This window comes from Vibrio mediterranei (genome assembly GCF_900088415.1).
GTDB lineage: Bacteria > Pseudomonadota > Gammaproteobacteria > Enterobacterales > Vibrionaceae > Vibrio > Vibrio mediterranei.
In genome coordinates this window covers 1,268,775-1,374,341 of record NZ_FLLQ01000001.1, presented here as the reverse complement: position 1 = coordinate 1,374,341, position 105,567 = coordinate 1,268,775, and the positions used below count along the sequence as shown (strand labels likewise).

Genomic DNA, 105,567 nt, shown 5'->3' with positions numbered 1-105,567 from the left:
AACGCCAGAACGGAGTCGGCATCCACGTCAGTGGCTTCAATAGTACCCGTTGCGCTTGGCGTGCCAGATACCACGGTGCCGTCATCTTCATGACCCGCTTCTTTCACCGCTCCCGCCGTTACGCTATTACCATCAATAGTCGCAGCATCGTTGGTACCGGTAATAGTGATGGTCACCGTTTCAGTGTTTACCGCACCAAACTCATCGGTCACTTTGACCGTAAAGCTAACGTCTTTAGTTTCGCCTTCTTTGAGTGCTTGTGTCTCGGTTGTAGTGTTGTCTAGCGTAAAGGTCCATTGACCGTTCTCTTGCACGACCAATTCACCGTAGTCACTGTTGCCATTGTCCACTGAGAATTTGTGGGTTGCACCGGCATCAACATCATCCGCAGTCAAGGTACCGGTAGCCGTTGGTGTACCTGATATAACATTACCATCGTCATCATGGCCCGCTTCAGTCACAGCACCAACAAGCTTACTGCTGGCATTAAATGTTGGCTGGTCGTTAGTACCCGTAATGGTGATGGTCACCGCTTGCTCTGTCACCGCCCCTTTATCGTCGGTCACTTTCACCGTGAAAATGACGTCTTCCGATTTGCCTTCTTTCAGCCCTTGGGTAGCGTCTGAGTTGTTATCTAAAGTGAACGTCCATTGACCCGTCACTGGATCGATAGCGAAGCTACCGTAGTTGCTGCTGCCTTCGGCGCTAAACGCCAGAACGGAGTCGGCATCCACGTCAGTGGCTTCAATAGTACCCGTTGCGCTTGGCGTGCCAGATACCACGGTGCCGTCATCTTCATGACCCGCTTCTTTCACCGCTCCCGCCGTTACGCTATTACCATCAATAGTCGCAGCATCGTTGGTACCGGTAATAGTGATGGTCACCGTTTCAGTGTTTACCGCACCAAACTCATCGGTCACTTTGACCGTAAAGCTAACGTCTTTAGTTTCGCCTTCTTTGAGTGCTTGTGTCTCGGTTGTAGTGTTGTCTAGCGTAAAGGTCCATTGACCGTTCTCTTGCACGACCAATTCACCGTAGTCACTGTTGCCATTGTCCACTGAGAATTTGTGGGTTGCACCGGCATCAACATCATCCGCAGTCAAGGTACCGGTAGCCGTTGGTGTACCTGATATAACATTACCATCGTCATCATGGCCCGCTTCAGTCACAGCACCAACAAGCTTACTGCTGGCATTAAATGTTGGCTGGTCGTTAGTACCCGTAATGGTGATGGTCACCGCTTGCTCTGTCACCGCCCCTTTATCGTCGGTCACTTTCACCGTGAAAATGACGTCTTCCGATTTGCCTTCTTTCAGCCCTTGGGTAGCGTCTGAGTTGTTATCTAAAGTGAACGTCCATTGACCCGTCACTGGATCGATAGCGAAGCTACCGTAGTTGCTGCTGCCTTCGGCGCTAAACGCCAGAACGGAGTCGGCATCCACGTCAGTGGCTTCAATAGTACCCGTTGCGCTTGGCGTGCCAGATACCACGGTGCCGTCATCTTCATGGCCCGCTTCTTTCACTGCTCCCGCCGTTACGCTATTACCATCAATAGTCGCAGCATCATTAGTACCGGTAATAGTGATGGTCACCGTTTCAGTATTCACCGCACCAAACTCATCGGTCACTTTGACCGTAAAGCTAACGTCTTTAGTTTCGCCTTCTTTGAGTGCTTGTGTCTCGGTTGTAGTGTTGTCTAGCGTAAAGGTCCATTGACCGTTCTCTTGCACGACCAATTCACCGTAGTCACTGTTGCCATTGTCCACTGAGAATTTGTGGGTTGCACCGGCATCAACATCATCCGCAGTCAAGGTACCGGTAGCCGTTGGTGTACCTGATATAACATTACCATCGTCATCATGGCCTGCTTCAGTCACAGCACCAACAAGCTTACTGCTGGCATTAAATGTTGGCTGGTCGTTAGTACCCGTAATGGTGATGGTCACCGCTTGCTCAGTCACCGCCCCTTTGTCGTCGGTCACTTTCACCGTGAAAATGACGTCTTCCGATTGGCCTTCTTTCAGCCCTTGGGTAGCGTCTGAGTTGTTATCTAAAGTGAACGTCCATTGACCCGTCACCGGATCGATAGCGAAGCTACCGTAGTTGCTGCTGCCTTCGGCGCTAAACGCCAGAACGGAGTCGGCATCCACGTCAGTGGCTTCAATAGTACCCGTTGCGCTTGGCGTGCCAGATACCACGGTGCCGTCATCTTCATGGCCCGCTTCTTTCACCGCTCCCGCCGTCACGCTATTACCATCAATAGTCGCAGCATCGTTGGTACCGGTAATAGTGATGGTCACCGTTTCAGTGTTTACCGCACCAAACTCATCGGTCACTTTGACCGTAAAGCTAACGTCTTTAGTTTCGCCTTCTTTGAGTGCTTGCGTCTCAGTCGTGGTGTTGTCTAGCGTAAAGGTCCATTGACCACCTTCTTGCACCACAAGTTTGCCGTAAGGGCTGTCGCCATTGTCCACTGAGAATTTGTGGGTTGCACCGGCATCTACATCATCCGCAGCTAACGTACCCGTGGCGGTAGGTGTGCCTGCTTGAGGGTTACCCGCATCATCGTGACCCGCTTCAGTCACAGCACCAACAAGCTTACTGCTGGCATTAAACGTTGGCTGGTCGTTGGTACCCGTAATGGTGATGGTCACCGCTTGCTCTGTCACCGCCCCTTTGTCGTCGGTCACTTTCACCGTGAAAATGACGTCTTCCGATTGGCCTTCTTTCAGCCCTTGGGTAGCGTCTGAGTTGTTATCTAAAGTGAACGTCCATTGACCCGTCACCGGATCGATAGCGAAGCTACCGTAGTTGCTGCTGCCTTCGGCGCTAAACGCCAGAACGGAGTCGGCATCCACGTCAGTGGCTTCAATAGTACCCGTTGCGCTTGGCGTGCCAGATACCACGGTGCCGTCATCTTCATGGCCCGCTTCTTTCACTGCTCCCGCCGTTACGCTATTACCATCAATAGTCGCAGCATCATTAGTGCCGGTAATAGTGATGGTCACCGTTTCAGTATTCACCGCACCAAACTCATCGGTCACTTTCACCGTAAAGCTGACGTCTTTGGTTTCGCCTTCTTTGAGTGCTTGCGTCTCAGTCGTGGTGTTATCTAGCGTAAAGGTCCATTGACCGCCTTCTTGCACCACAAGTTTGCCGTAAGGGCTGTCGCCATTGTCCACTGAGAATTTGTGGGTTGCACCGGCATCGACATCATCCGCAGTCAACGTACCGGTAGCCTTTGGTGTACCTGAAATCACATTACCATCGTCATCATGACCCGCTTCAGTCACAGCGCCAACAAGCTGACTGTTGGCATTAAACGTTGGCTGATCATTCGTACCAGTAATTGTGATCGTAACAACTTCCGAGGTCACTGCGCCTTTGTCGTCAGTAACGTTGACGGTAAATTGAATCTCTTGCGTTTGACCTTCTTTAAGTGCCTGTGTTTGTGGGGAATTATTATCGAGATTAAAGACCCACAAACCACTAGGTTGTACTTGTAAGCTGCCGAAGTCGCTACTTCCATCTTCCACAGCAAAAGTTAAGTTTGAGCCTTGGTCCACATCACTCGCAACAAGCGTACCTGACACTATTGATTGACCAGCCACCTCTGTTCCATCGTCAAGATTACCAGCCTCAATAACTTGCCCAGAGAAGTTACTTGAAGTCGAAAACTCTGGCTTATCATTCGTCCCAGTAATTGTGATTACAATCGTATCGGTTACTACTGCACCTTTGTCATCGGTAACCAAAACCGTGAATTCAGATGTAGCTGTTTGACCTTCTGCTAGAGCTTGTGTAGCGGTAGAAGTGTTGTTTAGGGTATAGGTCCATTCACCAGTCTTGCTATCAATAGAGATAGAGCCGTATTGGTCAGATTGGTTAGCGACTGAATAAGCAAGAACCGAGTCGGTATCGTTATCTGTCGCAACAACTTGGCCAGTTGCAGTGTTATTTCCTGCGTCAATATCGCCGTTATCGAAGTGACCAGATTCGGTTACGCTCCCTTCCCCTGGTTCGACTATTACAGGAATATCATTGATGGGATTGATGTTGATGGCTACACCACCCGACTGGACAGAGTTTATCTCCCCACGACCATCGTCAACTGTGTAGGTAAATTGGCCAGCATCTTCACCTACGGTGTATTCCATTGGCGCATCAAATTGTAAACTTTCAAACTCAGCTTGCGTTAACTGCTGACCTAACGTAACCGGAGTGCCATCAGCGAGTGTTAGGGTACCTAATTTAGGAAGCTCTGTAACAGTGAGCGTCAGCACATCACCATTCGGATCGATGGGAAAGTCGAGGTTTAACTCACCATCTTGCGACTCTTCATCATAATTGCGTAAATCAAATACAGTAACAGGGGCAGCATTAGAGAAAATATCTAGGAGTGCATTAGTCTGGGTATCGTTAAGACTGCGAGGGTCAAGTCCTGTAGTTTCGAAAAAAGTCGCTGCTTGAACTTGCGGGTTTATCGCTTCAACGGTTGCCGCATCGGATATACTGGAGCTTAGTCCATCACCGGCCGCCGTCGCTTGATCTTCATTTTGGGTCGGGTCTTCACCGGATTCAATTTGAGCAATGATGTCTAGTGCATCTTGATCACCTTGCAGTAGACTTGAGCCAAAATCATCACTTGGAACGTCGACTTGAGCTAGCTTAATGCCCTCTAATTCATTGCTAGGCTGCTCGGCAACCTGTTCAAGCACCACGTCTCCAGGTCGGGGGGCAACCCCTTCTGGCAATACGACCAATTTTCCTTGTGAATCAAGAACTAGGGTTCCTGTGACATTCACAAGCCCCATTAATGCAGCGATACTCATGGCGAGCTCCTTTTAAAACCGACTTCACTCTGGTTAAAAGTTCAAAAAACAGTTACTTCGATACCCAAACACTACTTACTTGATATGCACTCCCGCACATTTAAGCATTATAGGTTTGTTAATCTTCATTTCTAATTTATATGCGTAATGTAAATATCAGATATTTATCGTTATATAAAATGAAATTAGAATTAAATCAGGGGTAGTCTCAAAAACGAAATACCAAAAGGTGCCTGTATAGAAAACAAGCAGTCATTTCGTTTAAAACAAGAGGATAAAGGTAATGATTTGTATGGTTTAGGTAGTGAGCGTGTCCAAAAGTTCAGGGTTAACCCCGAAGCCAGTTTTATGCTCCTCAATGACCACTTCACTGCGAGTTTGAATCACCCCCGGCAAAGTACCCAACTTGGTGGACATAAATGCCTGATAGGACTTCATATCTTTGGTGCGAACTTTGATCATTGTGTCGAAGTCACCCGACAGAGAATAACACTCTTCGATTTCAGGTATCAGTTCTACCGCTTTGGCAAACTTCTCGAAGATGGAAAAACTGGTTTGATCGAGTCGAATATGAATGAAGACTTGGACATCCAAATTCAGTTTTTCTGGATTGAGCTCCGCATGATACCCAAGAATGAAGCCTTCTTTTTCTAGTCGCTTAACCCGATCAGAACAGGGGGACGTTGTTAGATTGACCTGTTTAGCCAACTCAACAATCGGCATTCGACCTTTAAGACTGAGTATTCTTAGGATTTCTAAATCGATTTTATCTAATGCGAGCGAAGCCATTGATTTATCTCGAGCGAATGGACATTCTCTCGATTGTAAATCAATCGTTATGCATGTAAATAGACGTCAGATCACAAACTCACAACAAAACCAAAAGGTTAAGCGTAGGGAGCCTGAAAAAGTTACGCTAAGTTTGCTTGCTGACTCATGACTGGTTTTGCCGCTTCTTGGTTTTGCTTATTACAAACTCGGCAATACAGCTGACGCTCTAGTTTGTAATAACCACTACCTGTGACAAGTTGAGACATTAATTGCTGGAAGCTCTGGAGCATGGAAGTACTATCATTTGGACTGCGTCGCATCACGGCTTTGTGGGCTGTATCTTTCTTGCATGCTGCGCAGTAGTTAGTTGGCATTGTCATTGTCTCCAGCTGGTCTGATCATTTCGTGACCATATTGTGTAAAAGGTCGATAGAATTACAAAACGATCATTGCAAAAAATGTGGCGGCTATTCCAAATTCTTGGTCATTATTTTGCGAATTTTTGATCAAGATTTCGAAATTAACTTACAACCCCCTCTAAAAAACCGAAAGTGTAACAAGATGCGAGCAAATTATGTCATCTTGCTGCGAAAATCACGTATCACTACTGATAATCAACAAAGTGCGCATTTGACTGACACAAAAAAGCCTACTCTTAAGAGTAGGCTCGACGCTTTAATTTCGTTAGATAGTTACTTAGCTGGTTTGATATTGAAGAAAATAGCAAACAATACTGGCACCACGATCAAAGTCAGTACCGTCGCAAATCCAAGTCCAGCCATGATCGTCACCGCCATAGAGCCAAAGAACGCATCAAACACTAGCGGGATCATCCCCAAAATAGTTGTCAAAGCAGCCATACTCACTGGACGCACACGACTCACAGCACTATCAACAATCGCTAAATACGGATCTTTGCCACTTTCCAACTCAAGATTGATCTGATCCATCAGCACAATGCCGTTTTTCAGAATCATACCGCTCAGGCTTAACAGACCAAGTAACGCCGTAAAGCTGAATGGCATATTGGATAGTAAGAGACCAAATGCGACACCAATGATCGACAGTGGAACAGTAAGCCATATCACCAAAGGCTTTTTCAATGAGTTGAATAGCAACATGGTAATAATGAACATCAACAAATAACCCATAGGCAAGGATTTGAACATCGCTTCTTGCGCATCCTTCGATGACTCATATTCGCCACCCCATTCGATCGTGTAGCCATCAGGCAGAGGCAGTGATTCTACCTGTGGCTTAACACGAGCGAATAAACTTGCTGCGGTCTCATCTCCAAGCACATCGTGGTCTGCAAGTACGGTTAATGTGCGTTTTCTATCACGACGTTGAATAATAGGTTCTTGCCAATCCAATGTAACATTGTCAATGACTTGCTCGACCGGAACATAGGTCTGAAGCATTGGGCTCCATATGGAAATATTCTGCAAAGATGCATAGTCCACACGCTCATCTTCAATTAAGCGAGTCACGATGGGTAGCATCTGAGTTCCGTCACGGAATACGCCAATGGTATTGCCACCAAATGCCAGCTGAAGTGTGTTCGATAAGTCCTCTTTAGAGATACCCAAACGACGCGCTTTCGACTCGTTGAATTGAGGGACGAGCTCTTTGGTTCTTTCACGCCAATCATGTCGAATGTTTCGCGCCCCAGGATCAGCAATCAGTACATCTTCAACTTGTACCGCAATATCACGTAGTACCTGAGGATCTGGACCTATAATACGAGCCTCGATCTTTGAAGCAGGAGACGGACCGAACTCCATTAAACGTAGCTGGAACGTTGGTGCGGCAAATTCGCTCGCTAAGTTATCATCTAACTTATGTAATAGCTCAAACATATTGTCGCGACTAGTTGCTCGAACTTGTAGCTGAGCATAGCCTTCGTAGCTCTTCTCTGGTTGATAGGTCAACATGAAGCGTTGCAGTCCTTGGCCAACCGACGTAGAGACGAACTCAACGTTATCCTGCGCTTGAATGTATTGCTCCACTTTTTCTGTTTGCTTAAGTGTCTGACGAATATCCGTTCCTTCAGGCATCCACATATCGACAAAGAACATTGGCGTATTAGATGGTGGGAAAAATGACTGTTTCACCAAACCAAACGCCATCACCGCGGCAATGAGCATTGCTACCATGCCCGCGACGGTTAACCAACGCAGCTTTAGAGCAAGTTTTAATGACCAACGGAAGACCGTGAACAAAACACCTTTATATGGGTCAGAGTCATCTGCGCTCTCGTTTTTGTCTGATTCCTTCAGCAGTAAGTCAGCCAAGAACGGAGTCAACGTTAATGCGGTAATCCAACTTAGGAACAGTGAATAACACAGAACCCAAAATAGAGACCCCATGAATTCACCAGTTGCATCCTGAGACAAACCAATAGGCGCAAATGCTGTGATCGCAATTACGGTTGCACCGAGCAGTGGCCATTGGGTTTGCTTAGCGATACCCATTGCGGCTTGCTTCTTGGTTTGGCCTTGTTTTAGCCCCACTAAAATGCCTTCTACAATCACGATGGCATTATCCACCAGCATACCCAGAGCAATAATCAACGCGCCCAGAGAAATACGATGTAGCTCGATATTATTGATACTCATCATAATGAAAGTACCAAACACCGTTAGCAGCAAAACCGCACCAATGATGATGCCGCTACGCATTCCCATGGTAAACAGCAGCACTAAAATGACGATTCCAACCGCTTGAGCAAGGCTGACTACAAAGTCTTGAACTGACTTATCTACTTCCGCCGATTGATTGTAGAAGTAATCAAGATGAATACCCGCAGGTTTGATGCTTTCTAGTGATTTCAGCTGTACATCTAACGCCTTACCAACTTCCACTACGTTAACCCCAGACGAAAATGAAATCGCCAGGTTAATAGCCGGTTTACCGTTAAACGTAATCACATTCGACGGTTTCTCTTGAATACCTTTTGAAATATCCGCGACATCTTTAAGACGAATCAAGTTTCCGGTATCACGACCATGGATAATCAGATTTTCCAATGACTCAACGGAATCTAAGCTACCGTTTGGACGAATCGCTAAGCTTTCGCCATTAATCATAATCTCGCCAGAGGAAAGCACGCTGTTTTGCTGATTAAGCAATCCCATCACCGCATTCATATCCAGGTTCAGTGCTGACAACCTTTCTAGAGACAACTCAACAAACAACATCTCTTGCTGGTCGCCTGCAATGGCCACTTTGCCTACGCCATCGACTAACTCAAGCTCTCTGCTTAAATAATCCGCATAGCGCTTAAGCTCAACATAATCATAGCCATCACCCGTGAGCATGATCATTACGCCAAACACATCACCAAAATCGTCAATGATTTGTACCGAGCTCACACCATTTGGGAGCTGCGGTTGTAGATCATTGATTTTTCGGCGCATCTCATCCCAAATCTGTGGCAACTCATCAGGACCATAGTCCATTTTCATACTAACCATGATTTGAGAAAGACCCGAAGATGATGTCGATTTGATGTTATCGATATAAGGGAGTTTGCGGATTTCTTTCTCTAATGGATACGTCAGTTCTTCTTCGACTTCCGTGGATGTTGCCCCCGGATAGGTAGAAATAATCATTGCATCTTTAATGGTAAATGCAGGGTCTTCCAAACGACCTAGATCCATAAAAGATTGCACGCCGCCGATAGCCAAAATGACTAGAAACAACCAGCTGATGACGCGGTTCTTAATTGAATATTCCGTTAAACTCATTGTTATTTATTCCCCTTGAGAGCCACTTCTTCACCATCTCTCAGTTTTCTCAAGTTAGAGCTCACCAACACGTCGCCTTGGGTAACACCAGTATCAACAATCACGCCGAAACTGTTTACTTGGTCCACATGAACAGGTGTCTTAATAACGACTCCTTCAGCATGTTTCCATACAAAGAACTCGCCTGGCTTAGTACCAGCCTCAAGCACGGTCATCGGTAGTTGATAGCCTTGGATTGAACTTAGCCCTGCTGCCACCATGTCCACGTTCACGGCAGCACTCGTACCAGGAAGGATTTTCTCAGCTGGTTGAGGCATCTGTAGCCACAACTCATAAGCACGGCTTTGTGAATCTGGTTCGCTAGAGTGCTCCAAATACGTCATACTGTAGCTTTGATCTACACCAGAAAAATAGGCTCTTGGCTGATAGGCATTTTTCTGAGCCTGTGGAGTAATCGATGCAAGAATGTAGTCCGACAAACTGATTTTCACGTACACTTTGTCGTCTTGATAGATAGACACTACGGTCTCACCCGCTCCAACATTCTCAAAACGCTCTTTATCCACACTCGCAACCACACCTGCAAAAGGAGCCTTCAAGTTGGTATATTGAATCCGATGTTGAATGTTCTGATACTGCGCTTTCGCAAGCTGCTTGTTGGACGTTAATTCATCCAGCTCAGAGCTAGAGATCATGTCTCTTGAAAATAATTCCGCACCACGACGCAATTGCTTGGTCGCTAGCTCGTATTGTGCTTGTGCATCACGGTACTGCTGCTGAAGTTTTTGGTCATCAAGCTTTGCGACAACTTGACCTTTCTTCACCGATTGACCGGACTTCACGAGTAAGTGTGAGATTTCGCCTTGAATACGGAACGCCAGATTGGTCTGTTCTGCTGTGACCACTTGGCCACGAAATTCGCGATATTGCTGTTCAACAGGCTTTTTGACTTCAATCGTCTCCACCTGCAAAGGTGCTCGCTCACGTACTGTGATATCTGAATAGCAGCCTTGCAATGCAAGCGCAGCTAAGCCTAATGCTAATATTGACTTTTTCACTAGATACCACCCTCACGAGTCCATAATTTGACTTGCTGTCCTTCGGCTAAGTTTGCCGCACCAGCCACAACAATTTGGTCGCCTTGTTGTAAACCAGCCGTCACATCACCTTTTTCATTAAGCGAAAGCTGAATTTGATGAACTTGACGGGTCGCAGGGTCAAAGCGCCAAACCTTACCGCTGGTTTCGTTCTGGTTAATCCAAGCGGCAACAGGCAAAGAAAACGCACGTTCTGTGGTTTCACTTTGGATATGTACTTGGCCCGACATGCCTGCGAGTACATTGATATTTTCTGGCTTAGTGATTTTTACTGACGCCGCATAGCTATTGGTATCAAGATCAGGCTGCATCGCAATCTCTCTAAAGGATGCTTCAATACGTTGATTACGGTGGCTATCTAACGTGACGAAAAAGTGCTGATGTTTAAGCTCATCAAGCGTCATATTCTTCACTTCAGTGACAGGAATGGCGAACGTCACGTCTAAATCTTGGCTACTAATGAGATTCAGAATGGGTTGCTTGGCACCGACCACTTCGTATGGTTTTTGGTGAGTAACGGACACCACACCATCAAACGGAGCGATAATTTGTGTGTAGCCTAAATCCGCCTTAGCTTGCTCAAGTGACGCCTGTGCAGCCTTAAACTGTGTTTCATTGCGATCAAAGGCATCGGCACTGATAAGCTTCTTAGCAAATAACTGCTGGGCACGTTTTAGTTGCGACTGTGCGAGATCAAACTCAGCTTGACGAGCATCCAGGGCCACTTGATAGTCCGTTGGGTCAAGTGTCGCTAGAATTTCACCCGCTCTCACCGCTTCACCCATCTTCACATCTATCGAAGATATTTGTCCTGCAACCTGAAACGACAGCTGTGCTCGGTCTGTGGCATCCACTTGCGCTAAGTAACTGCTCACCGGCGAGAAATTCAACTCAGGAACTTCGACCACTTTAACCGGCTTGATCACGGGTTCATTGATTTCCGACTGTGCTTGATTACAACCGGTCAGGCCGATGGCCGCCAGTAAAGGCAAGACCATCAAACCACTAGTTTTGAATAGACGATGGGTTTTCATAATAATTATCCCAAATTATATTTTACACTTGTGCAGTTAATTACTTTACAAGTGTGCAGTATAAGTATAATTTGAAAGAGATCAATAGATATTGCACATGTGTGCAGTATAATATTTAAGACTAAATTTATCGCTTTTGGTTATATGAAGAAGTCGTGATATTAACTCAGTAAATTTACTGCTCTTGATGACAGGATTGATGCGAATCTTGTCGTCGAGCACACTATTGCAGTACTCTGTATAGGATTGATTGAATTTAGAAGGTATCGAGTGGAAAAGAAAAAAGGTCGTCGCAGCGCTACGGCAGCGGAAGAGACGAAAAACCTGATTATGACGGTCGCAGCAGAAATGTTTTGTGAGCTAGGCTATGAGCGTGTATCCATACGCAATATTAGTGAGCGCGCAGGCGTCTCTCATAGTTTGATTCGTCACCACTTCGGTAGCAAAGAACAAATTTGGTATGGCATCAGCGACCACCTTCACGCTTATATGCAAAAGTACATTCGTTATCTTCTCGATCAGCTTCCAGAAGACACTCCCGCGAATGTAAAAGTCTACCGTTTTGCTGTAGGTATGTTGGCGCACTGCATTGTCATTCCTCAACCGATCCAACTTATCGCAGACGCAATGCGTCAAGAAAATGAATTCTTCGACTACTTTATTGATAGCACCGGAGAAATTGAGAGCATCGTGTTCAAGTTGGTTGATGACTACAATGCAAATTCCCCACAAACTCCACTCATTATGCATGAGCTGAAGTGGAAACTGATGATGTTCGCCCACGGTTCTGCTTGTATGCTTCCAATGCTCAAAGAAACATGGTCACAGGAAACCACAGATCTGGATGAATGTTTGGTCAAACACTGGTCGCTGTTCGAAGCACAAGTTGCAAATGAATTGTCTATAGGTGAACAAGACCGTTTGAAGCCGACAAAGGTCGATGAGCTTGTTTATCAAGTTGAATGTGATTGGGGTGAGTGTCCAAGGTAAGAGCTTTATCTTGTCATCAAAAAGTAGCTGGAGAAGCTACTTTTTGATGACAAATAGCCGCAAGTCATGCATCTCAAATATGTTGCTAAGTCTCTCCCAATAATCAAAGTACAACATTCGACAAGCCCAATTTGATTAGGTTAGACTTTATTCATACCTACAATAGATTATCTATCCAATGACTACCACAGCCCAGCGACGCGAAGCCATTCTAGCTCATATACAAACGCACCAAAAAGGTGAAGTAAACCTCTTTGCGCAACAATATAATGTTTCAGAAGTTACTATCAGGAATGATCTCAATTATTTAGAGAAAAAGGGCTGTGTTACCCGGTGTTACGGCGGTGCACTTTTAAATAGTAGTTTCACTTTTGACCAACCATTATTCGATAAAAAGCAGCTAAATAACGAAGTAAAAGCAAAAATTGGCAATTACGCTGCTTCGTTAATACCGAATGGAAGCAAAGTGATTATCGACTCAGGCTCTACCACAGAGCAAATTGCCTATCACCTTCAAAACAAGAGCAACATAACTGTAATGACCAATGCCATCAACGTGGCCTACCATCTTGCAAGCCAAGACAATGTTGAAGTGATGGTCACTGGTGGTGTGATGAGGAAAAACTCTTATTCTCTTTATGGTTCAAGAGGTGAAGATTTGTTGACGAGCTTTCACTTTGACTTGTTGTTTATTGGCGTCGATGGCTTCGATGCTCAATCAGGTATCACCACTCCACATAAGGGCGAAGCGAGCATTAATCGAGCCATGGTAAAGGCTGCCCAAAAAGTGGTAGCGGTAACGGATTCTTCTAAGTTCGATCGTCAAAGCTTCTGCCTTATCGCTCGACCCAATCAAATCGATATGTTGATTACTGACAGTGGAATCCCACCACAATATGCATCAGAACTCATCTCTCTAGGTATAGATGTACGCATTGTTGATTAGCGTTAATTTCTGCAATAACTCGTAACCTCAGAATCACTGAATATCAATAGTGTGACATTGATCATCTATGATTTCGAAACCTATTATTTAACTCCTCAATAGTATCTCCTTTCACTTGGCATTCTATAAAACCAAGTCGCTATATAGACAAGATTGTTCATTCCACCTCTAAAACTGAAAGACAAACCTTTCACTCCACTTAAAACGAAAGATAGAAGCACCCTAAACCGAAAGAAAACCAACTGTGATCTGGCTTTCACTTTTATTAATCCCCGCCTGATTTAATAGAAACCATAAGAAATCGAAACTCTTTGAATACCATTTGAAAGTTAACGAAAGCGAGGTTTTATTCATGAATAGCGAGGAGCGCCGACTTAAAATCATGACGCACATTCGTGCTCATGGCAGCGGAAAAGTTGACGAGTTTGCTGAGCAATTTCGCGTATCAGCAGTAACGATTCGACATGACCTAAACCTCCTAGAAAAAGAGGGATGTGTTTTTAGATGCTATGGAGGCGCTAATTTAAATCCTAACTTTGCATTTGATCAACCTTTGTACCGTAAAGATCAGATCAACAGAGGGGCAAAACAGAGCATTGCGTACTCAGCTGCAAAACTTATCAATGATGGTGAAGCCATCATTCTCGATTCAGGTTCTACTATTGGACTCATGCCCCAATACCTCACTGATTTTAAACGCTTAGTCGTTTTAACTAATGCTCTAAACACCGCTTACCAACTCAGTAATAACGAAAACGTCGAGTTGCATGTGGTTGGAGGCAACCTCCGCCGCGCTTCGTGTTCACTCATCGGGAATCACGGTGAACAACTCATTCGTTCTTACTTGTTCGACAAACTGTTTTTAGGTGTTGATGGATTTGACTTGCACGCTGGTATCACTACACCTGATAGCCACGAAGCACAAATCAATAAAGCAATGTGTGACGTTGCTCGTCAAGTCATAGCAGTCACAGACTCCAGTAAATTCGGTAGAAAGAGCTTTTGCATGATTCGTGCGGCAAATCAAATCGATGTATTGGTTACAGATAGTGGTATCCCCCACGCCACACATCAAGCTCTTTTGAATATGGGCGTAAAAGTCATTCTCGCAGACCAAATCGTAAATTAGGAACAACGATGAAAACTCTATTATCACTAGTTGAACAGCACAAACAAGGGCAAAGGAACGGGATTTACTCAGTATGCTCAGCACACCCTTTGGTCATAGAAGCCGCGATAAAACAAGCTCAACTAGACGGTACACATGTACTGATTGAAGCGACATCTAATCAAGTTAATCAATTTGGTGGGTATACCGGAATGACGCCAAAGGACTTTTCTGATTTTGTCTTTACTTTGGCTGCACGACTTGGATTTCCGACAGAGCGCATAATACTCGGCGGTGATCATTTAGGTCCAAACTGCTGGCAACATTTACCAGCAATAGAGGCGATGAAAAACTCATCAACTCTTATTCATGACTACATCAAAGCGGGTTTTAGAAAAATTCATCTAGACTGTTCCATGTCTTGCTTAGACGACACAACACCTCTTGAAGAAACCATCATGGCAGAGCGAGCAGCGCAACTCTGTTTGATCGCGGAACAAACATGGCAAAAAGTTAGAGGCGAAGCACCTGTTTATGTCATTGGCACAGAAGTACCGACACCAGGAGGCGCATTAGAGTCCTTAGAAGAAGTGCAGTTGCAAGTCACATCTTCAGAACAAGCACTCGTCACATTAGACAAACACAACCTTGCTTTTGATGATATTGGATTAAGCAATGTTTGGCCCCGAGTGGTCGGTCTCGTAGTACAACCAGGTGTCGAGTTTGATCATCATAACGTCCATCATTATGACAGCTCGAAAGCACAAACCCTTAGCAAAATGGTCGAAAGCCAACCTTACTTGGTTTTTGAGGCTCACTCTACCGATTATCAAAACCCGAAAGCATACCAGGACCTAGTAAAAGACCATTTCGCTATTTTAAAGGTTGGCCCAGCTCTAACGTTTGCTATGCGCGAAGCACTCTATGGTCTCGACCGAGCGGAAACCGAGTGGCTAGGTACTCACCATGCAGCTCACCTTCGAAGCACCGTTGAACAAATTATGCATGAACAGCCTGATTACTGGCGCTCTCACTACCTCACAAAGGGACATCAGCAATTTCTTGATTGTAGCTACAGCTTGAGTGACCGCATTCGCTACTACTGGTCACATCCAGAAGTGCAAACTGCCCAGCAAGCCTTGTTTACTCATCTTGAAGCTAACCCGTTGCCTGTCACTCTACTGAGCCAGTACTTGCCCAATCAGGCAAAAGCAATTTCGCAAAACCAAATTCAGAATAATCCCGCTGACATTGTTATCCACAAGATCATGGAAGTAACTCAGGTTTATTCCAAGGCTTGTTATTCAAATGCAGCGGCTTGTAAGGAGACTATTTAATGAGCGTTTTATTAGGCTATGACGAACAATGGCTAGAGCAACACAATGGCATTCATACTGCCACTGAAATTAGTCATCAACCCAGACTATGGCGCAATCTAGCTGATAGCTTAGAAAAGCAATACAACTCTGTCAGTGCGTTTCTTTCTCCACTACTAGAGTTACCAGAACTGCGTATTATTTTAGCTGGCGCTGGCACATCGGCATTTGTTGGAGATGCTGCCATGCCTTTCCTTCTCTCCGGTTTGCGTTGCCGGGTTGAATCCATCCCAACAACGGATCTTGTATCAAACCCAGAACAATACCTTGATAAAACTCGGCCTACTTTATTGGTGTCATATGCCCGTTCAGGCAATAGCCCAGAGAGCGTCGCCGCCGTCGCTTTGGTCGATCAGATCGTCCCCAATTGTCATCACTTGTTTTTAACCTGCAACGCAAATGGCGCACTGGCACAGTATGCAAGCAACGCGAATAACGCGTACTGCATGCTAATGCCTGAAGGGTCAAATGATAACAGTTTTGCGATGACATCCAGTTTCACCTGTATGTTGATGTCGACTCTAACGTTATTCGGGCATCAAAAACAGCAAGAATGGAAGGCACAAATTGAGGCTACCGCGTCGTTATGTGAAAACAAATTGCAACAGTGGCAATCTGCTGTCAAAACCCTTGCAGAACAACCATATGAAAGATTAATTGTTCTTGGAAGTGGCGGTTTTTCAGGGCTCGCAAGAGAGGCGTCTTTAAAATCTCTCGAGTTAAGTGCAGGTAACATAATGACTTGCTTTGACTCCTCACTTGGCTTCCGTCACGGGCCGAAATTTACCATTAATGACAAAGCGGTTGTCATTCAACTCATCTCCAGCGATCCCTATACCCGTCGCTATGACTTAGATCTCTTCGACGAAATTCGCCGGGACCAGCAAGCAATGGCACATATCGCTATTAGCGAACAAGCATTAAGCGCAGACCATGTTTTCGAACTAGGACACCTCGGCTTTGGCGATGAATGGCTTTGCTTCCCTTACATCTTATTCTGCCAAATGTTGGCCTTTGAAAAATCCCTAAAACTTGGTCTTGGACCAGATAACCCGTGTCCAACTGGTGAAGTTAACCGTGTTGTGCAAGGCGTCACCATCCATGAACTAACTAATTAACTTAAAGGAATTAATTATGCCAAATATCGTACTTAGTCGAATTGACGAACGTCTTGTACATGGCCAAGTAGGCGTTCAATGGGTAGGTTTTGCAGACGCAAATATCGTCGTTGTTGTTAACGACGAAGTTGCTGAGGACAACATACAGCAGAGTCTTATGGAAATGGTTCTCGCTGACGGTATTGCGATTCGCTTTTGGACTGTGCAAAAAACGATAGACACCATCCATAAAGCCTCTGACAGACAAAAAATTCTATTGGTGTGCCGCACTCCCGCAGACTTTCGTATGTTGGTCGAAGGTGGTGTGCCTATAAGTAACATCAACGTCGGCAACATGCACTATGTCGAAGGCAAGAAACAGATTGCCAAAACTGTGTCTGTTGGAGAGGACGATGTTGCGGAATTTACAAAACTAAAAGCGTTAGGAGTCACGTGCACCATACAAGGTGTGCCGACTGAAAGCGCAACTGACCTCTTTACTCTTATCTAATTAATAAGGAAATCAATTATGGAAATAGGACTCTTACAGGCCTTGATGCTCGGCATCCTTGCCTTTTTTGCAGGCCTAGATTTGTTTAACGGTCTGACCCACTTTCACCGACCAGTAGTGTTAGGCCCACTCGTTGGCTTAATACTAGGCGACTTACAAACCGGTATTTTAGTCGGCGGTACGTTAGAGCTTATTTGGATGGGCTTGGCACCGCTTGCAGGGGCTCAGCCACCCAATGTCATTATCGGGACAATTGTAGGCACAGCCTTCGCTATTACAACAAAAGTAGAGCCTAACGTTGCGGTGGGTGTTGCCGTGCCGTTTGCGGTCGCCGTCCAGATGGGGATCACTTTATTGTTCTCCGCAATGTCTGCTGTTATGTCGAAATGTGATGAATACGCACAATCGGCAGATACCGATGGTATCGAACGCGTTAACTACATGGCGTTGGGCGTACTAGGTACATTCTATTTTCTCTGCGCTTTTTTACCAGTTTTCTTAGGTGCAGAGCACGCTGGAAAGATAGTAGAGGTTCTTCCAAAAGACTTGATCGATGGCCTTGGTGTAGCAGGTGGCATCATGCCAGCTATCGGCTTCGCAGTACTGATGAAAATCATGATGAAGAATGCCTACATCCCTTATTTCATTCTTGGTTTTGTCGCCGCAGCTTGGCTGCAACTACCTATCTTAGCTATTGCAGCGGCTGCGACAGCAATGGCAATTATCGACTTCATGCGTAAATCGGAACCCACTCCTGTAGCAACAGCAGGCTCAACTAAGGACTTTGAAGATGGAATCTAACGTAAGCAACGAACTAAACCTTAAGGTAACGGATCCAGCAGTTCAGCCCGCTCCTGGTATCTCCGATGACGAGTATGAAAATAAAGAAATTGGTATTGAGTTAACCAAAGCCGACATCAATAAGATGGCCTGGCGTTCATTATTGCTACAAGCGTCATTCAACTATGAACGTATGCAGGCATCGGGTTGGTTGTACGGCCTATTGCCAGCTCTTAAAAAAATCCACACTAATAAAGCTGACCTTTCAAAAGCGATGCAGGGCCATATGGGTTTCTTTAATACACACCCATTCTTGGTGACTTTTGTTATGGGTATTGTTTTGGCAATGGAGCGTTCAAAACAGAACATTAATAGTATTCAAAGTACCAAAATAGCCGTTGGTGCGCCGATGGGGGGAATCGGTGACGCTATGTTCTGGCTAACGTTACTACCCATATGTGGTGGTATAGGTGCAGACCTTGCTCTCCAAGGTTCAATCATGGGCGCAGTGTTCTTTATTGTTTTGTTCAATGCCGTGCATTTTGGCTTGAGATTTGGACTTGCACATTATGCCTACCGTATGGGTGTTGCTGCGATACCAGTAATCAAAGCGAATACCAAAAAAGTAGGACACGCTGCTTCCATGGTTGGTATGACGGTAATTGGAGCACTAGTTGCTACCTACGTCCGACTATCCACGACTGCAGAAATCAATGCAGGTGATGCAGTGGTCAAACTTCAGGCCGATGTGATTGACAAATTGATGCCAGCATTCCTTCCGCTTGTCTACACCTTAGCGATGTACGCCTTGGTAAAACGTGGATGGAGCCCACTAAAACTTATTGGTATCACGGTAACACTGGGTGTTGTTGGTCGCTTTATGGGATTCCTGTAAGCCGCTTATCAATCGATAAATAACATATGGGGCTAATTTTTTAGCCCCAAAAAGGAAGACATATGATTGCTGTAATTTTATCGGGTCATGGTGGGTTCGCTTCTGGTATTGCCGAAGCGATCACACAAGTTATCGGAGAACAACCTCAATTCGGTTTTATTGATTTTCCAGAAGAGTCCACGACCCCTTTGCTGGAACAGGAAATGCGCCAGAAAATTAAAGAATTGGACTCCAATGAAGGAATAGTGTTCCTTACCGATTTATTGGGTGGCACACCGTTTAGAACCGCTTCTCTAATCAGTCAGGAACGCTCAGACATTCAAGTTATTACTGGTACAAATATGCAAATGGCTGCAGAAATGCTTCTTGAGCGCGACGGATTGGCATTAGCAGAATTTCCCGACCAAGCCATTGAGTGTGGTCGTCGAGGAGTAACCTCTCTTGCGGCAGAAATGACCACGAAAAATGATAACTCGGTGATGGTTGAAGAAAATGGTATCTGAAGTTTTATATTATCGAGTACCAAAGCTCTTGCATGACCAAACGTGGCTAGATGATGCTGTCATCGGCATCAACAGTAGCGGTTTTATCGAAGAAATTCAGTCTTATGACTCTGTGAAGCACACAAAATTCACAAATTTAGGTGACAGCATTCTCTTACCGGGTCTAATCGATAGCCATGTTCATGGCGCTAAAGGCTGTGATGTCATGGATGCAAGTCATCAGAGTTTAGACAGCATGTCTCGCTACTTCGCTAGTTTAGGTGTTACTGCATTTGTTGCCACTACCGTCACCGCACCAATAGCTAAAATACGCGCGGCTTTACAACAAGTTGCTAAAAGCAAACTACTAGGACTTTCTGGCGCGGAGCTACTCGGATCGTATTTAGAAGGACCCTATTTTACTGAAAAGAACAAAGGCGCTCATCCAACAGAATGGTTTCGTGAACTATCAATTGAAGAGCTCGATAATTGGATTTCTTATAGCGATAACCAACTCGTGACTGTTGCTCTCGCTCCAGAGAAGAAAGGTGCGATTGAAGCGATTCAATACCTGCGCAAACAAGGGATAAAAGTCATGCTCGGGCATACCGATGCCAGTTACGAGCAGACTAATGCCGCTCTTGATGCGGGAGCAAATGGCATTGTCCACTGTTACAACGGCATGAGAGGTATACATCATCGAGATCCAGGTACAGTAGGCGCAGGTTTGATTCACCCTGAAAGCTATGTAGAGATGATTGCTGATGGACATCACGTTCATCCAAGTGCCATCGATATCGCCCACCGCTGTTGTGGCTCCCGAATGACTCTTATTACCGATGCCATGTGCGCAGCGGGTATGCCTGATGGTCAATATTCTCTTGGAGAATACCAAGTAAAAATGAACAAAGGCGTTGTCACTACGACATCCGGAAGCTTAGCTGGGAGCACTCTTAACTTGCTAGATGCAGTGCTTAGTGTTCAGCGATGGCTTGATATTCCTCTAGAGCAAGCCTGGCTTATGGCATCACTAACTCCCGCTAAATCGCTAGGCTTACAACAAAAATTGGGCTCATTAGAAGTAGGAAAAGCTGCTTCGATGGTCGCTATTAATTCAGATTTTTCTATTACCAAAACTTGGGTTAACGGTCGAATCGTATTTGATTCTGAAGTGTCGCCAAGTCAGGAGGTTCCATGTATTTAATTTCTTCTCGTGAAATGCTAAAACGTGCTCAACTTGGTGGCTACGCAGTGCCTGCATTCAATATCCACAACTTAGAAACTGTCCAAGTCGTTGTGGAAACTGCATCTGAAATGGGGTCTCCGGTAATCCTTGCAGGCACTCCCGGAACCTATGACTATGCTGGTACCGACTACTTAATAAGCATATGTAAAGAAGCCGCTCATAAGCACTCTATACCTTTAGTGCTTCATTTAGATCACCATGAAGACCTACAAGATATCCGACATAAAGTTGAACACGGCATCCGTTCAGTCATGATCGATGGCTCTCATTATGCCTTTGATCAAAATATCGAAATAGTCCGCTCTGTCGTCCAATACTGCAATCGATTTGATGCCAGTGTTGAGGCGGAACTAGGTCGCCTCGGAGGTCAAGAAGATGACTTAATTGTTGATAGCGCCGATGCATTGATGACAGACCCAGCCTCAGCTGCAGAATTTGTCCGCCGAACGGGGATAGACTCGCTGGCTGTAGCCATCGGAACGGCTCACGGATTATACAAAGCTGAGCCACAACTAGACTTTGACCGACTGGAGAAAATCCGTTCAATGGTTGATATCCCATTAGTTCTCCATGGTGCTTCTGGCGTTCCTGATGAGATGGTAAATCGATGTATTGATTTAGGTATTTGTAAGGTTAATGTCGCAACAGAGCTAAAGATTGCATTCTCTAACGCGGTTAAAGATCATTTCAGTGAACATCCTGACGCGAATGACCCTCGTAAGTACATCACCCCAGGTAAAGCCGCTATGAAACAAGTGGTTATCGATAAAATAAGAATGTGTCGCAGTGAAGGCCGACTGTAACCCTATCTATTCACAAACCAAAATTTAACAACACCTGCCCCCTATATTAGGTGTTCGGGCATTCCTACCGGAGTGCCCTTTTTTGTATTTGAAAGTATGCGTTAACCGCATTTTCAGATTATTTATGCTTCCATAGGTATGTTTATGAATAATGAAACCTTGCATTAGTCTTGGCGAATTAATTAACTAGCTCATTTGTCCGTTAGTATGACTTCATTATCAAATGTTCATATTAACTAAACGCAACATTAAATATATTCATACATACTTAACCTTATTTTTTCCTTATCGTATCGGCGTGTTTTGACAGAGATCAACAAACTTGATGATTCCCTGTCTGCACTTTCACGCTTTGACCAAAAGTAGTCGATGACAAAAACGATAGGAAATGGTTATGAAATGGCCGATAAAAGCGCTGGCAGTCGCGCTAAGTTGCTCACTTGGGGCGACACAATCTTTTGCAATCAATCTCGAACCCCTAGATAAAGACTTTACCCTACAAATCCTTGGTTCTGGAGGTCCCATCTCTGATGATATGCGCGCCTCATCGGGAGAATTGATTTGGTGGAAAGGCAAATCAAGAATCATGATTGACGCGGGTGGTGGTAACTACCTACGATTTGGCCAAGCAGGAGGCAAACTCGAAGACCTCGATCTTTTAGCCATCACTCACTTCCACACCGATCACGTTGCCGATCTTCCAGCCCTGCTTAAAGGCGCTTACTTTTTCGAACGTGAAGACGCACTAGATATCACCGGTCCAGAAGCTGGTTCTGCATTCCCGAGTTTAACAGGCTATATGGATGCGATGTTCAATCAGGAACACGGAGCTTACGCTTACCTTAATGGACTTTATGATGGCTCAGATGGCTTGTTCCCTATCACCCTCACCGATGTTTCTTATCAAAAAACCACACCACAAAAAATCTACGAATTAGATGGGCTTACTGTTTATGCACTCGGCATCCCTCATGGCGATGTACCCACTTTGGCATACCGAATTGAGAGTGAGGACGGCGTCATTGTTATTTCTGCAGACCAAAATGGCAGTAATCCCGCCTTCATTCCTTTTGCCAAAGGCGCTGACATTCTAGTAATGCCTATGGCCATTCACGAAGAAGCCGATGCTATCTCATCGTTTATGCATGCGAAACCTTCGACCGTGGGGGAAATTGCCGCTGAAATTAATCCTAAGCTACTGATTTTAAATCACTGGATGGGGCTAGGCCTAAAGCGTAAAGCACAGTCAGTGGAGATCGTGAAAAAGTACTACAAAGGAAAAATATTCTCTGCTCGTGATCTGTCGAGCTTCCCAATGGCGTCTTTCAAGGAGACTTCAAATGAACAATAAAATGGCTATATCAATCGCACTCAGCTCACTGGTATCAATGAACGCGGCACTCGCTGCCATCAGTGAATCTGCTGAAGCTCCTGTTACCGCTCAGCCAACAGAACAGCATGGCGGTAAATGTGCCGCAGGTAAATGTGGAACCGAAAAACGCTTTGAAAAACAAGAGCTCGATAGCGATCCACAAGATAAGTTAGTGCGCGCGCGTGACGGGAAGTGCGGCCTCTCTGGTCAAGGTATCAATGCGCCTGCTGACGCAGTGACATCAGCAAACAGTAAGGTGACAGGTGGAGTATGCGGACAATAACCAACACCAGCAAGGGATTGGGTCTGCGTATGGAGCATGTGGATATGCTGAGTGACATGCCTAAGCATCCCGATATCGACTTTCTCGAGCTCGCACCTGAAAACTGGATGAATCTTGGTGGCGCAAAACGGGAGCGTTTGGAGCAAATCGCTGACAAATACCCCTTGGTTGCTCACGGTCTTAGTCTATCCATTGGTGATTGCGTGCCGTTAAACGAAAGCTACCTGAAAGATGTCGCCCGTTTTCTTAATGAGTTTGATATCGAGATTTACAGTGACCATTTGAGTTTTTCTCGGGACAGTCAGGGCTATCTTTATGACCTGCTACCGATCCCAAGAAGCAGAGAGAATATCGACTATCTAGCCTCTCGAATCCAACGCGTGCAAGACGTGGTCGCTAGGCCTTTGGTGCTCGAAAACATCTCGTTTTATCACAATTATGACAACGACATTCCTGAAGGCGAGTTCTTTTCAGAGCTTATCGAGAAATCTGGCTGTCAGATGCTGCTGGATATCAATAATGTCTACGTCAACAGCATCAACTACGGTTTTGATGCTTATGAGATGCTGCAAAGCCTGCCGAGCGACGCGATTGGCTATTACCACATTGCAGGACATCTGCAGCAGAGCGATCAGTCATTACTCGATACTCATGGCAAACCCGTCTCTGACTCAGTAATTGAATTGGCTCATTATGTGTTTAACCTCCACGGCAACAAACCACTACTGTTAGAGAGAGACCACAACGTACCACCACTGGTCGTCCTTACTGAAGAGCTACGAGACATCCATGCAGTTGTCAAAGCTGCTGAACGACAAGTCCAGCTGTCTGAAAGTGGGGTCCTCTATGCTTAGCCCTCCAGGATTGATGCTCCAGCAAACTGAAGCACTTGCGCAGAAGATACGATTAGGTCGTATTGAAGGATGCCAATACGGTGAGTTTATTCGCGACAACGTTTTTGGTGTCGTAAACAACACCTTTCCTTTTTTCGTTGAGCGAGTCGGTCATCAAGCTTTGGTTCAGTTAGTGGAAGACTTTCTGTTGCAGCATTGTGCAATGGAACCTGAGTTTCATCACATCGCGACAGAGTTCGTGCAGTTCATTCAGCATGGTACTTGGGTCAACCAACTTGACCTTATGGTACTTGAATACGAGTGGATCGCCTTCAGCGCAGAAATTGACCAAACTCGAATCAATATCGAGTCTTGCAGTGACATTGTGTATCAGAACCCTGAGCAATACACCTTGAGCTGCAATCCCACTCTGCACTTAGTGGAATTGCCTTTTGAGGTGTCTAGTCACTCAATACAAATAACCGATAGCACTCCACCAAACTACTACGCGGTATTTCGAAACGCTCAACACCATGTTGTCTCACAAAAACTTCGGCCCATCGATGTGGCACTGATTCAGACCCTTCAACCCTCATATTGTTCGAGCTTACAGACATTCCAACAACAAACTGAAGCTCAACTCGCCGATTTCGATGTACGTCTTTGGCTACAACATTTCACCCATCTCGGGCTGTTAAACATCAACACCCTAGGAGAATAAAATGATTAAGTCAGTCTTAACTTGGTATGACAACCTTATCGACAAGTGCCGAAAAATCGACTTTTTGGTTCTACTGTCTATTCGTCTTTTCTTGGTTCCGGTTATCTATGTCGGAGCGCGCTCTAAAGTACTGGGATTCGCGGGCACGGTTGCCTGGTTTGGCGCCCCCGTAGCAGACGGTGGACTTAACCTCCCGTTTCCAGAACTTCTTGCGTTCCTCGCTGCTGCAACTGAAGTCGTCGGGTGTATCTGTATTGCCCTAGGCTTGTTTACTCGCATTATCGCGATTCCAATGATTTTTATGATGAGTGTGGCCAGTGCCATGGTGCATTGGAAACATGGCTGGGATGCGATTGCGACAGGGAGTATGGAATCAACCATTCGTCTAAACGGCTTTATCACTTGGTTGGCGGAGAACTTTCCGGGCCGCTACAACTACATTACCGAACTTGGTGACCCGGTTATGCTCAATAACGGTATGGAATTCGCTGCCACCTACTTCGTGATGTTAATGGTGCTTTTTGTCTACGGCGGTGGCCGTTATCTAAGCCTCGATTACTGGCTAAAAAAGCCCTTTCTAAACAAGCCTGCAAACGCTTAATCACCCAATAAAAACCTATCTTTCTACTATTTCTGCCCGCTACGCTCGTAGCGGGAAGGGGATGCTATGTTAACAGATGTCGTTGATCTGTCGCGTCTGCAATTTGCTAGTACCGCGCTGTATCATTTTATATTCGTGCCTCTCACTATAGGGCTATCATTCTTGCTGGCCATCATGGAATCGGTCTATGTGATGACGGGCAAAACCATTTACAAGGATATGACCAAGTTCTGGGGCAAGCTCTTTGGAATCAACTTTGCCGTAGGGGTTGCAACAGGCTTAACCATGGAGTTTCAATTTGGTACCAACTGGTCATATTACTCTCACTACGTTGGTGACATCTTTGGGGCCCCGCTTGCGATTGAAGCACTAGTCGCCTTTTTTCTTGAATCGACATTGGTCGGGATGTTCTTCTTTGGTTGGGATCGGTTAAGTAAGCGTCAACACCTCACAGTTACTTGGCTTACTGCACTGGGTTCAAATTTCTCTGGTCTTTGGATTTTGATGGCTAATGGCTGGATGCAAAACCCTGTCGGTGCCGAGTTCAATTTTGAAACAATGCGTATGGAAATGACCAGTTTCACCGACGTGATTTTCAACCCAGTAACACAAGTGAAATTCGTTCATACCGTCGCCGCAGGTTACACCACTGGTGCACTATTTATCATGGGTATCAGCGCTTACTACTTGCTGAAAAATCGGGACGTGGCATTTGCAAAACGTTCATTTGCTATCGCCTGTTCGTTCGGCATGGCTGCCATCTTTTCCACACTTATACTCGGCGATGAATCTGGCTATGAACTTGGCGATGTTCAAAAGGTTAAGCTCGCAGCGATTGAAGCGGAGTGGCACACCGAAGCAGCACCAGCTTCATTTACCGTCTTCGGACTTCCCAATCAAGAAACCATGGAAACCGATTATGCGCTTAAGATCCCTTATCTAATGGGCATTATCGCAACACGCTCATTGGATAAACCTGTGTTGGGTATTAGGGACCTCATGGCAATCAACGAACAACGAATCCGCAACGGAATGATCGCCTATGGTTTACTCGAGCGTTTAAGAATTGGTGATAAAACCGCTGAGAACATCGCTAAGTTCAATGACGTTAAGTCTGACCTTGGTTACGGTCTTCTGCTGAAGAAATACGCGCCCAATGTCTCTGATGCCAGCGAACAACAAATCAAAATGGCTACACAAGACACCATTCCGCAAGTCGCACCACTGTTCTGGAGCTTCAGAATTATGGTGGTGTGTGGCGTCTTGATGTTCGCACTGATTGGCTTTTCGTTTATTCAAGTTTGCCGTCAGAAAATCGGCAGCCAACGATGGCTACTTAAATCAGTACTTTGGGCGATTCCACTACCATGGATAGCTTGTGAAGCTGGATGGTTTGTTGCTGAGTATGGCCGACAACCGTGGGCCATTGGTGAAGTTCTGCCTGTCAGTATGGCCACATCAAACTTGGCTGCCAGTGATATTTGGATTTCGCTAGGAGCCGTTTACGTGCTCTATACCCTGTTTCTTATCGCTGAAATGTATTTGATGGTGAAATTCTCCCGCCGCGGACCAAGTGTACTGAAAACCGGGCGTTACTATCACGAACAACACCGCTCACTCGACAATGTTATCGACAACTACAAATAAGGAGGTCATATGTTTGACTATGAAGCACTCCGCCTTTTCACATGGGCGATTGTCGGCATCCTGATCATTGGTTTTGCTATCGCCGACGGCTTCGATATGGGCGTCGCCGCACTACTGCCTGTTGCCGGAAAAAGTAATGTTGAACGTAGGGTTATGATCAATAGCATTGCCCCGCATTGGGACGGGAACCAAGTTTGGCTGATCACTGCGGGGGGAGCGATATTCGCCATCTGGCCTGCCGTCTATGCCACAGCTTTCTCTAGTTTTTACTTGGCATTGGTTCTTGTTCTTGCCGCGCTATGGTTGCGCCCTATTGGCATGGATTATCGCAACAAAATTGACGACCCTAGATGGCGACGCGCTTGTGATGTTGCTCTAACTGTCAGTGGTCTCGTACCACCTTTAGTATTTGGTATTGGCTTTGGCAATTTGTTTGTAGGTCTGCCATTCGAGCTCAATGAATTGCTGATGATCAGTTATAAGGGCGGATTTTGGAGCTTGTTTACTCCTCTCCCCATAGCGTGCAGTGTCGTGGCGGTGGCCATGACTCTGCTTCAAGGAGCTACCTTCCTGCAACTAAAAACGGTAGGAGAGCTTAATGAAAGAGCACGATCCATCGCAGTGTGGACCGCGTGTACCGCGCTGATTATGTTCGTTGTCGGTGGCGTCATCGCCAATGGCCAAGATGGCTATATCATCCAAAGCCTTATCGATACCAATGGCGTTTCAAACCCAGTAAGCAAAGAGGTCTCGGTTGTCAGCCATAATATGCTGCATAACTTTGTTAGCTACCCTACGTTATTTATCGTACCTCTCACGGCATGCGCTATGTTACTTTGTTCAGCACTGCTGTCCACGGCTAAGCACGCTGGCTGGGCATTTTTGTGCTCGAGTTTGGCAATTCTAACCATCATATTGACCGCAGGCATTGCACTATTTCCAATGATTATTCCATCAAGTTTAGTACCTTCTCACAGCTTGACGTTGTGGGATGCCACGTCAAGCTACAAAACGCTCAGCATCATCTCAGTGGTCGCCGTTGTGGTTGTCCCTGTAATCCTTGGATACACGACTTGGTGTTATTACAAGATGTTCGGCCGAATCGACAAGCAATTCATTGAAGACAACAGCACATCGCTGTACTAGGGAGATAAAACGTATGTGGTATATCTGTTGGGTTCTAGGTGTGTTGCTCGCATGCTCCTTCGGGGTCATCAATGCGATGTGGTTAGAGCAACGCAATAAAGAAGATATGGATGGTTAATCCATTGTCTGAAAAGACAAAAGCCCACGTTGTCGTGGGCTTTCTCGTTTGTCTACTTATTTTGTACGATTAGTTCATACGCGGTTGAATCAAGTTGAAGTTTGCTGGGATATTGCTATCTAGAACGCCCATAAACTTGTTCAGTACCGATTGGTCTCCGGTTACTTTTAACGCACCAGTAGCAAGGGCATCTTTTACTGTCAGTTTGTGGCTGATGATACCAAACAGCGTCATGTTATCGGCTTTGATCGTACCCATTGAATCTTGAGGGTGATAATCCAGCGCTGAGTTCATTACACCATTCTCGACTTCTACACCAAATGATTCTCCGTTTAATTCAAAATCAAAGGCAATTCGGCCTGCATCTAATGACTTCTGAGGAACGATACGTGTTGCGAACACATCCATCATCAAATCAGAAGGAATGGCTTTAATCACATCTGGACCTGCTGAGTTCACAACTTGTGGCAACAAGTTATCGTTACGAAGCTCTTTTGCAGCCGTCAAATACCAGTTGCGATTAAGCGCGGTTTCCTCTTGGAAGCCTAGTTGTTCAAACGCATCAGCCATCAAGTAATTGGCTTTCTTGTTGTCTTTGTTATACGACTCAATGTTGTTTAGCAGCTGAACAGTAAATGCATAATCACCTTGTTGGTAGTAATCCAGCGCTTTCTCAATCACGACATCCTCGCCACCAAAGCTCTCAACATAACGCTTACCGGTATCTGCATCAGTGTGACGAGCTATTTCCACTGGGTTACCGTCGAACCAACCTAGGTTGTTAACGTAGGTAGCAATGACATTGTTTTCGAAGTTGCCGTAGTAATCTCGGTTGTTCCACTGTTTCATGATCGGGTCAGCGATTTCGATCTTCTTAGCAATATCTCTTGGACGATAACCGTAGTTAGCTAATCGAGTGGTTTGGTCGTTAATCGCTTTGTACAAATCACGCTGACCTTTCATGTAGTTAATGACTTCTTCGTTACCCCAAGTTGGCCATGTATGAGGGCCAAATAGTACTTTCGCACTGTCGTGCCATTCAACAATCGCATTATTGATGTATTTCGCCCATTTACCAGCGTCACGCGTTTTAGCGCCGCGCATCGTGTAAATGTTGTGTTGAAGATGATTAACGTCTTCAGCCATAGAAACCGCACCCCAAGCTGGGATTTCGAAGACCATTTCCGATGGCGCTTCTGATTCAGGAACCAAACGGAAGTCGAATTGCAAACCATCAATGGTAACCGATTCTTTTTGCTTAGTGATTTCGTGAACCGTAGTTGGCAAGCCATTAGCACCCGCAGCCACCAGCGGACCTAGTGCTGCTGTGGTAATACCTTTTTCATTTTTCGGTAGCAGGAAGCCATATTGGTACACAGCACGACGACTCATAATGTTACCAAACAGTACGTTTTCACCTACGGCATGCTCAACAAAACCTTGTGGTACATATACTGGAATCTTGCCACTCGCAATATCTTGCTCAGATGCAAGACCTGACTTAATAACACCTTCAATGCCACCATAATGGTCGGTGTGAGAGTGTGAAATGATGATAGCTTTTAACGGACGGTTGCCTCGATGCTTCGCGTAAAGCTCATAAGCCGCTTTCATGGTTTCTGGTGAATATTCGATATCATAAAGAATGATGCCGTTGTCCGTTTCGATGATGGTTAAGTTAGACACATCATTACCGCGTACCTGATAGATTTTGTTTGGTAGCACTTCGTACAAACCGCCACGGTTTACCAACTGAGAATGACGCCATAAGCTTGGGTTCACCGTATCTGGTGCTTGTTTACCTTGCACAAACTGCATTGCTGGCACATCAGCAATACCTTTGATGAGTCCACCATTATCTAGGGGAGCAATAAAGCCGCGATCTACTTCTTCAAACGCTTTTTTATTGTTGAAGTCTAACTGTTTGTAAACCTCTTGGTTGGCCTTTGCCGTGTATGACGTTGCACCCTTTGAGTTCGCAGTGAAGTCATAACTATCTAATGGCGCGGCATTGAGTGCCTGGGCCATAACCATAGTAAGCGGAAGGAGTGTGAAGAGCGTTTTAGTTGACTGTTTCATGGATACCTCGTTCAAAATTATTTTGCTTTGTTAAGCTGACGAGATGCATGTTAATCAAACCGATTCGCTTGAACGATAGTGCAGAATTTAGAAGTCGATTAAATATGATTCAGTTATTGAGATTTATCTTCAATTGTCTGAGTGGCATACACTTTTTTGTATTAATAGAACTAAAAAAATGGCCCTCAGTAACTGAGGGCCATTTGATGTATTAACTATGCTAAATCACAAAGATGGTGATTAGTCTAACTCGACTAGGTTCTTCTCAAATGCTTCATGCTGAGCTTGAACCGCTTTGTCTGGGCCACCAGTCATTGAGCTAACTACCATAATCGCAATCCAAGATAGGATAAACCCAGGAACGATTTCGTAGATATCGAAGATGCCGCCAGTTAGCTGTTTCCAAACTACGATAGTCACACCACCAACTAAAATACCCGCGATAGCGCCATTACGGTTCATACCAGACCAGTATAGGCTTAGTAGGATTGCAGGACCAAAGGCAGCACCGAACCCAGCCCACGCATAAGACACTAGTCCAAGTACCGAGCTGTCTGGAGTCATCGCAAGAACCAGTGCGATAATTGACAATAAGATAACACCGACACGACCTACCATCACTACTTGCTCAGATGTCGCATCTTTGTTGATGATTTGCTTGTAGAAATCTTCTGCCAACGCCGACGAAGACACCAATAGCTGAGAATCCGCTGTACTCATAATAGCCGCGAGAATTGCAGCCAAAAGGATACCAGCGACTACTGGGTGGAATAGCGCATTAACTAGTAACATGAAGATTTTCTCACCATCTGCCAGTACATCGCCACCAGTGCCTGTAGTGTAAACCAGACCTACAACACCCACTAGCATTGCACCAAGCATAGACAACGCAGACCAAACTACAGCAATACGACGAGCAGTCGTTAAGTCTTTGTTTGAACGAGATGCTTTAAAACGCGCGAGGATGTGTGGCTGACCAAAGTAACCTAGACCCCATGCCACTAGAGAGATGATAGCGATTGCAGATAGCGGCTGGCCTTTCGTGTCATTCCATAGAGTAAGAAGCTCTGGGTTAATGGCTTCAAGATCAGACGTTAGCTGACCGAACCCACCTTGCATACCAATCACAGGAACAATCATCAGTGCCGCTGCCATCAATAGGCCCTGAACTAAGTCAGTCCAAGATACTGCTAGGAAGCCACCGAATAACGTGTACGAGACAACACATACCGTACCGATGATGACGGCAATGGTGTAATCCAAGCCAAATACTGTTTCAAACAGTTTACCACCTGCCACTAGACCAGAACTGGTATAGAAAAGGAAGAAAAGCAAAATGAAGAACGCAGATACAACCTGAATCACTTTTGAATTGTCGTTAAAACGACGAGACAAATATTCAGGCAGGGTCAGTGCGTCAGTAGTAATACTGTAAGTACGTAGTCGTTTTGCACAGATTAGCCAGTTTAGCCATGTACCTACCAGCAAGCCGCCAGCAAGCCAGAAAGCTTCAATACCTGCTGCATACGCATAGCCAGGAAGACCTAGCAGTAACCAGCCACTCATATCCGATGCACCTGCAGACAAAGCCGCTGGCCATGGTCCTAATGAACGACCACCTAGAAAGTAGTCGCTAGAATTGGCCGTGCGCTTGTAAGCAATCACACCGATAGCGAGCATCAACGCCAAATAAGCGATGAAAGTAGTTGTAATAGCGAAGCTATTTTGAATCATTATTATTTCCTCATCCTAGAATACAGCCTCCAACATAACGGTGATATTGGAGGCTGGTAGGGGTCCGTAACCTTATGTCACTAGCTACCAAGCTCAAGCAAAGTAGCGTTGCCCCCCACTGCTGTAATATTGATGGTTCTTGTTCTTTCTGTTATGAACCTCAACACGAGATTCGGATCGTGCGCCACAGGCAGCAGCGCCAAATCCGTCTCAGACACCAAAAGACCTATCGCTCCATCGCGATTAGCCAGTTGATGGTTAACCTGCCATTCAGTGTCTTTAGAGCCAACAAGACCAACCACTCGTACATCGAACTCGATAAAGGTGGAAGCTTCTTCTAAAGCCACAAATTGAACTAGGTTAGTAGGCAGTTGAGAACGCTCGACTGCCGATTTTAAAATTTGATTAAACTTGTCGTTACCAGAACAAACAATGACACCATTACCAGCGATAAGTGCTGCGGTAATTTGCGCCATTGCCGCGATCTTAGCTTGTGCTTCTTCGCTCTCTAGAACCACTAAAACCACACCACGCCCCGCCGCATAAAGCTCATTGGTTTCACCCGTTGGCCCTGGCATCACATGCGGGTTAGCTAATAACACGTTAGCTTGTTGAATATGGAATGCCATCACGCTAGCGAGCGTAGCGTTCAGTTCATTCATATTACGCTGAGCAGAAAGTAAGCACTCACGTTGCTCAGCAAAATCACTAAGATTCCAACCTTCCCATGCTGTCAAAACATCGGAGAAAATAGTTGCGTTATTGACCATGATTTTTCTCCTTATTTCGCCGCTTGATTAGCGTTGGCGTTAATGACATCAGTAAAGCGATATAGGTAGTGTGGGCCACCAGCTTTTGGTCCAGTTCCGGAGAGACCCTGTCCTCCAAATGGTTGAACCCCTACCACCGCACCGACTTGATCACGGTTGATGTAGCAGTTCCCCACTCGAGCGTGTTTTTCCACCCACTCGTACGTCGATTCATTACGGCTGTGGACACCTAGCGTCAAGCCAAAACCTGTGGCGTTGATGCTATCAACCACTTTTGGTAGTTCAGATGCTTTGAAGCGGACGATATGGAGAATAGGACCGAAATGTTCTTCCGTTAGCACAGAGATATCAGAAATTTCAAACGCACAAGGCGGTACAAAATCCCCTTCTTGGCACTCGGCATCAAGCGACAGTTGCGCCACTTTGTTGCCTTGTTTTGTCATCGCTTCAATATGTGCCAGTAGTTTTTGCTTCGCATTGGCATCAATTACTGGGCCCACATCGGTAGCATGCAGATATGGCAAGCCCACTTTAAGCTCATCCATTGCGCCTTGAATCAGGTTAATAACACGCTCCGCAATGTCCTCTTGAATAAACAGAACACGCAATGCAGAACAGCGCTGTCCGGCAGAAGCGAAGGCAGAGCGAACAACATCGCGAACGACTTGCTCAGGCAGTGCGGTCGAGTCAACAATCATCGCATTTTGACCGCCGGTCTCTGCAATAAATGGTACTGGCGCAACTTGACGTGCTGCAAGCGTGCTATTGATGCGCTGGGCCGTTGGCGTAGAGCCAGTAAAGGCAACACCAGCAATCGCTGGGTGCGAGGTTAACGCCTGACCTACATCAGCACCGCGTCCTGTAATCAGTTGAATCGCATCAGCAGGGAAGCCTGCTTCAAGCATTAACTCAACAGCACGTACAGCGATAAGAGAAGTTTGCTCCGCAGGTTTAGCCACAACGGTATTACCCGCAACCAATGCTGCCGTGACCTGACCTAGGAAAATCGCCAGTGGGAAGTTCCACGGACTAATACAAACAAACACACCTCGTCCGCCGCGTGTCAATGTTTTTGACTGACCGTCAAAGCCAAGTACCGATTGCGTTTCAAAAATATGTGGTTGTTTCGCATAGTAACGACAGAAATCGACCGCTTCGCGCACTTCATCAATACTGTCGTGAATGGTCTTACCCGCTTCCTGATGGCAAATCGCCACCAACTCATGAAGATTTTCTTCTAGCTTGTCTGCCAATGTTAGTAAGCACTGACCACGCTCAACATATGGTGTCTGCGACCAACTAGTGAAACCTTGCTCTGCTACTCGGATAGCTTCGGAAACATGATCAAGGTTAGCCATAGCCACTTGCCCCACGACAAGACGGCGATCATAAGGCGCAGTGATCGTATCAACGTTAGTACCTTCCTTGATCATGCTTTCGTATTGCGATTGACCATTAATGATCGGAGCACCTTGCCACTGCTTAGCTCGGAACACTTCAACTTTGTGCTCGTAGTCTTTCACTTCGCTCTCAATATCAACGTTCACACCCACGGAGTTTTTACGATCGGCAAAAATAGCGGGAGGTAGATCGATATTAGCGTTGTGTAGGGTGTCATTGGCGAGCAATGCGTCTACCGGATGAACAGTTAAGCTGTCAACAGGACAACGCGCATCAACAAGGCGGTGAACAAAGCTGCTGTTTGCACCGTTTTCCAACAGACGACGCACTAGGTATGGCAGCAAGTCTTTGTGACTACCCACTGGTGCGTAGATTCGTACTGGCTGTTTATGCGTATCCATCACATGGTCATAAAGTGAATCACCCATACCATGTAAACGCTGGAATTCGTAATCGGTGTGCTGAGCCATTGTCGCAATAGCCGTCACTGTGTGTGCATTGTGACTCGCAAACTGCGGGAAAATATTGCCACGCACGTTTTCACTCAATAGGAATCGAGCGCACGCTAGGTATGCAACATCGGTCGCTTCTTTACGGGTATAGACAGGGTACGCATCATAGCCCGCTTGCTGAGACCATTTGATTTCGCTGTCCCAATACGCACCTTTCACTAAGCGGAGTGGAATCAGGTCGCCTTGCTGCTTCGCTAAAGCGTTAACCCAAACCAAAACAGGAAGTGCACGCTTAGAATAAGCCTGGATCACCAGACCAAACTTGCCCCACCCTTTTGCCACGTCGCTACGATACACTTTCTCAAATAATTTAAGTGATAGCTCAAGACGGTCAGCTTCTTCCGCATCAATCGTAATCGCCACATCCAGCTCTCGTGCTCGAGTGAGAAGCTGAGTTAACGTATCGCAAAGCTCAGTCAGCACGCGCTCTTCGTTAGCGACTTCGTAGCGAGGGTGAAGTGCCGACAGCTTGATTGAAACTGATGGTGCTGGAATAGTATCTAAGCCGTATTTATCACTGCCTACTGCTTCGATCGCCATCAGGTAGTCTTTGAAATACTTGTCAGCATCAGATTTAGTGAGCGCCGCTTCACCTAGCATGTCATAAGAGTAGGTAAAACCGCGATCACGCATCTTTTTGCCATTCTTCTGAGCTTCACCAATGCTGCGGCCCAAAACAAACTGATGACCCATGATCTTCATGGCCTGATACATGGCTTTACGAATCACAGGCTCTGAGAACTTGTTGACTAAACGGTTCACTGCTTTTGCTGGGCTTTGTGATTCAGACTCAGCAAGCCCGACAACTTTGCCCGTCAGCATAAGACCCCATGTTGACGCATTGACAAACACAGAGTCAGAATTTTTCAGGTGAGATTTCCAATCAGCGACACTCAGTTTGTCGCGAATAAGCGCATCAGCCGTTGCAGAATCAGGAATGCGCATTAACGCTTCTGCTAAACACATCAGCAAAATGCCTTCTTGAGTATCTAAACTGTACTCAAGCAGCAAAGCATCAATCATTTGAATGGCATTTTTATCGGCACGGATGGCTTCGATAAGCTCGGTGGTTTTCTGTGGGATTTGCTGGGCTTCATCGCCTTGCGGCGTCGCCAGAGGTAAAAGCTGTTTCAACCATTGAGACTCATCCACCATGTAAAGTGGAGAGATCAGTGACCAGAGCTGTTCAAGCGGCTGCTCAACAAACTCCGTTTTTAGCACATCTGTTGCTGTAAACATGTGTGTTCCTCAATCTCTACTCAGCCGCAAAAGACGACTGGACTACTACAATGGCAGGCAGTGTATTTTGAGTGTTAAGGAATTACTTGTCAAAAACTCCGAGCTTTTTGCTGTTTTCTACGCTTATTAACAAAATTAATACAAGGTCACATCGAGTTAGACAAAATGAGCCGTTACAATCTGCAACCAAATTAACATATTGTTTCGTTCTCGCTAAACATTCCCCTCAGTTTTAAAACACAAAAAAGGGATGCACATAGGCACCCCTTCATAATCACCAATGAGAATCGGAGGTTATGACAAATCTTCACCGTTGGATTCAATCACTTTTTTGTACCAGAAGAACGACTTCTTACGAGAACGGTTCAACGTACCATTACCTTTGTTGTCACGGTCAACGTAGATAAAGCCATAGCGTTTACTCATTTCTCCAGTGGATGCGGCGACCAAATCAATGCACCCCCAAGGCGTATAGCCCATCAAAGGCACACCATCTTCAATGGCTTCTCCCATCGCTTTGATATGAGCGCGCAGATAGTCGATGCGATAGTCATCGTTAATCTCACCGTTCGCTTCCACCACATCTTTGGCTCCAAGGCCATTTTCTACTAAAAACAACGGCTTCTGGTAACGATCATAAAGGGTATTCATGGCGATACGCAAACCGAGAGGGTCAATAACCCAGCCCCAATCGCTGGCTTCAAGGTGTGGATTGCGAACCGACTTCACGACATTGGCTTCACTGGTGTTGCCTTTATTCATATCAGCGGAAGCGCAACGAGAGGCGTAGTAACTAAAAGAAATAAAGTCCACAGTGTGCTTTAGAATCTCCAAGTCGCCGTCATGAATCTCAAGTTCTACACCTTTATCGCGGAACGTTCTTTGAGCATAAGATGGGTAATAGCCTCTGGCTTGGACATCAATAAAGAATAGATTCTCTCGATCTTTATCAAGCGCCATTTTGACATCTTCAGGTTTGCAGGAGTACGGATAGAAGTTGCCACCCGCTAACATGCAACCCACTTGGTTATCAGGGTTAATCTCATGGGCGATTTTGGTCACTAGAGCACTTGCCACAAGCTCATGGTGCGCCGCTTGATATTTCACCTGCTCTTTATTCTCACCTTCTTTAAATAGCAGGCCAGCACCAGAGAATGGACTTGCTAGCAAGATGTTGATTTCATTAAATGTGAGCCAATACTTAACCAAACCATCAAATGCTTCAAAACAAGTGCGAGCATAACGCTCAAAAAAACCAATCATTTCACGACTGCGCCACGAACCATATGTGTTCACCAAGTGCATTGGCACGTCGAAATGGCATAAGGTAACAAGAGGTTCAATACCATGCTTCTGACATTCACGGAACAGATCTTGGTAGTAAGCAATCCCTTCTTGATTAGGTTCTAGCTCATCGCCTTTAGGGAAAATTCTTGCCCAAGCAATAGAAGTCCGGAACACTTTGAAACCCATTTCCGCTAATAGCGCGACGTCTTCTTTATAGCGATGATAGAAATCGATAGCTCCATGACTTGGATAAAACTCCGATTCATCGAGCGCTACTTGCTCACGTAGACCCAGCTTAATTGGCATACGATTGTCACCGTACGGAATCATATCGACCGTAGTTAGGCCTTTACCGCCCTCTAGGTGCCCACCCTCAGCTTGGTTAGCAGCGATAGCTCCGCCCCATAAAAAGTTCTCTGGAAATACCGACATTGTTACCCCTCAAATAGTACATCGTGAACCGATGAGCTAGCATTTTATCAACACTATGCCAGCCTCATTTCGGCTGTAATTAAGTTTTTTAACTGGATGTGCTCTTGTTCACAACATTAAAAGTTACCGGTATCATGTTACCAGTAACATCGATAATATGAAGTCCAGTTTGTGAATTAATTGAATTGTGCGGATTGGATCAAATTTTGATTCGTGAGGAGGGAACTTGGGGAAGTGCATTATTGTTATGGGAGTTTCTGGCTCAGGTAAGAGCACAGTAGGCAAAGGGATTGCCGATGTATTAGGCGCAAAGTTTATCGATGGCGATGATCTTCACCCGAGAAGCAATATCGACAAAATGGCCGCAGGCATACCGCTGAGTGATGATGACAGAGCGCCATGGTTGACGCGTATTAACGATGCCGCGTACAGCCTAGGATGCAAGAATGAGCATGGTGTTATTGTTTGCTCTGCACTTAAAAAAGGGTACCGCGACACATTAAGACTTGGCAACAATAACCTTATCTTTGTGTTCCTAGATGGAGAGTTTGAACTCATTCGACAACGTGTCGAACAACGAGGAGGGCATTTTATGAAAGGCTCCCTCCTGCGAAGTCAGTTTGAAGCTCTAGAACGCCCTGATTGTGAACTGGATGTCTTGACTGTACCTATCGACATGCCACTAGAACGTGTGATTCAGACCGCCGTTCGTGATATCCGCAGCCAATTATCTAATGCCACGCTTGAGGTTGTATCATGACTCATACAACCTTACTGGCCGTTACGCAGCGTATCGAGCAGCGCAGTGAAAAATTAAGACAACAATATTTAGCGAATATTGCGAAGCAAAAACTAGCAGGCAAAGGGCGCTCGCAACTCTCGTGCGGCAACCTTGCACACGCCGTGGCTGCAGCGTGCGATGCGGACAAACAGTCCTTACTCAACAACACCAGCGCCAACTTGGCTATCATCTCGTCATACAACGACATGTTGAGCGCTCATAAGCCCTATGAGGGTTATCCGGAACTCATCCAACAAGCGTTAAGTCCGTTAGGCCATACCTCGCAAGTCGCGGGCTGTGTTCCCGCAATGTGCGACGGAGTCACACAAGGACAGCCGGGTATGGATATGTCGCTGTTTTCACGCGATCTTATCGCCCAAAGCACCGCCTTCTCACTCAGCCACAATATGTTTGATGGTAACTTACTGCTTGGTATTTGCGACAAGATAGCGCCCGGTCAATTAATGGGCGCGCTGGCGTATGGTCATCTTCCCACTGCGTTTATTCCCGCAGGTCCAATGGCAACGGGAATCTCTAATGAAGAGAAGGTCATGATTCGCCAACAGCACGCCGCTGGAGAGCTTGGTAAAGATTCGCTGCTAGAGATGGAATGTCGTGCTTACCACAGCAGTGGTACCTGTACCTTCTTTGGCACCGCCAATACCAATCAGTTAGTGTTTGAAGCCATGGGGTTAATGCTACCCGGTAGCGCGTTTGTACCACCAGATTCCCCGCTGCGAACAGCATTAACACAAGATGCCGCGAAGCGAATCGCCAGTAGCATTGCAGGCTCAGCAAATTATCGCCCACTGTGTGACGTGGTCTCAGCAAAAAACTTGATTAACGGTGTGGTAGCGCTACTCGCTTCTGGCGGTAGCACGAATCATAGCATTCATATGATTGCTGTCGCCCGAGCTGCGGGCTTACTACTAACTTGGCAAGACATCAACGATCTTTCGGATATCGTACCTTTGGTCGTCAATATTTACCCAAATGGCACCAGTGATATCAATGCCTTTCACGCGGCGGGCGGTGTCCCTGCCCTCTTAACCAGACTAAACCAGCAAGGGTTACTGCATCGCGATACCGTGACGGCATTTGGCCGTTTTGAAGATCAGCTTTGCTACCCAGAATTAGACTCTCAATCTGATGATTATGCCCTGACTTGGTTACGCTCTAATGGGACGAAAAACCCAGAGGTCATCGCTAATGACAAGCAGTATTACCAAAAAACGGGCGGGCTAAAGCGAGTATCCGGTAACTTAGGGCAAGCTATCGTTAAAGTGTCGGCGGTTAAGCCAGAGCACAAGACTATCGAAGCACCAGCCAAAGTATTTAACGACCAAAACCAAGTGGAAGCAGCCTATCAGCAAGGCGAACTCGAGTGCGACTGCGTGGTCGTCGTGCGTTTTAATGGCCCAGCAGCTAACGGCATGCCTGAGCTGCATAAATTGATGCCATTGCTTGGCAATATCCAAAATAAAGGTTTTAACGTCGCCTTGGTGACCGATGGTCGGCTGTCTGGCGCGTCAGGGAAAATCCCCGCAGCGATTCATGTATCGCCAGAAGCCCTACGAGGTGGGAACATTGCACGTATTCAAGATGGCGATAGAATTCGATTAGATTGCCACCGTGGAGAACTCAGAGTGTTCGCAGGTATCGAGAGTCGCCCACCAGAAGCTCATGATACCGAAATCCATCAAAAGACTTGGGGCAGAGACCTGTTTGCAACTTGTCGCCAGAACGTCTCAGCAGCAGACCGAGGAGCGAGTTTCCTCTTTGCCGACTAAACCATGTTGACCCCGCGAGCCTACCCCCGAGTTTTCATTAAGGCGAGATTTTGAGTTAGAGACTCTCTCCCTCAGTAATCGTAAAGCCCATATCAAAAACTTTTTGCTCGCTTGGGGCTCCTGATAGCGCCGATAGTAATAACTCGGCGCTCTTTTTTCCAATCTCAAATCGTGGTGTATCAATACTTGCCAAGGTTGGGCTAATCACTTTACCCATATCCAGAGCGTTAAAACCAACGACGCTGATGTCCTCAGGAACTCGTTGTTGCTTAGCACGACATGCCATAATAGTACCAATCGCAATATCATCGTTGGTGCAGAATACGCCATCAAGCTCTGGTTGAATCAGCAGAGCTTTGTCGAGCAAAGTACTACCCAAAGCAAAACTAGAGTGCTCTTTGGTTAATACGTGTAGAGGTTCCAGCCCTGCCTCAGTGACCGCTTTATCATAGCCGTGCATACGTAGCTGAGTTCGGGTATCTAGGCGAGCACCAAAATAAGCGATATTGCGCTTACCTTTGGCTATCATTTGCGTCACCACTTCATAAGCCGCCTGCATATGGTCCAAACCGACCGCCATATCAATAGGATTAACCGGTAAATCCATGGCTTCTACCACAGGAATACCTGCGGTTTTTATCATTTGCAGCGTGCGCTCGGTATGATTGGTGTCCGTCAAAATTAGGCCATCTACTTGATAAGAAAGAAAAGATTCGATTTTCTTTTCTTCCACATCACGATCGTAGCTGTAGTGAGCGATCAAGGTATCGTAACCATTGAGGTTAGTCACATGCTCAACACCTTGCGCGAAGCTAGAAAATACTTGGTTAGACAATGAAGGTAACAGTATACCAATCGCTTTACTCGACGATTTCGACAGCATCGCAGGCGTTCTATTATGGATATATCCAAGCTCTTCAACCACTTGAGCGATTTTATCGCGAGTCGCTTGGGCGACCGAATCTGGATTGCGCATGTAGCGACTTACCGTCATTTTAGTGATACCCACTCTATCAGCAATATCTTGCAAAGTTGGGCGTGAACGTTTTGCTTCCATAGTCATTCAACGAGTTCTCAAGTAGTAGTGAATGTTACTGTAACATTTTTGCTGTTAATGAACTAACGGTTATCCAAGTCTCTAGGTAGGGACGGTTGAAGAATAACGATTTTTATATCAGATTCAAATAGATAGCTAGTAATATTAGGCAGGGCAAACAAAATTGGGAGAAAAGAACGGCGAGTATGTAAACTCGCCGATATTAGGGTTTAGCGGTACTCATCATCCAGATCGATATCTAGACATCGAGTCTCAGACAAGGTTTTATACCATTGGCCGGATTTTTTCACCCGACGGTTGCGATTGTCTTCCAGATCAATCTCTACCAAGCCATAGCGGTTCTTGAAAGCATTCATAGGTGAGACATTGTCCGTGAACGCCCAAAGCATGTAGCCTCTACAGTTTGCGCCGTCTTCGATCGCTCTTAGCAAATGGAACAAGTGCCTTGAGATAAAATTAATACGGTAGTCATCTTGAACCTGGCCTTGTTCATCTTTGAACTCAGCTTCATTTTCAATGCCCATACCGTTTTCACTCAAGATCCACTCGATATTGCCGTACTCATTTTTAATGCGCATCGCCATATCATAAACAATAGCCGGATCGATCTCCCAACCTCGAGAGAAGTTCATTTCTCTACCCGGTAAGTCAAAGCCGCTAAAGTACTTTTTCGGATGAAACGGCACGTGCTTTGGCCATTCCGCTTCCGGCGCTTTCACTCTGTGTGGGTAATAGAGGTTGGCTCCAATAAAGTCCACAGTATTATGTTTGATGATCGCAAGGTCTTCTTCCGTTGGTGCGAAATCAATGCCATTGCCTCTCAATAACGTCAACAACTCCGCCGGATATTCTCCTTTGATAGCCGGGTCCAAAAACACACGATTGTAGAACAAATCGTAGATTTCAGCCGCTCGCTTGTCATGCACCGCACTAGAACGTGGATAGGTCACTTCAGGGTTTAGCACCACGCCGATTTTTCCGTCGTAGCCTTTGTCACGATAAGCTTTAACGATTTTTGCCGTCGCCAAGTTTTTGGCATGATTCCACACCATCCACTTATTGGTATCTTGCTCGTACGGGTATCGAATCGCATCAAGATACACTCGGGTTTGCACCACGATAGGCTCATTAAAACTAAACCAGTATTTCACCTTATGAGCGTAACGCTTGAACACTTCCTCCGCGTAGTGCACAAACATATCAACCACTTTAGGCGAGCTCCAGCCACCGTAGTGTTCGAGCAAATAAGCGGGCAGCTCATAATGCTCCAAGCAGAACATTGGTTCTATACCCTTCGCAAGCATAGTATCAATGACCTTATCAACGTAACCTGCATACTCTTCATCTACAATCCCTTGCTCATAATCAAGCATAAAACGAGACCAGTTGATGGAGCTGCGGTAGTGGGTTAAACCCACCACCTGCATTAGGTCAATATCTTCAACATAACGGTTGTAGAAATCGGTCGCAACTGCTGGCCCATAACCCTTGTGCCAGACTTTTCGGTCATTCTTGTACCAAGCATCAATATAAGAATCTTGGCTGTCTTTCTTGCCACTCCAACCTTCGGTTTGCCATGCAGAGGCTGCGGCACCAAGAATAAAACCTTCAGGAAACTTCATAGAGTATTGAGTCATTATGCTTCCTTAAGCCACCGCTTCTTTCGCTTCCGTTTTTTGCTCGCTTTCTAGATTATCGAGCTGCTCTTTGAACTGGTTCTCACACACTTTCACAAATGGTAGGTAGATGAGAATCGAGGTAACAATACAAGCAATCTGAGTCACTACTGCACCAAGCGATCCCCCCGTTGCCAGCCATGAGCTCAGAATCGGTGGACATGTCCAAGGAATCATAACCACGGCTTTACCTGCAAAACCAATCGCCGTTGCGTAGTAGCCAATCATGCCAGTAATCAAAGGTGTGATGATAAATGGAATCGCTAGAATCGGGTTCAGCATGATAGGCATACCAAACACCACTGGCTCGTTGATGTTGAATGCACCTGGACCTACAGAAAGCTTAGCAATCTCTCGCATATCTTTACGTTTCTTACATACTAAAAAGACTGCGACAAGTAAACCAATCGTGACACCTGAACCGCCGATACTCATGTAGATGTCCCAGAAAGGCATCGTGATGATGTTCGGAATTTCTTCCCCGTTTTCATACGCTGTCATGTTCGCAGCAATCGCACCAAGCAACAGCGGCTCACGTAGTGGCTTGATCATTTGGTTACCGTGAATACCCACTACCCAGAAGACCTGAGCTAGGAACATCAGTAGAAGCACGCCTGGTAGACTTTGGATAGCACCTTCAAGCGGACGTTGAATCGCAGCGTACGTTGCATCGTAAAGCGTCATTCCCGAAATCTCGTAGAACGCAAAGCCAAATGTAGCAATCGCAGTAACTGTGATGATAGACGGCAGCAATGCAGAGAACGAGTTCGCCACATTTGGCGGCACCGAATCAGGCATCTTGATTTGTAAAGCGTTGACTTTCAGGAGCTTGCTGTATACCTCAACCGATAGGATCGCGATAAACATGCCCAAGAATAAGCCTTTCGTGTCCGTATATTGGCGAGCAATAACGTTGCTCACTTCAAACGCTTCACCCGCCACAACCACTTCATAGGTTGTCGGAATGACTGCTACGAAACAGATAACAGCAAGCAAACCTGAGTAAGCGTTAACTTGACCATTAAGCTTGCCAAGCTCAAGACCAATCATAAAGATGGCCCCGATGGTCAAGAAGTTCAGTGTCGCATAGTTTATTTGTCCCATGATTGGACGGTATTCAGCCAAAAAGGCAAAGGTTTCAAAGGCAGCAAGACCTGACTGAGTACCCATAACCATGTTAGAAATCAGTACGCCAAACGCACCAACGATAATGACTGGCATCAGCATGACAAATGCTTGTTTGATAGCCATCACGTATTTCAAGCTGGTAAACCAGCCCGCCCAGTAATTGAGCTTTTCTGTAAACGCATTATTAAGCACGAGGTATCCCCTTCCATTCGTGTCGTTCATATTTGTTACGGGTAACATTACGGGTAACAAAACTAGAAAACAAAGAAAAATCCGGATAATTGTTAGCTTGAGCACGAAAAAAAGCCTAATTACTCATCAAGTTTGAGCTAGATAACACTTTTGATAGATCACGTATTGCCGAATTAATAGTTACCCGTAACACTATAGGCAACAAAAAGCACAAATAAGTGTCAATAACAGGAGAAACAACGATGAAAATTCTATTGCTATGTTCAGCGGGTATGTCGACCTCTATCCTAGTAAAAAAAATGGAAGAAGCTGCTAAAAATCAATCTATTGACGCTGAAATATTGGCTGTGCCAATTGCTGAATTCGAAACAAAGCTAGCCGACTGGGATGTGTTCTTACTCGGTCCACAAGTGAAATTCCGCCAACAAGAATTTGCAGCCTTGGCAGCAGAGCAAGGCAAGAAAGTCCTAGCGATCAATCCTATGGATTACGGTGCAATGCGCGGTGAGAAAGTTCTGGCAACAGCCATTGAAGCACTCAGTGAAACAGCTTAAATAGGGGTATCAAATATGGATCTTGAGATCACCATCATGGGCTTAATCTGCAATGCAGGTGAAGCTAGAAGTCTATCCATGGAGTCTATTAAAAGTGCCCGTAACGGACAGTTTGAACAAGCACAAAGCTACCTAGATCAAGCAGATGAAGCAATTCGTCAAGCTCATTTAGTTCAAACGGAATTAATAGGCGCCGATGAAGGTGAAGGTAAAATCCCGGTCACACTAGTGATGGTTCATGCTCAAGACCATTTGATGACCACCATACAAGCAATAGAAAGTGCTCGCGAAACAGTGCATCTGTATCAACGTCTCAACAAACTCGAACAGAGCGTTTTTAACAACGTCAGTATGGCTTAAAATAAGAAAAACGATGCAAATCCGTCAGGTTTGCATCGTTTCATCGCACATTATGTCTTCGATATTTCATCAAAGTAGTGCCAAATCATCTTAGCCACAGGCCCCAACGCTTTATTTTTAGCACACGCCATATAAATTGGCACTTCAAGCTTATCAATGCAGTTGAGTTCTATTAAATTATCGAGCCCTTCAGCTTGCACTTCATCACTTGATAATCGCCCCCAGCCAAGTCCGCTTCGAATAATAGATTTTTTAGTCTGGTGGTCAGAGACGTACCAGTGAACAGCATCCGCTAAAATGCCTGAATCAGGGCTAGTCTTATACGACGACTTAACTACAACTTGAGGCATGCCCAGCAAGTCTTGGACGGTCATATCAGCCTGAAGAGCGAGTGAAGATTGATTGGAAATATAAGCGGGCAAACGGATCTGATCGATATGTCGATACCTAACTCGTTGAGTGTCTTGTGTGAGACCCGCATAAATACCAATGTCCACTAGCCCATCCAGTAACATACGTTCACCAGACGCCGTTTCGATATTAAGGTGCAATATTGTCTCTGGAAAATGCAGCTTAAGCTGCGTCAAGAGTCCCGTCACCTTTTCAATTGGGAAAATCGCGCCGACGCTAAGTCGTAATTCTGGCTCAATTTCCCCCGTCATTTGCTTGGCAAACACATCGAACTCGTCCGCTGCATTTAATAACTGTTGAATTTTTGGCATGAGCAGTTGCCCATCACGAGTCAGTTCTGGTCTATAGGTATCGCGGTTAAAAATGGAGACTTGATAATACTCTTCCACTTGTTTCACCGAATAGGAAACCGCAGAACGAGCTTTAAAGAGTTTCTCACTTGCTTTGCGAAAACTCCCTTCTTGATGAATCACGTAGATAACGTGTAAATGTTCGAGGGCAATCATGGTCTAATTTTATGACCAAGTTGATATAAAAGCTATGCTTTTTTAGTCCATAAAACTCCTCTAAAGTCTGTATATCGAACAGGGACACAGGAGATTCATCATGCCATCAACATTTCTAAGAACACCAGATTCAGCGTTCGACAACCTAGCAGACTATCCATTCTCGGCTAATTACATAGAGATAGATGGTTATCGCATGCATTACGTTGATGAAGGGACACAGAACTCAAATACTGTTTTCCTTCTTCATGGACAACCTTCGTGGAGCTACCTATATCGTCATATGATTCCGATTTTGGTCGATGCGGGCTACCGAGTAATAGCACCCGACCTTATCGGGTTTGGGAAATCGGATAAACCCGTCAGTACCGATACTCATACCTATGCCAACCATGTCAAATGGATGACGATGTTCGTTAATAAACTCAACCTCCACCACTCAGCCGCATTTATGCAAGATTGGGGAGGTATGATTGGGCTTAGAGCTTTGGCAAATCAACCCAAATGGTTAGATCGCTTAATTGTTTCTAACACCGCACTCGCCGAGATGAAAGGTTTAGAGAAGTTGCTGGTTCCTAGTGTACTAAAGCTAATGGCTGCCTCAGCTGGTCAAACCGACTTGAGCCAACTCACAAACAAAATCAACTACGGAAATTGGGCCGGCTACTTTCGAACCGCTAGTCATTTGGATATAGGAGAAGTCATCCAGGCGCTAACCACAAAACCATTAACTAAGAGCGAAATTCACGCCTATAACGCGCCATTTCCCGACGAGCGATACTACGCTGGCCCTAGAAAAATGCCGGAAATCGTGGCTTCAGACCTCAATCAAGTCAATGAAGACTGGCAGAAGCTCAAACAGTGGCAAAAGCCTGTTTTGACTCTATTTAGCGACAAAGACCCTTTCTTGGCAGGACGCGGCTACGACAAAAAGTTCCAAGCAAATTTTGCAGGTGCCGCACATCAGCCTCACCGCACAATTACTGATGCTTCGCACTTTCTCCAAGAAGACCAACATCTTGAAATTACGAGCCAAGTTATTGATTGGCTTGACCACACTCATTTCAATCTAGCAGGACAATCAGCATGAAAAAAATACTCGCCATAGGGGCAAATGGGATCATTGGACAAGCAGTAATAGAACTTTTAGACGATACGTATACCGTCATCCCTGTAGGGTACTCGAAAGGTGAACGTCGAGTAGACATTGAAGATAACGACTCCATCAAAGCCATGTACGAAAGCGTCGGTGCTGTTGACGCCATCATCAGCATGGCTGGAAATGGAATGATGGCTAACTTCGATGACGCATCTGACCAAGCGTATCAGGTAGCGCTCAATAATAAAGTGATGGGACAAGTGAACGTCGCGCGACTAGGAATAAACTACCTAACTCCGGGAGGCTCGATAACGCTAACTTCTGGGCAGGCAAGCAACGCTCCAACCCAAAGAACAGCAGCCATTGCGATGGGTGTGGCCGCCATTAATGCGTTTGTCACAACCGCATCTCTTGAGCTCAAAAGCAATCACCGCATCAATGCGGTAAGCCCTTCATTCGTCAAAGAAACGATGGAACGAATGGGAATGGACAGTACTAATGGAATTTCAGCAGCGGATGTTGCTTTGTGCTATCAAAGCGCTTTAGAGGGAGTCGCAAACGGAAAGATTTTTGATGCCGTTACTACTTAATTAACCTGTTGTATATTTGGGTGACCAATCAGCTGATGTGCTTATAAGTATTGCTGGTATGTCAATTCCCTCTCTAATATCTGCTCACTGTTATTCATTATGGTGAGCAGGCCTATGCAGACACAAATACTAACACTTATCTCGCTAACCTTTGCCCATTTTGTGACCAGCATCCGGTATACTGCCCGCGAACCAGAAAGTCATCGCTTACACGTAAAGGTTATTCATTGGTTAAACATTGGTATCGTCTATTTCTAGCGCTTATGATTGCAGTTTGCACACATACTGTAAGCGCAGACGAGTATCTCACGCCCAATACTTCCAATCTCGCTAATACTTTTATCACCGTCGATCTTTCGACGACGCCATCTGATGATTTTAATGCCCCAACAGATGATAGTGGGTCGATTCTTAATGATTACATGGGTCCACTGTTTCTTTCTTCATCCAGACGTGTCATCAGTGATAGTTGGGATGCCGACCAAAAAGCAGCGCCTGATTACCACTTATTAATTGCCTTCTTAGTACCTCCATTGCTGGCGCTCGCCACAAGAAGCACCTCACTTATTCCACCGCAACGTCATTGGACGAGCCGCACACAAAGTGCCCCCTCAAGAGTGGCAGGCTGGAAAGAAGCCAACACCTTGTACGCTCACAGACAACCTCACTCAAACTAACTCTCAAGACCAAGTTCAGGACTACCTGAACGCTTCAACACGCGCAGCACATTAAGAGCAGCGACTCGCTGATGACTGAAATAAATGTCTTCACAGACTGATTTGGTTACGGCTTTCGTCTCTTTCATGATGACCATGCGCTCATTTTGATCCGTTTTAGAGAGTTTCATTGTGAAAAAACCATCACGTCAACCAATCAACCGCTACGCCAAGTGGAAGTACGTGGTACTTATATTCAGCTTGCTCGTCATGCTGTTAAGTGCTCTACCTTCTTTGTATGGTGAAAATGCCGCCCTTCATATTAACCATCGAGGGCAAATTTCTGATGCGAGTCAAATCGCTCAATACCTTGAACATGCCAACATCACCCCCACTAGCATTGAACAAGATGGTGATAAAACCATCGTGATTCTAAATAGCCCCAAACAACAAGCGGCAGCGCAAACACTGCTAAAACAGCACTTAGATGAATCCACAACCGTCGCACTAGCGATGGAGCCAGCAGCGCCTCAATGGTTACTAAAATCAGGTTTTTCGCCTATCGCTCTGGGCCTTGATTTGAGAGGCGGCGTCCAATTTTTATTGGAAGTCGATATGGAGCCCGTCTATCAAGCACACCGACAAATGGTTATCGATGAGTTCTCTTCGGAGTTTCGAACTAGCCGAGGTCGAATCACGGGCGATAGCGTTCAGCTCAATTTGTTTGGTGGAACTTCTACCGCAGAAGCACGAGCCTTTTTACGTCAGCAGTTTCCTAACTGGCACACGTCAATCCAAGACAACACGATTCGACTCTCATTGACAGATGAAGAGAAAAGCACTCTGCGCAACCTGACGGTTCAGCAAAACTTGCAGATCATGCGAGAGCGTATTGCCGAGCTTGGCATTACCGAAGCCTCGGTACAACGACAAGGTGAGAATCGCATTCGCATAGAATTACCCGGAGTTCAGGATCCTGCAGCGGCTAAAGACGTTATCGGTGCAACAGCTTCGTTAGCCTTTCATGCCGTCACAGATGGTCGAGGAAATCGCACCCAAGTACTACCAGACAATGACGGAATCCCCGTTAATTTGGAGCGCCGCGCCATTCTTGGCGGAGAGCATATTATCGATGCGCGCGCGGGTGTCGGTGATATGGGAACCGCTGAAGTTAACATTTCGCTCGATACATCAGGTGGAAGAAAAATGTCTCAGTTTACCCGAAGCAATATTGGTAACCCGATGGCGACGGTCTACAGCGAGTACAGCCGCAATGCTGCGGGCGATAGCGAACAGCTCAGTAAGGTGATCAGTATTGCCACCATTCAGTCACAGTTGGGTAGCCGTTTTCGTATTACCGGTGTTGGCAGCATGCAAGACGCACAAGAGCTAGCACTTTTACTAAGGGCAGGTTCACTCACAGCGCCAGTTACCATTATTGAGGAACGAACCATCGGTCCTTCACTGGGTGCTGAAAACGTCAAAAATGGCTTTGCTGCATTAGCGCTAGGATTAGGCCTAACACTAACTTTCATTGCACTTTGGTATCGACGCTTAGGCTGGGTCGCAAATGTTGCCTTGCTCGCCAACATGATGAGCTTATTTGGGTTAATTGCGCTGCTTCCCGGAGCTGTACTTACCTTACCTGGTATTGCAGGCATGGTGCTGACCGTCGGTATGGCAGTGGATGCCAATGTACTCATTTTTGAACGCATCAAAGATAAAATGCGCGAAGGGCGAACGCTAGCTCAGAGCATTGAAAAAGGGTTTAGCAGTGCCTTTCGTTCTATTTTCGACGCCAACCTCACCACCATGATTGTCGCCATTGCACTGTATGCCATTGGTAATGGTCCCGTTCAGGGCTTTGCCATCACACTAGGGCTTGGTCTATTAACCAGTATGTTTACCGGCGTGTTCTTATCGCGCGCCATCATCAATCTTGTTTGGGGGCGTGATCAGCGCCGAGAAGTGAGGATTTAGATATGACTCTTTCACAACATTCTCTTAGCCGAGTTCGCTTTAGCATGTCGGCAATTTCTGCGCTGCTTTTTGCTTTAGCCGTCGCTTTTATCAGTTTTAAAGGTTTTAACTGGGGGTTGGATTTTACTGGCGGTCTCGTGGCTGAAGTACGCTTAGACGCATCCATTGTCGCAACCGAGCTCAAAGCGTCACTTGATAACGCCTTGATGCAAGATGTCCAAGTGGTGAGCTCGACAGAGCCCGGCCGTTGGATCTTACGCTATAACCAACTCGATGATGTGGTGTTGTCCTTAACTCCAGCATTAGAGTCCATCAGCACATCCGTAGAGATCCTAAATAGCAGCATGGTAGGCCCTCAAGTCGGCCAAGATATGGTTGAGCAAGGTGGCGTGGCAATACTAGCTTGTTTTGTGTTGACCATGCTTTATCTAAGCTACCGCTTTGAATGGCGACTCGCTCTAGGCGCATTAGTGGCGCTGGTTCACGACATTGTTATTGTGCTCGGTCTGTTTGCCGTCACCCAGATGGAGTTCAATCTCACCATACTCGCCGCTGTACTTGCAGTGCTTGGTTACTCTTTGAATGACTCCATCATTATTGCTGATAGAGCCCGCGAGCTATTCAAAGCAAAGCCAAACGAGTCAGCGGATACACTTATCAATAACTCGGTACGTGCCACTTTCTCGAGAACTCTTATTACCTCAGGCACCACATTGGTAACTGTTTCTAGTTTGTGGTTGCTAGGAGGGCCTGCGTTAGAAGGCTTCGCGATTGCATTGTGTGTGGGTATTGCCTGTGGGACATGGTCGTCAATTTCACTTGGTGTCACCTTACCTCAAATGATGGGTGTCCGACCTGAACACTACAGAGTGGCAACACCGAAACCAGAGGAGGCAATGCCATGACGCAGTTCTTGAAGCAGGAATTCGTACTGCTACTTGGCATCATTACCGTTGTATTGTTTAAATTTGCTGGTGACACTATCTTGCAGGCTCAAATGAGCTCAACTATCGGGATGGTACTTACCACGGCTCTGTTCGCAGTGGTCATGGCTTCAATATTTGCCGTGGTTCGCCATTCTGATGCTTTAGCCATCAAGTTAGGTGACCCTTATGGAACATTAATTCTGACCCTCTCAGTCATCCTCTTGGAAGTAGTGATGATTTCTTCTGTCATGTTGACGGGAGAAGCCAACTCCGTTTTGGCAAGAGATACTATGTTTGCAGTTGTGATGGCCGTCCTCAATGGTTTAGTCGGTATCACATTACTCATCGGCGGGCTGAAATACCACACACAGAAGTACAACCTTGATGGTCTGAAATCTTACCTCGTCGCCATCATTCCTCTGTCGTTGTTGTGTTTGGTGTTACCAAATTTCACCAGCGTTACAGAATTAGGGTCGATGTCTAAGGCGCTCACTATAACGCTAGTTTTAGCTTCAGTGGTGTTGTATAGCGTGTTTCTGTTTATTCAGACGCGCAGCCATACCCATTTTTTTATGGATGAGGACCACCAGGATAACCACGATTTTCATGGTCCTCTAGAGAGTAACTTTTACCATTCACTGTTACTTGTAGGTTATTTAATCGTGGTGATTCTGCTAGCCAAAAGCTTGGCTATCCCTATCGAAGGCACCGTCAGCTTACTTGGTGCACCACCAGCACTGGGAGGCTTGATAGTAGCCATCTTGATTCTTGCGCCTGAAGCAGTCGGGGCTGTTAAAGCCGCTTTAAACAATCAGCTGCAGCGCGCGATGAACTTGTTCTTTGGCTCCGTACTGGCAACTATCGCACTCACCGTACCGGCTGTCCTTCTAATATCTGAGGTCATACAGCAACCTGTTCAACTGGGCTTGGCACCCGCTGAAATGGTCTTGCTCGCGACCACACTTATGATGACCGCCGTCAGCTTTAGTAGTGGCAGAACCAACTCCTTAAACGGCATGGCCCACCTCATTTTGTTCTTTGCTTACATCATCTTGATGTTTGAGTGATGTACTTAACTGACCAATAAGGATTTTTATCATGCAAGAAATATTCGTTGCCATTTGGCACCATGATTTCGACACTCTGGCTCAAGTAAGCTCACTCAATAGCTTTCTCTTGTTGCTTGCGTTTATTTTATTACTGGAATCCAGCTTCGTTTTCTTACCACTGCCGGGAGATAGTCTAGTACTGTTTGTTGGCGGATTAGTTGGAGTAGGAATTTTGGAGTTTTATCCCGCAGCTGGAGCACTCTGTTTAGCCGCGTCATTGGGAAGTATTAATGCCTATATTCAAGGACGAGTTTTAAACCAAACTCGGCTTGTGCCTTTTTTGCACCGCGTTTTACCGAATGATTCACTCCCTAAGGCCAAACACTTACTGAGTCGCTACGGATTCTTATCTTTATTCATCTCCAGATTTGTCCCATTTGTGAGAGTCTTGACACCGATGCTTATGGGATTATCGAAGCTGAATTTCATACGAACTCTATTTATCAGCATGAGCAGTTCTGTTATTTGGTGCTTGATCCTTATGCTCTCTGGTAAATGGTTGATGATTCATCCAAGACTTAATGACTACCAAGAACTACTTTCTAAATCGTTGGTGATAGTCAGTTTATGCCTAATGGCGGGAGCGATTGTTGGTTTGCTGTACCGCTACTTACGCTCGAGCAAAAACAATATCGTTACTTAAGAATACGCCATGACGCCGCCGCTATTGGCTTAGATAGCAGCGGCGGATTTCTAGTATCAAGGCAGGGACACTATAGTGACCACTTGAGTTGCTTCCATCCTTGCTTTTCACCTAATGCTTTTAGTGCTGGACATGGATTGACCAAATAAGCGTAATCAGCAAACTCGCACAAAGGTCGATCGTTAATGGAGTCGGTATAAAAATGAATCTCGGTATAGCTGTTATCTTGCGCAGATAACCATTGCGCGAGTTTTGCCACTTTGCCCTCTCGATAGGTCGCAATGCCTTTTATCTTGGAGGTGAAACTGTTCTGTTTGAGTTCTAAATCAATACCCATCGCTACATCAATCCCAAGACGCTTAGCTATCGCTTCAACTAAAAAGCTAACGGAGGCCGAAATAATAATAGTTTGGATATCGTCACGCTTTAGATCTGCAAGCAAAGTCTGCGCTTGTGGAAAGAGGCGGGACAGGATTTTTTCATCGATGCACTGTTCTACCCATTGCTTTACTCTCTCAGTAGGAACGTGAGTCAAAGGTGCAATAGAAAACTCTAGGTAATCTTCCATATCCATCTTCCCTTCCGCATACAACGCCATTAGCCGTTTATCTTGGTCAAGGAAATCAGGTTGCACGGCAATGCCTTGCTCTACCAAAAACTCATTCCATAGCACGGCGCAGTCAGCATCAAACAAGGTTTCATCCATGTCGAATACGTATAGAGGTTTAGACATTTTCGGCTCTCACAGGTTGAATTTCGTTAAGGTTAAATAGCAGTTCTAATTGGCTGCCTGTTGCGAGTAATCGCTCCGAAGAACGGTTAAGGAGATCCACCGTCAACTCACAGTCATCAATGTCGACTTGATAGCGAATAACATTACCGAGCAACTGATGGTTTTTAATCACGCCCGTTCGCGGCGCAGAGATATGGTTAGCGTACTCGCGTCCTTGTTCTTTGACATAAATCGACTCCGGACGAATTGCGACTTTCGAGTTCACGTCCATATCAAATAACGATTTTGCTTTATCTGCTGCCACCAAATTGTAATGCCCCATAAAGCCTGCCACGAACTCATTTACCGGATGGGTATAGATGGCTTCGGGTGCACCTTGCTGAACAATCTCGCCCTTATTCATCAAGAAAATCCGGTCTGACATAATCATCGCTTCCTCTTGATCATGAGTGACAAAGATAGTGGTCAGATTAAGCTCTTTTTGAATAGAACGAATTTGTTGCCTAAGGCTCTTACGGATTTTGGCATCCAACGCAGACAGAGGTTCATCCAACAAGAGAATTCTTGGTTTGACCACCAGAGCACGAGCCAATGCCACGCGCTGTCTTTGACCGCCTGAAAGCTGATGTGGATAGTGGTTTTCTTTACCCTGCAGTTCCACCAGCTCGACGACGTTTGCAACTTCACGCTGTATTTCGGCTTTACCCAAACTTTGCATCTTAAGTCCAAAAGCGATATTGCCCGCCACCGTCATATTCGGAAACAGGGCATAGGACTGAAACACCATGCCGATACCACGTTGCTGAGGCGCGGCATGGGTAATATCTACTCCATCGACAACGATCTGCCCACCTTCGACTGGATTCAGACCTGCTAGACTGCGTAGCAATGTCGACTTACCACAACCGCTGGGGCCAAGTAGGGTAATGAACTCACCTTTCTGGATGGTAAATTCGATGTCTTCAAACACCGTGTTGCTGCCAAATCGTTTGGTAAGATGATTGACGGATACGTAACTCATGATTTGCCCTTCTGTTGATTACTGCTAAAACGGCTGGCAAGCCATGTCAGTAGGAAGATAAAGAAAAAGTAAGTCATCACTAAGGCCGAAGTGAAGTGACCACTGGTTTGACGCATGTTGTAAAGATAGATTTGTAGCGTTTCGTAGCGAGTTCCCACCAGAATATTGGCGAACACGAATTCACCGAGTAAAAACGAGAACGATAGAAATAACGACGCCAGCAATCCTTTCTTCAAATTCGGAACGATGATCAAGAGAAATGCTTTTGTGGTGCTCGCTCCTAGCAGGTGCGCCGCGTCCATCAAATCGTTGAGGTTAATGGCCTCAAAGCTGTTCGAGATTGCTCGATACATAAAAGGCAGCGCGATGGTGAAATAGGTTCCGATAAGGATCCATGGAGTCCCAACTAAAGGAATGGCGCTATCGGCGTAGATTTGAAGCAAACCTACCGATGACACCACAGGAGGTACCGCAAATGGCAGCAAAATCAGTACATTCATTAGCTTGTCGAGCTTTGGAAAGTAGTAAAACACCACAAAGATCGCTGGAAGGATTAATACCACGCTAAGTGCAAGTGCCGCAAAGCACACCAGTAATGAACGCCCAAAGGCGGCGAGAAAGCGAGAATCCGTCAGTAGTTGAACATACCAATTTAAGGTAAATCCATCTGGTAATATGGTCGCCCCCCAACTTGACGACAACGAGTAAACCAAAGTAGCGACGATTGGAATCAGCATGATACCAACAATTCCGTAGACAACGGTTTTGTGATAGTAAACGCTCACATTGCTATTTCGATGCATGATAACTCCTCGACAATAGCCACTGATTGATGATGGTGATAAAGGCAAGAATGGCCATGAGAATCACTGAGATTGCTGCAGCAAGGTTCGGTTCTAAGAACAAATCTCCAGACACCAAACTCGCAATTCGTACCGTAATCACGTTGTAGTTACCGGTTGTTAGTGCGTAGACGCTCGCATACGCGCCCATGGCATTGGCGATGAGAATAATGAAGGTGCCAAGTAGAGCTGGTGATAACACCGGAAGGGCTATTTGAGTCCAATATTGATGCGTTTTGGCACCGAGCAACGCAGATGCCGACTGCCAATCATCTTGCAGCGCATCAAAAGCAGGATAGAGCAACAACACGCCAAGCGGGATCTGGAAATAGATATAGATAACCAGTAACCCCCACTTGCCATACAAGTTGAAACCTTCAATCAACCCATACTGCTTCAGCAGCAGCGTGACTGCACCGTTAACCCCTAAAATAATAATGAACGCAAATGCCAACGGCACACCGGCGAAGTTGCTGCTCATATTGGTAAAAGCAATCACACCATCACGAAGCTTGCTGTCCACTCGGCGCAGTGATGACACCAACAGTGCTGCGATAGCCAACCCTATGACACTCGACCAAATCGATAGCCAAATACTGTTGCTAAAAGCCTGCATCATAAAACTCGAGTCTAAGACCTCTGAATAGTTCTCAAACGAAAACACGCCATCATATTGAAAACTATTGAAGAAGACCCAAGCCATAGGAGCAAGCTGAAACAGGTAGAAAAACAGCACAAATGGCGCAAGCCAAAGTACAGGCTTGAACTTGTTCCACAGTGACTGTTTTCTACTTATTAGCTGCTCATCTGAACAAGCAGGTGTTAATGCTGCGTCACTCATAATGCAATCAATTCCGGTGAGTAAGGCTTGCGATGTTCCAGCCCAAGCAACTGACAACAGACGCCACAAAGCTCCGTTTGCTTCACATCTGTTGCGGCATGGGTAAACTGCTCACCAATAACAAACAACGGCACTTCGCGCTCTTCAGGCAAAATACCACCATGCGACAAGTCATTATTCATACCGTGGTCACTGGTGATCATCACTTGATAGCCCGCTTCCACCCACGTCGTAAGGTAGTTAGATAGGAAAATATCGGCGGCTCTCGCACTGTTTCGATACTGCCTAGAGTCGAGACCATGCTTATGCCCAGTATTGTCGATATTCATAGGATGTATCAGCAAAAAGTCGGGGTGATATTTCTGCCTCAAGGATTCGGCATCAAGGAACAGGGCTTCATCAGGATAATGATCCCAATGATAGAAACGACCATATTGAATGTTCAACGATTCATCGTCAGTGAATCTATCGCGCACTGCATCATAAGGCGCACGGTTGTATAGTTCACTAACCCAATGATAAGCCGCGGCCGCGGTCACTTTACCCTGAGATTTCGCCAAGCTGAATACCGATTCTTGATTCGACAAGCGAACTATTTCATTGTTTACGATGCCACTTATGACAGGAGGAACTCCGGTCAAAATGCACTCATAAAGTGGTCTGGACATAGAAGGGAGTTCGCATTGAATGGGATACAACGTCGCTTTTTGTTGCTCGATTAAGCCACTCAAGTAGCCCATGCAATCACGGGCTACTTGATAATTGAGACCATCGAGGACAACAAGGATAACCTTATTGCTCATACTTACCTCTGTATAAAAGTCTCAAATTACTGTTGGTGAATCAGTACGTTTTCTTGCCACTGGCGAGGCAGGCGACGCGCTGACTTTTCCCAAGCTTTAAAGTCTGTGACAGGATGAACGTTACCGTATTGGTCGTTAGCAATCAGTTTAGCTTGTACCGATTCAGGCAACTTAACGTTGGAACGAATTGGACGCGCATAACCTTCAGCTAGGTTGATCTGCCCTCGGTCACTAAAGATGTGTTCACGAGCTAATTTTGCAGCGTTAGGGTTTTTCGCATACTTGTTGATAATCGTGGTGTAACCGGAGATCACCGAGCCATCTTGCGGGATATTGACGCTAAAGCGTGAGCGGTCAATTTGGTCACGATAATTAAGCGCATTGAAATCCCAAAGGATTGCCACTTCTACTTCACCTTTCTCAAGGTTGGCAATGCTAGGGTCAGTGAATGATAGACGCCCTTGCTTGGCAAGCTTAGAGAAAAACTCAATCGCCGGGCCAAGGTTAGACTCATCGCCACCGTTAGCGAAAGCCGCCGCCAGTACGGCATTATTAGCCTGCGCTGCCACACCCACATCGCCGACCGTCACTTTGTAGTCGCCCTCAAGAAGGTCTTGCCACGTTTTTGGGGCATCTTTGACCAAGTTGTTGTTTGAGATAAACGCGATAGTCCCTGTATACGCCAGTGCCCAGTGGCCGTCTTTATCTTTGGCCCAATCAGGAATCTCGTCCCATGTGGTAGGCTTATACGGTTGCGTTACGCCCTTTTGAACCGCCACTCGAGCGAATGCAAAGCCGACATCGCCAATATCTGCTGTCGCATTTTTCTTTTCAGCTTCAAACTTAGCGATTTCCTGTGCCGAGCTCATATCGGTATCTTGGTGCTTAAGTCCATAATCAGACTTAAGGTCATTCCAAGTATCTTTCCAGTTTGCCCAACTATCAGGCATACCCACACTGTAAACCGCACCTTCCTGCTTCGCCGCTTCTGTAAGAGCAGTGACGCTATCGTTAGCAAAAGCAGTGGAAGAAATCGCAGTGGCAATAAGTGTCACAGCACTGAGTTTTGCGGTGATACTTGCACGGTTAAGCAAAGTTTTCATTGTCTCTATCCCTCTGGACTAGGTCAGTAAGTTCACTTTTTATGCTATTTGGGGAATGTGACAATTTATGTGCCTGTATTTGACGTTTTTATTGAGGTTAGATGGCAGTTATGCGTCAACTTTATGAAAGCCAGTGACTGATAAGCCAGTTTCTGCTGTCATGAAACTGTTACTCGCCTGTCGTATCTTGTTCATGCCGATGAATCATGGACTAGATCACTCAATGCCAATCCAAACAACACAGCTCAGTAAAATAAAGACGACTATTCGAGAACAAATCCAAAGTAATATCATGATTGCAGGCCAGAAACTGCCATCCGAGCGAGACCTTAGCGAGCTGTTTTCTACGACGCGTATTACCATTAAAGATGCGCTGACTTCACTAGAAACTGAAGGATTGATTTATCGAGAGGAACGTCGAGGTTGGTTTGTCTCTCCAGAACGTATTCGCTATAACCCATTGTCGCGCAGTCACTTTCATCAGATGATCCGCGAACAGCACCGTATCGCCGAAACTAAGCTAGTCAGTGTAAGAAGTGAAATGGCGAGCGGAATGTACGCCAAGGCATTGGCCGTAGATACCATTACACCCATCCATATTATTGAACGCTTAAGGTATATCGATGGTCGGGTCGTGCTGTTTGTAGAGAACTGTCTGATCGCCGCCCTATTCCCAAAAATACTGGAAGAGAACCTGACACTATCGCTCACTAAGTGCTACCAAGAGAAATACCAATTCCATACCCAACGTTCACACTTTGACGTCATCCCTACGTCTGCTCCAAGTCATGTGGCACGAGCCCTTAACTTGGTGGAGGGACAACCCGTTGTCAAAATCTGCCGAGTGAACTTTAACCAATATGGGGTATTAATGGATTGTGAATTTGAGTATTGGCGGCCCGACGCCATGATGATTTGTATTGATAGCGAGTCGCAATGATCAAGAAAAGCGCTTTCTATATTGTGAAGGGGAAACACCTTGTAGGCGTGAAAAGGCATGCGTAAAAGTGCTTTGTCCTGAAAAGCCCGTTAACTCAGCGACTTGACCAAGGTTTAAGTTGCCTTGCTCAATTAAGCGTTTTGCGGCATCGACACGTTTGTTCAATACATATTGATGAGGAGTAATACCGATTTGCTCTTTAAACAGCATATGAAATTGGCTTTCGCCTAAAAATACGCTTCCAGCTAATTGAGCGACAGAGATCTTATGGCACAGGTGCTGTTCAATGTAACGATCGATCTGTTCAAGATCGAATCGTGAGTCACGAAGTGATGTTTTAAGATCCGAGATATGGCGTTGTAATAATGCTACGACCGTGTCATTGCATGCTCGACTTAGAAGCAAATCATCAGGGCTGCTTTTCATTTCCGCCACTAACATTTGTATCAGCTTTTGAATTTGGATATCCAACTGAAAGTAAGTCTTGGACTGAGATAACTCGTTGATTCGTTGAAGAAGTATCGGATCGTCATTGTTAGGGAGAGGCATATTCAACACGAGAATATCAGGCTGATCAATCACACCTCCGAAAGCATGATCAAGGCCTGACGTCACCACGCACCCTTGCCCCGGGCCGACGAGGTTACCCACACCACCTACATCAAACTCAGATTTCCCCTTCAACCCAATCACAACTTGGGTATATTGGTGCTCGTGTGAGTCCATATGAGAGGGTAACCGAACGATTTCTGCTGGTTTTGGGGAAGCATGATCAAGGATGTCATTGTTTCGTGTCACCATGTTTCCGGCCATCTTGTAAAGTGAGATTCGATCCGCCGAGTATACCCATTTCAATAGCAATTGGAAAAAGTAATCGCCACCAAGCTTGTGATAACGGGCACGGAGTGATGATTTTGTATCCCGCTTAGAACTGCGAAAAAGGATCCTTACTTGATCAAGCTTCCGGAACCATGATCATGAAGCGATAAGTTACGGTGGTTGTAATTTGTGCGATATCGATGATTGAGACATAAAAAAAGCTGCGAAAACCGCAGCTTAGAAACAATATTTGCGCCAATGGTTACGGAGCAAGTCGTTCTGCATCCCAATGACCTTGACCGTCTTTACTAAACAAGAAGCGATCATGAAGTCGGTGTTCACCACCTTGCCAGAATTCAATCGATTCAGGGCGAATGCGATAGCCACCCCAGAATGAAGGTACAGGAATTTCACCTTTAGCAAATTTCTGCTTTAGCTCTAGGAACTTACCTTCAAGTACGCCACGAGTTGAAATACGACTACTTTGCTTACTTGCGATAGCAGCAAGTTGGCTTTCTTTGGGGCGAGAGGTGAAATACTTCATGTTTTCCATTGCCGTCAATTTCTCAGCGACACCCGTAATATGCACTTGTCGTTCTAATGGATGCCAAGGAAAGTGTAAGCTTACTTTACTGTTGTGCTCTATATGTTGAGCTTTACGACTACCCAAGTTGGTGTAAAAAACGAAGCCTTCACTGTCCACATTTTTCAATAACACGATGCGTTGAAACGGCATTCCGCGTTCATCAACCGTCGCCACTGTCATTGCCGTAGGATCGGTCAATTTAGCGTCGACCGCTTGTTGCAACCAAAGATTAAATTGAACAATAGGATCGCTATTCAAGTCCTTTCGACGTAACCCCCCTTGAGAATACTCTCGGCGGATATCTTCAATTCCCATAACCACTCCTCACGTTTTTCTTGAATTCTGCGCTCTAAACTACTAGAAAACAACCCGCTAACGGTATCTTATTATCGATTTTTGAATCCAATCTCCTAGTTTGTATTCGAGCTTATGACACACGCAGCCATAACAGACAAATTTTCGATAATTCATTACTTTATAAACAAGAATCCACTGCTAAACTTCTAAATACGTTGAAAACATACCGATAGATGCAATTCTTGAAATATTAGATTGTTGATAAATATGCAGGACAGATCGACTCTTTGTTGTTGAAAAGGTTACATTTCATTAACGATGGTAATAAAATCATATTATTAGATAAATCCTAGCCATCTGGATTCCGAGTTGAACATGGATAAAAAAGAATACAAAAAGGTCTCTGACGCTGAACTCGACTACATCGATGACAAAACCGCGGCCTTACTCCTTAATACCCCCACCAGTGCTCGGATTATGCTGTGGGTGATGGTGCTCTTTTTTATTAGTGCGGCAGTGTGGGCATCTTGGGCTGAGATAGACAAAGTGACCGTCGGACAAGGCAAAGTTATTCCTTCATCACAAGTGCAAGTAATCCAAAACCTCGAAGGTGGCCTTGTTAAAGAGATTTTGGTGAGAGAAGGTGACACGGTCAAAAAAGGTCAGCAGCTCCTGCTTATTGACGATACGCGTTTCCGCTCAGATTACCGCGAACGAGAGCAACAAGTTCTCAATTTGACCGCCAACGTGTTACAACTCTCAGCCTCCTTAACCAGTGTGGTCATCAATGAAGATGTCAAAGATAAAGAATGGAAAAAATCGGTGACCCTGGATTTCAACAAACTCGCTTTCCCACCTACTTTTGAAGAAGAAAACAAAGCTCTCGTTTCCAGACAACGCGCTGAATACCGTCAGGACCTCAACAAGCTACGCAATGAGCTCTCCGTTATTGATCAACAAGTTCATCAAAAACAACAAGATCTGATAGAAATCCAAGCGCGAGTCCATAACCTCAGAGAAGGCTATAACCTTGCACGTGATGAACTGAATATCACCAAGCCTCTTGCCGATGAAGGTGTTGTTCCTAAAGTCGAATTATTAAAGCTTCAGCGTCAGGTCAATGACACTCGACGTGAGTTAACTTCCACAGAACTGAAAGTCCCAGCTTTAAAATCTGCCATTCAAGAGTCCATGCTAAGCCGCATTGATATTGCACAGAAATTCCGCTCAGAACAGCAAGAAAAGCTCAATCAAGCCCAAGATAAGCTCTCTTCTATGACTGAGTCAGCCGTAGGGTTGGAAGATCGTGTGAACCGTACTGTTGTGGTCTCTCCTGTTAACGGCACCGTTAAGACACTGAACGTCAATACTGTAGGCGGCGTTATTCAACCTGGAATGGATATCGTAGAGATAGTTCCAACGGAAGACACTTTGTTAGTGGAAGCCAAAATAGCACCACAGGATATTGCTTTCCTAAGACCCGATCTTCATGCCATCGTCAAGTTCAGTGCGTATGACTTCACCAAATACGGTGGATTGGATGGCACCTTGGAACATATCAGTGCTGATACGACCCAAGACGAAGAAGGAAATAGCTTCTATATCGTAAGAGTAAGAACCGACAAAACCAATTTTGGACACGATGAGCAGTTACCGATCATCCCTGGTATGACAGCGTCCGTGGACATTATTACAGGCAAGAGAACGGTTCTGGATTATCTACTCAAGCCAATACTAAGTGCGCAAAATAACGCACTGAAAGAATAAAGGAATGTAGTGTTACGGATTGAGCGGACAGGAAGTCTGCAAACTAAGTTCAAAACCGCACTGTTGGTATGCGGGGTAATCACAGCTATTTCTTTGGCTGGATATAGTGACGCCTATACCAAGCAAGAGCAACGTTGGATAAGCACCGTAGCAAAAACATATGGACCTCGAGCCGGTAAACGAGTCGAAACTTGGCGCACTGTTATCGAAGATTTACAGGGTAAATCAGAGAAAGAGCAACTTGCTGGAGTGAATCAGTTTTTCAATCAGCTCAACTTTGTCGACGACATACATTTATGGGGTAAGAAAGACTACTGGGCTACACCACTAGAGTTTTTGGGCAGTAATGCAGGGGATTGTGAAGACTTTACTATTGCTAAGTACTTCTCACTGCTTGAGCTCGGTATTCCCGACAAAAAACTGAGGCTTGTGTACGTCAAAGCCATCGAGTTGAACCAATTTCACATGGTACTCGCCTACTACGAGACACCGCGTTCACAGCCGCTGATTTTGGATAACCTGATTGGTGAGATCAAACCCGCTTCTAAGCGAGGCGATTTGCTACCGATCTACAGCTTTAATGGTCGCAACTTGTGGACCATGAAAACAACCCAGGGCAAATTAGCCGGAAAGTCGTCGAGACTGAAATTATGGAATGATTTGCGAAGCCGAGAGCGTTCATTGACGTTAAGGAAACCTAAGGTAAATTACGACGAGTAAACAATTATGACACTATACAGACAGCTAGTGGTCGGCATGATAGCAGTATTCATTATGCTATTGACGTCGGTGTTTATCATCGAGTTCAACACGACTAAAAACTTCCTAGAGCAGCAACAACGCTCAGAGGTAAACAACACGATTAACACCGTGGGGTTAGCCTTAGCACCTTACTTGAAGACACAAGACAAGGTTGCGGTTGAATCTGTGATTAATGCGCTATTTGATGGCAGTACTTATTCGACAGTAAAACTCGTTTTCCTAGAGACCGATGAAGAGATTGTCCGCAGCTATCCTATCAAACCCAACGGAGTACCAGATTGGTTTACCAACCTAAACCTATTTACGCCCATTCATGATTCCCGCGTGGTTACTAGCGGTTGGCTGCAATTAGCTGAAGTAGAAATCATCAGTCATCCCGGTGAAGCTTACGCTCAGCTTTGGCAAGCGTTTGAGCGCCTTGCTGGAGCATTCGTTGTTATCTTTACCTTAGGTTTGTTATCTATAGCCTTTATCCTGAGACGAGCTCTCACGCCACTTAGAGCTATCGTAAACAAAATGGAACAGGTAGCAAATAAGCAGTTTGGTGAACCTTTGCTTCGTCCCAATACGAAAGACTTGATCGCCGTCGTTGATGGTATAAATAGCATGTCCGCGCATGTTGAAGAGTCGTTCAAACAACAAGCGAAAGAAGCACAGAAGCTCCGTGAACGCGCTTATATGGATCCAGTCTCTCAACTAGGTAACCGCGCCTTCTTTATGGGCCAGTTAAATCAATGGCTTTCAGAGTCTTCGTTAGGCGGTGTGGCTATCTTACACGCTGAGTTCATTAAACAAACCTACAAAGCTGATGGCTACGAGGCTGGCGATGGATTAGTAAGAGAGCTGTCTGATCTCTTATCGATGACCATCAATATTCCAAACACCGTCATTGCCCGTATATCAACCGATGAGTTCGGTTTTGTATTCCCGAACATTGACGAAAGCGAATTGAAGTTCGCGGCAAATAGCATCATTACTTGTATTCAAGATCTAAACGCCGATCCTACAGGTCTGAGCAAAGCTAACGCATCGCTAGGTGTTGTCTTTAACGAAGAGCGCAAAAACTCAACACAAATGCTCTCCGTGCTCGATAACGCACTGACTAAAGCGAAATCTAATCCGGAAATCGATTATGGTTATATCTCTAGTGAGCATACTGGCGCCATCATGGGTAAACAGCAATGGCGTTCACTGGTAGAAGAAGCGATCAGCGACGATGCAGTCACCTTTAGATTCCAAGCAGCAAACAGCAGTGGTGGTGAGACGTATCACCGAGAGGTGTTCTCTGCCATCGAAATGAATGGCGAACGCTATACAGCCAATCAATACCTACTTGCTCTAGAGCAGCTTGATGCCAGCCATATCTTTGATGAGCACGTTATCATATCGGTGATTAACAAGCTTGAGCGAGAAGAAATGTCCGATTCAATGGCAATTAACATCACCCCAACTAGTATCGCTCAACCAAGCTTCATTCGCTGGATTAGCCAAGTGCTCGCCAAGCATCGTGACATTAACGACAAACTACACTTTGAGATCCCAGAAAGCTGCTTTATCAATAATCCGCACCATACTGCGCTCTTCTGTAACGCTATTCGCAATGAAGGTGCCAAGTTCGGTGTGGATAACTATGGTCGGAACTTCCAATCACTGGAGTATCTCAACGAGTTCAGACCAGATTATGTGAAACTGGATTATCTCTATACCCACCAGCTTGACGATGAAAAACAGAAATTTACGCTAACATCGATTTCGAGAACGGCGCACAATTTGGGTATTAAAACTATTGCCTCACGAGTGGAAACACAAACTCAGCTCGACTTCTTGTCTGAGCACTTTGTGGATGTATTCCAAGGCTTTATCGTGGACAAATAATAGGTGCAGAATCCATGAAGGATCCGTTACTAAACTCGCTTATCTATATCAGCCGATACTACGGCTTAGCCAATTCCCCAGAAGCATTGGTGAACGGCTTACCCCTATCGGAAGGTAAGCTCACACCATTCTTACTTCCTCGTTCAGCCGAGCGCGCTGGATTGGTAGCGAAGGAGAATCGCTCTGATATAGATAAAATCCCAAGCATCGTATTTCCTGTGATACTGCTGTTGAAAGGTGGCGATGCTTGCGTACTAAACAGTATTGATTCCGATGCCAATGAAGCAGAAGTGATTACGCTTGAGTCCGGCATGGTCCCCATTTCCGTCCCGCTCGAGGATTTGAAAGAACAATTCACTGGCCGCTACTTCTTGGTCAAGAAGCAGTTTCGCTATGACGAGCGCTCACCGGAAGTCCTAAAAACTCGTGATGGCCACTGGTTCTGGGGCACTCTGTGGGAATCGAAACGCATCTACCGTGATGTGCTCATTGCCTCGCTATTGATCAATATATTTGCTGTAGCCGCACCACTGTTCACTCGTCTTGTTTATGACAAAGTGGTGCCTAACCTAGCATTTGAAACACTATGGGTACTGGCGGCAGGGATATTTATTGTCTTCGGATTCGATTTAGTACTTAAGCTTATGCGTAGCTACTTTATTGATGTTGCTGGGAAAAAATCAGACATCCTGATTTCCTCTAAGCTATTTAGCAAGGTTATGGGCATCAGAATGGAATCCCGTCCTCCTTCTGTCGGTGCCTTTGCGCGTCACTTACAAGAATTTGAATCAATTCGTGAATTCTTTACCTCTGCAACGATTGCTTCGTTAATCGACTTGCCTTTTGCATTGCTATTTTTGGTGCTTATTTGGCTCATGGCGGGCAACCTGGTCATTATCCCAATCATCGGTGTGTTGATATTAATCATCTACTCGATGTTGATACAAGGACCGCTGCGTAAAACGATTGAAGAAGGTTCACGCCTAGCTTCTCAAAAGTACGCCAACCTTATTGAAAGTTTGGCTGGCCTAGAAACCGTAAAAATCTTCGGTGCACAGAGCCAATATCAGTATCGTTGGGAAGAAGCTGTGGCCCACATGGCGAACTGGAACATCAAAAGTAAGCGCATTACGGATGGGATTCAAAACACCGCAGGATTTGTTCAGCAATCTTCCAATATCGGAATGATCATTCTTGGTGTGTATCTTATTGCAGAGGGTGAACTCACAATGGGTGGCCTGATTGCTGCGACCATGCTAAGTAGCCGTGCTATTGGCCCTTTGGTGCAGCTTTCATTGCTTTCTACACGATACAATCAAGCAAAGTCGTCGATGACCATCATTGAGCAAGTAATGGCAATGCCTGACGAGCAAGAAGAAGGAAAGCGCTATATTCATCGCCCAATCATCCACGGCAAAATCGAATTGGATCGCGTAACCTTTCACTACCCTGATTCTCCAATGGCGTCCATTCGAGATCTGAGTCTAACTATTGAACCTGGTGAAAAGGTCGCGATTATTGGACGTATTGGCTCAGGTAAAACTACGCTAGAACGCCTCATAATGGGCCTGTATCAGCCTACAGAGGGTCACGTGCGAATTGATGAGACAGACATCGCTCAATTGCATCACGTGGATGTACGACGCAATATAGGCTGTGTGCCCCAAGACTGTGCCCTGTTCTATGGCTCTATTCGCGACAACATTACGCTAGGGCGACCATTGGTCGACGACCGTGATGTTATGGATGCAGCAAACCGTGCAGGGGTGACCGTATTCACTCAGCAAGATCCTGCTGGTCTTGAGCGTCAGGTTGGTGAAGGTGGTCTGCTGTTATCCGGTGGTCAACGTCAAGCCGTTGCTATTGCACGAGCATTTTTAGCGCGTCCACCTATTTTGATTATGGATGAACCGACAAGCTCAATGGATAACCGTTCCGAACTGCATATCAAGACGCAGTTAAAACAGCTTAAGGAATCCGAGACCCTGATTTTAATTACTCATAAAACATCGATGCTAGATGTGGTAGACAGAGTCATCGTCATGGAGAAAGGGGCAATTATTGCTGATGGTCCTAAGGTGCAGGTGTTGAGTGATTTGAGGCAAGGTAAAGTTCGCGCTGCAAGTTAAAACCAAACTATGTCTCCTCGTCCTCAATGTGTAAACTCATTTCAGACGACACAACAGAAACACAAAGGCCGCAGCGATTAAGCTGCGGCCTTTTTGTCGCTATGCACTTAGATTAAGTGTCATGAATAATGATGATATTGCTCAACTGTTGAACATCCAATTCAGACAATCCAGTTACACCCTCAAGTTCAATGGTGACACTCTTATCGCCCTTGGTGACATTAACCAAGGTGCTCGTATTATCACCGTTTTCAGTGAGTGTAATCTTGTCTCCGCCGACAGCGACATTATCTAACAGAGCTTCTAATGATGTATTACTATCTTCAAATACCTCTGACAAGTCGATAACGTCTCGGTTTCCTTCCATTTGAGAGAAGTCAGTAATCACATCATGACTGCCGTCTAAGTCACCTTCACTCCATTTGAAGGTGTCATCTCCAAGACCACCAGTTAATACATCATTACCAAGTCCACCGGATAGAACATCGTCACCATCCGAACCATGGATAACTGTGACGCCACTGCCTCCCTGGACTGCATAATCGACTTCTTCAGACTCGGCCACATTGCCATTTGGCATGATATTGACGTTAACCGTCGCAGTCTCATCACTTGAAAGGCCATCAGAATCTACAGCTCGATAATCGAATTGGTCTGCCACTTCACCATCAGTAACTTTCACACTTTGTAAAACAAAACCTACGTCACTGTCATCAGCACTAAATGGCATAATACGCATTTCATCAAATGGTATCTCTGATAGCACCTCAATAACGGCTTGCTGCTCTGTAATGGCATCGTTATTCATTACTATTGGAGTCTCATCAAGCAAAACACCACCAGCATAGAGGTAGACGAAAATCTGTGCGTTACTATTCGCAGCAGCACTAAATGGTGCTGTAAGACCTCCGACTCCAACTAATGCTCTCGTCATCAAACCAGCAGTAAATTTAACAGACATAAACTCATTTTGTTTCGCTTCCGTCCCTCTGTTACCAACATCTTGGTCACTCTGGGTGTAAAAACCAGCTTGGTCATCGAATGCGATATCTTCGACCTGAGCACCAATATGTGGCTTATCACCGGAATACGTTCCTCCGGTTACTTCGATACCGTTTCCAAATGGCTCCTCCCCTTCATGGTTGTACCCAAGGGCAATAGCATCAAAACCAACCTCTAAGTCATAGAAAATATCAGTACCATCTTCTACTGCATCTCCTACATCTAAGTCAAAACGTTCACCAGAACCACTGAGGAAATATAGCTGCCCATATTCTGGTTCATCCACTATTTCAACCAACGTATCTTTAGAATCAATCGCATCATCTCCACTATCGGTTGCGAAATCTTCAAAGTTGAGTGGAATGGTGTCATCCGGAGCAAAAAACTCGAAGTCTGTAACTTCAGGTGGAGTATTAATACTTAGAAGCGCTGCCTCTGGGTTTGTCAGAGCAATAATGTCAAAAGTCTGCGACGCTATTTTATCTATCGGTGAGTAAGTATCATCCTGCTCGGATGCCGTCGCTTTGATTGTGATGGTATAAGTTCCCGTATCAAATACCTTGATCTGGAGATCATTTAGGTCATCCCAGCCAGAAATATCAACCTCTCCAGCGGCATCGGCAATCGATGTCAGAGTACCATTGGAAACTATTGCTCCCGTTGGTAGTCCTTGTATAAGTAGAGTTAGGACTTCTGAACCATCAGTATCATTTAGATTGACAGACTTAATATCACTAACATCAATAAAGGTATCTTCGTACCCTACATTACTTCTAGTAGAGAGCGTAATATTATCTAAAAGAGCGCCATAGCTGTCCGCTTGACTTGATTCAAACAATACTCGATATGTACCGTTTGACGGTACTTGGAAAAACTCTTGAACATTATTCCAGTTACGATTAACCGCATCATTAAACTCATATATCTCTACAACATTAGATGAATCATTCACGTCTACCAGAGAAACTTTCAAAGGAGAACTATTAAGTGCTCTAGCCGCGACATCAAAATTTAGTTCATAGAACTTACCCGCTTCACCCACAAATTCAGTGTACAGAGAGTCATCGTTGTTACGTCGCCCTTCAATTTCAAATAACTGATTATCCGAACTTCCTCCTAGATAAACATTTTCGTTACCTACTTCACTAACATTACCGGTGTTATTTGTCCCCCAAACACCTCGTGAACCGTCCTGATTTAGCTCGTTATCACTCACATTTCCACGCCAAGAACTGTTGCCAAGATTAACGTTTTCAAAATCAATAGATGAGATTAATTGCTCACCCGTGATTGTAAGTGTTGGCTCATCTGTAATAGGTTTAACGGTAACGGTTAAGCTATGAGCCTCTACTACATTGTCTTGACTATCACGTCCCGACACCGACAAGGTGAAATCTACATCACTATCTAGTGGAGGCTTGATAAATAAGTCTGCTAGCTGTGATGGCAACACAGTTGCGCTGTTATTGGTCACTGATAACGTGGAATCACCCGAGTATAATGTAGCGCCGTCAGGTATATCGCTAATTACTACTGACGTCGCATCACTGTTAGCTGGCAATTGTATATCCAACGCAATCTTGTTGTCTTCGTCACCGATCGCGGCGGCAACAACTAGGTCAGCGATCGCAGTAAAGTTAATGGTTGAAACTGCGGTATTTGATGGTTGCATTTCATCATCAAATGTCGTGATTTCAATGACTCTGTCCTCATCATCCGGAGATTGTGAGGAGTTGGAGAATTCAATTAGCTGAATAGCAGCCTCATAATCGGCAGGTGTTGCTTCTCCGCTCAGAGTGATTTTAATTGCACCAGAATCGAGTACTTCTGTTGTATAACTAATCCCACTAAGCAGTGGGTTAGTCGCACCATCAATCCCAAAATTGTCACCCGCTTTTGGATTGGTAAAGACAATTTCGGCCTCATAGATGACATTTTTTTCGTCAAAAATGGTGATGTCACTATCGACAATCTCAATAGCACTATCACCTTCTTGGTAATTCGTATCGAAGCCTGTACCGTCAGCACTTAAGTCAAGATCGAGCGTTGGTGGCATATTATTATCACGCTCATCAATGATGGTAACGACGGACTCAAGGCTCTCACCTTCATCGGAGTCAACCGCTTTGTATTTAAAGCTGTCGTTCAGTGCTGTTTCTAGATAGCGTAACTCCCAGTTACCTCGGCCATCGGTACCAACACTCACTCCAGCAATGAGAGTCCCCTCTTCAACATCGCCTAAATCATCAACAGAGAAGCTAAGTTCATGGAATAATACGTCATTACCTGACGTATCTTTTTGTACATCAGGTGTGTAATCAACGGTATCACCATTGCTGAGTGTAACCTTAATCGTGACAGCAGATTCGTTTCGACCACCTAAATCACTATAGAAATAGCCTCCCATGCCATCCAATCCAAGGTTGACATGTGTAGCAAGACGATCTGCAAAGTTTATAGATAACCACTCACCTTCATTAATACCTTGGCCGCCACCAATACCTAAGCCATGACCAACATGATTATCTTGAACATCACCTCGGTACTGAGTGAGATTACCTTTGTTACTGTTAATGGTGATACTGTCTGTGCTGCCGTCAGTGTTAGGTAGCTCTAATACTCTATTCCTACCATCGACTTCAGTTCCCCAGTTGTAAAACTCATCTTGAGTACTTTCCATATCACTCGATGTTGGCACCACTTTAGTACCAAGAATGAAGCCTTGAGCGTCTGAATCAGGCTCATAGGTTATCTTAGTTGGATCAAACGTATCACCGTTGGCGACATTTGTCTGAGTGATTTCCTCACCATCATGGTAGAGCGTACCACCAATCGGAAGCTCCGTGATCGCAACTAGAACCTGTTCAGAATTTATGTCATCTTCAATATCCGAAATATGGTCATCGCCGTCTCCAGAATCTACACCATCAACGGCAGCTCTCGTAGTATCAAATACGACAGCTGTAACATCATTATCAGTAATGCTGAAACTAAAGCTTTCTGATTCTGGTCCGTCATTGATAGGAACGACATTAATCGTTGAAATTGCCGTGTTTGATTCGATATTTTGGTCATCGAACACCTTGATTTCTATCTGTCTCGGAATCGCACTTGGATCTTCACTATCATTACTAAACTCAACCCACTTCAGTGCAGCCTCATAATCTGAAGCACTGCTCGTGCCACTTATCACAATAGTATCGGAGCCTAATGCATGAGTGATTGTCAAACCTGAAGCAAGTACCGCCGCAGCTGCGAGTGCAATTGAGTCACCAGACTGAGCGTTGGTCAGGGTAATTTCAGCTCTAGTTATCACATCGATATCATCTGTGACAGTGACATCTTGGTCAACAATGACAACAGGATCATCACCTTCACTAAAGGTCGTAGTGTAACCCGTACCATCACTTGCATTAGTCGGACGCAGGGTGACGACTAGATCATTAAAGTCTTTATCACTCTCATCGTACGCGATATCTTCAACACGGATTTCCAGTGCACCGTCATCAACTCCAGAAACCGTAAATTGATACTGAACACTATCTTCTGTTGATAAGTAGACAGGCTTACTTGGTATCTGGCCGTTTACCAGCAAGTCGCCTTGAGCATTAAAACTGAGTACTGCATCATCTGGGGTTTGATTTGCACCATTGGCAATAAGGAAAAATTCCAGCCCTTCCTTAGAATCCAGTTCAGCTAATAACTGATCATTGGCAAGTCCCGCATTAGTATCATGTATTAACACTACAGGGTCGGTTGGATTACCTTGTGAGTCGGTGTAAAAATAACCAAACACATTAGAGTAACCCGCTCTTTCACTCTCAAAAACAATCTCGTAATCTTCGCCATTTAAGTCAATGGTAGGAGCTAAATTATCATTATCACCACCAGACTGCCCGCCTAGTTGCCCATCATCAGAAATAGTGGCACCAGCAGATACGCCTACGTTACCGTTAACTGTCAGACCAGCTGGCTCAGTCACTTTTAACGTAAAGTTCTCATCTTGCTCATAGACATCGTTATCTTGGATACCTACTTGGATATTAACGGAGGTAACACCAGCTGGAATGGTAATCTGGCCATTAACAATCTGTAGTGGAACATTGGTCGTCCCATCGTTATAGCTCGCCGTCGTAGTAGTAAAGTCATCATCATCGGTATCAACATCGAGTCGATCGAGCGCTACCGTGAGGTCAACATCAGAAGGATTACTTAAAGACAGAGTGAACGGAACACTTCCCGCATCTTCGCTCACTTCCCCACCACCACTCAATGAGAGTGTGATTGGATCGTTATCTTGAATATCTCCAGTCACGGTTTGACCGTCGACTACCAGAGTAAAGCCTTCGTCACCCTCATAACGATTATCATCGATTGTCGGCAATGTAATCGTAAAGTCAGAAACGTTAGCAGGAACTTCAAGCTCTCCAGTCACCTCGTTGTAAGTGACCCCATTGCTGAAGGTCATAGTCGATGGGTCAACATCATTAGCTGAAGCCTCATCGCCATTAGCGCCAAACTCAATGTCAAAGAAAGTCTTCACATTGGTAGAACCGTCCAGAGTCACGTTATAGGAGAAGCTCTCCCCTTCTTCAACACTAGCCGTACCTATCTCAAACCCGTTGACTGAAATCGGTCCAGGGTTGACCAGAACATTCACTGTTGCAGTGTCAAAGCCACCTTTATCGTCGGTAATTTGGTACTGGAACTCAGTGCGACCCGCAAAGCCTTCAGGCAAATCGAAAATGACATTACCACCTTCAATACGCGCATCACCTTGCGTCTCACCGAACACGTAAGTGATACGAATATCGTCACCATCCACCGCATCGTCGTTAGATAAAATCTCTGAAAGCGGAATAACGACAGGTTCATCATGGTCAAAGACATAAGCGCCCGCACCGACCACTTCAATACCCTGAAGGAAATAATCGGAAGAGTCCGTACCACGTGCAGGACCACCTGTGAAATCAACAGACTCAAATACCAATGTATCGTAGGCAAAGCCGCCTGTTTCAATGTCAAACGTGCCTTTATTACCTGACTCATTATTGAAATAATCACTGGCAACCAGAGTATCACCTAAATAAGCACTCCACTTGCCTTGTTCATGGCTGCCTGCCCCGCCCTCATTAGCGAACAAGTTGGTTACAGAGAAAGCCCCATCTACAGCTGGCTCTTTCAGTGTGATAATGAGCTGTTCAGATTTGTCATCGCCTCGGTTATATTGAATTTGAGATTCAGGGCCATCGTTTGTAGTGCCATCAGGAATGCCAATACGATCAGTACCATCTATGTTGTAGTTAACAAGGTGGCCTTCATATTTCGCCTGAATGCTGTCAACCATATCCCAACCTTGATCGCCTGCTCCCATATCACCTTGAACAAGGGTATAAGACTCTGGATCATCAATCGCATCTGGTGCTAGGTTGGTACGTTGATCATCGATGGTCACGGTTGATTCATTACTAAATGCGCCATCAGAATCAAGTGCTTTATAGTCAAAGGAATCTTCTAAACTAGTCTCTAGATATCTTAGTTCCCAGTTTCCATTACCTTCCGTTCCAACCGTGACACCATATATTTGTAATCCTTCTGCGCCAGAAAGATCATCGATCGATATCGTAAGGTCTAAATCAAGATCGCCATTACCAGACGTCGTCTTTTGAATCGGATCTAGAACTCTCGTTGAACCATCACTTAAGGTAACGGTAACTAGTACTGATGACTCGTTGGCATTGTTGAGATTTTCATCAAAGAAGCCACCTAGACCATCTAGTCCTAATGTCACTGAAGTGGCTGGTCTCTCGGAGAAATCAATCGAAATAGTCTCTCCCTCATTGATGCCTTGTCCACCACCGACACCAAGACCAAATCCAACGTGATTAGCATCTCCCCGGTACTGAGTTAGATCCCCGCCGGTTGAGGTAATCCTGATCGAGTCATCACCCAAAGTTAAAATACGCTCTCCGGGATTATCACCAGGAGAGCCCCAGTTTAAGAAATCGGTTTGCGAACTGGCTTCACTGTCTAACCCTTGCGAATCTTTAATACCTAAAACAAAACCTTGAGCACTTTCATCTGGTAGATAGGAAATATTATCTGGGTTAAACGGTGTGCCATTGGCCCCTCCTTCGATATGGAGGTCAGCTTCAACAATCGCTCGAGTTGCACCGTTTTCAGTGTAGAGAAGTGTGCCGCCTAAAGGCAGTTCAGTGATTACAACTGACAGTGTCTTTCCATCTGTCGTACTGCGATCATCTTCGTAGTCCGAGATATGGTCGGTTCCATCGCCCTCAATCGACCCTTCTCCAGTATCAAAAATAACTGGAATCGCGTCATCTCCGGAGAGTGTAATTGAGAAGTCTTCAGAAGCAGGACCGTCATTCGTCCCTTTAACGATGATTGTGACCAGCTGTTCAACAGATGCACCATGCTCATCAGTCACAATCACTGTGTATTCTAGTCTAACTTTATCGCCATCAGTCAGTTGTTGGGTAGCCTCTAGATTGTTATCTAATTCAAACTTCCAGCGACCATTATCATTCACGGAGAAGGTACCGTAATCGGTATTGCCACCGTCTTGTACCGAGTAGCTTAGCTCTGAGCCATTATCCACGTCAGACGCTTCAATGCGGCCACGTGTGACATCTTTTCCTTCCACACCATCACCTGCTTCACGCACACGACCAATGTCTTTCGCAGAATCAATCACTGGTGCATCATTGGTGCCTTTCACGATGATCGACACCGCTTGTGTCACTTCTGCACCATGCTCGTCGGTCACCACGACCACGTAGTTCAAGGTGACTTTTTCGCCCTTCGCAAGCGCGTCTGTCATCTCTGAGTCGTTGTCTAATTCAAACTTCCAACGACCATTATCATTCACGGAGAAGATACCGTAATCGGTATTGCCACCGTCTTGTACCGAGTAGCTTAGCTCTGAGCCATTATCCACGTCAGACGCTTCAATGCGGCCGCGGGTGACGTCTTTTCCTTCCACGCCATCGCCGGCTTCACGCACGCGACCAATGTCTTTCGCAGAATCAATCACTGGTGCATCATTGGTGCCTTTCACGATGACCGACACCGCTTGTGTCACTTCTGCACCATGCTCGTCGGTCACCACGACCACGTAGTTCAAGGTGATTTTTTCACCCTTCGCGAGCGCGTCTGTCATCTCTGAGTCGTTGTCCAATTCAAACTTCCAACGACCATTATCATTCACGGAGAAAGTACCGTAATCGGTATTGCCACCGTCTTGTACCGAGTAGCTTAGCTCTGAGCCATTATCCACATCAGACGCTTCAATGCGGCCGCGGGTGACGTCTTTTCCTTCCACGCCATCACCTGCTTCACGCACACGACCAATGTCTTTGGCGGAATCAATCACTGGCGCATCATTGGTGCCTTTCACGATGATCGACACCGCTTGCGTCACTTCTGCACCATGCTCGTCGGTCACCACGACCACGTAGTTCAAGGTGACTTTTTCGCCCTTCGCGAGCGCGTCTGTCATCTCTGAGTCGTTATCTAATTCAAACTTCCAACGACCACTATCATTCACGGAGAAGGTACCGTAATCGGTATTGCCCCCGTCTTGTACCGAGTAGCTTAGCTCTGAGCCATTATCCACGTCAGACGCTTCAATGCGGCCACGGGTGACGTCTTTTCCTTCCACGCCATCGCCTGCTTCACGCACACGACCAATGTCTTTGGCGGAATCAATCACTGGTGCATCATTGGTGCCTTTCACGATGATCGACACCGCTTGCGTCACTTCTGCACCATGCTCGTCGGTCACCACGACCACGTAGTTCAAGGTGACTTTTTCGCCCTTCGCGAGCGCGTCTGTCATCTCTGAGTCGTTATCTAATTCAAACTTCCAACGACCACTATCATTCACGGAGAAGGTACCGTAATCGGTATTGCCCCCGTCTTGTACCGAGTAGCTTAGCTCTGAGCCATTATCCACGTCAGACGCTTCAATGCGGCCACGGGTGACGTCTTTTCCTTCCACGCCATCGCCTGCTTCACGCACACGACCAATGTCTTTGGCGGAATCAATCACTGGTGCATCATTGGTGCCTTTCACGATGATCGACACCGCTTGCGTCACTTCTGCACCATGCTCGTCGGTCACCACGACCACGTAGTTCAAGGTGACTTTTTCGCCCTTCGCGAGCGCGTCTGTCATCTCTGAGTCGTTATCTAATTCAAACTTCCAACGACCATTATCATTCACGGAGAAGGTACCGTAATCGGTATTGCCACCGTCTTGTACCGAGTAACTGAGCTCTGAGCCATTATCTACGTCAGACGCTTCAATACGGCCACGGGTGACGTCTTTTCCTTCCACGCCATCGCCTGCCTCGCGCACACGACCAATGTCTTTGGCGGAATCAATCACTGGCGCATCATTGGTGCCTTTCACGATGATCGACACCGCTTGTGTCACTTCTGCACCATGCTCGTCGGTCACCACGACCACGTAGTTCAAGGTAACTTTTTCACCCTTCGCGAGCGCGTCTGTCATCTCTGAGTCGTTATCTAATTCAAACTTCCAACGACCATTATCATTCACGGAGAAAGTACCGTAATCGGTATTGCCACCGTCTTGTACCGAGTAGCTTAGCTCTGATCCATTATCCACGTCAGACGCTTCAATGCGGCCGCGGGTGACGTCTTTTCCTTCCACGCCATCACCTGCTTCACGCACACGACCAATGTCTTTGGCGGAATCAATCACTGGCGCATCATTGGTGCCTTTCACGATGATCGACACCGCTTGCGTCACTTCTGCACCATGCTCGTCGGTCACCACGACCACGTAGTTCAAGGTGACTTTTTCGCCCTTCGCGAGCGCGTCTGTCATCTCTGAGTCGTTATCTAATTCAAACTTCCAACGACCATTATCATTCACGGAGAAGGTACCGTAATCGGTATTGCCACCGTCTTGTACCGAGTAGCTTAGCTCTGAGCCATTATCCACATCAGACGCTTCAATACGGCCACGGGTGACGTCTTTTCCTTCCACGCCATCACCTGCTTCACGCACACGACCAATGTCTTTGGCGGAATCAATCACTGGCGCATCATTGGTACCTTTTACTGTGACAGAAATGGTTTGAGTAACCACAGCACCCTGTTCGTCTTCAACTTGAACGGTAAAGCTCAAAGGAACTTCATCACCTTCAGCTAACGCTTCAACTGCATCAGCTTCGTTATCAATTACAAAGCTCCACAAGCCATCACTTGTGATATTAAATGTACCGTACGGGTTGCTAACATCGCCTGCTGGACTCCACGTTAAGTTTGAGGAATCTACATCCGTCGCTGAAAGTTGACCACCTGTACTTGGTACTCCGGTATCCTCAGTACCATTGTCAAAATGTCCGGACTCCCTTACTTCACCTTCTGTAACGAGCTCAGAGTCCAAGACTGGCTTATCATTGGTGCCTTTTACGGTGACAGAAATGGTTTGAGTGACAATTGCACCCTGTTCGTCTTCAACCTGAACGGTAAACGTCAACTGTTCTGTATCATTCTCGTTTAACGCTTCTACGGCATCCGCTTCATTATCAATTACAAAGCTCCACAAGCCATCACTTGTGATATTGAATGTACCGTACGGGCTGCTAACATCCCCAACTGAGCTCCACGTTAAGTTTGAAGAATCCACATCCGTCGCTGAAAGTTGACCACCTGTACTTGGTACTCCGGCATCCTCAGTACCATTATCAAAATGCCCAGACTCTCTTACTTCACCTTCTGTAACCAATTCTGAGTCAATTACTGGCTTATCGTTCGTACCTTGGATATTGATAACAATCGTTTGAAAGACATCGACACCTTGGTCGTCAGTGACTTTGACTTTGAATTCAAGAGAAGTTGATTGCCCTTCTCGTAAGGCTTGAACTTCATCTGCTGTGTTATCAAGTTCAAATGTCCAAAGGCCGGCTTCTGTAATCGAAAAATCACCATATGCTGAAGACACATCTCCGTCTTCTGACCAAATCAAACTTTCGGTTGGAGAGTCAACATCTGTGGCGTTCAACTGCCCGCTCACCGATGCTGTTCCTGTGTTCTCTGAACCGTCATCATTGTGTCCAGCTTCAACAATGTCGCCACTAATTTCGCTATTTGCACTGATTACTGGTTTATCGTTGGTGCCACTAATGGTGATTACAACTGGCTGCGAGGTAGAGGAGTTTAGGGGATCAGTGACTTGAACGGTAAAGGAGAGTGTTACGGTATCATTGACGTTTAAAGCTTGTGTGGCATCGGAATCATTATTTAAACGGAAGGTCCATTCCCCATTATCGGAGAGCTCGAATTCACCGTAGTCAGAAAGATTGTCCGGAGTAGAAGTCACATTCCAGGTCAACGTTCCATCGTCAAATTCGAGGTCAGTAGCTAAAAGCTGACCTGTCAGCTCAGCAGTACCGTCAAAATCACTACCGTCGGAGTTATGGCCTGCTTCCACAGCGTTTCCAGCTAAGGCTTCACTAAGAATTTGCGGAGCTGAGTTGACGAGTACCTGAAGGAGAGTATTAGATTGCGTTGCGGTTAGACCTTGCGCTTCTAGGCCAGAGGTGTCGAACTGAGTTTGAGCGAGAGTTTGCGAACTATCACGTTCTATAGCGCCAGTGGTCGTTGGGCTTGATCCGTTCGCTTCGCCTGCTGCAGTAGCTTGTTCTTCATTTTGAGTAGGGTCTTCTCCGGCCTCAATGGCAGCAATGATTTCTTCGGCATCTATATCAGAAACATCGATCTCTTGGCTTTCACCCTCTTCTTGAATCAATACAAGGTCTAAGTCTTCGCCTACTTCTGCATCGTTCAAAACGTTGATCACAACGTCTCCCGGTCTTGGTTCCGTTCCTTCCGGAAGAATGGTGAGTTTTCCTTGAGCATCTATTACTAACGTACCAGACACTTTTGCCAACCCAAATAGAGACAACGCACTCATGATCTACTCCTTGAATTGCTTCCGACGCCAGGAAACAATATCTTTTATCAGTTCTAGCCAGCCTTGCTTGCGCGAATGGACATACTAGCCCAAGCTCGAAATTTTACTTTTATTTTACATTTAGATATCAGATTAGTTGACGAAATGAAACTTTTTGGGGAAGTATTTTTCGTTTGTCTCAAAAACGAAAAAAGTCTCGCAAATACGAGACTTTTTGATGAATGATTTAAGCTTAATCTTAGCCGATTACAGTGATAAATCCTTGTAAGATGATTAGGTTCACAATATCAATGAAAAACGCTCCCACAATAGGCACTACCATAAAGGCTTGAGGAGATGGACCGAATCGATTAACAATAGACCCCATATTCATAACCGCTGTCGGCGTAGCCCCTAAACCAAACCCACAGTGGCCACCGGCTATAACCGCTCCATCATAGTTTTTGCCCATCACTCTAAACGTAATGTAATAAGCAAACAGCCCCAAAATAACCGATTGAACAGACAGTATGATTAAGAAAGGAATAGCCAGATCAAAAATGTTCCACAGCTGAAGACTCATCAATGCCATTGCTAAGAAAAGCGATAATGACACCGTACCGAGAATATCGACCGTTTCTGCATCCACTTTATAACTTTTGGTCACTTCGCAGATATTGGTAATGAAAACACCGATAAATAACGCATAAACGAAGTCAGGAATCATTAACCAAGATATTTCAAATGTATTAACCCACGCATGTAAATACTTCGCTCCAGTCACACAGATGAGTAAGATAAACAGAACTTCAACAACCTTCTTAGCAGTCACGCGATCTCTTTCGTACTCGTTATAAGTCACCAATTCAGGGAAGCGCTCATGAGTATCATTGCCTCGGCCATACTCTGACTCAAAGTTATTCTTATCAATGAGTCGTTGTGCAACCGGACTACCAATAATACCGCCGATAATTAGACCAAAGGTTGCAGAAGCCATCGCAATTTCTAGTGTGTTGCTGATGCCGTAGGTCTCGGTAAAGGTTTGAGCCCAAGCGGCCCCAGTACCGTGGCCGCCCGACAAAGTAATAGAGCCCGCAATTAACCCCATTAACGGCTCTAAGCCGAGCATGGTGGCTAATCCAACTCCGACACTATTCTGGATGATAATATATACCGATGCGACCGCTAAAAAGACAAAGACTTTAGCGCCACCTTTCATCAGTTGGGTGTAGTTAGCCGCTAATCCAACGGTGCTAAAAAACATCAACATAAATGTTTTCTGCAAGGGTAACGAGAACTCAAGATTAACGTTGTTAAAGTGCAAAACCGTAATGATAAGGGCAACGATTAATCCACCAACAATGGGTTCAGGGATGTTGTATTTTTTTAGAACAGGGAGCTTACTATTAATTATGTGTCCCAGAAAAAGAACGCTGATAGCGATCAAAAAAGATTCTAACGTGCCAACAGAGATGGTGTTGTTCATATAACCTCTTTTTTTGCTTTATCGCTCATCTTCCTTAATGAGGTTCGACTAAATTGTAAAGTGTAGTAGAAATAGAATAGATGGCGACTCGCTTTACGCAGACACCAAACGACCTTGTTTAGACTATCTATAACTTCTTAAGGTGCCGGGAAGAATCGGCAAATATGTGGCCATAGTTAATCAACAGAAACACTGTTAACCTATTGGCTACATTGAGTTTATGAATATAAAAAGAAGAACTACACTAAATTAATCGCGCAGTGTACCACAGACAGGCCATTGCGACTAATTGAACCATCGAATATATGGATAACGGAATGAAATCTATACTAACAAGGACTGTTTTTTCAGTTGCTCTATTGGCACCATTAACAGCAATAAGCGCTGTCAATATTAGCTATGGCGATACAAATACAACGTCAGAACTACAAGCGAAAACTGCAATCGAACAAAGCAAAATAAATGAGCTCGTGGTACAGCTCTCAGATGCTTACTTTCCATTTAACAACGATCTAACGATTCAATATGGCGGTGATGATGGACCACTTTACGATCCTCAAGCTCATGTGGTGCATATTCCCTATGAATTCTATACCGACTCACTCAACTACTTTTTAAACAACGATTACCAAAAGAAATTTGGCAAACCAGCTAAGGATGGAGCGCTTGATACTCTGCTTCATACTTTGTTGCATGAAGCAGGGCATGCTTACGTCGCAGATCATGGCATTGCTATTCTAGGTAAAGAAGAAGATGCCGTAGATAACTTTGCGGCAGTGTTAATGCTCAACTACGTAGAAAACGGTGCCGATGCCACTATCAGCGCTGCAGATATGTTTTCCTTTGAATCCGAAGACCGACCCGACTATTACGATTTTGCCGAGTATATCGGTGAACATAGTTTTGATCTACAACGTTATTTCAGCACACTTTGTCTAGTATATGGTAGTGACCCAGAGAGCCATGCCACGCTTCTGGATGAGATAGAAGAAGACTATAGAGAGGAGCAAAAAGATAAATGTGAAATGACTTTCCAACAGATCGATATGAACTGGAAACAAGTATTAGGAATAAAAGAAGACAAAAGCTAAAAACAAAGAAAGGAATTGATATGTCGACCCAACTCATCGTGTTTTTTGATGGAACCTGCCCACTTTGTGTCAAAGAAATGCAATCTCTAAAGCATCATGACAAAGCACTAGCCATCAAACTTATCGACATTTTCTCTACAGAGTTTGAGGCCTTTCCTAATATCGATCCCAAAGAAGCATCAGAGCGCCTTCATGCCTACGATATAGAAGGAAAATTGCTTCTCGGTTTGGACGTTACTCATAGAGCATGGAGCTTAGTAGGAAAACCCTATCTATATGGATTCACACGATGGCCACTCTTCAAGCCTATTTGCGACTGGGCGTACCTGAAATTTGCTCGTAATCGCTACCAGATATCAGGCTGGCTGACTGGAAAGAAACGATGTGAGCGGTGTCGGCTTGATTAGTCGACTACCGCTCAACGTTTTATTTACACTGTAAACGTCATGATTCAGCGTCTTTACGAACAGCTTTAAGTAAAACAGATGTATCTGATCGATTTTCACCTTGCGAAGCGAGTGCTTTATATCTTTCGACCGTCTGTTCCGTCAGTGGAAGTCGAATGCCCTGACGAGCACCTTCATCCAAACAAAAACCGAGATCTTTAACCATCCAATCGATGGCAAAGCCAAAGTCATACTTATCTTCATCCATAGTTTTGGCACGGTTTTCCATCTGCCAAGAACCCGCCGCACCATTTTTCAAGCAATCAACTAATGAAGGAATATCTAAGCCACTCTTTTGCGCGAGTATTAATCCCTCAGACAACCCTGTTAGAACACCAGCGATACATACTTGGTTAACCATTTTTGCTCGTTGTCCTTGACCAACAGTCCCCATCAAGACCGATGACTTACCGTAAGCATCAAATACTGGCTGCAAAGCGTCAAAAGTCACTTGTTCGCCACCGCACATAATGGTTAGCACACCATTTTCTGCTCCAGCCTGTCCACCTGATACGGGCGCGTCCATAAAATGGACACCCGCTTTATCACACGCAACTCCAAGTTCTTCTGCCAACACTGCTGATGTAGTTGTATGATCAACGAGAATAGCCCCTTTCTTCATGCTCGCAATGGCACCTGTCGCGGATGTGGTCATCTGTCTAACGTCATCATCATTGCCAACACATACCGCCACCACATCGGCGTCTTTAACACAATCCGCCACTGTTTCACGATATCGACCATTGTATTCTTCCGCCCAGCGCTTCGCTTTTTCTGTAGTGCGATTAAATACGCAAACCTCAAATCCTGCTTTAGCCAAATGACCAGCCATTGGGTATCCCATAACGCCTAATCCAATAAAACTAACTTTCATTTGTACTCCTTTAATTGCTGGTGGGGTTTACCGCAGCATCCATCGTATCTGCACTAGATAAAATCGCGTCTATTAGCGATTTGACGGCCTTTGGTTGGTATTTCCTATCTTTGTACACCAAAAATGCCTGTCGGTCACTACGATAGTGCTCAGGCAGAAGATGAACTAAATTTGAGTTGCCACGCACATGCCGTAAAGGCAGTGATGCGACTCCTAAGCCTCGCTCAACTGCATCGAGTAACGCTTGGATATCATTAACAACAAGCCTAGGTTTTATCGTCATGCTTTGCTCAAGAGCGTCATCTCGGTAAATCGCCAGCTTCTGACTGTTATCTATGGCAAGCCAATCTAGGTCTTGTAACTGCTCAATGTGGGTAATTTGACTGCGACTTGCTAAGTACTCAGCGCTAGCAAAAAAGCCGTGACGTGCTGTAAACAGTGGTCGAGCAATAAGATCATCCATCTCACTGATGTCAAACGTAATCAGCAATTCTCGATTCGTTTGTGGTTTTAGCTGATCATGGTTTAAAGCGAGATCGATGTGAACTTTAGTGTATTGTTTTAAATACCCTTCAACCACAGGTGCTACGAAAGAATGATAGAAACTGTGAGGGGCGGACAAACGTACCGTACCAGCAACCTGTTCTGTTTGTTCCGTTACATTACCCAACCCTATTTCGAGCTGCTCGATACCACTGCTCAGTTGATCGAAAACGAGCTTACCAATTTCAGTCGCAGCTAATTCCCTACCCTTCTTCTCTAGCAAACGCAGTCCTAAACGCTCCTCAAGCGATGAGATACGTCTTGATACCGTCGATTGAGGCACGCCCAATAGATTAGCGGTTTTTAAGACTGAGCCGTGTTCCACGACCTTACAAAACAAGTAGACGTCATCTATATACCCAAATATGGAATCCACAATTCTAAATTACCCAATATTATCTATTTATGAATAGGTTTATACTTCTTATAACAAAAATCAACAGGAGAATAACAATGAGTAAAAAACAATTTTGGGTATCAGCCCTACTTTCATCTCTAACTATGGGAATCATGATGTCCGGCATTATCTCAGGATACAAAATGGGCTTTAGTAGCGCATGGCCACCGATATGGCTACAGAGTTTTCTTATTGCTTGGCCATGTGCATTGTTGTTAAACCTTACGGTCTTACCTCAAGTGAGAAACTTCGCAGCTTGGGTATGCGCTCCAAGAAAGATCAAAAGCAAGGAAGCATGATCATGGGAGAGTACCTTGATCATGCTTCTGAGAGCATGATATTTAGTCGCCGTTTAGAACTGAAAAAACGGCAATAAAAAAGAGCCGACTATGTCGACTCTTTTTTCTTCATAACGAGCGTATTACTGCTCTGCGTTATGGTAAACCTGCTGAACATCATCGCAGTCATCTAGCATGTCGAGGAATTTTTGGAATTTCTCAGCATCTTCGCCAGCAATTGCAGTATGAGTTTGCGGTACAAACGTAATTTCTTCTACATCAACCGCTAGATCTGGGTATTCAGCATTCAATGCCGTTTTCGCTTTGAAGAACTCAGTATGTGGTGCAAATACCGTGATGACGCCATCTTCAAGCTCGATATCCGTTACATCAACATCTGCCATCATCAGAGCTTCAAGCACTGCTTCTTCGTCATCACCTTTAAACTGGAATACCGCTTGGTGATCGAACATGTGAGCCACAGTACCAGGGCTACCAATCTTTGCGCCAGTCTTAACAAAGCATTGGCGAACATCTTGGAAAGTACGGTTGCCGTTGTCTGTTAGACAGTCAACGATGACACTAACGCCACCAGGACCAAACCCTTCGTAACGTGCAGGCTGGTAATCTTCACCACCACCACCGCTAGCTTTGTCTAGTGCTTTATCGATAACGTGAGCAGGAACTTGATCCTTTTTAGCTTTAGCAATCAGGTGCTTAAGTGAAAGGTTCATTTCTGGATCAGCACCACCGTTCTTAGCAGCTACATAGATCTCTTTACCATACTTGGAATAAACTTTAATTTTCGCGCCCTGAGTCTTGGCCATTGAGGCCTTGCGCACTTCAAAACTTCTTCCCATCGGGATGTTCTCTCTAATTCATTTTAACGCGGAGGATTTTATCAAATCGTCGGTACAATTCAATTGTGAACGCCGTGAATGGCGTTTACATCACTCCCATCATTCTTTTGTATTTGTCGACACACTGTTCAAACCATGCTTGTTCAGCCTCATCCGCTATCTTTTCGAGTTGCTCGCGTATAGCTTCAGGCCCCGCTTTGGCTTCTTTTAATTGCCACACAACAAAGGAAGCTTGTTTATCAAGTTCAACTTTATTCTTTTCAGAGGGTGGGAGAAGCGACAAATTATGGGACATGGTATTTAGTCAGTTGATGTTGGCAAGGGAGCAGAATATACCATTGATGAAGTATTAAACTCAAATGAAAGGGTGTTATTTGGGATAGACAGAAAATACAAAGGGTGGCCTTAGCCACCCTATCTGGTCATCCAATATTAGTGAATCAAGCCTAGCTCTCTTGCTTCTTCGAGAGTTAGACCACTTTCTCTGATTTCCCTCAACGCTTCAATGCGACGTCTAGCTTCTGCGGATTTTCCTTGTTTCGCAGGACGTATGTTTTCTTGGACTTCTTCAGAGTGATCCCACTTACTTGTCATGGATGTCATTTCGTCATGGTCGATTGAATTAATGGACATTGTTACCTCCTGATGAACCATGTCTGAACACCTAATCTGTAGCAAACGACAATTTTGTTGTTAAGAAAAACTGAGTCAGAATGTGATAGGGGCAATAGTTCTAAACAGAAGTTTTAGAAAGCGGTTTTTAAACTTTGAAATCCATCAGCGGTGGGATTACATTTAGGAGATTCCACCTCAGAAAATCAACTTGATCGAGATCTCCTTTTTTCTCCTCTAAACCCGCACCAAATATTAGTTTCACCTCACCCAGAAATGGGGGAATCGTCGAATTTCAGACAAAAAAAAGCGAGTCCAAATTGAACTCGCCAAAATATATCAGAATGAATGTAACAATATGAGCCAATCTACTTATTTCATTAGAAAGGACAAAAGGTTGTCTATTCGGAATAAATATTAGCCAACCACACTTGTTACTTTGTCAGCTTATTGTCAGCGTTATGTGTTATTCCTAACAAGTTAGTACTATGTGTAACAAGGGGTTAATTAGCGCTAAATAGCGACCTCATCTAGCACGCGAAATACCGTTTCATCGATATGCCCTTCGTGCACTTGTTTACACACTTTTTTACGGACGGCCAAGGCTGAGATCAGTCGTTCAATCGACAAATGCTTGTTTTCTTGTCGAGAGTTATATAACTCCACAACACGACTTAGCACTTCATACGGAATGACCTGGTCATCAACACGCAACCAATCCAGCTTCTCCATAAGCTCTGAGCACTCTTGTTTGATTGAGGCGACCGAATGCCCTGTCATGGCAGACAATGCCGTTACACTGCGTTCTAGAGCTTCTGATGAAGTATATTTAGATAAGATGATGGTTATTTCATCCGCATTGATTTCAACTAAGTGTTTTCTCTGCTTCACTCTGCGCCCCAAGTTTCCTCTTGGAGACGGTGCTTTACGCTGAATTGGCTCGAACTCACCGTCAATGATTGTCGACAGTTCGTCGAGTTGCTTACGAGTTACTAACTCATTGCGTAATGGGTTAGGTAGGGTTGGTGCCATGTTTCGCTTACCTGCATTCGTCGTTCTTGCTCTTGAGTAACGCAATACTTCTTCTACATCACAACGAATATCAACCTGATAATCTGGTAGCTTAGCATCAGGATCCATGCATTGTAGTGTCAGATGATAGCCCCATAAGTTGACATCAAATTGATCATTGCTTGTGGATCCTTCCCCTAGTTTTCTCAGCTCTCGAAGAAGATCCATCGAGAAGCGTCGCCATTCTATGTTACGCGCAAGCTTTTGATTAAGCTCTGAAAGAAGAAGAGTATCGGTATGACGTCGGGCCATACGACTTCTGAAATACGAATACAACTGAAATACCAAGGTATGCTGTTTTAGAATTTCAGGCGGGAACAAGAAAAAATAGTCTCTCGTTAATAACTCTTCGTAGAACGACGGCTCCCACACCAAGATATATAAATTAGGCTTGATCTTGATCTCACCATCCGCGCCTTCACGTGGTGCCTCTTCAGATGCAGTGATCGTTCTGGCTAGAAATCTAAAACGATCACTCTTGAATCCTTCAGGCATATTTTCGCTGAGCCAACGACCTGTAAGCTCGTGCAATTGGAAATCGGTAAATTCAATTCGATCAATACTATCACGAATGGAATCACGTGCTGGGCCACTATCTTTTTTACCTCGAAGGGAAAGGATGTCAGTGATATACAAAGGGGTCTTGTTAGGCACATGTTTAGCATCAAGGTGATACTCTTCGTGGTGATGATCATGGTATTGCACCGTTAGCGTAAACAATGCAAACAGCGTCATAAGATCATCAACAGTCATGATATTCTTAGATGATCGAGTTTCAATCACCGCTTTTGTACCTGAGATGGATACCATCGACTTCTGATAGCTTTTACGTGTACGTGGTGGAGCGAGTGCTTGATCGATAATGCCTGCCCAGTTTGTTGGAGATACTACAAACTGATCGGCTTCATCGCGCATCGCTGGTGGCGTATAAAGTCCATGTTCATTCAACAAGCGTTTATTCACTTGCGTTTGAGCCAATGCTTTTGATTTTTTTTGCTTTTCGGATTGCTTAACCGATTCGGTTACCAGGCTGGTTGCACCCAAAACGGATACTAATTGATTGGGGTTAATAAACCGATGAAGCATTGTTTTGCCAGCGAGGCCTTCCTCAAACTTAACACCATGTTGGCTGAATAAACCAATATTTACTGCGGCTCTCAAACGCTGCTGAATAGCTGCACGAGTTAGTTTGCCGTCAGTAGCGTCGATTAACTCAGTAGTTGAAACGTAACCATCTTTAGAACTGAATCCGCGTAAAGAGATAAGATTCAGAAGTTCCAAAATACTCTTGGTCACTCCTTTGAAGTGCTGATACTGCTCAATCCAATCGACAGACGTTTCTGTCACTTCAAAAAGATGTCCGCCTTTGTGATCTCGTGGAGATCGGATCAATAATTTTTCATCGTTGCTCATGATTGGATCTATATCACACTATCCGTAAATTCGATATTGTTCCATAGAATAAAGAATAATGTCGAATAAATAAAGATCTATTTTATTGCTCTTAATAAACTGATCTTTACTGATAATACTGATCTAATATGATTAACTGATCATATGATCTGGCACTTTTATTGATTGTAACCCTATGTTTTTAAAAGTAAAGATTTAGCAAGCATTCGGACGCATGATCATAGTAATCACGAAACGATGATCATTGTTTTTCGAATGCATGATCATAGAACTCTGGAGGCATGATCATCATCTGCCCGAAAATATGATCATTAAGTTTACGGATAGATGATCATGAGGTCACCACAACTTATCCACAGAAAAAGTAGAAAAGCTGTGAATAGCTTAATGCAAATATCTTTTAAATCATAAATTTACCTCGAAAGCATGATCAAGGTGGAAGAATTATTTGTCGTTTTAGGTAATTGATGAAAGTCATTGTTCAAATGTTACTCGAATTGAACAAAGATAAACGAACAGACGCTTTTTCATCGTTAATGGCTTTAACCCTTATATATCGGGAAGCATGATCAAGTAAGTTTATTGAATCTGTTATTGCATTTTGAGTTCTGTCGTTAACCACTGAATCTCGCCACTATCCCTTATTCTATCGGGCATAAGCCGTAATTTTGTCGGGATTTTACATGCTTCCGCAGTGATAAAGTACTTGATCATTCTTCCAAGATAAATGATCGAAGTAACAGACCAATAATCCAACGTCTGTTTCTAAAATTCCCCTTGATCATGCTTCTATATTCTCGGAACTATGATCATGAGTTTTGTCTTTTGGTGTTCTAACGTTTCTCCACTGACCTATGAATAATTATTTGTGTTCCTAAAAAGACGCTTAATTTGAAATGGCTGAGATAGAAACAACAAGGTCCGTAAGTTATCCAATATTTATAATCGTTCCGAGATGTTTTCTATTTACATTGTAAATAAGTTACGGCGTAACACTTAAAATCTGATAAGATTTCTGTGTCTTTCACTTCATTATAATTTGGATTATTTGATGTATTTTTCATCAGCTTTGTAGTAAAAATCACGATTTGGCTTTTATGTGGTCAATTTATTGTAAAAAATAACACTAAGTGAGTGGACAGCTTTTTGATGTGAATGTACGATATAGCTGTACATTAAATCATTAGGTTACTTGGTTGGAACTTAGGTATGAAAAGAGAACAAACAATAGATAATCTCTACCGACTTGCAGAACAAACTCAGCAAGTACAAGCAGATCGCATCGAAATTGTATTAGAAGAACGAAGCGATGATCACTTTCCAGCAATGTCAAAAGCAATGATGGAAACTCGTTCTGGACTGACTCGTCGTAAACTGGATGATGCCATCAGTAAGATGGAAGCAAATGGTCATCAATTTACTAAGAATAATGCCAATCATTATTCTATTTCATTGCAAGAAGCACACATGTTGATGGATGCGGCTGCGGTACCTAAATTTCACGAACGTAAACAAAGCGCCAATAATAAACCGTGGATTATTAACGTTCAAAACCAAAAGGGTGGTACTGGTAAATCTATGAGTGCAGTTCATCTAGCTGCCTGCCTAGCTCTAAACTTGGACAAACGCTATCGTATCTGTCTAATTGACTTGGACCCTCAAGGTTCACTTCGTTTGTTCTTGAATCCACAAATCAGTATTTCCGAACATGAAAACATCTATTCTGCGGTAGATGTAATGTTAGAAAATGTACCGGAAGGGACTGATATTGATATTGATTTTTTACGCCGTAACGTTTTGCTACCAACTCAGTATCCTAACCTAAAAACGATTTCAGCCTTCCCTGAAGATGCGATGTTTAACGCGGAAGCATGGCAAAACCTTTCTCAAAACCAATCTCTCGATATTGTTAAACTGCTAAAAGAGAAGTTGATTGACAAAATCGCGGATGATTTCGACGTCATCATGATTGATACTGGCCCTCACGTTGATCCATTAGTTTGGAACGCTATGTATGCATCTAATGCGCTGCTTATTCCATGTGCAGCTAAACGTTTAGATTGGGCTTCAACAGTCAATTTCTTCCAGCACCTTCCGACTGTTTATGAGATGTTCCCTGAAGATTGGAAAGGATTAGAATTTGTTCGTCTGATGCCGACCATGTTTGAAGATGATAATAAAAAACAAGTGTCTGTCTTAACAGAGATGAACTACCTACTTGGTGACCAAGTTATGATGGCGACAATTCCTCGTAGTAGGGCATTTGAAACTTGCGCAGATACCTACAGCACAGTATTTGATTTAACGGCTTCTGACTTTGAAGGTGGTAAAAAAACGCTGGCGACAGCACAAGACGCAGTACACAAAAGTGCACTAGAGTTAGAAAGAGTGCTTCACAGCAACTGGTCATCATTGAATCAAGGGTAACGTTATATGGCTATTAAAACTTCTGAACTTAACGCTAAGCTTTTCGGAAAAGCGAATAAGAGACGTGCAACTACCCCTCAGGAAGCGCAAACCGCAGCCAAGGAACAAGCCCAATACATTGAGTTATCAGTTGCAGGGGAAGAGCTAGTTTCATTTGAACTTGTGCGTATTCCTGCGAATGAAGTGGAATCGAAGACGTTCGTATTTGAAGAAAATGCACGTGAACAATCATTCTTAAACGAGCACGCACTCTCTGATGTACTGGCAACTTTAAGAGACAAAGGGCAACAGTATCCAGCAGTTGGTCGCCGTCAAAAAGACGGAACCATTGAAGTTCTTGATGGTAGCCGTCGTCGTATGTCATGTATTCTGGCTCAAAAAGAGTTCTTGATTTACGTTGCTGAAAACATCAATGGCGACCATGCTAAATTCTTGTCTGATGTCGCGAACGCCCATAAGCCGCTGTCTCTATATGAAAAAGGTAAAGAGATGCTAGCTAAGCTTGAAAGCGGCGAAGCTGAAGACCAAAAAGCGCTAGCGAAAATGTTTCAATGTAGCGAAGCATTGGTAAGCGGAGCTCTGAAAGCTGCAGACTTACCACTAGAACTTCTTCAAGCATACCCTAACGTGAGTGATTTGGGGCGTCCAACGATTGTGCGTCTACATAAACAATTTAGCGAGCTTGATGGTGACAAACAAAACCAATTGATTGAGCGTTGTCACCAGAATGAAGGTTACGTGTGGCAGAAAAGTCGTGCTCAAGGTGTTGCGCGCATTACCAAAGATGTATCGGAAACCCTAGAGAACTGGATGCACGAACTCGCGCCACCTAAGAGAGCTAAAGTCGCGAAAATTGATCTCGTTAAGGGACGGGCTAGTTACACTCGCAAAGGTCCAAACTTAGCGCTCAACCTTAAAAAGGTTGATGACCAAACAATGGATGAAATCCTAGAGTTCATAAAAACTAAGATGAACTAAATAACTTTCAAAATACCTCGCCATAGCGAGGTATTTTTTTGTGTTAATATTGTGGTAAGTCCCCACAGCAATGATACCCATGACGGCTTTATTTTCCTCACAGCTTCATCTTCTCGAGCAACAACATGCAATAGCGGATGAGCGCTTTCAACGAAGTGCGCTCATTTTAGAAGGCTCACTGGCATGGCAGCATGAATTGATTGAGCAATTCTCGATGCGCTTTCCTAAAGACTCTAAGTTTCAGCTAGGAGGAGAATCTATCGGCTCTCTAGACGCTATTCCGGTTAAACAAGGAAAACGTCTACTAGGAAGGGAAGTTAAGCTACTCGTCGTGACGCTTAGCGATGATTTTGATGCTAATAGTTTTAATGCTGCACTTGGTGCGCTCGTAGGAGGCGGTGTACTCATTCTGTTAAGTAATGAAAGTGATGTACATCCTTGGTTAGAGCGACACCTCGCTTTGCTACCTCTACTGAAACAATCAAGCCGCAACCTGATTAATGATTTGGCTTATTGGCAAAATCAACACCAGGCGCGTGAGAGTAGCAATATTTACGTAGAACAAAACGAAGCCATCGAGGCCATCGAGCGAGTCCTTACAGGACATAGAAAACGTCCTTTGGTTATTACTGCCGATCGAGGGCGTGGCAAAAGCAGTGCCCTCGGACTAGCGGCGGCAAGAATAGCCGCTTCACGTCCGTGTCGAATCCTGCTCACTGCGCCAAGCAAAGCTGCTGTTCAGCCTGTATTTGATTTCAGTCAGATTGAACAAAGCGTTTCGTCATCTATTGAGTTTGTTTCGCCAGATGAGCTGATAAAGTCAATGCCTGTCTGCGATTTATTGTTTGTAGATGAAGCCGCTGCGATTCCAGTACCTCTGTTAAAAACTATTGTTGCTCATTATCATCGTCTAGTTATCAGTTCGACCGTTCACGGTTATGAAGGATGTGGAAGAGGGTTTAGTCTTAAGTTCCTTCCTTGGCTTCAGAAGGAGCGTAAAGGAACCAAACTGCATCATATGCAGCAGCCGATTCGATGGGCCCAAAACGATGCTTTAGAAAAGTGGTGCGCCGGTGCGTTTCTATTACAAGCTGAGCTAACACAGTTGGCAAATGACGCTAAGTTTGATTCGTTTGACTCAAAGCGTTGGTCTTTTTGTTCAGTGGCAACAGATGATTGTAGCAATAACGAGTCAATATTGTCTGAAGCCTTTGCTTTACTCGTTAATGCGCACTACCAGACTTCTCCTAATGATCTGATGTTATTGCTCTCGTCAAAAACAATGACGCTTTATACCATGAGTTACGATGGTCAGGTTGTCGGCGCCGTACTCTTAAATAGGGAAGGGGATTTGTCTTTTGATATCGTTGAGAGAGTCCAACTAGGACAGTCTCGCCCGCCGGGTAACTTGGCGCCTGTTGAGCTAGCCAATCACCTTGCTCTATCAGAGCCTGCAACGCAACGTTGTGGCAGAGTGATGCGAATAGCGGTTCATCCTCTATTACAATCCTCTGGTGTCGGTTCTGATATGCTGCGTCGTTTGAGACTACAAATAGGTGATCAGGTAGATTACCTTGCCACCAGCTTTGGAGTAACGACAGAGCTGTTTAGATTCTGGCAAAGCAACCAATTCGTTCCGCTTAAACTGGGTAGTGCTAAGGATAAAGCCAGTGGAACCTATAGTCTTACTTTGGTATTGCCAACATCTAAAAATAGCGAACATTGGCTTTTCCAAGCTAAGCAACAGTTCAGTCGAAATCTGGTTTATCAATTGAGAACGGTCAATCGGGATATTCATCCATCGCTAGCATGGTCGTTATTTTCGACTTCAATTATGGATAGAAGCGCTGCGTTGCCATCCAAGCTCGCCATTCTGTACTCAAGAGGTGGCAACTCATTGGTTTCCAGTCGTAGCGATTTGTTCGACTTCATGGTGTCTCTAGCAAATGCCTCAGTAGATGTTGAGAGTCCGATTGTCACGGCCGTCGTGTTGCAAGAATGGTCTTGGGAACACGTAGTCCATCAATTGAGCCTAGCTGGACGTAAACAAGCTGAAGCTCAATTCAGGCTGGAACTCTGTTCACTCATGGAACGTTTACAGTGTAAATTGACTTAAACTTCTTTCGCCTTGGATTTACACTGTAAACAAAGCCAGCGACGTTTACAGTGTAAATTGCCGGAATCCTGTTTTTACACTGTAAATCTTCATCAAACTCAAACTCAATTCTCTCTTATCTACTACACATTCATAGTTGAATCAGAGTCAAAGAACCAACCGAATTACCGTGACGCCAACCGGAGTTTTCGATATTGAACATAGTCTCACTACTGAGACTGCATTAAGATAATTATAATTGTTGAAGCATGATCACATTGTTCAGTTTGAGCTTGTGTACAGAGCATAAGGAAGTGTCTAGCCATCATGTGGAAAAGTGTTCTCAAAATATCGTCAAATGGTAATGAAGTTATTGCCCAATTACCGAGTGAGTATGAGCAAGGTCTGGCATTAGAAGCTTCTTTGCTAAACAACATGTTGGGTGAGCTTAATGCCCAGCATTTCTTTCTTGACGAATCTGCTGTCGCTCAATTCATAAAGTGTGCAGCAAGTGCAAAAGGTGAAGCCTTTTCTGGTATCACTATTGCCCAAATTAAAGATGCTAGCGCTGAAGTGATACTAACCGAGCAAGATATGATCGCTAGTATTAAAGTCACTGGAGCATACGGCGGCAATCCACTTCAGCCTAATGACATCATCAAATCACTCACAGAGTCCAGAGTAGTTAAAGGGCTTAACAAAAAAGCGTTAAAGAAAGTACTGTTACTCAGCCGTCAGCTTAAAGCCGGTGAGAGCTATACCCAACCTGTGGCGATAGGAAAAAGGCCAAAAGAAGGTAAAGATGCTCAGTTTATTCCCTTAGTGGCCGACCCTAAAAAGCGTGTTCTCAAACCACAAGCTACCGGCGATGGTGACAAAGTGGATATGCGTGATTTAGGAGCCATTGTTACGGTAGGTGAAAATGAGCAAGTGATGAAGCGAATACCGGCCATCAAAGGTGAGAATGGATTCACAGTCACTGGAGCCATCATCCCTCCCAAAGCAGTCAAAGACAATCCACTTAAACCGGGAGCAGGGACCAAGTTCTCGGCTGATAACCCGAATACATTGTTGTCTACGATGTCAGGAATGCCGGTAATTAAATCATCGGGTGTCGAGATTGATGAAGCCCTTTGCTTGAGTAAAGTGGATATATCCACCGGACATATCAAATTTAAGGGCAGTGTGGTGATTTCTGGAAATATTGAACCCAATATGGAAGTGACAGCGACAGGGACTATTACTGTTGGGGGATTTGTTGAGTCGGCAATTTTGAAGTCGAAAGGGGATATCATCGTCAGCAAAGGTATCATCGGACATAATGTTGATGATGGCGAACCCAAATCTTGTCTCATTGAGTCTGGCGGCGATGTTGTCGCTAATTACGCTCAGTTTGCCAATATCAGCTCACAAGGAGATATTCACTTTACGGTGCATAGTCTAAACAACGACATCGTGTGTAGTGGTGATTTAATAGTGACTGGCGCAGGGAAGAAACAAGGGATTTTAAGTGGTGGAGAAGCGATAGTCGGTGGCAAAGTGGTTTGTAATCAACTCGGTGTGGAAGGTGATACCGCAACCTACATAAAAGCTTTTGCGCAGTTCCAAAATTACCAAGATGGACTAGAACAACTGCAACTACGTTATACCGAGCTTCAAGAAAGTAAAATGAAAGCAATCCGACGCGAAATAGAGCTTAAGAAGGTTCCTAAGTCAGCAAGAACAGAAGAACAGAATAAAGAGCTCGAAGCATTAAATAGTTCAAACACCGAAGCGTTAGATGAACTCAATGCTGAAAAAGAGAGATTGGAGCTGGAGCTGTTTGCTAAGTTAGAGCTCAATACCGTAGAGTCTTTGGTTCAAACTCACACACGTGTAACCGTCGCGTTTGACGAAGAAAAGGTGACGACAAAAAATACGCACGGCCCTGCATCATTCAGCTTTAATAAGCATATTATCCATTTTGCTCCAAAGCTAAAAGAAGAAGACCTTGCAGTTTAGAACCAAGTTTTTGTTAGCCTAGACTATGACTTAGGTGCTTTGCTTCCACAACAAAGCGCCATTTCCTTGCTGGGCCAATATATCGTCAGGATTTCTTAGTCGACAGCGACTTAGCGAGAGGCAACCACAACCAATGCACTCCCCAAGCTCGTCTCTAAGTTTGGTCATTAGCCAAATTTTCTCATCTAATATGCGCTTCCAGTTTTTTCCCATAGATTCCCACTCTTCTTGAGAGGGGGCTCTCTGAATAGGGAGCACCGACAATGCCTCTTTAATCTCTTCCAGACTTAGCCCGAGTTGCTGTCCTGTTTTAATAACTGCTATACGTCTCAAGACTGAGCTGTCATAGCGACGTTGATTCCCTTGGTTTCGCCAACTAGAAATCATTCCTTTCTGCTCATAAAAATGCAGTGCTGACACAGCAACTTCCGCACGCTTTGCTACCTGACCGACTGATAATTCCATTTTATTCTCCTTTACACTCAGTATAGCTTGACCTCAAGTAATGTTGAGGTTTTAGCATTGAAGCAACTCACAAAGATAAAGGAATGATGATGAAAAGGACTTCGCTGCAACATCTCTCTGCACTGCTGTTCGATGGTATCGCTTCAGGGATGATGTTAATGGCGCTCCCATGGAGCATCTTGACGCAAGGAAACAACAGTACATTCTTGGCAATACTCACGTTATGTTGCACGGTGTTATCGTTCTTTGCGACCCCATTCTTTGCTACAGCTATTGACCGCTTTTCGCGAAAGCATATCTTAGCACTGGTCCAACTATTACAGGCGCTAGCTGCATTACTCGTTGTTTTTACTTGGTATATTGAACCGAATGCACTTTGGTCCCTTGCTGTTGCTCAACTGGTTTTTTGGTTAACTAACGATCTTGCATGGGGGACAAACGGTGCATTCACACAAGAACTCTATAAAGAATCAGATTATGCAAAAATCTCTGGGCAACAAGAGATCGTCCTACAGATGACCACCCTGAGTGCAGGCGGTTTAGGCGTGTTGTTATTGAAACTGTGGTCAATCGAATACTTTGCCTTGTTGGCTATGTTACTTTCTGTCAGCGCTATGATTTGCTATGCCAGCATCCATTACAAACCAAAGCAACGCGAGACCAAGCATGTATCTTTTATGACACTGCTGAGCGAATCTAAAGCCATATTTTCACGCTCACCGATGTTTTACTTGTTTGTCGCTCTGTCCTGTCTGAGCTACCCAATGATGACTTACTTGTCTAAGTTGGTGCCTATCTATTTTTCCGAGCAAAACATTGAAGGCCACTGGTTTGCTTGGTGGCAAATCAATTACGGTTTAGGCGCAATGTTATGCGGAGTCATCATTACGCAGCTACTGACTCGTTTTCAACATGAACAGCTAATGATTGTCAGTGTTGTTGGGTTGGCGGTGTTATTGAGTGTTCTGGCTAGCTCGATGTCAGCACTTAGTATCGTTATTTTTGCGTTATTTATTGGCTTATTCAATGCGACGAATCGAATCGCTAGAGTGAATAAGCTGCATGAAACGATTGATAATAGAGTTCGAGGCAGAGTAGATGGTGGAATGAAGCTATTCTCTACTTTTATTCAAAGTATGAGTTATGTTCTTATCGCTTATTTGACTCACTACGATCTTACGGAGCTTGGGTTTGCGGTGGCCGCCGTTGTGATGATGCTAGCCGCTCTGGGTATGTTGTTATTGCATAAAGGTAAAAATAATACTCATACGTTACAAAGCTATTGAGGTTTTGCCGGTAATGGTGTTGGGACAGGCTGCGCTGCTTCTTCGGGTTTGGATATGGTAATACTACGGATGAATCGACTGAAGTAGAGTTCTTTTACCAGTTCGTCGCAGCGTTCAGTTGTGAGATTGCGTTTCCACTGCTCGCTGCTCACGGAGATGCGAGTTTGATTGGTTGCTCGATAGCCGTTGGCAACTTCGCATAGCTCTATTGTGTCCATGTAATTAGGGTAGGTATTAACTGATGAGGAGCGAAGGCCAAGCTGATTCATTTGATATGACGAACAGCCCGTCATGATGAGCAAGGTGAAAGATAACAGTGCTTTTATTCTCATAGCAGTTAGTGGTTTGTCCTAGGTTTGTGCACAAGCGCTCATACTAAACACTATTTGTGACAGATAAAGAGAAGTTTTAAACACAGGTCACCTAACAGCAAAAATTAACACTGCTCAGACATTTAGACGATCTATACTGGACGGAATTTATCGTGTTGCGGTAGTGACGTTTCTGAAAAATGAGGAGAATAGGGATGGTGGATTCTATCAACGTAGATGTAGTTGTACTCGGTGGTGGACCTGGAGGTTATACCGCAGCTTTTCGCGCGGCTGATCTTGGACTGTCTGTATGTCTTGTTGAGAAGCAAGATACGCTGGGCGGCGTGTGTGTAAACGTAGGATGCATACCATCCAAAACCTTATTGCATGCAGCGGCGTTAATTGAACATGCCCAGCATGGAAAGCAAATGGGTATCGCATTTGGTACTCCAAGCATAGACATTGACGGTTTACGATCTCACAAAGAAAACACGATATCAGAGCTGACGAAAGGAATTGCTAACCTAGCAAAAGCTCGCAAGATAACACGCGTTCAAGGTGTTGGTCAGTTTACCTCACACAATGCACTGTCAGTGGTTGGTGAATCAGAAACGCAAATCTTGTTTAAGCATGCCATCATCGCAACTGGGTCACATTCAGTATCACTTCCTATCGCACCTAATGATCCGAGGATTTGGGACTCTACCGACGCACTAGCGCTGACGACGATTCCTAACAAACTATTGATCATTGGCGGCGGGATTATTGGTCTAGAAATGGCACAAGTGTATTCAGCACTGGGATCGCAGATCACTATTGTCGAGGCACAAGAGCAAGTGATTCCTGCAGCAGATAAAGACATTGTTCAACCTTTAGTTAAGTCGGTTAAGAAGCGCTATCAAATGCTGACTAAGACGTTGGTGACTGCCATTGAAGCGGACACTGATGCTATCACGGTATCTTTTGACGGTAAGAAAGCACCAGAAAGCGAGTGTTTTGATGCCGTATTAGTGGCTGTTGGGCGCAGGCCAAACACGTCCAACTTAGGGTTGGATTTGCTAGGCATTGAGGTTGATAAACAGGGGCTTATTCCTGTGAATGACAAGATGCAAACCAGCGTCCCTAATATTTTTGCTATCGGTGACATCGTCAAAGGACCGATGTTGGCTCACAAGGCAACACATGAGGGCAAGGTGGCCTCAGAGGTTATCGCTGGTATGGATTCAACTTTTCATGCTGTAGCCATTCCATCGGTGGCATACACCAGTCCGGAGATCGCTTGGGTCGGTGTGACAGAGAAGGAAGCTAAGCAGCAAGGTATAGAATTCCAAACAGGCAAAGTGCCTTGGTTGGTCAGTGGTCGAGCTCAGAGTGTTGGGGCGACGAATGGCGTCACCAAAGCGCTTTTCTGTGCCGAAACAGGTACGCTTTTAGGTGCTGGGATTTGTGGAGAAAATGCTGGGGAACTCATTCACGAAGCCGCTGCGATGTTAGAGCTAGGGGGGCGTGCTAAAGATATCGCTCACACTGTTCATGCTCATCCTACACTAGCAGAAACCTTTGCCTTTGCTGCGGAATTGGTTGAAGGCTCTATGACCGATATGTTGCCTCCCCGCAAGAAATAACCAATATCAAACGTCTTGTTACCAAGAGATGATGCCCACTTGTTAAAGTAAGGGGGCATCATTGGATAGTTGGTTGTTTTTAGTATTATCCTTGTGTCACTTGCAATACAATTTTCCCTATATGGCTTTTCTCTACAAATTCCCGTTGTGCCTGTTTGATATCTGATAATGCAAACACTTTCCCCACTAGTGGTTTTATTTGTGAGTGTTCGATTCGGCTGATTAGGTTTGGAAATACCTCATCTTCGAGCCCAGTACAGCCGAAAAAAGACAGATCTTTTAGATACAGTGTTCGAACGTCGAGTTCGACCATCGCGCCACCAATAGCACCAGAGACGGCATAGCGGCCTTTGGGTTGCATCACTTCAAGTAACTCTGGCCATTGAGGACCTGCAACGAGATCAACGACAACACTAACGCTGTTTCTACCCAATGTATCCACCAAGCTTTCACCACGTGATACCGTTTTATCGGCACCGATATCAAGTAAGGCTGATGCCTTCGATTCACTAGTTACTGCAATCACCTTAGCACCACGTGCTTTCGCCAACTGCACTGCAGCAGAACCCACACCGCCCGATGAGCCAGTGACTAAAACAGTATCATTAGCTGTGACTGATGCTCTGGTGAGCATGTTTTCTGCGGTTGAGTAAGAACACGGAAAAGAGGCGAGCTCAATGTCGCTGTAGCTTGAATTTACACTGTAAGCCTGGCGAGAATCCACTACGGTATATTCTGCAAAACCACCATCACACTCAGAGCCAAAGTACCAGAAATGATCAAGGCGTTCTCCATCGGCGTACCGAAGGCAAGGATCAATGAGCACGCGTTCGCCAATTCGAGCATCGTCAATATGCTCTCCTACAGCGATAATATGACCACAAACGTCCGCACCTTGAATTCTTGGTAGAGAAAGAGCATTGCCAGACCAGCCTGCGTCTTCACTATCGTTATCGCCCTTGGAGTACCAGCCAATACGAGTGTTGATATCTGTGTTGTTTACGCCTGCGGCGCTGACTTTAATGAGAACTTCATTAGCGGCTGGTTTAGGAACCACGATGTCTGATTTGACGACAAGTTGTTCGAAGTCACCGTGCCCTATGAGCTGAACGCCAGTCATAATTGAACTCATGTGTGGTTTCCTTTTTTAGTTGTTTGATGTTGTCGCTGTGAATAGAGCGCTGACTGCCGTTTTAGCGGCACTCACGGCAGCTTCTCCCAGGATAGGGTAAGCGGCCGTGATACCTTCATGAAGTACATATAACGCCTGACTTAGATCTTCACGACCACTTATCTGCGCCAATTGTTGAATTACCGCATGTTTATAGGTTTCAACAGCGGAGTGAATTTCTGCATTGTCAGGAAATGCCGCTAGAGCATTTGCAGAAAGACATCCTTTTGGTGCGTTCTGCCTCATCCAGTGACTAAGCGTATCAAACGCCGATAAGGTGGCAGCTAAGCCAGGGGCACTGTGGCAGCTTTCTAGTAACGATAGGTAACGTTGATGACGATAATCCAGCGCTCCCACGACCATACTTTCTTTAGAAGGGAAATATTTATAAAGCGTTCGCATACTGACACCAGAAAGTGCTTTTAGCTCAGCAACACTCGGTTCTGCAAACCCTTTTTGCGCAAAAGCACGTTCTAGGTTCTCGGCTATTTGTTGTTGGGACATCATAAAACCTATAGCTAGAATGTTTGTTCTACCTATATAGTAGAATAATTGTTCTACATCTGTCAATTATTATCATGCTTAACAAATAATGTTTATTTTTATAACAAATATGACTTTGGTTATAGAAAAATAAGGCTCGTGTTGATTTATCTTATCCGACCAGTTATCGTTTAACTAACAAGCTGTTAACATGAGGTGGTCGGCATGCATTTCGATGAATTATTAGAAAAAGCTAAGCAATGTGCTCAAACTGGAGAGCATATGGCCATTCCATCTTCGTGGGGTCAAGGCAGAACGGTGTTTGGTGGCTTATCTGCATCTCTGTTGTATACCGTTATGCAATCCAAAGTTAATGGTGAACGTGTATTGCGTTCATTGAACACCAATTTTGTTGGTCCGCTGCTTGTAGATGTGCCTTTCACATTTGAAGTCGAAGTGTTGCGTGAAGGGAAAAGCGTGTCTCAGATGAGTGCTCGATTGATTCAAAATGGTCAGGTTGCTGTTTTTCAGCAAGGATGTTTTGGGGCAGATCGCGACTCGAATATTAGTGTTAACAACAACGATAACCACATCATGCCACTGCCGGATGAGCTACCTAGATTTCCTGATGTGGCTCAAGGTGCCCCTAATTATACCTCGCATATAGACCTTGCTTTGGCTAGAGGTCATCTACCATTTACTGCAAGTAAAGACTCACATACTTGGGGTTGGATGCGATTCAAGCAAGCTCCAAAACAGATTACAGATGCACATCTTATTTGTTTGGTCGACGCATGGCCTCCAGGTGTACTGCAAATGATGTCAACGCCGGCACCTGCGAGCAGTATGATGTGGAACTTGGAATTTATCCATCCTCACCAACCTGTTGAACCAGAAGATTGGTTTGCTTACCAATCCCATACTCGTCAGGCGGCTCAAGGATACGCGCATGCTCAGGCTAATATATGGAACAATAGAGGTCAGTTGGTGGCAGTCAGTCGTCAGAGCATCGCAATCTTCGATTGATAACAAAAAGCTATAGCTAGGAGAGACACGCTCTCCTAGTGCTAAGAAATTATCTTTATGGCTTCAACGATAGCGTTTTGGTCATTTGAGGCTTTCGTTACCACATTCGCACAGTTTTTCAGTTTCTTTGTCGCATTATTTACCGCAATGCCAAGTCCTGCACACTGCAACATGGATACATCGTTGTCGTTATCGCCGATTGCCACAACATCTTCAAGCTCAATGCCTAACGAAGTGGCTAAGCGTGAAAGCATGGCGCCTTTACTATTGCCTTTTTTGTTAAAGCCAATGCGGTTAAACCAGGACTGTTCGTAGCTGAAATTTTCATAAATCAGCGGGTCAGAGATAAAGGCATCAATATCATTTGGACTACCTTCTGTTACGAACGTCCAGATATGCTTGCAATCGCTCAGCGCGCTCGCGAAATCAGTAACACGCTCTATTTTGGGCTGGATGTTTGGCTCGAGCGTGGTGCCCCATGACTCCAATTTTGAGATGTAATTAGCGGGATGTTGGTAACAAAGCAAGATTTTGTCGTCAGCATAAGCAATCAGATCGAGAGACTCAGACTGAGAAACAAAGTGCGCCACTCGCTGTTTGTCTATAGGCTCAGCAAAAGTAATTTGTTGGTGTTCGAACTGGTAGACATAAGAGCCATTACAACAGATGGCCGGAGTGTGCAATTGCAGCAGTTGGTGATAATAGGCGACGGTGGTGTGGTGGCGACCTGTCGTTAAGATGATGTTTGTTGTTGCAGCTATGGAGCGAATTATTTGCTGGGTTTGGGTATCAATTTCCCCTTGTGAATTGAGTAGCGTTCCATCTAGATCAATGGCGATGAGCTTATACTTCATGTTGTACCTCAACTTGATTAGGTTGCAAACCAATCGCTGTTGCGGCATTGATTAGCGCGCTCATTGTCATGAACACGCGAGGGGTGAGATCGCGTCCTGTTTCTAAGAAGCTGTTCACTCCCCATTTTGAGCTCATAATCAGCAGATAGTAGCCCCTTGCCGTGCGAGGTTTAAGGGCTATTGCCCCTTCAATATCACCTCTTGCAAAATGATGTTTGAATTCCTTTAGCAGCATTCAGATGTTCCTTTCTTCAGATAAAAAAAAGGGGGCGAATATCGCCCCCGGTTCGCCTTATAAGAATGCTTTATATGGAAGCTCCGGCTCATTTTTGAAGATGTCTTTGAAGCCGCGGAAATGCTGGTAGTGCATGCGACCTTTATCTGTTGGATAGGTGTATTTACCACCGACTTGCCAGAAGAAAGGTGCAAAACTGTACTGCAGACGGTCTTTCTTCATATTCCAAAGTACTTCGATTTCTTTAGGATCGTTTTGGAAGTTAGCCCAAATATCGTGATGGAACGGCATAACTACCTCACAGTCTAAAGATTCAGCCGCGCGAAGGATGTCAGATGACGTCATTTTATCAGTGACACCGCGAGGGTTTTCACCATAAGACAATAGGGCTACGTCTATTTGGTACTCGTTACCGTGTGCTGCGTAGTAGTTTGAATAGTGTGAGTCACCTGAGTGGTATACGCTACCGCCTGTAGTCTCAATCAAGTAGTTTACAGCGCGTTTATCCATACCATCTAGGATCTCTTTATCATACGAAGAAGTACCTTCTGGCAGAGTTACTAGAGCCGTTCGGTCAAATGAGTCTAAAACGCGAATCTTCATATCGCCCACTTCAAGAACGTCACCTACTTTTGCCACGATACAACGATCTTCTGGAACACCCCAGCCCATCCATAGGTCAACACACGCTTGTGGACCAATGAATTTTACATGATCGCCACAGTTCTGTAGTACTGCCGCCGCCACGTTAACATCGATATGATCGGCGTGATCGTGAGAGGCCATAACTGCGTCGATGTCTTTGATCGCAAAGGGATCAAGTGGGAAAATTGCTGTACGTAAGTTTGGTTGGAGTGCTTCAACACCACCCATACGCATCATTTGGTGTTGGTTTTTCATGAACTGGTTCTTTTGTGTTTTTTTACCAGTACCACACCAGAAATCGATAGTAACGTTAGTATTGCCCTCACTCTTAAGCCAAATACCCGTGCAGCCTAACCACCACATTGAAAATGTGTTTGGCTCTACGACAGTATTTTCAATCTCTTCATTTAGCCAAGTACCCCACTCAGGGAAAGTGCTTAAAATCCATGATTCACGAGTAATTTCATTTACGTTGCTCATAACAATACCTTTTATTTCAATAAATTGGTCAAATTTTGGATGTAGGGTGCCTAGCACCTCTTTTTGCAAAGAGGTACTTGGTTATTTTTTCTGGACTTGGTTAGTTAATTATTTACACGAGAAGCACTTCGGTGCCGTTACTTCTTATTGCTTCTATAACTTCAGGGTTGGCATCTTTGCCAGTAATCAAGATATCTATTTTGTCTGCTGGGCAGAAAAGCATGCCAGTGCGATTACCTATTTTCGAGCTATCTACCACAACAACGAGTTTGTCGATCTGTTCTACCATTTGCTGCTCAGATACTGCGGTTAACATATCCGCTTTGTACAAACCGTTTTCAGTGAGCCCTTTACCACTGGTAAACATCCAGTGGCCGGCGTATCCGCCTAAAGAGTTTGGTGACGGATTAAGAAATATGTTCTGTGCTTTGTTGTATTGCCCGCCAATAATGATGACATCTTCATGATCCTCATTAATTAAATAGCTGGCGAGTGGAAAATAGTTCGTCACTATTTGCACATCTTGCTGGCATAGCTCTTGTCCTAATAAGAAAGCTGTTGAACCACAGTTAATCACAACGCTATCGCCTGGTTGA

The 105,567-nt window shown here is 45.0% G+C and carries 85 protein-coding genes (1 of these 85 cut by a window edge); 45 read left to right on the top strand and 40 right to left on the bottom strand.

What is annotated here, in order from left to right; genetic code table 11:
* From VME0621_RS06015 to VME0621_RS05990, 6 genes are all read right to left on the bottom strand, one after another.
* On the bottom strand, positions 1 to 4,832 hold a 4,832-nt coding region (locus VME0621_RS06015), incomplete at its 3' end, for a VCBS domain-containing protein (RefSeq protein WP_197498243.1).
* 297 nt (positions 4,833 to 5,129) lie between these two features.
* Positions 5,130 to 5,621: an Lrp/AsnC family transcriptional regulator gene (locus VME0621_RS06010; protein WP_062462902.1), complete on the bottom strand. Its 492-nt coding sequence runs from the start codon at positions 5,619 to 5,621 to the stop codon at positions 5,130 to 5,132.
* A gap of 122 nt (positions 5,622 to 5,743) precedes the next feature.
* Positions 5,744 to 5,983: a hypothetical protein gene (locus VME0621_RS06005; RefSeq protein ID WP_231892911.1), complete on the bottom strand. Its 240-nt coding sequence runs from the start codon at positions 5,981 to 5,983 to the stop codon at positions 5,744 to 5,746.
* A gap of 312 nt (positions 5,984 to 6,295) precedes the next feature.
* On the bottom strand, positions 6,296 to 9,352 hold the full coding sequence (locus VME0621_RS06000; RefSeq protein WP_062462905.1) for an efflux RND transporter permease subunit: 3,057 nt from the start codon (positions 9,350 to 9,352) through the stop codon (positions 6,296 to 6,298).
* Positions 9,353 to 9,354: 2 nt separating this feature from the next.
* The gene (locus tag VME0621_RS05995; protein WP_062462908.1) at positions 9,355 to 10,410 is read right to left on the bottom strand and encodes an efflux RND transporter periplasmic adaptor subunit; all 1,056 of its coding nucleotides are present in this window, start codon (positions 10,408 to 10,410) and stop codon (positions 9,355 to 9,357) included.
* Positions 10,410 to 11,483, bottom strand: a complete 1,074-nt coding sequence (locus VME0621_RS05990) for an efflux RND transporter periplasmic adaptor subunit (RefSeq protein WP_038230869.1) — start codon at positions 11,481 to 11,483, stop codon at positions 10,410 to 10,412. Before VME0621_RS05990 ends, VME0621_RS05995 begins: the two co-directional genes overlap by 1 nt.
* Before the next feature lie 270 nt (positions 11,484 to 11,753).
* On the opposite strand from VME0621_RS05990, the gene VME0621_RS05985 reads away from it, so the two are divergent.
* The 19 genes from VME0621_RS05985 (at position 11,754) to cydX (ending at position 28,438) form a co-directional block, all read left to right on the top strand.
* Entirely contained in the window at positions 11,754 to 12,473 is a 720-nt protein-coding gene (locus tag VME0621_RS05985) for a TetR/AcrR family transcriptional regulator (protein WP_006070248.1), read from the top strand.
* A gap of 178 nt (positions 12,474 to 12,651) precedes the next feature.
* Entirely contained in the window at positions 12,652 to 13,419 is a 768-nt protein-coding gene (gene agaR, locus VME0621_RS05980) for a transcriptional repressor AgaR (protein ID WP_062462910.1), read from the top strand.
* Between the two features lie 352 nt (positions 13,420 to 13,771).
* Positions 13,772 to 14,548: a transcriptional repressor AgaR gene (gene agaR / locus VME0621_RS05975; protein ID WP_062462913.1), complete on the top strand. Its 777-nt coding sequence runs from the start codon at positions 13,772 to 13,774 to the stop codon at positions 14,546 to 14,548.
* 8 nt (positions 14,549 to 14,556) lie between these two features.
* Positions 14,557 to 15,864 carry a D-tagatose-bisphosphate aldolase, class II, non-catalytic subunit gene (locus VME0621_RS05970; RefSeq protein ID WP_062462916.1) on the top strand — a complete coding sequence of 436 codons (1,308 nt, stop codon included), beginning with the start codon at positions 14,557 to 14,559 and terminating at the stop codon, positions 15,862 to 15,864.
* A complete protein-coding gene (locus VME0621_RS05965) occupies positions 15,864 to 17,021 on the top strand; it encodes an SIS domain-containing protein (protein ID WP_062462919.1) in 1,158 nt (385 codons plus the stop codon). The genes VME0621_RS05970 and VME0621_RS05965 overlap by 1 nt, the downstream gene beginning before the upstream one ends.
* Positions 17,022 to 17,037: 16 nt before the next feature.
* Positions 17,038 to 17,511: a PTS N-acetylgalactosamine transporter subunit IIB gene (gene agaV, locus VME0621_RS05960; RefSeq protein ID WP_031496390.1), complete on the top strand. Its 474-nt coding sequence runs from the start codon at positions 17,038 to 17,040 to the stop codon at positions 17,509 to 17,511.
* 18 nt (positions 17,512 to 17,529) lie between these two features.
* Complete coding sequence (gene agaW, locus VME0621_RS05955) at positions 17,530 to 18,312, top strand: PTS N-acetylgalactosamine transporter subunit IIC (protein WP_031496388.1); 783 nt, start codon at positions 17,530 to 17,532, stop codon at positions 18,310 to 18,312.
* Positions 18,302 to 19,186 (top strand): PTS N-acetylgalactosamine transporter subunit IID, encoded by an 885-nt coding sequence (agaE, locus tag VME0621_RS05950; protein ID WP_062462922.1) that lies wholly within the window; start codon positions 18,302 to 18,304, stop codon positions 19,184 to 19,186. The genes agaW and agaE overlap by 11 nt, the downstream gene beginning before the upstream one ends.
* 62 nt (positions 19,187 to 19,248) lie before the next feature.
* Entirely contained in the window at positions 19,249 to 19,689 is a 441-nt protein-coding gene (agaF, locus tag VME0621_RS05945; protein ID WP_062462925.1) for a PTS galactosamine/N-acetylgalactosamine transporter subunit IIA, read from the top strand.
* Positions 19,679 to 20,872 (top strand): N-acetylglucosamine-6-phosphate deacetylase, encoded by a 1,194-nt coding sequence (nagA, locus tag VME0621_RS05940; protein ID WP_062462927.1) that lies wholly within the window; start codon positions 19,679 to 19,681, stop codon positions 20,870 to 20,872. Before agaF ends, nagA begins: the two co-directional genes overlap by 11 nt.
* Positions 20,863 to 21,717, top strand: a complete 855-nt coding sequence (locus VME0621_RS05935; RefSeq protein ID WP_031493583.1) for a tagatose bisphosphate family class II aldolase — start codon at positions 20,863 to 20,865, stop codon at positions 21,715 to 21,717. Before nagA ends, VME0621_RS05935 begins: the two co-directional genes overlap by 10 nt.
* Positions 21,718 to 22,111: 394 nt before the next feature.
* Entirely contained in the window at positions 22,112 to 23,068 is a 957-nt protein-coding gene (locus VME0621_RS05930; RefSeq protein ID WP_062462930.1) for an MBL fold metallo-hydrolase, read from the top strand.
* On the top strand, positions 23,058 to 23,372 hold the full coding sequence (locus VME0621_RS05925) for a hypothetical protein (protein WP_038227665.1): 315 nt from the start codon (positions 23,058 to 23,060) through the stop codon (positions 23,370 to 23,372). The genes VME0621_RS05930 and VME0621_RS05925 overlap by 11 nt, the downstream gene beginning before the upstream one ends.
* Complete coding sequence (locus tag VME0621_RS05920) at positions 23,360 to 24,226, top strand: MbnB/TglH/ChrH family RiPP precursor modification enzyme (RefSeq protein ID WP_062462933.1); 867 nt, start codon at positions 23,360 to 23,362, stop codon at positions 24,224 to 24,226. The genes VME0621_RS05925 and VME0621_RS05920 overlap by 13 nt, the downstream gene beginning before the upstream one ends.
* Positions 24,219 to 24,926 (top strand): HvfC/BufC family peptide modification chaperone, encoded by a 708-nt coding sequence (locus VME0621_RS05915; RefSeq protein ID WP_062462936.1) that lies wholly within the window; start codon positions 24,219 to 24,221, stop codon positions 24,924 to 24,926. Before VME0621_RS05920 ends, VME0621_RS05915 begins: the two co-directional genes overlap by 8 nt.
* Position 24,927: 1 nt before the next feature.
* Positions 24,928 to 25,527 (top strand): HvfX family Cu-binding RiPP maturation protein, encoded by a 600-nt coding sequence (locus VME0621_RS05910; protein ID WP_062462938.1) that lies wholly within the window; start codon positions 24,928 to 24,930, stop codon positions 25,525 to 25,527.
* 66 nt (positions 25,528 to 25,593) lie between these two features.
* Positions 25,594 to 27,174, top strand: a complete 1,581-nt coding sequence (locus VME0621_RS05905) for a cytochrome ubiquinol oxidase subunit I (RefSeq protein WP_062462941.1) — start codon at positions 25,594 to 25,596, stop codon at positions 27,172 to 27,174.
* Positions 27,175 to 27,183: 9 nt separating this feature from the next.
* On the top strand, positions 27,184 to 28,320 hold the full coding sequence (cydB, locus tag VME0621_RS05900) for a cytochrome d ubiquinol oxidase subunit II (RefSeq protein ID WP_062462944.1): 1,137 nt from the start codon (positions 27,184 to 27,186) through the stop codon (positions 28,318 to 28,320).
* A 13-nt stretch (positions 28,321 to 28,333) separates the two neighbouring features.
* Positions 28,334 to 28,438: a cytochrome bd-I oxidase subunit CydX gene (cydX, locus tag VME0621_RS05895; RefSeq protein WP_006069674.1), complete on the top strand. Its 105-nt coding sequence runs from the start codon at positions 28,334 to 28,336 to the stop codon at positions 28,436 to 28,438.
* 69 nt (positions 28,439 to 28,507) lie between these two features.
* Here cydX and VME0621_RS05890 read toward each other — a convergent pair whose 3' ends face one another.
* The 5 genes from VME0621_RS05890 to VME0621_RS05870 all read right to left on the bottom strand — a co-directional run bounded on the left by VME0621_RS05890 (position 28,508) and on the right by VME0621_RS05870 (position 37,892).
* A complete protein-coding gene (locus VME0621_RS05890) occupies positions 28,508 to 30,517 on the bottom strand; it encodes an alkyl/aryl-sulfatase (protein WP_062462947.1) in 2,010 nt (669 codons plus the stop codon).
* Between the two features lie 240 nt (positions 30,518 to 30,757).
* On the bottom strand, positions 30,758 to 32,251 hold the full coding sequence (gene putP, locus VME0621_RS05885; protein WP_062462949.1) for a sodium/proline symporter PutP: 1,494 nt from the start codon (positions 32,249 to 32,251) through the stop codon (positions 30,758 to 30,760).
* Between the two features lie 80 nt (positions 32,252 to 32,331).
* A complete protein-coding gene (locus tag VME0621_RS05880) occupies positions 32,332 to 33,021 on the bottom strand; it encodes a 1-pyrroline-5-carboxylate dehydrogenase (protein ID WP_038227657.1) in 690 nt (229 codons plus the stop codon).
* An 11-nt stretch (positions 33,022 to 33,032) separates the two neighbouring features.
* Positions 33,033 to 36,173 carry a bifunctional proline dehydrogenase/L-glutamate gamma-semialdehyde dehydrogenase PutA gene (putA, locus tag VME0621_RS05875; protein WP_062462952.1) on the bottom strand — a complete coding sequence of 1,047 codons (3,141 nt, stop codon included), beginning with the start codon at positions 36,171 to 36,173 and terminating at the stop codon, positions 33,033 to 33,035.
* 294 nt (positions 36,174 to 36,467) lie between these two features.
* On the bottom strand, positions 36,468 to 37,892 hold the full coding sequence (locus VME0621_RS05870; protein WP_006069679.1) for a 6-phospho-beta-glucosidase: 1,425 nt from the start codon (positions 37,890 to 37,892) through the stop codon (positions 36,468 to 36,470).
* A gap of 247 nt (positions 37,893 to 38,139) precedes the next feature.
* Between VME0621_RS05870 and VME0621_RS05865 the strand changes: the two genes are divergently transcribed.
* Positions 38,140 to 38,652 (top strand): gluconokinase, encoded by a 513-nt coding sequence (locus VME0621_RS05865; RefSeq protein ID WP_006069680.1) that lies wholly within the window; start codon positions 38,140 to 38,142, stop codon positions 38,650 to 38,652.
* Complete coding sequence (gene edd, locus VME0621_RS05860) at positions 38,649 to 40,463, top strand: phosphogluconate dehydratase (RefSeq protein WP_062462955.1); 1,815 nt, start codon at positions 38,649 to 38,651, stop codon at positions 40,461 to 40,463. The genes VME0621_RS05865 and edd overlap by 4 nt, the downstream gene beginning before the upstream one ends.
* 55 nt (positions 40,464 to 40,518) lie before the next feature.
* On the opposite strand, the gene VME0621_RS05855 is transcribed toward edd, so the two are convergent.
* The 3 genes from VME0621_RS05855 to VME0621_RS05845 all read right to left on the bottom strand — a co-directional run bounded on the left by VME0621_RS05855 (position 40,519) and on the right by VME0621_RS05845 (position 44,516).
* On the bottom strand, positions 40,519 to 41,526 hold the full coding sequence (locus VME0621_RS05855; RefSeq protein WP_006069682.1) for a substrate-binding domain-containing protein: 1,008 nt from the start codon (positions 41,524 to 41,526) through the stop codon (positions 40,519 to 40,521).
* A gap of 203 nt (positions 41,527 to 41,729) precedes the next feature.
* Complete coding sequence (locus VME0621_RS05850; protein ID WP_062462958.1) at positions 41,730 to 43,157, bottom strand: glycoside hydrolase family 1 protein; 1,428 nt, start codon at positions 43,155 to 43,157, stop codon at positions 41,730 to 41,732.
* 9 nt (positions 43,158 to 43,166) lie between these two features.
* Positions 43,167 to 44,516 (bottom strand): PTS sugar transporter subunit IIC, encoded by a 1,350-nt coding sequence (locus VME0621_RS05845; RefSeq protein ID WP_038227650.1) that lies wholly within the window; start codon positions 44,514 to 44,516, stop codon positions 43,167 to 43,169.
* Between the two features lie 242 nt (positions 44,517 to 44,758).
* Between VME0621_RS05845 and VME0621_RS05840 the strand changes: the two genes are divergently transcribed.
* Together VME0621_RS05840 and VME0621_RS05835 are read left to right on the top strand one after the other, a co-directional pair.
* Positions 44,759 to 45,070 carry a PTS sugar transporter subunit IIB gene (locus VME0621_RS05840; RefSeq protein ID WP_038227649.1) on the top strand — a complete coding sequence of 104 codons (312 nt, stop codon included), beginning with the start codon at positions 44,759 to 44,761 and terminating at the stop codon, positions 45,068 to 45,070.
* A gap of 15 nt (positions 45,071 to 45,085) precedes the next feature.
* Positions 45,086 to 45,430 carry a PTS lactose/cellobiose transporter subunit IIA gene (locus VME0621_RS05835; protein WP_038227648.1) on the top strand — a complete coding sequence of 115 codons (345 nt, stop codon included), beginning with the start codon at positions 45,086 to 45,088 and terminating at the stop codon, positions 45,428 to 45,430.
* 50 nt (positions 45,431 to 45,480) lie between these two features.
* Here the strand turns inward: VME0621_RS05835 and VME0621_RS05830 are convergent, their stop codons facing one another.
* On the bottom strand, positions 45,481 to 46,347 hold the full coding sequence (locus VME0621_RS05830) for a LysR family transcriptional regulator (RefSeq protein ID WP_062462961.1): 867 nt from the start codon (positions 46,345 to 46,347) through the stop codon (positions 45,481 to 45,483).
* Between the two features lie 100 nt (positions 46,348 to 46,447).
* Between VME0621_RS05830 and VME0621_RS05825 the strand changes: the two genes are divergently transcribed.
* The 3 genes from VME0621_RS05825 (at position 46,448) to VME0621_RS05815 (ending at position 48,713) form a co-directional block, all read left to right on the top strand.
* Entirely contained in the window at positions 46,448 to 47,437 is a 990-nt protein-coding gene (locus tag VME0621_RS05825; protein WP_038227646.1) for a haloalkane dehalogenase, read from the top strand.
* Positions 47,434 to 48,036, top strand: a complete 603-nt coding sequence (locus tag VME0621_RS05820; RefSeq protein ID WP_038227645.1) for a short chain dehydrogenase — start codon at positions 47,434 to 47,436, stop codon at positions 48,034 to 48,036. Before VME0621_RS05825 ends, VME0621_RS05820 begins: the two co-directional genes overlap by 4 nt.
* Positions 48,037 to 48,263: 227 nt before the next feature.
* Positions 48,264 to 48,713: a hypothetical protein gene (locus VME0621_RS05815; RefSeq protein WP_062462964.1), complete on the top strand. Its 450-nt coding sequence runs from the start codon at positions 48,264 to 48,266 to the stop codon at positions 48,711 to 48,713.
* Here the strand turns inward: VME0621_RS05815 and VME0621_RS26540 are convergent.
* Positions 48,710 to 48,883 (bottom strand): hypothetical protein, encoded by a 174-nt coding sequence (locus VME0621_RS26540; protein WP_156750259.1) that lies wholly within the window; start codon positions 48,881 to 48,883, stop codon positions 48,710 to 48,712. The genes VME0621_RS05815 and VME0621_RS26540 overlap by 4 nt on opposite strands.
* On the opposite strand from VME0621_RS26540, the gene secD reads away from it, so the two are divergent.
* The 4 genes from secD to VME0621_RS05795 are packed head-to-tail and all read left to right on the top strand — an operon-like array spanning position 48,882 to position 53,350.
* A complete protein-coding gene (gene secD, locus VME0621_RS05810) occupies positions 48,882 to 50,672 on the top strand; it encodes a protein translocase subunit SecD (protein WP_062462967.1) in 1,791 nt (596 codons plus the stop codon). The genes VME0621_RS26540 and secD overlap by 2 nt on opposite strands.
* Positions 50,673 to 50,674: 2 nt before the next feature.
* Entirely contained in the window at positions 50,675 to 51,577 is a 903-nt protein-coding gene (gene secF, locus VME0621_RS05805) for a protein translocase subunit SecF (RefSeq protein WP_062462970.1), read from the top strand.
* Positions 51,574 to 52,665, top strand: coding sequence for a calcium:cation antiporter (locus VME0621_RS05800; protein WP_062462973.1), 1,092 nt, complete (start codon positions 51,574 to 51,576; stop codon positions 52,663 to 52,665). Before secF ends, VME0621_RS05800 begins: the two co-directional genes overlap by 4 nt.
* Before the next feature lie 31 nt (positions 52,666 to 52,696).
* Positions 52,697 to 53,350 (top strand): DedA family protein, encoded by a 654-nt coding sequence (locus tag VME0621_RS05795; protein WP_062462976.1) that lies wholly within the window; start codon positions 52,697 to 52,699, stop codon positions 53,348 to 53,350.
* 70 nt (positions 53,351 to 53,420) lie between these two features.
* Here VME0621_RS05795 and VME0621_RS05790 read toward each other — a convergent pair whose 3' ends face one another.
* The 6 genes from VME0621_RS05790 to VME0621_RS05765 are packed head-to-tail and all read right to left on the bottom strand — an operon-like array spanning position 53,421 to position 58,693.
* Entirely contained in the window at positions 53,421 to 54,083 is a 663-nt protein-coding gene (locus VME0621_RS05790; RefSeq protein ID WP_062462979.1) for an HAD family hydrolase, read from the bottom strand.
* Positions 54,076 to 55,104, bottom strand: coding sequence for an ABC transporter ATP-binding protein (locus VME0621_RS05785; RefSeq protein WP_062462982.1), 1,029 nt, complete (start codon positions 55,102 to 55,104; stop codon positions 54,076 to 54,078). Before VME0621_RS05785 ends, VME0621_RS05790 begins: the two co-directional genes overlap by 8 nt.
* Positions 55,101 to 55,907, bottom strand: a complete 807-nt coding sequence (locus VME0621_RS05780; protein ID WP_038227636.1) for an ABC transporter permease — start codon at positions 55,905 to 55,907, stop codon at positions 55,101 to 55,103. Before VME0621_RS05780 ends, VME0621_RS05785 begins: the two co-directional genes overlap by 4 nt.
* Positions 55,894 to 56,787, bottom strand: a complete 894-nt coding sequence (locus VME0621_RS05775; protein ID WP_062462985.1) for an ABC transporter permease — start codon at positions 56,785 to 56,787, stop codon at positions 55,894 to 55,896. The genes VME0621_RS05780 and VME0621_RS05775 overlap by 14 nt, the downstream gene beginning before the upstream one ends.
* On the bottom strand, positions 56,784 to 57,590 hold the full coding sequence (locus VME0621_RS05770) for an alkaline phosphatase family protein (protein WP_062462988.1): 807 nt from the start codon (positions 57,588 to 57,590) through the stop codon (positions 56,784 to 56,786). Before VME0621_RS05770 ends, VME0621_RS05775 begins: the two co-directional genes overlap by 4 nt.
* Before the next feature lie 26 nt (positions 57,591 to 57,616).
* A complete protein-coding gene (locus VME0621_RS05765) occupies positions 57,617 to 58,693 on the bottom strand; it encodes an ABC transporter substrate-binding protein (protein ID WP_006069698.1) in 1,077 nt (358 codons plus the stop codon).
* Between the two features lie 223 nt (positions 58,694 to 58,916).
* Between VME0621_RS05765 and VME0621_RS05760 the strand changes: the two genes are divergently transcribed.
* Complete coding sequence (locus VME0621_RS05760) at positions 58,917 to 59,633, top strand: UTRA domain-containing protein (RefSeq protein WP_082795577.1); 717 nt, start codon at positions 58,917 to 58,919, stop codon at positions 59,631 to 59,633.
* On the opposite strand, the gene VME0621_RS05755 is transcribed toward VME0621_RS05760, so the two are convergent.
* Positions 59,634 to 60,434, bottom strand: a complete 801-nt coding sequence (locus VME0621_RS05755; protein ID WP_096443736.1) for an AraC family transcriptional regulator — start codon at positions 60,432 to 60,434, stop codon at positions 59,634 to 59,636.
* Between the two features lie 280 nt (positions 60,435 to 60,714).
* Positions 60,715 to 61,353: a pyridoxamine 5'-phosphate oxidase gene (gene pdxH, locus VME0621_RS05750; protein WP_062462991.1), complete on the bottom strand. Its 639-nt coding sequence runs from the start codon at positions 61,351 to 61,353 to the stop codon at positions 60,715 to 60,717.
* Positions 61,354 to 61,710: 357 nt separating this feature from the next.
* Here pdxH and VME0621_RS05745 point away from each other — a divergent pair, with 357 nt between their 5' ends.
* Genes VME0621_RS05745 through VME0621_RS05730 form a run of 4 tightly spaced genes read left to right on the top strand, consistent with a single transcriptional unit; the run spans position 61,711 to position 67,868 of the window.
* Complete coding sequence (locus VME0621_RS05745; protein ID WP_038227631.1) at positions 61,711 to 63,102, top strand: HlyD family type I secretion periplasmic adaptor subunit; 1,392 nt, start codon at positions 61,711 to 61,713, stop codon at positions 63,100 to 63,102.
* Positions 63,103 to 63,162: 60 nt separating this feature from the next.
* Complete coding sequence (locus VME0621_RS05740; RefSeq protein WP_031494761.1) at positions 63,163 to 63,822, top strand: transglutaminase-like cysteine peptidase; 660 nt, start codon at positions 63,163 to 63,165, stop codon at positions 63,820 to 63,822.
* Between the two features lie 6 nt (positions 63,823 to 63,828).
* Positions 63,829 to 65,739, top strand: coding sequence for a bifunctional diguanylate cyclase/phosphodiesterase (locus VME0621_RS05735; protein ID WP_065311652.1), 1,911 nt, complete (start codon positions 63,829 to 63,831; stop codon positions 65,737 to 65,739).
* 14 nt (positions 65,740 to 65,753) lie between these two features.
* Complete coding sequence (locus VME0621_RS05730; RefSeq protein WP_006069705.1) at positions 65,754 to 67,868, top strand: type I secretion system permease/ATPase; 2,115 nt, start codon at positions 65,754 to 65,756, stop codon at positions 67,866 to 67,868.
* A 112-nt stretch (positions 67,869 to 67,980) separates the two neighbouring features.
* Here VME0621_RS05730 and VME0621_RS05725 read toward each other — a convergent pair whose 3' ends face one another.
* Entirely contained in the window at positions 67,981 to 79,839 is an 11,859-nt protein-coding gene (locus VME0621_RS05725) for a VCBS domain-containing protein (RefSeq protein ID WP_065311651.1), read from the bottom strand.
* 238 nt (positions 79,840 to 80,077) lie between these two features.
* Entirely contained in the window at positions 80,078 to 81,304 is a 1,227-nt protein-coding gene (gltS, locus tag VME0621_RS05720) for a sodium/glutamate symporter (protein WP_062456509.1), read from the bottom strand.
* Positions 81,305 to 81,621: 317 nt separating this feature from the next.
* On the opposite strand from gltS, the gene VME0621_RS05715 reads away from it, so the two are divergent.
* Both VME0621_RS05715 and VME0621_RS05710 read left to right on the top strand, forming a co-directional pair.
* Positions 81,622 to 82,395 carry a DUF4344 domain-containing metallopeptidase gene (locus VME0621_RS05715; RefSeq protein WP_099046305.1) on the top strand — a complete coding sequence of 258 codons (774 nt, stop codon included), beginning with the start codon at positions 81,622 to 81,624 and terminating at the stop codon, positions 82,393 to 82,395.
* Positions 82,396 to 82,415: 20 nt separating this feature from the next.
* Complete coding sequence (locus VME0621_RS05710; protein ID WP_062456504.1) at positions 82,416 to 82,802, top strand: thiol-disulfide oxidoreductase DCC family protein; 387 nt, start codon at positions 82,416 to 82,418, stop codon at positions 82,800 to 82,802.
* 37 nt (positions 82,803 to 82,839) lie between these two features.
* Here the strand turns inward: VME0621_RS05710 and VME0621_RS05705 are convergent, their stop codons facing one another.
* Both VME0621_RS05705 and VME0621_RS05700 read right to left on the bottom strand, forming a co-directional pair.
* The gene (locus VME0621_RS05705) at positions 82,840 to 83,715 is read right to left on the bottom strand and encodes an NAD(P)-dependent oxidoreductase (protein ID WP_062456500.1); all 876 of its coding nucleotides are present in this window, start codon (positions 83,713 to 83,715) and stop codon (positions 82,840 to 82,842) included.
* A 10-nt stretch (positions 83,716 to 83,725) separates the two neighbouring features.
* Positions 83,726 to 84,634: a LysR family transcriptional regulator gene (locus VME0621_RS05700; RefSeq protein WP_038227622.1), complete on the bottom strand. Its 909-nt coding sequence runs from the start codon at positions 84,632 to 84,634 to the stop codon at positions 83,726 to 83,728.
* Positions 84,635 to 84,711: 77 nt separating this feature from the next.
* On the opposite strand from VME0621_RS05700, the gene VME0621_RS26090 reads away from it, so the two are divergent.
* The gene (locus tag VME0621_RS26090; protein WP_063602859.1) at positions 84,712 to 84,954 is read left to right on the top strand and encodes a DUF2798 domain-containing protein; all 243 of its coding nucleotides are present in this window, start codon (positions 84,712 to 84,714) and stop codon (positions 84,952 to 84,954) included.
* A gap of 122 nt (positions 84,955 to 85,076) precedes the next feature.
* Here the strand turns inward: VME0621_RS26090 and VME0621_RS05690 are convergent, their stop codons facing one another.
* From VME0621_RS05690 to VME0621_RS05675, 4 genes are all read right to left on the bottom strand, one after another.
* Positions 85,077 to 85,793 (bottom strand): YebC/PmpR family DNA-binding transcriptional regulator, encoded by a 717-nt coding sequence (locus VME0621_RS05690; RefSeq protein ID WP_038227619.1) that lies wholly within the window; start codon positions 85,791 to 85,793, stop codon positions 85,077 to 85,079.
* Between the two features lie 85 nt (positions 85,794 to 85,878).
* On the bottom strand, positions 85,879 to 86,088 hold the full coding sequence (locus tag VME0621_RS05685) for a DUF3283 family protein (protein ID WP_006069715.1): 210 nt from the start codon (positions 86,086 to 86,088) through the stop codon (positions 85,879 to 85,881).
* A 137-nt stretch (positions 86,089 to 86,225) separates the two neighbouring features.
* The gene (locus tag VME0621_RS05680; protein ID WP_006069716.1) at positions 86,226 to 86,426 is read right to left on the bottom strand and encodes a PA3496 family putative envelope integrity protein; all 201 of its coding nucleotides are present in this window, start codon (positions 86,424 to 86,426) and stop codon (positions 86,226 to 86,228) included.
* 492 nt (positions 86,427 to 86,918) lie between these two features.
* Complete coding sequence (locus VME0621_RS05675) at positions 86,919 to 88,889, bottom strand: replication initiator protein RctB domain-containing protein (RefSeq protein ID WP_038227617.1); 1,971 nt, start codon at positions 88,887 to 88,889, stop codon at positions 86,919 to 86,921.
* Positions 88,890 to 90,098: 1,209 nt separating this feature from the next.
* Between VME0621_RS05675 and VME0621_RS05670 the strand changes: the two genes are divergently transcribed.
* The 4 genes from VME0621_RS05670 to VME0621_RS05655 all read left to right on the top strand — a co-directional run bounded on the left by VME0621_RS05670 (position 90,099) and on the right by VME0621_RS05655 (position 96,390).
* Positions 90,099 to 91,316, top strand: a complete 1,218-nt coding sequence (locus tag VME0621_RS05670) for an AAA family ATPase (protein WP_062456494.1) — start codon at positions 90,099 to 90,101, stop codon at positions 91,314 to 91,316.
* 6 nt (positions 91,317 to 91,322) lie between these two features.
* On the top strand, positions 91,323 to 92,294 hold the full coding sequence (locus VME0621_RS05665; protein ID WP_038227616.1) for a ParB/RepB/Spo0J family partition protein: 972 nt from the start codon (positions 91,323 to 91,325) through the stop codon (positions 92,292 to 92,294).
* A gap of 79 nt (positions 92,295 to 92,373) precedes the next feature.
* The gene (locus VME0621_RS05660; RefSeq protein ID WP_062456491.1) at positions 92,374 to 94,410 is read left to right on the top strand and encodes a tRNA(Met) cytidine acetyltransferase TmcA domain-containing protein; all 2,037 of its coding nucleotides are present in this window, start codon (positions 92,374 to 92,376) and stop codon (positions 94,408 to 94,410) included.
* Positions 94,411 to 94,716: 306 nt separating this feature from the next.
* Positions 94,717 to 96,390 (top strand): flagellar assembly protein A, encoded by a 1,674-nt coding sequence (locus VME0621_RS05655; protein ID WP_062456488.1) that lies wholly within the window; start codon positions 94,717 to 94,719, stop codon positions 96,388 to 96,390.
* Positions 96,391 to 96,420: 30 nt separating this feature from the next.
* Here the strand turns inward: VME0621_RS05655 and soxR are convergent, their stop codons facing one another.
* Complete coding sequence (gene soxR, locus VME0621_RS05650) at positions 96,421 to 96,855, bottom strand: redox-sensitive transcriptional activator SoxR (protein ID WP_038227613.1); 435 nt, start codon at positions 96,853 to 96,855, stop codon at positions 96,421 to 96,423.
* A gap of 89 nt (positions 96,856 to 96,944) precedes the next feature.
* On the opposite strand from soxR, the gene VME0621_RS05645 reads away from it, so the two are divergent.
* Complete coding sequence (locus VME0621_RS05645) at positions 96,945 to 98,141, top strand: MFS transporter (protein ID WP_062456485.1); 1,197 nt, start codon at positions 96,945 to 96,947, stop codon at positions 98,139 to 98,141.
* Here VME0621_RS05645 and VME0621_RS05640 read toward each other — a convergent pair.
* On the bottom strand, positions 98,135 to 98,473 hold the full coding sequence (locus VME0621_RS05640) for a hypothetical protein (RefSeq protein WP_006069724.1): 339 nt from the start codon (positions 98,471 to 98,473) through the stop codon (positions 98,135 to 98,137). The two genes, VME0621_RS05645 and VME0621_RS05640, sit on opposite strands and share 7 nt — an antisense overlap.
* 194 nt (positions 98,474 to 98,667) lie before the next feature.
* Between VME0621_RS05640 and lpdA the strand changes: the two genes are divergently transcribed.
* Positions 98,668 to 100,077, top strand: a complete 1,410-nt coding sequence (lpdA, locus tag VME0621_RS05635; RefSeq protein WP_062456482.1) for a dihydrolipoyl dehydrogenase — start codon at positions 98,668 to 98,670, stop codon at positions 100,075 to 100,077.
* A gap of 85 nt (positions 100,078 to 100,162) precedes the next feature.
* On the opposite strand, the gene VME0621_RS05630 is transcribed toward lpdA, so the two are convergent.
* Positions 100,163 to 101,209 (bottom strand): alcohol dehydrogenase family protein, encoded by a 1,047-nt coding sequence (locus tag VME0621_RS05630; RefSeq protein WP_062456480.1) that lies wholly within the window; start codon positions 101,207 to 101,209, stop codon positions 100,163 to 100,165.
* 15 nt (positions 101,210 to 101,224) lie between these two features.
* A complete protein-coding gene (locus VME0621_RS05625; protein ID WP_038227609.1) occupies positions 101,225 to 101,752 on the bottom strand; it encodes a TetR/AcrR family transcriptional regulator in 528 nt (175 codons plus the stop codon).
* A gap of 204 nt (positions 101,753 to 101,956) precedes the next feature.
* Between VME0621_RS05625 and VME0621_RS05620 the strand changes: the two genes are divergently transcribed.
* Positions 101,957 to 102,757: an acyl-CoA thioesterase gene (locus VME0621_RS05620; protein WP_062456477.1), complete on the top strand. Its 801-nt coding sequence runs from the start codon at positions 101,957 to 101,959 to the stop codon at positions 102,755 to 102,757.
* A gap of 41 nt (positions 102,758 to 102,798) precedes the next feature.
* Here VME0621_RS05620 and VME0621_RS05615 read toward each other — a convergent pair whose 3' ends face one another.
* From VME0621_RS05615 to ulaR, 4 genes are all read right to left on the bottom strand, one after another.
* The gene (locus VME0621_RS05615; RefSeq protein ID WP_062456474.1) at positions 102,799 to 103,611 is read right to left on the bottom strand and encodes a Cof-type HAD-IIB family hydrolase; all 813 of its coding nucleotides are present in this window, start codon (positions 103,609 to 103,611) and stop codon (positions 102,799 to 102,801) included.
* Positions 103,601 to 103,846, bottom strand: coding sequence for a hypothetical protein (locus VME0621_RS05610; RefSeq protein WP_062456470.1), 246 nt, complete (start codon positions 103,844 to 103,846; stop codon positions 103,601 to 103,603). Before VME0621_RS05610 ends, VME0621_RS05615 begins: the two co-directional genes overlap by 11 nt.
* Before the next feature lie 57 nt (positions 103,847 to 103,903).
* Positions 103,904 to 104,971, bottom strand: a complete 1,068-nt coding sequence (gene ulaG, locus VME0621_RS05605; RefSeq protein ID WP_006069731.1) for an L-ascorbate 6-phosphate lactonase — start codon at positions 104,969 to 104,971, stop codon at positions 103,904 to 103,906.
* Positions 104,972 to 105,083: 112 nt separating this feature from the next.
* A protein-coding gene (ulaR, locus tag VME0621_RS05600) for an HTH-type transcriptional regulator UlaR (RefSeq protein WP_006069732.1) crosses the window boundary here: on the bottom strand, positions 105,084 to 105,567 show its 3' portion. It continues 272 nt past the right edge of the window; 484 of the gene's 756 nt are visible here — the last part of the coding sequence; its start codon lies beyond the right edge, outside the window; the stop codon is at positions 105,084 to 105,086.

Bases quoted from the DNA above. Each gene is read 5' to 3' on its own strand.
- VME0621_RS05625 (WP_038227609.1), bottom strand. From the start codon at position 101,752: ATGTCCCAACAACAAATAGCCGAGAACCTAGAACGTGCTTTTGCGCAA.
- VME0621_RS05655 (WP_062456488.1), top strand. From the start codon at position 94,717: ATGTGGAAAAGTGTTCTCAAAATATCGTCAAATGGTAATGAAGTTATT.
- VME0621_RS06005 (WP_231892911.1), bottom strand. From the start codon at position 5,983: ATGACAATGCCAACTAACTACTGCGCAGCATGCAAGAAAGATACAGCC.
- VME0621_RS05630 (WP_062456480.1), bottom strand. From the start codon at position 101,209: ATGAGTTCAATTATGACTGGCGTTCAGCTCATAGGGCACGGTGACTTC.
- VME0621_RS05880 (WP_038227657.1), bottom strand. From the start codon at position 33,021: ATGGTCAATAACGCAACTATTTTCTCCGATGTTTTGACAGCATGGGAA.
- cydX (WP_006069674.1), top strand. From the start codon at position 28,334: ATGTGGTATATCTGTTGGGTTCTAGGTGTGTTGCTCGCATGCTCCTTC.
- VME0621_RS05825 (WP_038227646.1), top strand. From the start codon at position 46,448: ATGCCATCAACATTTCTAAGAACACCAGATTCAGCGTTCGACAACCTA.
- agaW (WP_031496388.1), top strand. From the start codon at position 17,530: ATGGAAATAGGACTCTTACAGGCCTTGATGCTCGGCATCCTTGCCTTT.
- VME0621_RS05705 (WP_062456500.1), bottom strand. From the start codon at position 83,715: ATGAAAGTTAGTTTTATTGGATTAGGCGTTATGGGATACCCAATGGCT.
- VME0621_RS05920 (WP_062462933.1), top strand. From the start codon at position 23,360: ATGCGGACAATAACCAACACCAGCAAGGGATTGGGTCTGCGTATGGAG.
- VME0621_RS05990 (WP_038230869.1), bottom strand. From the start codon at position 11,483: ATGAAAACCCATCGTCTATTCAAAACTAGTGGTTTGATGGTCTTGCCT.
- VME0621_RS05715 (WP_099046305.1), top strand. From the start codon at position 81,622: ATGAAATCTATACTAACAAGGACTGTTTTTTCAGTTGCTCTATTGGCA.
- VME0621_RS05710 (WP_062456504.1), top strand. From the start codon at position 82,416: ATGTCGACCCAACTCATCGTGTTTTTTGATGGAACCTGCCCACTTTGT.
- edd (WP_062462955.1), top strand. From the start codon at position 38,649: ATGACTCATACAACCTTACTGGCCGTTACGCAGCGTATCGAGCAGCGC.
- VME0621_RS05640 (WP_006069724.1), bottom strand. From the start codon at position 98,473: ATGAGAATAAAAGCACTGTTATCTTTCACCTTGCTCATCATGACGGGC.
- VME0621_RS05890 (WP_062462947.1), bottom strand. From the start codon at position 30,517: ATGAAACAGTCAACTAAAACGCTCTTCACACTCCTTCCGCTTACTATG.
- VME0621_RS05800 (WP_062462973.1), top strand. From the start codon at position 51,574: ATGACGCAGTTCTTGAAGCAGGAATTCGTACTGCTACTTGGCATCATT.
- nagA (WP_062462927.1), top strand. From the start codon at position 19,679: ATGGTATCTGAAGTTTTATATTATCGAGTACCAAAGCTCTTGCATGAC.
- pdxH (WP_062462991.1), bottom strand. From the start codon at position 61,353: ATGGGAATTGAAGATATCCGCCGAGAGTATTCTCAAGGGGGGTTACGT.
- VME0621_RS05915 (WP_062462936.1), top strand. From the start codon at position 24,219: ATGCTTAGCCCTCCAGGATTGATGCTCCAGCAAACTGAAGCACTTGCG.
- VME0621_RS05850 (WP_062462958.1), bottom strand. From the start codon at position 43,157: ATGACTCAATACTCTATGAAGTTTCCTGAAGGTTTTATTCTTGGTGCC.
- VME0621_RS05910 (WP_062462938.1), top strand. From the start codon at position 24,928: ATGATTAAGTCAGTCTTAACTTGGTATGACAACCTTATCGACAAGTGC.
- VME0621_RS05680 (WP_006069716.1), bottom strand. From the start codon at position 86,426: ATGTCCATTAATTCAATCGACCATGACGAAATGACATCCATGACAAGT.
- agaR (WP_062462910.1), top strand. From the start codon at position 12,652: ATGACTACCACAGCCCAGCGACGCGAAGCCATTCTAGCTCATATACAA.
- VME0621_RS05965 (WP_062462919.1), top strand. From the start codon at position 15,864: ATGAGCGTTTTATTAGGCTATGACGAACAATGGCTAGAGCAACACAAT.
- VME0621_RS05970 (WP_062462916.1), top strand. From the start codon at position 14,557: ATGAAAACTCTATTATCACTAGTTGAACAGCACAAACAAGGGCAAAGG.
- putA (WP_062462952.1), bottom strand. From the start codon at position 36,173: ATGTTTACAGCAACAGATGTGCTAAAAACGGAGTTTGTTGAGCAGCCG.
- VME0621_RS05865 (WP_006069680.1), top strand. From the start codon at position 38,140: ATGGGAGTTTCTGGCTCAGGTAAGAGCACAGTAGGCAAAGGGATTGCC.
- VME0621_RS05835 (WP_038227648.1), top strand. From the start codon at position 45,086: ATGGATCTTGAGATCACCATCATGGGCTTAATCTGCAATGCAGGTGAA.
- VME0621_RS05790 (WP_062462979.1), bottom strand. From the start codon at position 54,083: ATGTCTAAACCTCTATACGTATTCGACATGGATGAAACCTTGTTTGAT.
- putP (WP_062462949.1), bottom strand. From the start codon at position 32,251: ATGATTCAAAATAGCTTCGCTATTACAACTACTTTCATCGCTTATTTG.
- VME0621_RS05785 (WP_062462982.1), bottom strand. From the start codon at position 55,104: ATGAGTTACGTATCCGTCAATCATCTTACCAAACGATTTGGCAGCAAC.
- VME0621_RS05840 (WP_038227649.1), top strand. From the start codon at position 44,759: ATGAAAATTCTATTGCTATGTTCAGCGGGTATGTCGACCTCTATCCTA.
- VME0621_RS05610 (WP_062456470.1), bottom strand. From the start codon at position 103,846: ATGCTGCTAAAGGAATTCAAACATCATTTTGCAAGAGGTGATATTGAA.
- agaE (WP_062462922.1), top strand. From the start codon at position 18,302: ATGGAATCTAACGTAAGCAACGAACTAAACCTTAAGGTAACGGATCCA.
- VME0621_RS05745 (WP_038227631.1), top strand. From the start codon at position 61,711: ATGGATAAAAAAGAATACAAAAAGGTCTCTGACGCTGAACTCGACTAC.
- lpdA (WP_062456482.1), top strand. From the start codon at position 98,668: ATGGTGGATTCTATCAACGTAGATGTAGTTGTACTCGGTGGTGGACCT.
- agaV (WP_031496390.1), top strand. From the start codon at position 17,038: ATGCCAAATATCGTACTTAGTCGAATTGACGAACGTCTTGTACATGGC.
- VME0621_RS05795 (WP_062462976.1), top strand. From the start codon at position 52,697: ATGCAAGAAATATTCGTTGCCATTTGGCACCATGATTTCGACACTCTG.
- VME0621_RS05905 (WP_062462941.1), top strand. From the start codon at position 25,594: ATGTTAACAGATGTCGTTGATCTGTCGCGTCTGCAATTTGCTAGTACC.
- VME0621_RS06010 (WP_062462902.1), bottom strand. From the start codon at position 5,621: ATGGCTTCGCTCGCATTAGATAAAATCGATTTAGAAATCCTAAGAATA.
- VME0621_RS05935 (WP_031493583.1), top strand. From the start codon at position 20,863: ATGTATTTAATTTCTTCTCGTGAAATGCTAAAACGTGCTCAACTTGGT.
- VME0621_RS06000 (WP_062462905.1), bottom strand. From the start codon at position 9,352: ATGAGTTTAACGGAATATTCAATTAAGAACCGCGTCATCAGCTGGTTG.
- VME0621_RS05690 (WP_038227619.1), bottom strand. From the start codon at position 85,793: ATGGGAAGAAGTTTTGAAGTGCGCAAGGCCTCAATGGCCAAGACTCAG.
- VME0621_RS05870 (WP_006069679.1), bottom strand. From the start codon at position 37,892: ATGTCGGTATTTCCAGAGAACTTTTTATGGGGCGGAGCTATCGCTGCT.
- VME0621_RS05735 (WP_065311652.1), top strand. From the start codon at position 63,829: ATGACACTATACAGACAGCTAGTGGTCGGCATGATAGCAGTATTCATT.
- VME0621_RS05770 (WP_062462988.1), bottom strand. From the start codon at position 57,590: ATGAGCAATAAGGTTATCCTTGTTGTCCTCGATGGTCTCAATTATCAA.
- VME0621_RS05615 (WP_062456474.1), bottom strand. From the start codon at position 103,611: ATGAAGTATAAGCTCATCGCCATTGATCTAGATGGAACGCTACTCAAT.
- VME0621_RS05925 (WP_038227665.1), top strand. From the start codon at position 23,058: ATGAACAATAAAATGGCTATATCAATCGCACTCAGCTCACTGGTATCA.
- cydB (WP_062462944.1), top strand. From the start codon at position 27,184: ATGTTTGACTATGAAGCACTCCGCCTTTTCACATGGGCGATTGTCGGC.
- VME0621_RS05660 (WP_062456491.1), top strand. From the start codon at position 92,374: ATGACGGCTTTATTTTCCTCACAGCTTCATCTTCTCGAGCAACAACAT.
- VME0621_RS05675 (WP_038227617.1), bottom strand. From the start codon at position 88,889: ATGAGCAACGATGAAAAATTATTGATCCGATCTCCACGAGATCACAAA.
- agaF (WP_062462925.1), top strand. From the start codon at position 19,249: ATGATTGCTGTAATTTTATCGGGTCATGGTGGGTTCGCTTCTGGTATT.
- VME0621_RS05665 (WP_038227616.1), top strand. From the start codon at position 91,323: ATGGCTATTAAAACTTCTGAACTTAACGCTAAGCTTTTCGGAAAAGCG.
- secF (WP_062462970.1), top strand. From the start codon at position 50,675: ATGACTCTTTCACAACATTCTCTTAGCCGAGTTCGCTTTAGCATGTCG.
- VME0621_RS05820 (WP_038227645.1), top strand. From the start codon at position 47,434: ATGAAAAAAATACTCGCCATAGGGGCAAATGGGATCATTGGACAAGCA.
- VME0621_RS05685 (WP_006069715.1), bottom strand. From the start codon at position 86,088: ATGTCCCATAATTTGTCGCTTCTCCCACCCTCTGAAAAGAATAAAGTT.
- VME0621_RS05780 (WP_038227636.1), bottom strand. From the start codon at position 55,907: ATGCATCGAAATAGCAATGTGAGCGTTTACTATCACAAAACCGTTGTC.
- VME0621_RS05645 (WP_062456485.1), top strand. From the start codon at position 96,945: ATGAAAAGGACTTCGCTGCAACATCTCTCTGCACTGCTGTTCGATGGT.
- VME0621_RS26540 (WP_156750259.1), bottom strand. From the start codon at position 48,883: ATGAAACTCTCTAAAACGGATCAAAATGAGCGCATGGTCATCATGAAA.
- agaR (WP_062462913.1), top strand. From the start codon at position 13,772: ATGAATAGCGAGGAGCGCCGACTTAAAATCATGACGCACATTCGTGCT.
- ulaG (WP_006069731.1), bottom strand. From the start codon at position 104,971: ATGAGCAACGTAAATGAAATTACTCGTGAATCATGGATTTTAAGCACT.
- VME0621_RS05765 (WP_006069698.1), bottom strand. From the start codon at position 58,693: ATGAAAACTTTGCTTAACCGTGCAAGTATCACCGCAAAACTCAGTGCT.
- soxR (WP_038227613.1), bottom strand. From the start codon at position 96,855: ATGGAATTATCAGTCGGTCAGGTAGCAAAGCGTGCGGAAGTTGCTGTG.
- VME0621_RS05855 (WP_006069682.1), bottom strand. From the start codon at position 41,526: ATGACTATGGAAGCAAAACGTTCACGCCCAACTTTGCAAGATATTGCT.
- gltS (WP_062456509.1), bottom strand. From the start codon at position 81,304: ATGAACAACACCATCTCTGTTGGCACGTTAGAATCTTTTTTGATCGCT.
- VME0621_RS05725 (WP_065311651.1), bottom strand. From the start codon at position 79,839: ATGAGTGCGTTGTCTCTATTTGGGTTGGCAAAAGTGTCTGGTACGTTA.
- VME0621_RS05775 (WP_062462985.1), bottom strand. From the start codon at position 56,787: ATGAGTGACGCAGCATTAACACCTGCTTGTTCAGATGAGCAGCTAATA.
- VME0621_RS05930 (WP_062462930.1), top strand. From the start codon at position 22,112: ATGAAATGGCCGATAAAAGCGCTGGCAGTCGCGCTAAGTTGCTCACTT.
- VME0621_RS05730 (WP_006069705.1), top strand. From the start codon at position 65,754: ATGAAGGATCCGTTACTAAACTCGCTTATCTATATCAGCCGATACTAC.
- VME0621_RS05760 (WP_082795577.1), top strand. From the start codon at position 58,917: ATGCCAATCCAAACAACACAGCTCAGTAAAATAAAGACGACTATTCGA.
- VME0621_RS05670 (WP_062456494.1), top strand. From the start codon at position 90,099: ATGAAAAGAGAACAAACAATAGATAATCTCTACCGACTTGCAGAACAA.
- VME0621_RS05620 (WP_062456477.1), top strand. From the start codon at position 101,957: ATGCATTTCGATGAATTATTAGAAAAAGCTAAGCAATGTGCTCAAACT.
- VME0621_RS05755 (WP_096443736.1), bottom strand. From the start codon at position 60,434: ATGGTGACACGAAACAATGACATCCTTGATCATGCTTCCCCAAAACCA.
- VME0621_RS05830 (WP_062462961.1), bottom strand. From the start codon at position 46,347: ATGATTGCCCTCGAACATTTACACGTTATCTACGTGATTCATCAAGAA.
- VME0621_RS26090 (WP_063602859.1), top strand. From the start codon at position 84,712: ATGAGTAAAAAACAATTTTGGGTATCAGCCCTACTTTCATCTCTAACT.